This window comes from Streptomyces sp. NPDC018029, from assembly GCF_044327655.1.
In the GTDB taxonomy this organism is placed as follows: Bacteria; Actinomycetota; Actinomycetes; order Streptomycetales; family Streptomycetaceae; genus Streptomyces.
The window spans coordinates 334,043-449,140 of record NZ_JBIRFV010000005.1 but is presented as its reverse complement, the minus strand read 5'-3'; the positions used below and the strand labels follow the sequence as shown (position 1 = coordinate 449,140).

Sequence of the window (115,098 nt, the reverse complement as noted above, 5' to 3'; positions counted from 1 at the left end):
CATCACCGCGGCCACCACGGCCGCGGTGGCCGCGATGGCGAGCCCGATCTTGGCGCGCAGCCCCATCCCCACACTCATGCCCGTGCCCTCAGAAGTCCGGCGCCGACAGCCGGATTCCCTGGAACTGCACGTTCACCGCCGCGGCGGGCAGTTCCTCCGGCTTCCTCGGCTCGACGGCGGCCCGCCGGTAGTACGCCACGCCCTCCGGCCGCTCCAGACCGCTGAGCGTCAGCGTCGCGTCGTACGGCCTGTCACGGCACCCGGGCCCGCACCACGGGCCGCCGAGCTTCCCGGTGGCCCGCGCGGTCGGCCCGCCCCAGTCCCGCCAGCTCAGCTCCGCGACGACGACGGACTCGGTGAGCTCCACCTCGGCCGGCTGCTGCAGCGGCCGCCCCGACACGTCGGCCACATAGACGGGCCCCGCCACTCGCGTGGGCCGCAGCGCGGGCCCCTCCACCCGCAGCCCCCGGGGCTCGGCACACCCGCCCACGAGCACGGCGGCCAGAGAAGTGCCGCAGATCACGCCAACCCGCAAAGGGGACACCATGGATCAAATGTATCCACAGCCGGACAACCCACACGGAGACCACACGCGGAGCCCGGCCTCGCGTACCGCAACGCAAAGATCCCGCCCAGTTCGATGAACTGGACGGGATCTCATGTGCAGTGGACCTGTGGGGATTTGAACCCCAGACCCCCTCGATGCGAACGAGGTGCGCTACCAGACTGCGCCACAGGCCCTTGCAACGAGTGAAACTCTAGCATCCCGATCCGGGTGCTTGGAAATCCGTTCCTGGCTGGTCAGCCGGTGCGGACCTCCCCGCGCCTCACTCGTTGGCCGCGCGCGGCCGGTCGCCGTCCTCGTACTGGTCGAAGAGCGGCGTGCGGCCGCGCTCGCGAGCCCGCCGCGCGGACGCCGCCCGGCGCTTGTCGCTGCGGCCGCCGCCCGCGTCGGCACCCTCGGCTCCGTCGATGTCCCCCGGGCCCGCGGCCGGTCGCTCCCGCTCGGCCGCGCGCTCGGCGGCCGGCTCCGCCGTGCTGGACCGCACGGAGCTCCAGACGTCGGGCGCGCCCAGGTCGACGCTGCCGGTGGCGCGCGGGGCGACCGGCGCGGTCACGTAGGTCGGCAGCGGCACCGGGACCGGGTCCCAGCTGTCGCCCCGGCCCGGGCCGCGCTGCCGCTCGCGCTGCTGGTCGACCCACTCGGCGTGGTCGGTCTGCTCGACGAGGGCGCGGCGGTCCGCGGCGAGCGCGGAGAGCCCGGTCTCCGTCTCGAGCGCCGGTCCATCCTCCGCCGTTCCGTCGGCGACGTGCTCCGTGCCCGCGGGCCTGCGGCGGGGCTGCCGCTCGCGCAGCCGCTGCGCCGCGGCCTCGGCCCGGCGCCGGTCCATCGTGTAGGTGAAGCGCCGCCGCTCCTGGCCCCGCAGATAGACGATGTACGCGCTGAGCAGCACGGCGGGCCCGGCGGGCGCCCACAGGAAGGCGAGCCCGCCGACCGCGGCGACGACCGTGCCGGCCGTGAAGGCGAGGAAGAGGAGCACCGTCGTGCGGCGGCGCCGGGCGAGGACCTTGACGCGCCGGGCGCGCGCGGCGGCCTCCGCCGACGCGGCGCGCTGTGCGGGCGTGGGCCTGGCGGCCGGGTCCTTGGCGGGGGCCTTGGCACGGGGTGCGGGTGCGGGTGCACGTTCGGGCTCGCGCTCGTGCTCCCGCTCGCGTTCGGGTTCGCGCTCCGCCCGGTCGGGCCGGTCGGCCCGGTCCGGTCGGGATGCCGCCGTGTCGGACGGGGGCGCGACGAAGGACCGGACGTCCACCGAACCGGTGATGACGTCCGGGTCGTCGAGCGACTCCCCTTCCTCGGGCGAGCGCGCTTGCAGGTCCCTGGCGTATCGGCGCTCCATCCCCGCCCGTCCGGACAGCAGCCGGATGGCGGTGCTGAAGCGTTCCGTCGGACGGGCTTCGTTCAGCTCGTCCTGCCTACGGAGCCACATCGGCACCAAGTAGGCGGCCCAGGCCCCGACGATGACTGCGTAGATGAGGCCGCTGCTGCTCACGCTCACACGGTAGAGGGGTTTGCGTGAGGCCATCTGCCAATTGCGCCGGTGTGTCGCACGATCTGGCTGATATCTCGAACTTTTTTTGTGACTGATGCGATCAACGACGCGTCAGCAGCGGGAAATTAATGCCTGAGACAAGTCTCATACCCGCCTCTGCCGGACCATCCGCGATCAATTTCGAACACTTATTTCATTTGCGGAGGTGACGGCGGAGGTGACGGTCCGCTAGGCCGTGTTCCGAGGTCGCGCCTGGTGCCAGCGGCGCAACAACCCTTCCGGGACCTCTTCGGTCGTGAGCGCGAAGACGAGGTGATCCCGCCACGCGCCGTCGATGTGCAGATACCGCGGACGGAGTCCCTCCTCGCGGAATCCGAGTTTCTCCACGACCCGTCGACTCGGCGTGTTCTCGGGGCGAATACAGACCTCGATACGGTGCAGCCCCACCGAGCGGAAGCAGTGGTCGACGGCGAGCGCCACGGCGGTCGGCATGACCCCGCGGCCCGCGACGGACTCGTCGACCCAGTAGCCCACGTGCCCCGAGCACATCGATCCCCAGGTGATCCCCGCGACCGTCAACTGCCCGACGAGACGGCCCCGGTATTCGATGACGAACGGCAGCATCCGGCCCGCGTTGGCCTCCGCGCGCAGATGGCGGACCATCTGACGGTAGGTGGGGCGGTGCACGATCGGGCCGCTGGGGGTGGGCGGCGGGATCGTGGCCTCCCAGGGGCGCAGCCAGTCGCGATTGCGCCGGTTGACGTCGCGCCAGGCCCGCTGGTCACGCATCTTTATGGGACGGAGGGCGATGTCGCCGTCCGTCAGCTCGACGGGCCAGGAGGAGCCGTTCAGCTCACACCCCCCGGCGGGCCGGGATGGTCGCCGCCCCGCAACTGGTCGACGGCGTGCCTCAGGAGGGGCTCCAGGACGGCGAGTCCGTCGCGTACGCCTCCGGTGGAGCCCGGCAGGTTCACGATGAGCGTCCGGCCCGCGACGCCGGCGAGCCCGCGCGACAGCACGGCGGTGGGGACCTTGTCCCTGCCGTACGCGCGGATCGCCTCGCCGATGCCCGGCACCTCGTGGTCGATGACGCGGCGGGTGGCCTCGGGGGTGCGGTCGGTGGGCGAGATGCCGGTGCCGCCGGTGGTGAGGATGACGTCGTAACCGGCCTCGGCGCCCGCGCGCAGGGCCTGTTCGACGGGGTCGCCGTCGGGGACGACCTGCGGCCCGTCGACGGCGAATCCGAGGGCGGTGAGCCCTTCGACGAGGATCGGCCCGCCCCGGTCGGCGTAGACGCCCGCGGCGGCACGGTTCGACGCGGTCACGACGAGCGCGCTGTACGGCGCGAGCAGGGCGCCGCCCGCCGACGCGTCCTGTCCTGTCTGCCGCGGCGTCCCACCCGGCTCCCGACCCGCCTGCGGCGCCGCGTCGTGCTCCACGCGTGCGTGCCCGTCACCCGCGCTCACGCCCCGGCTCCTTCCCGGCTCCACGTCCCCGACTTGCCGCCGGTCTTCTCCTCCACCCGTACGTCCGTGATGACGGCGCCCTTGTCGACGGCCTTCACCATGTCGACGACGGTGAGGGCGGCGACGCTCACCGCGGTGAGGGCCTCCATCTCGACGCCCGTGCGGTCGGTCGTCTTCACCGTGGCGAGGATCTCGACGGCGTCGTCCGCCACGGAGAGGTCGAGCTTCACTCCGGAGACGGCCAGCGGATGGCAGAGCGGGATCAGGTCCGGCGTGCGTTTGGCGCCCATGATCCCGGCGATCCGCGCGGTGGCCAGGGCGTCGCCCTTCGGCACGCCCTCGCCGCGCAGCAGCTCGATCACGCGCGGCGAGACCAGGACGCGGCCGCTGGCGCGGGCGGTGCGCGCGGTCACGTCCTTGGCGGACACATCGACCATGCGGGCCGCGCCCGCCTCGTCGATGTGGGTCAGTCGCTGCTGGTCAGGGGCTCCGGGGGTGTCCCCCCGGGAAATCGCGGTCATGTGCTTGGCGCTCCCGGTCCGGGCTCCGCGCGGTGCGGCGCGCGGGCCTGTTGTGCGCGACACGGTACCGCGCGGGCGGCCTCCTCAGCCGAGCAGGACCACTTCGACGTCCGTGCCGGGCTCCACCGATGTGGTGTCCTCGGGGACGACGATCAGCGCGTCCGCGTGGGCCAGGGCGGCGATCAGATGCGAGCCGGCTCCGCCGACGGGCGTGACCTCGCCCGCCGCGGCGTCGTACCTCCCCCGGAGGAACTGGCGGCGTCCCTCGGGCGAGTGCAGCGCCTTGTCCGACACCAGCTTCGCGCGCGTGGTGGGCCGGCGGACCTCCGGAAGGCCCATGAGGGTGCGGATCGCGGGGCGCACGAACAGCTCGAAGGAGACGTACGAGGAGACGGGGTTGCCCGGCAGCGCGAGGAGCGGGGTGTGGTCGGGGCCGATGGAGCCGAAGCCCTGCGGCTTGCCGGGCTGCATGGCGATCTTGCGGAACTCCACGCCGCTGCCCGCCGCGATGCCGTCCTCGGCGTCCGGGTCGCCGATGGAGGTCAGGGCCTCCTTCACGACGTCGTAGGCGCCCACGCTGACGCCGCCGGTGGTGACGACGAGGTCGGCGCGGATCAGCTGGTCCTCGATGGTGGAGCGCAGCGTCTCGGCGTCGTCGGCGACCGCGCCCACGCGGTAGGCGATGGCTCCGGCGTCGCGGGCGGCGGAGGTGAGGGCGAAGCTGTTGGAGTCGTAGATCTGGCCGGCCGCCAACTCCTCGCCGGGCTGGATCAGTTCGCTGCCGGTGGACATGACGACCACGCGCGGGCGCGGGCGTACCTTCACCGTGCCGCGGCCGATCGCGGCGAGCAGGGCGATCTGCGGGGGGCCGAGGACGGTGCCCGCGGACAGGGCCCGGTCGCCCGCCCGGACGTCGCTGCCGCGCTCGCGCACGTGCGCGCGTGCCTCGGCGGGGCGGTGCACGCGGACCTCTCCGGAGGCGCCCTCGGGGGCGGTGCTGTGGGCGCGCATCCCGGAGACGGGGCCCTCGCCCAGACCGCCGTCGGTCCACTCCACGGGGACGACGGCCTCGGCGCCGGGCGGCAGCGGGGCGCCGGTCATGATGCGGGCGGCCTGGCCCGCGCCGACGGTGGGCTGCGCGCCCGCGCCCGCGGCCACGTCGCCGATGACCGTCAGGACGGCGGGGAACTCCTCGCTCGCGCCCGCGAGGTCGGCGACCCGCACCGCGTAACCGTCCATGGAGCTGTTGTCGAAGGGCGGCAGCGAGACGGGCACCGTGACGTCCTCGACCAGGACGCAGCCCTGGGCGTCGAGGAGTTGGAGCTCGATCGGTTCGAGCGGGCGGACGGTCGCGAGGATGTCGTCCAGATGCTCTTCCACCGACCAGAATTCGGGCCGGCCGGTGGTCGGTGTCGTCGTGCTGCTGCTCAAAGTGCTACATCTCCTCGGTGACGTAACTGCGAAGCCAGGCCTGGAAGTCCGGGCCCAGATCTTCACGTTCGCACGCGAGTCTGACAATGGCACGCAGATAGTCGCCCCGGTCACCGGTGTCATAGCGGCGGCCCTTGAAGACCACGCCGTGCACAGGGCCGCCGATCTTCTCGTCCGCGGCGAGCTGCTGGAGGGCGTCGGTGAGCTGGATCTCGCCGCCGCGGCCCGGCTCGGTCTTGCGCAGGACGTCGAAGACGGCGGGGTCCAGGACGTAGCGGCCGATGACCGCGTAGTTGCTGGGCGCGTCCGCGACGTCGGGCTTCTCGACCAGGCCGGTGACCTTGACGACGTCGCCGTCCTCGGTGGCCTCGACCGCCGCGCAGCCGTAGAGGTGGATCTGCTCGGGGGCCACCTCCATGAGGGCGATGACGCTGCCGCCGTGCCGCTCCTGCGTCTCGACCATGCGGGCGAGGAGCGGGTCGCGCGGGTCGATGAGGTCGTCGCCGAGGAGTACGGCGAACGGCTCCCGGCCGACGTGCGGTGCGGCGCACAGGACGGCGTGACCGAGCCCCTTGGGGTCGCCCTGGCGCACATAGTGCATCGTCGCGAGGTCGCTGGACTCCTGGACCTTGGCGAGGCGGGCCTCGTCGCCCTTCTTCAGGAGGGCGGACTCCAGTTCGTAGTTGCGGTCGAAGTGGTCCTCCAGGGGGCGCTTGTTGCGTCCCGTGATCATGAGGACGTCGTCGAGACCCGCGGACGCGGCCTCCTCGACCACGTACTGGATCGCCGGCTTGTCGACGACCGGCAGCATCTCCTTGGGGGTCGCCTTGGTGGCCGGCAGGAAGCGAGTGCCGAGGCCCGCCGCGGGGATGACCGCCTTGGTGATCCTGCTGTGGGGGGGTTGAGACTCAGTCATGGCGCCCACCATATCCGGTGTGTATGTGCGGAATCTGTGGGTCCAGATAATTTCTCGGCATATGCGCCGACCAGGAACGATTTGGGAGATCCCTGTGAGCCGAACCGGCGGAACCGGAGCAGACGGCCAGCCAACCAAGCGGATGTTGCGGCGAGACTTCCTCGCGGTGAGAAGCGGGTTGACTGCCGATGACGTGCGGAAGGCGGCCGCGGCTCTCGCCGAGCGCGCTCTGGAACTGCCGGAGCTCGCCGGCGCGCGGACCGTCGCGGCGTACGTCTCCGTGGGGAGCGAGCCCGGCACCCGCGCACTGCTCGACGCCCTGCACGCGCGTGGAACCCGCGTCCTGCTCCCGGCGCTGCTCCCGGACAACGACCTGGACTGGGGCGTGTACGACGGGGAGGGCTCGCTCGTCCGCGTACAACATCTGGGGAAGATCGAACTGTTGGAACCCTCCGGGGCGCGGCTCGGGCCCGACGCCGTCCTGGAGGCGGACGCCGTGCTGCTGCCGGGGCTCGCCGTGGACGCGCGCGGGATGCGGCTCGGGCGGGGCGGCGGCTCGTACGACCGCGTCCTTGCCCGCCTGGAGCGCGCGGCCGCCGACCCCGCGCTCGTGGTGCTCCTGTACGACTCCGAAGTCGTCGCCCACCTCCCCGAAGAGGCACACGACCGGCCGGTGCACGCCGTCGTGACGCCGTCGGGGGCGCACCGCTTCCGCTGAGGCCCGGGGCGGTCATGGGCCTCGGAACGCCGAAAGGGCCCTCCACGCGTGCGTGGAGGGCCCTTTCAGGATGTGCCGTGCGCGACCGTCAGGGGCGCAGCACCAGCTTGTCGCTCGTGCTGCCCTCGACCGCCTTGTCCGTGTAGGCCCACGGCAGGAGCTCGCCCTTGGCCCACTTGTCGGTCTGGTCGGTGTAGTGGGCGTTGTACGCGTGCCCCGAAGCGCCGGTGAGGTTGATCCACTTGGACTTGTCGAGGTCCTTGAGGTTCACCACCATGCGCATCGACGGCACCCAGAGCACTCCGTAGCCGCCCGCCGCGTTCCAGCCGGTCGCGTTGACCGCAGCCTCGCCGCCGCCGAGCTTCCACGGGCCGCGGTTGAGGACGTACTGCAGCCAGCCGGGGCCTTCGGTGCCGAGCGTCTGGTTCTTCAGCGTGAGCCGGTGCAGGCGGCCCCAGCTCCAGGTGTCGATGTCCTTGCCGAGCTTGGCGGTCAGGTCCCAGCGCGCGTCCTCCAGGGCCCGCGCGAACAGCTGGTCGCGGGTCTTGGTCTCCTTGTCGGTGCGGGTCCCGGGCGACTTCCACCAGGCGTTGGTCTCGTCGTCGATGATCCTGCGGATCACTTCGTAGTAGCGGTCGCCGCCGTCCGGCTGGGCCGAGTCGGCGTCGCGCTCACCGCACTCGCGCACCTTCTTGCCCTCGTCGGCGGGGCCGGTGTTGCCGGCCGGCTCGACGCTCAGGCACTGCCCCTTGACGCGCAGCTCCTTGGGGAGCTTGTTGCCGAAGGCCAGCTTGAGGATGTTGCGCCAGACCGAGTTGAAGTACGCGGCGGCCGCCGAGTCGGCGTCCTGGGTGTAGTCCCAGCCTTCGAGCAGCTTCTGCGCCTCGCGGACGTACTTGTCCTTGACGTCGATCTTCAACAGCTTGGGCACGAGCAGCTTGGCGATCTCGCTGCTGTTGTCCATCTGCATGAGGCGCATGTCCTCGGTGGAGATCTTGCCGCCGTTCTTGATCTTCGACTGGATGAGGTCGTCGATCCGCTGGCTGCGTGCTCCGTAGCCCCAGTCCGAGGTGAGCTTGTACGGGTACTTGTCGCTGATCACGGCCTGGTTGGCGGTGACGATGTAGCCGCGCTCGGGGTTGTACTCGTAGGGCAGCGCGTCCTGCGGGATGTAGCCGGTCCAGCGGTAGTCGCGGTCCCAGCCGGGCGCCGGGAGCGAGCCGTCGCCCTTGCCGCGGGTGGGGATCTTGCCGGGCGCCTGGTAGCCGATGTTGCCGTCGGTGTCGGCGTAGATCAGGTTCTGGGACGGCACTTCAAAAGAAGCGGCCGCCTTGCGGAACTCCGTGAAGTTCTTCGCCTTGTTGAGCTCGAAGACGGCGTCCATCGACTTGCCGGGGGTCAGCGCGGTCCAGCGCAGCGCCACTCCGTAGCCGTCGCCCCGGTCGGGGGCCGCGGTGTCGACGTGGGCCTTCTTGCCGACCTTGACCAGCTCGTCGTCGCGGTCGGAGATCAGCGGGCCGTTGTTGGTCTCGCGGACCGTGATCTTCTTCGACTTGCCGCCCGCGACCTTGATGGTCTCCTCGCGCGAGGTGAACGGCAGCACCTTGCCGTCGTACTGGTAGCCGTCCCCGGTGAACTTCTCCAGGTACAGGTCCGTGACGTCGGCGCCGAGGTTCGTCATGCCCCAGGCGATGTCCTTGTTGTGGCCGATGACCACGCCCGGCATGCCGGAGAAGGTGTAGCCCGAGACGTCGTACCGGCACTTCTCGGAGACCGACCGGCAGTGCAGGCCCATCTGGTACCAGACGGAGGGCAGCTGCGGTGCCAGGTGCGGGTCGTTGGCGAGGAGCGGCTTGCCGGTGATGGTGTGCTCACCGGAGACGACCCAGGAGTTCGAGCCGATGCCGTTGCCGTTCGGCCCGAGGATGGCCGGGACCTCGTCGAGGGCTCCGGAGAGGCCGTTGAGCTGCGACTGGAGCCCGTCGGGGGCCTGGGCGCCGCCCGCGAGGCCGGACCCGGCCGCGCCGCCGGTCCCGCCCGTGCCGGTGCCGGTGCCAGTGCCCGTACCCGTGCCTGTACCCGTTCCGGTACCTGTGCCAGTACCGGTTCCTGTGCCCGTACCGGTGCCGGTGCCGGTCTGCGTGTCGGTGGCCGTGGCGTCGGGGTCGTACTCCTCGGTGACGCTGTTGTAGGCGCCCTCGCGGACGATCGGCTTGTTCCGCTTGTACGGGTACTTCGGGTACAGGTCCTTGATCTGCGACGGACCGAGGCGGCTCGTCATCAGGGAGCGGTCGATCTCTTCCTGCATGTTGCCGCGCAGGTCCCAGGCCATGGCCTTCAGCCAGGCCACGGAGTCGACGGGGGTCCACTCCTGCGGCTTGTAGTCGTTCTTGAAGCCGAGCGCCGCGTACTCGACGGAGATGTCCTTGCCGTCCTTGCCGGCGAGGTAGGCGTTGACCCCCTTGGCGTACGCCTGGAGGTACTTCTTCGTCTCCGGCGAGAGCTTGGAGTCGTACTCCTTCTTCGCCACCCGGTGCCAGCCGAGCGTGCGCAGGAATTCATCGGTCTTGACCTGGCTCTTCCCGAACATCTCGGAGAGCCGCCCGGAGGTCATGTGACGACGGACGTCCATCTCGTAGAAGCGGTCCTGCGCCTGGACGAAACCCTGGGCCATGAAGAGGTCGGCGTCGGAGTCGGCGTAGATCTGCGGGATTCCGTTCCCGTCACGCTTCACCTCGACGTTGCCCGAGAGGCCGTCGAGCTTGATCGTTCCCTTGGTCTGCGGGAAGGAGGCGCGCACGGTGCTGACGCTCCAGTACGCGCCGAAGCCGATGCCTCCGACGATGGCCAGGACCAGGACGATCACGACGAGTCGGGCTCGGCGCCCCTTCTTCTTGCCGGACTTATGACCGGAAGAGGCGGTGGTGTTGGAGGGCATCGCTGTCCTTGCTGTCCTTACGCGAGCGGCAGGGCGGGCTGTGCTGTCGACTGGGCGGCTCTGGGAGCGCAGGAGCAACCATAGGCGCAGGGCGTTCCGGCTCCGGACGCGGAGTCAGGAACCCGCGCCTCAAAAGATCGAATAACCATTCGAAGGCGTCAAGGAAGCGTTAACAATTAGGTAAGGTAACGAAGTACTCCTACGTAGTGCTCGGCTTCCCGTCGGAGCACTCGGCTCAGCGCGGAAGGAACGGCCCCTGACTGTCCACCACCTCAACCAGCTCCTGCTCGTCTGCTCGCTCGTCCTGCTCGTCGCCGTGGCGGCGGTCCGCATCTCGTCGCGCAGCGGGCTCCCCAGCCTGCTGCTGTACCTGGGCATCGGCGTCGCCATGGGCCAGGACGGCGTCGGCGACGTCCACTTCAACAATGCCGAACTGACGCAGGTCATCGGCTATGCCGCCCTGGTCGTGATCCTCGCCGAGGGCGGCCTCGGGACGAAGTGGAAAGAGATCCGGCCCGCGCTGCCGGCGGCGGCCGTGCTCTCGACCGTCGGCGTCGCGGTGAGCGTCGGCATCACGGCCGCGGGAGCCCACTATCTCGTCGGCCTCGAGTGGCGGCAGGCGCTGATCATCGGTGCGGTGGTCTCGTCCACGGACGCGGCAGCGGTCTTCTCGGTGCTGCGGAAGGTGCCGCTCCCCTCCCGTGTGACGGGAATCCTGGAAGCGGAGTCGGGGTTCAACGACGCCCCTGTGGTGATCCTCGTCGTGGCGTTCTCCACGGCGGGACCGGTGGACGACTGGTACGTACTGATCGGCAAGATCGCCCTGGAGCTGGCGATCGGCGCCGCGATCGGCATCGCGGTCGGCTGGCTCGGCGCCTACGGCCTGCGGCACGTGGCGCTGCCCGCCTCCGGTCTCTACCCCATCGCCGTCATGGCGATCGCGGTCACCGCGTACGCCGCGGGCGCCATGGCGCACGGCAGCGGCTTCCTGGCCGTCTACCTCGCCTCGATGGTGCTCGGCAACGCCAGGCTGCCACACTGGCCCGCCACCCGCGGCTTCGCCGAGGGGCTCGGCTGGATCGCCCAGATCGGCATGTTCGTCCTGCTCGGCCTCCTCGTCACGCCGCACGACCTGCTCGACGACACCTGGCACGCGATCCTCATCGGCCTGGTCCTGACCGTGGTGGCACGCCCCCTGGAGGTCGTGCTCAGCCTGCTGCCGTTCCGCACGCCCTGGCAGGAGAAGGCGCTGCTGTCCTGGGCGGGCCTGCGCGGCGCCGTGCCCATCATCCTGGCCACCATCCCGATGGTGAGCGGCGTCGAGGACAGCCAGCGGATCTTCAACATCGTCTTCGTCCTGGTCGTCGTCTACACCCTCGTGCAAGGCCCCACGCTGCCCTGGCTGGCCAGGAAGCTGCGGCTCGGCGACGGCTCGGAGGCCGCCGACCTCGGCATCGAGTCCGCGCCCCTGGAGCGCCTCCAGGGACACCTCCTGTCGGTGGACATCCCCAAGGGCTCACGCATGCACGGCGTCGAGGTGGGCGAGCTGCGGCTGCCCCCGGGCTCGGCGGTCACGCTGATCGTCCGCGACGGAGAATCGTTCGTGCCGCTGCCGACGACGGTGCTGCGGCGCGGCGACGAGCTCCTGGTGGTGGCGACGGACCCGGTGCGGGACGCGGCCGAGCGGCGGCTGCGCGCGGTCGGACACGGCGGAAAGCTGGCCGGTTGGCTGGGAACCGACGGAGAAAAGCACCAATCGTAGGTGGCACGGGTCTCATCGGCTGCGAATACAGGGGCCGATGGGACATTCCCCTGTACGATAAAGGCACCAGATCGAACCAACTCTGCCTGAAGCAGAGCTGGCGCGACCGTATGGCGGCCGAGGCGCCCTCCGCAGTGGAGCCCGGCATCTACCGCAGTTCCGCGCAAGAGGACAGCTCTCGGCGTCGTCGCCCCACCAGGGCGACCGCTACCAGGCGGCAGAAAGGCACGGGCCGTGGCATCCACGGTCACCGAATCCCGCCCGGGTTACGGACAGCTCCTGCGCACCCCTCGCGCATGGACGTTCCTGCTCCCCGGCTTCGCGGCGCGACAGCCGTTCGCGATGCTGACCATCTCCATCGTCCTGCTGGTGCAGCACACCACCGGCTCGTACGGTGCCGCGGGCGCCGTCTCGGCCGTCACCGGCGTCTCCATGGCGCTCTTCGCCCCCTTCACCGGCAAGCTCGCCGACCGGTTCGGGCAGCGCGCCGTCCTGCTGCCGGGCGTGCTCGTCCACTCCGCGTCCGTCGTCACGCTGACGGTGCTCGCGCTCTCCGACGCCCCCTTGTGGGCGCTCTTCGTGGCCGCCGTGCCCGCGGGCGCGTCGACGCCGCAGATCGGCCCCATGGTGCGGGCCCGCTGGGGCGTCAAGCTGCAGGGCTCCCCCCTCGCCACCACCGCGGCCGCCTTCGAGTCGGTCACCGACGAGCTGACCTTCGTCCTCGGCCCGCTCCTCGCCACCGCCCTGTGCACCGGCATCTCGCCCTCCGCGGGACTCCTCACCGAGGCCGGGCTCACCCTGGTGGGCGGTCTGCTCTTCGCCGCGCAGAAGAGCACCCAGCCGCAGCCGTCCGCCCACGACGACGCCCACGCGCGCGTGGAGCACGTCTCGGCGCTCCGCATCCCCGGAGTGCGGGTCCTGATCGTCACGTTCCTCGGAATCGGCGCCGTCTTCGGCGGCATGCAGGTCTCGCTGGCCGCCTTCACCGAGTCGATCGGCGAGCCCGGCCTGAACGGCGTCCTGTACGGCACGTTCGCGGCGGGCAACATGCTCTCCGGTGTCGCCTGCGGCGCCATCGCCTGGAAGATCTCGCCGCAGCGCCGGCTCCTCGTCGGGTACGCGGCACTCACTCTGATGGCCTCCGGACTGTGGGCCGCGCACTCCGTGCCGCTGCTCGCCGGTCTCGGCCTGCTGGTCGGCGTCTGCATCGCGCCCGCCCTGATCACCGGCTACACCCTGGTCGACAAGCTGGTCGCGCCGACCGCCCGCACGGAGGCCTTCACCTGGCTGACCGGCGCGGTCGCGCTCGGGCAGGCGGCGGCCGTCACGGTCGCCGGACAGCTGGAGGACCGCTTCTGGGACGGGGCCGGATTCCTGGTCCCGCTGGGCGGCACGGCACTGGCCCTCGTGGTCCTCGTGACGCTGCGCTCGCGGCTCGCTCCGAAGTCCTCGGGCCGCACCGTGGCACGTGGCGTCGGTCACCGCGTGCCGGTGTCAGTGGACTGATCCCGCGGAATACGTCACTATGGACCGTCGTTAGCACTCATCGAGTGAGAGTGCCAGGAGGAAGCAAGTGCCGACGTACCAGTACCAGTGCACCGAGTGCGGCGAGGGCCTCGAGGCGGTGCAGAAGTTCACCGATGACGCCCTGACTGTTTGCCCCAACTGCGACGGACGCCTCAAGAAGGTGTTCTCGGCGGTCGGCATCGTCTTCAAGGGCTCCGGCTTCTACCGCAACGACAGCCGCGGTTCGTCGTCGAGCAGCACCCCGGCGAACGCGTCGTCGAAGTCGGCCTCGTCCGACTCCTCGGCATCGAAGGCGGCATCGTCTTCGTCGTCCTCCTCGTCCTCGGACTCCAAGTCGTCCGGCTCCTCCTCGACGTCCACGTCGAGCTCGGCCGCGTAGGACTTCCCGCAGGTTCTTCCGTGTGACCCCGCCGTCCTGCGACGGCGGGGTCGTCGGCATGTGCCGCCCCGGCTACTGTGCGGGCCATGGTGAACACGGCGAAGGCGAGCGTCCCGCGGGCCGAGATCGGCGTGATCGGCGGCTCCGGCTTCTACTCCTTCCTCGACGACGTGACCGAGACGCAGGTCGACACCCCCTACGGAGCCCCGAGCGACTCCCTCTTCCTCGGTGAGATCGCCGGGCGGCGGGTCGCCTTCCTGCCCCGGCACGGCCGCGGCCACCACCTGCCGCCGCACCGCATCAACTACCGCGCGAACCTCTGGGCGCTGCGCTCCGTCGGCGTACGGCAGGTGCTCGGGCCGTGCGCGGTCGGCGGGCTGCGCCCCGAGTACGGGCCGGGCACCCTGCTGGTGCCCGACCAGCTCGTGGACCGCACCCTGACGCGAGCGCAGACGTACTTCGACGGCGTGCCGCTGCCCGACGGAAGCGTGCCGAACGTCGTGCACGTCTCGCTCGCCGACCCGTACTGCCGCGCGGGCCGCGGGGCCGCGCTGAAGGCCGCCCGCGGCCGCGACTGGGAGCCGGTGGACGGCGGGACGCTGGTCGTGGTCGAGGGGCCGCGCTTCTCGACCCGGGCGGAATCACGCTGGTACGCGGAGCAGGGCTGGTCGGTGGTGGGCATGACCGGCCACCCTGAGGCGGCGCTCGCCCGCGAGCTGGAGCTCTGCTACACGTCGCTGACGCTGGTCACGGATCTGGACGCGGGCGCGGAGAGCGGCGAGGGCGTCTCGCACGAGGAGGTCCTGCGGGTGTTCGCGGCCAATGTGGACCGGCTGCGGGGCGTGCTGTTCGACGCGGTCGCGGGGCTGCCGCAGGGCGACCGGGGGCGGGAGTGCGGGTGCGCGGGGGCGTTGGGCGGGATGGATCCGGGGATCCGGTTGCCGTGAGAGGGCTTAGGTCTGGGGTCTGGGGCCGACGGCCTGTGAAGGGCTGGAAGTGCCCCTTCGGGTGAGGGAGTTGTCCACAACCGGCGAGTAGTCCACGGGGCTCGGCGGGAATCGGCGCGGGCCTGCATCGTGGGAGCGGAAGCCCAGCTCCTCGCACCGCAGGCGGTGGTTGTCGTGACGCACGTACCCCCTCAGACCCGACCGGCGGACGGCCGCCCGGTCCCCCACTTCCCGCCCGTGCGGGTGCGCGGCGGCCATCCGCGGCTGCGCCGGCTGCTGCGGCACAGACGCCGGGCGATGGCCGTGGGGCTCGCGATGACCGCCGCCGCCCTCGCGGCCACGGCACCGCGCGACGCGGCCCGCCCGCAGGAGATCGCGTCCGCCGCGGAGCCGGTGGAAGCGGCGTCAGCGGCGTCATCGGCAGGGGCAGCCGTGGCGGCGCCCGTGCGGATCGCGGACGCGGAGGCGGCGCGCCTGCTGCGCCCCGGCGACCGGGTCGACGTGATCGCCGCCGACGGGCCGCCCGCGGGTGGTGCGAAGCCGCGCGTGGTGGCGGCCGGGGCGCGCGTGTCCGAGGTGCCCGAGCCGGGGGGCGGGGCCGGGGAAGGGGCTGCCGAGAGCGGGGCGTTGGTGGTGTTCTCCGTCCCGCGAGACACGGCGGCACGGCTGGCCGGAGCCGGCGCGAGCACACGTCTCGCGGTGACCCTGCGATGAAGCGGAACGTTCACGATCGCACTGACAGCCTGTCAAGTAGCTCGTTCGTGCGGGACGATTGGACAGGTCCGCCATGGCCTCACGTAGGTTGCGAAGTTGTTTGTCCAGCAACCCGCACATGCAACGAAAGGCCTCGTGGTGAGCGAGAAGAAGGAACCGGGCGTCTGGGAGGGCTTCAAGGCCTTCCTGATGCGCGGCAATGTCGTCGACCTGGCGGTCGCGGTGGTCATCGGCGCCGCCTTCACGAACATCGTGAACTCGGTGGTCAAGGGTGTCATCAACCCGCTGGTCGGCGCCTTCGGGACGAAGGACCTCGATCACTACAGCTCGTGCCTGAAATCGCCGTGCCAGATGAACGGCGCGGGCGAGGTCACCAAGGGAATCCCGATCATGTGGGGTTCCGTGCTCAGCGCGGTCCTCAGCTTCGTGATCACCGCGGCCGTCGTGTACTTCCTGATGGTGCTGCCGATGGCCAAGTACCTCGCGAGGGTCGCGGCGCGGCGGGCCGAGAAGGAAGGCACGAAGGAGGTCATGGAGCTCACCGAGCTGGAGGTGCTCAAGGAGATCCGCGACGCCCTGGTGGCGCAGCGCGGCTCGGGACACCGCGAGGAGTAGCGCGCGGACCGGCGCCGGGGGACGCGCGGGCTCTGGGGCGGTGGGCCCGGAGGTGGCGGGCTCTCAGGGGGCGGGCTCAGAGGTGGTGGGGCGGCTTCTCGTCGAGGAAGCGCGCCAGGTCGGCGGCGCTGTCGCCGCCGGTCTCGGCCCGCTCGCCCCACCCTCGGTCCGTATCGTCCGAAGACTGCTGCGACAGCGGGTCGTCGAAGACCAGCTTGTTCTTCGCCTTGGGCTTCGGCTTGTCCGGATCGCGCGGTTCGGGGGCGGGGGCGGTACTCATGCCTCCAGAGTACGTCGGCCGGGCCCGGCCGCTCGGTTCAGACGGCCTTGAGGCCCTGAGCTGCGAAGATCCCCTTCGCGGCGGCCACCTGGTCCGGCGTGGGCGAGGGGGTGCCGCGGAGCGTGAAGTCCTTGCCGAGCGCGTCCCACTTCGCCTCGCCCAGCTTGTGGAAGGGCAGCACGTCGACGCGCGTGACGTTGCCGAGCGAGGCGGCGAAGCGGGCGACGCCCTCGATGTTCGCCGGGTCGTCGGTCACTCCGGGGACGAGGACGAAGCGCACCCACGTCTCCTGGTCGAGGCCGGCCAGGCGGCGGGCGAAGTCCAGGGTGGGCCGCAGAGGGCGGCCGGTGAGGTTCCGGTAGGTCTCGGGGTCCCAGGACTTGATGTCGAGCAGGACGAGGTCGACGTCGCGGAGCAGGGCGTCGGTGGCCCGGCTGCCGAGGTGGCCGGACGTGTCGAGTGCGGTGTGCAGCCCCAGCTCGTGCTTGAGGCGGTGCAGGAGCTCGCCGGTGAAGACGGGCTGCAGGAGGGGTTCGCCGCCGCTGACGGTGGCTCCGCCCCCGGCCGCGGAGATGAACCGGGTGTATTTGGCGGCTTCCCCGATGACGTCGTCGGCCGTGGTCCGCTTGCCGTCGCGCATCCGCCAGGTGTCGGGGTTGTGGCAGTACAGGCAGGCCAGGGGACACCCCGCGAGGAACGTGACGAAGCGCGCCCCGGGCCCGTCGACGCCGGTGGACAGGTCCCAGGAGTGGACCGAGCCGGTGACGGGGCGGCGGGTGACGGTCGCCGCGGGGGTGAGGACAGCCATGGCGGTACTCCCGAACTGCTCGCGGAGGGCTCAGAGGGAGCCGTGGAAGGTGCGGTTGATGACGTCGAGCTGCTGGTCCCGGGTGAGCCTGATGAAGTTCACCGCGTATCCCGAGACCCGGATGGTCAGCTGCGGGTAGTTCTCCGGGTGCCGCATGGCGTCCTCCAGGGTGGCCTTGTCGAGCACGTTCACGTTCATGTGGAAGCCGTCGCTCGCCATGAAGCCGTCCAGGACTCCGGCGAGGTTCGCGACGCGCTCCTCGGGGGTGCGGCCGAGTGCGTCGGGGGTGATGGTGTTGGTCAGCGAGATGCCGTCCTCGGCGTCGTCGTAGGGCAGCTTGGCGACCGACATCGCCGAGGCGATGTAGCCGTGTTCGTCGCGGCCGTTCATCGGGTTGGCGCCCGGGGCGAAGGGCGTCCCGGCGCGGCGGCCGTCGGGGGTGTTGCCGGTCTTCTTGCCGTAGACGACGTTCGAGGTGATGGTCAGCACCGACTGGGTGTGCACCGCGTTCCGGTAGGTGGGGTGCTTGCGGACCTTCTCCATGAAGTCGTGCACGATGCGCCGGGCGATGTCGTCGGCACGGTCGTCGTTGTTCCCGTAGGCGGGGTAGTCGCCCTCGATCTCGTAGTCGACGGCGAGGCCGGTCTCGTCGCGGATCACCCTGACCCTGGCGTGCTTGATCGCCGAGAGCGAGTCGGCGGCGACCGAGAGCCCGGCGATGCCGCACGCCATGGTGCGCAGGACGTCCCGGTCGTGCAGCGCCATCTCGATGCGTTCGTAGGCGTACTTGTCGTGCATGTAGTGGATGACGTTGAGCGCGTGGACGTAGGTCTTGGCGAGCCAGTCGAGCATCGCGTCGTACTGCCGCACGACCGTCGGGTAGTCCAGGTAGTCGCCGTCGATGGGTGTGAAGCCCTGGACGACGGTCTTGCCGGTCCTCTCGTCCCGGCCGCCGTTGATCGCGTAGAGGAGGGCCTTGGCGACGTTGACGCGGGCTCCGAAGAACTGCATCTGCTTGCCGACGGCCATCGCGGAGACGCAGCAGGCGATCGCGGTGTCATCGCCGTACTTGGGGCGCATCAGCTCGTCGGACTCGAACTGGATGGCCGAGGTGTCGATGGCGACCTGGGCGGCGAAGTCCTTGAAGCCCCGGGGCAGCCGCCGCGACCAGAAGACGGTGAGGTTCGGCTCGGGGGCGGGGCCGAGGTTGTAGAGGGTCTGCAGGGCGCGGAAGGTGGTGCGCGAGACCAGGGGGCGGCCGTCCTCGCCGATGCCGGCCATCGACCAGGTGACCCAGGTCGGGTCGCCGGAGTACAGCTCGTTGTACTCGGGGGTGCGCAAGAAGCGGACAATGCGGAGCTTGATGACGAAGTCGTCGATGAACTCCTGGGCCTCGGACTCGGTGATGCGGCCGGCCTCGATGTCGCGCTGGAGGTAGATGTCGAGGAAGGAGTCGATGCGGCCGATCGACATGGCCGCGCCGTTCTGCTCCTTCACGGCGGCGAGGTAGGCGAAGTAGAGCCACTGGACGGCCTCGCGGCCGGTGGCGGCGGGCCGCGCGATGTCGTAGCCGTACGACATGGCCATGGCCTTCAGTTCCTCGAGGGCCTTGATCTGCTCGGAGATCTCCTCGCGGCCGCGGATGACGTCCTCGGTCGCCCACTGTTCGCCGAGGGCGGCCTTGTCGGTCTCCTTCGCGGCGATGAGCCGGTCGACGCCGTAGAGGGCGACGCGGCGGTAGTCGCCGATGATGCGGCCGCGGCCGTAGGCGTCGGGCAGGCCGGTGATGATGCCGGAGGAGCGGCAGGCGCGGATCTCGGGGGTGTAGGCGTCGAAGACGCCTTCGTTGTGGGTCTTGCGCAGGTGCGTGTAGATGTCCCGGACGTCGGGGTCGGCCTGGTGGCCGTAGGCGTTGAGTGCGCCCTCGACCATGCGCCAACCGCCGTTGGGCATGATGGCGCGCTTGAGCGGGGCGTCGGTCTGCAGGCCGACGATGAGGTCCTTGTGGTCGGCGGCCGAGCCGTCGACGTAGCCGGGCTTGAAGGCGTCGATGCGGGAGGGGGTCTTCACGTCCACGTCATGAATGCCGCGCTCGATCTCGGTGGGGAACATCGAGAGGAGCTTCTGCCAGACCTGGGTGGTGCGTGCGGTCGGTCCGGTCAGGAAGGAGCCGTCTCCTTCGTACGGGGTGTAGTTCCGCTGCACGAAGTCACGGACGTCGATGGCGTCCCGCCACGGGCCGCCTTCGAAGCCGTCCCAGGCCTCGCCTTCCCGGGCCTCGCCGTCCCAAGCTTCGGCGTCCCGAGCCTCACCGTTCACTGTCGTTTCCGTGGGGGTGGCAGTCATGATCCGTACCTTTCGTACCTTCTGCTTCCGTACCGCTTCTTCACCGCGGGCGCCCCTCATGCGTCAGCTCGGCGACTCCGCTCCCTTGCGGGCGTAGAACCACCAGGTCACCGCGATGCAGCTGACGTAGAAGGCCACGAAGCCCCACATCGCGCTGGTGACCGAGAAGTTGGCGAACATCGCCGGGATGAAGAAGAAGCCGTACGCCGCGATGGCGGAGGTGAAGCCGGTGACGGCGCCCGCCTCCATCTCCGACTGCTTCAGCGCCTTCGTGTACTCGGGCGTGCCCTCGGTAAGGCCCTTCAGGTGCTGGTTGCGGAAGATCACCGGGATCTGGCGGAACGTCGAGCCGTTGCCGATGCCCGAGAAGAGGAACGCGAGCAGGAAGCAGGCGAAGAAGCCCCAGAAGTTGCCGTTGTCGCCGCCGGAGGGCAGGAAGCCGATGACGCCGATGATCGCCAGAGCCATGCCGACGAACGAGATGATGGTGACCCTCGCGCCGCCCATCTTGTCGGCGATCCAGCCGCCGGCCCACCGGGCGAGCGCACCCACGGCCGGCCCCATCCAGGCGTAGGTGGCCGCGGAGTAGGCCGCGTCGATCGGGGTGAACGTGGTGTTGATGAGCATCGGCAGGGCGGCGGCGAAGCCGATGAAGGAGCCGAACGTACCGACGTAGAGCCAGGTCATCAGCCAGTTGTGCTTACGCCTGAAGATGATCTTCTGCTGGCTGAAGGGGGTGGAGGCGACCTTGAGGTCGTTCTGGCCGAACCACGCGACGGCGGCCAGGACCACCAGGACCGGCACCCACAGGAACGCGGCGTTCTGCAGCCAGACCGGCGTGCCGTCGGCCTTGTGCTGGGCGGAGCCGACCGCGACGACCGAGCTGGTGATGACGATGGGGGTGAGCAGCTGGACGACGGAGACGCCGAGGTTGCCGAGGCCGCCGTTGATGCCGGTCGCGTTCCCCTTGTCCTTCTTGGGGAAGAAGAAGCCGATGTTGGCGAGGGACGAGGCGAAGTTGGCGCCGCCGATGCCGCAGAGTGCCGCGATGGCGATCATCACGCCGTACGAGGTGTCGGGGTTCTGGACCGCGATGCCGAGCCAGATCAGCGGGACGACCAGGACGACGGTGGAGAGCGCGGTGAAGCGGCGCTGGCCGATCATCGGGCCGAGGAAGGTGTAGAGGATCCGGGCCGTGCCGCCCGTCAGGCCGGGGACCGCCGTCAGCCAGAACAGCTGAGAGGTGGAGAAGCCGAAGCCGACGTCCTTGAGGTTGGTTGCGGTGACCGACCACACCTGCCAGACGACGAAGGCGACGAGCAGGGCGGGGACCGCGATCCACAGGTTGCGGACGGCGACCTTCCGGCCTGTGGACCGCCAGAAGAGTTCGTTCTCCGGTTCCCAGTCGGTGATGGTCCTGCCGGGCCGGTACTGCGCGGGATCGTACGTCGTCCGCGTGGGGTCGTACGCTCTGGCGGGGTCGCGCGGTGCGACGGCGGGGTCGTACGACGTACCCGTGGGCTCGGTCCGCGTGGGCTCGGTCCGCGTGGGGTGGGCGACAGGCGGTCTCATGTTGGTTCCCGGTTCGCTCAGGGTCCCGACCTTGCTACGGGGCCTGACATCTCCACGGTCCGTCGCGCCGGCCCGCGCGGGCAGAGGCATAGGGCACCTGACGGCCGGGCGAAAGACCGGGGCCAAGGTCAGGGAGCGCGGCAGGACTTCGTACCCCGGGCGCTGCGGCGCCCGGGTGGCGCAGCCGTGCCGCCCGGCGCCGCAGCCCGGTCCGGCGTACGCGTTCTGCTGTTGTGGAGGAATGACCTCCGCTTCTGCCTCTCCCCCACCGCACACCGGCCCGCCCTCCGCCGCCCCGAAGCCGCTGCGGCCGCTCCTCTCCCGCGGGCGCGACGAGGAGCACCGCGCCGCGACACCGCTGGAGCTCTTCTTCGACCTGTGCTTCGTCGTGGCGGTCGCGCAGGCCGGTGCGGAGCTGGTGCACGCCGTCGCCGAGGGGCACGCGGGCGAGGGCGTCCTCAACTACGCGATGGTCTTCTTCGCGCTGTTCTGGGCGTGGGTCAACTTCTCGTGGTTCGCCTCGGCGTACGACAACGACGACGTGCTGTACCGCGTGGTCACGCTGGTCCAGATCGCCGGTGTGCTCGTCTTCGCCGCCGGGGTCTCCAAGGCCTTCGAGGAGCACGACTTCCTCCTGGTCTGGCTCGGCTACCTGATCATGCGCATCGCGCTCACCTCCCAGTGGCTGCGCGTGGCCAGGGCGGCGACGGGCGCCGAGCGCGGCACGGCCCTGCGGTACGCGTGCGGTGTGCTGCTCTGCCAGGTCGGCTGGTCGGGGCTGCTGTTCCTGCCGGAGGGCGCCCGGCCCTGGCTGTTCCTCGTGATGGCGGTCGCGGAGCTGTGCGTGCCGGTGATCGCGGAGCGCGCGTACACGACGGCCTGGCACCCGCACCACATCTCCGAGCGGTACGGCCTGTTCACCATCATCGTGCTCGGCGAGACCATCGCGGCGGCGACCGTCGCCGTGAAGTCGGGGATCGAGGAGAACGACGCGCTCGACGAGCTGCTGCCCATCGCCGCGGGCGGCCTCCTCATCGTCTTCGCCGCGTGGTGGATCTACTTCGTGGTGCCCATCCACGGGCGGCTGGCAGGCAACCGTCAGGCGTTCCTGTGGGGTTACGGCCACTACGTGATCCTCGGATCGGCCGCTGCGATCGGCGCCGGGATCGAGGTGGCGGTCGAGCAGGCCGTCGGCAAGGCGCACATCTCGACGCTGGCGGCGTCCGCCGCAGTGACCGTGCCGACGGCGCTCTACCTGTTCACCGTGTGGGCGCTGCACTCCCGTTACTACAAGGTGGGGACGGCGCAGCAACTGGTGCTGCCGGTCGCCACGTTGGCGGTGCTGGCGAGTACGTTCGCGGGGCGCTGGGCGGTGCTCGTTGCCGGGCTCGTGACGGCGGCGACGGTCGCGACGGGGGTGACGCTCACGGCACGCATGGCAAGTGCGGCACGCACGGCTCCGCGCGGGTGACGCTCGCCACGCGTACGGGGCGGCGCTCATGAGAGGCGGTGCGTGGTACGGATCGGGGCATGACTACTGACTCCCTGACCGATGTCGCGGGGCTCCGCGTCGGCCACGCCACGCGGGTCGGCGACGGGTGGCTGACCGGCACCACCGTGGTCCTCGCTCCTGAGGGCGGGGCGGTCGCCGCCGTGGACGTGCGCGGTGGCGGGCCCGGCACCCGGGAGACGGACGCTCTCGACCCGCGCAATGTGGTGCAGCGCGTCGAGGCGGTCGTCCTCACCGGCGGCAGTGCGTACGGCCTGGACTCCGCGTCCGGGGTGGTGGCGTGGCTGGAGGAGCGCCGCCGGGGCGTGCGGGTGGGCCCCGATCCCGCCCACGTCGTCCCCGTCGTCCCGGCCGCCTGCGTCTTCGACCTGGGCCGCGGCGGCGACTTCGGGGCCCGCCCCGACGCGGCGACCGGGCGGGCCGCCGTCGAGGACGCCGCGCGCACCGAGCCGTTCACGCCCGTCGTCGAGGGGAACGTGGGGGCGGGCACCGGCGCGGTGGTCGGGAGTCTCAAGGGCGGTGTCGGCAGCGCGAGCGTCCGCCTCGACTCGGGGATCACGGTCGCCGCGCTGGTCGTGGCGAACGCCGCGGGTTCGGGGGTCGATCCGGGGACGGGGGTGCTGTACGGGCGGTACTTCGAGGGACGGCCGGTGAGTTACCCCGCGCCCGAGGTGCACGAGGAGGCGCGACGGCGGCTCGCCGAGGCCGCCGCGGAGAACGGGCCGCCACCGCTGAACACCACGCTCGCCGTGGTCGCCACCGACGCCGAACTCACCAAGGCGCAGGCGCAGAAGCTGGCCGGCACCTCGCACGACGGGATGGCACGCGCGGTGCGGCCCGTCCATCTCCTCAACGACGGTGACACGGTCTTCGCCCTCGCCACCGGAGAGCGCGCCCTGGCCGCCGATAAGCCGCTCGCCCTCAACGAAATCCTCGCCGCGGGCGCGGACGTGGTGACGGCGGCGATCACGCGGGCGCTGCTCGCGGCCCATTCCGTGAAGACGCAGGGCGGCACCTTCCCCGCGTACCTCGACCTCTACGAGCCCTCCGGGAACTAGCCCAAAGACGCCCAAACAGCCCCACAGCGCCGCCCGTTGGGCTCACCGAGTGTGCTCACACTCACACCCTCCGGGCGGAACCTATCCGCGCACAGGAACGCTCTTAACTCGTACTGGAACAGAACACCTAACTGGATCAGAACACGTACTTGGAGCAGCCCGTGACAAGGTCGGTCATAGTCAACCCCCGGCGCCGTGCCCTGCTGGCAGCCACCGCGCTCGCCGCCGTGGGCGCGCTGACCCTGACGGCCTGCGGCGGCGACGCCGACGCCAAGAACGACAAGAAGGGCGCCAACTCCGCCGCCAAGGGCGCGGAGATCACCATCTCCTCGAAGGACGGCGCCACCGACGCCTCGATCAACGCCACCGGCGTCAAGGTCAAGGGCGGCAAGCTGACGAGCGTGAAGATGACGTCGGTGACGTCCGGCGCCGCGGTCGAGGGCACCATCTCGGGTGACGGCACCTCCTGGAAGCCGAAGGCGCAGCTGGAGCGCGGCACGAAGTACAAGGTGACCGCCAACGCCAAGGACCCCAAGGGCAACGCGGCGACCGAGAACGCGACGTTCACCACCGTCTCCACGGCCAACAGCTTCATCGGCAGCTACACGCCCGACGGCGGCACCACGGTCGGCGTCGGCATGCCGGTCTCCTTCAACTTCGACAAGGCGATCACGGAGAAGAAGGACGTCCAGTCGCACATCACGGTGACGTCGAGCAGCGGCCAGAAGGTCGTCGGCCACTGGTTCGGCAACCAGCGCCTCGACTTCCGGCCCGAGGAGTACTGGAAGGCCGGCTCCAAGGTCACCATGAAGATCAACCTGGACGGCGTGAAGGGCGGGAACGGCATCACCGGCGTGCAGCACAAGACGGTCACCTTCACCGTCGGCCGCGCGCAGGTCTCCACCGTCGACGTCAAGGCCAAGAAGATGACGGTCGAGCGGGACGGCAAGGTCATCAAGACCATCCCGATCTCCGCGGGCAGCCCGTCGAACCCGACGTACAACGGCAAGATGGTGATCTCCGAGAAGTTCACCCAGACCCGGATGAACGGTGACACGGTCGGCTTCGGCGGGGAGTACGACATCAAGGACGTGCCGCACGCCATGCGGCTGTCCACGTCGGGCACCTTCATCCACGGCAACTACTGGGGCTCGCCGTCGATCTTCGGCAGCGCCAACACCAGCCACGGCTGTGTCGGCCTCCAGGACGCGCGCGGCGCGGGCGACCCGAACACCATGGGCGCCTGGTTCTACAACAACTCCCTGATCGGTGACGTCGTGTCGGTCACGGGCTCCCCCGACAAGACGATCGCCCCGGACAACGGCCTCAACGGCTGGAACATGTCCTGGAGCGAGTGGACGGCCGGCAGCGCGAGCTGACGCGCTCACGGCACCGGCAACTGGGCGGGCCACGCGGGAACTTCCCGGGGTGGCCCGCCCGTTTTCCTGATCCCGGGCATCTTGCTCGCGCGTTTTCCCGTTCCCGGGCATCTTGCTCGCGCGTTTTCCCGTTCCCGGGCATGATGTCGGACCCAGGGGCTACGGTATGCACTCACCAGGTGACATGTAGCAACGCCGGGAGCAAGCCTTGAGCGTTCCGTACGACACTGCGTACGAGCCACCCGAGTCGCCCGAGCCACACTCTCCGGAGGAGCACCTCGAGCGACTCCTCGGCCGTGCCCTGAACTCCTTCGATCTGCCGGACGAGGTCCTGGCCCGCCTGAGCACAGCCCTCGCCCATGACAGCTCCCTGCACTCCGCGCACCACAGCTCGGGGCTGCACCGCGAGACATACAGACATACGTGGCTGCTCGCCGACGCCTCCGTGCTGACCCTCTGGGAGCTCGTCCACAACACCGCGCCGGGCAGCGACCCGACCCACGAGGTCTACGCCGACGAGGAGGAGGCGGGCGTCGCCACCTCACGGCTGCCGCTGCCGCCCGACCCGCCGGCGTGCGGCCGGCCCGTCGTGCTCGAGTTCCCGGCCGACTCCGAGCCCCGGCACGCGTATGTTCCGGACGACTCCGCGGACCACGCGCGCCGGCTCCTGCGCCGCGCGGAGAACCCGGACGGCGACCGGCCCGACGAGAGCGTGGCGCGGCTGCTGCGCGCGGCGTTCGCGCACCAGATCACCCAGGCCTTCGGCCGCCCCTGCCTGACCGGTGAGATACGCACGTCCTTCTCGCTCTACGAGCACGCGTTCCTGCTCTTCGACGGCGGCGAGATCAGCCTGTGGGAGGTCGAGCACACGCTCACGCCCGACGGGCGGCACATGTGCGAGGTGTACGACAGCGAGGAGGCGGCCCGCGCCGCGATGGAGCGCAGGGCCCGTGACTGGACGGCGCGGACCCGCAATCGCTCCTGAGCTGCCGAGTTCTTGCGTTCCTGAGTCAGCGTCCGTCGCCGAACTGCCGTACGAGACCGGCGAAGGCATCCCGCTCGTCCGGCGTCAGCTCCACGGTCTCCGCGCGCGGCGGGCCCTGCTGGGCCGGCAGCGCGCGGAGCGACGGAGTGGGGCGCGGCGCCTCCACGTCGAAGCGGCCCTTGCGCATCATCCGCACCAGGCCGACGGCCCAGACGACGGTCGCCACGGCGAGCACGGCCACGCCTATCTGCTGAACGATCGAGACATCCTGGAGCATGCGGCCCAGTAGACAACAGCGCCCGGGGCTTTCGACAGGGGGTAATAGGACTTAGGTCCCGAAGTGACGCAAGTCGCACACTCCGGTTCAGACCGCCGCAGCGGACTCCTTGGCATCGGTCACGCCCGCCCCTGCCTTCTCCTCTGCCACCGCCGCCTCCCCGGGCGTCGTCTTCCTGGCTCCCTTGAGCAGGACGACCACGACCGTCGAGACGCAGACGCCAGCGGCGATCGCCACCAGGTAGAGCAGAGGACTGCCGATCAGCGGGACCACGAACACACCGCCGTGCGGCGCGCGCAGAGTGCAGCCGAAGGCCATCGACAGGGCTCCGGTGACGGCGCCGCCCGCCATGGACGCGGGGATGACGCGCAACGGATCGGCCGCCGCGAACGGAATCGCACCCTCCGTGATGAAGGAGGCGCCGAGGAACCAGGCCGCCTTGCCGTTCTCCCGTTCGGTCCTGGTGAAGAGGCGTCCGCGGACCGTCGTGGCGAGCGCCATGGCGAGCGGCGGGACCATGCCGGCCGCCATCACCGCGGCCATGACCTTGAGGCTGCCGTCGGTCGGGTGGGTGAGGCCGCCGATCGCGAAGGCGTAGGCCACCTTGTTCAGCGGGCCGCCGAGGTCGAAGCACATCATCAGGCCGAGAATGACGCCGAGGATGACCGCGTTGGCCCCGGAGAGGCCTTCCAGCCAGTCGGTCAGCGCGCTCTGCAGCGAGGCGATGGGCTTGCCGACCACGAGGAACATCAGGAAGCCGACCACCGCCGATGAGATCAGCGGGATCACCACGACCGGCATGATGCCGCGCAGCACGGCCGGGATGCGGACCCGCTGGATGCCCATGACGACGGCGCCCGCGAGCAGGCCCGCGGCGAGACCGCCGAGGAAACCGGCGTCGATGGTGACGGCCACCGAACCGCCGACGAAGCCGGGGACCAGGCCGGGCCGGTCGGCCATGCCGTACGCGATGTAGCCCGCGAGGACCGGTACGAGGAAGGCGAAGGCGAGTCCGCCGACCTGGAAGAGCAGCGCGGCCCAGCTGGTGTGGTCCGTCCAGATGAAGTGCTCGGCGACCGACGGCGCCTTGTCGATCTTCCAGCCGCCGATGGCGAAGCCGAGGGCGATCAGGAGGCCGCCCGCGGCGACGAAGGGGACCATGTAGCTGACGCCGGACATCAGCCACTTGCGGAGCTTGGTTCCGTAACCGTCGCCGCTGTCGCCCGCGTTGTCGACGGGGGTGGGTCCGGTGGTGGGGGCGGTCGTCTCGCCGCGTGCAGCCTTCTCCCGCACCTCCGCGATGAGTTCGGCGGGACGGTTGATGCCGGCCTTCACCCCTACGTCGACGGTGGGCTTTCCGGCGAAGCGGTCCTTGTCCCGTACCGGGACGTCGTGCGCGAAGACGACGCCGTCCGCGGCGGCGATGACCTCGGGGTCGAGGCGGGTGAAGCCGGCCGACCCCTGCGTCTCGACCGCGATCTCCACGCCGGCGCCGCGGGCGGCGTTTTCGAGGGACTCCGCGGCCATGTAGGTGTGGGCGATGCCTGTGGGACAGGAGGTGACGGCGACGATGCGGAACGGTTGCCCGGGGGCGGGGGCGGGGGCGGGGGTGGGGGTGGGGGTGGAGTCGGGGGTCGGGCTGGGGTCGGCGTCGGGAGCGTCGGCCGTAGCGGGGACGGCTTCGGGAGCAGTTCCGGTTGTGGCTTCCGGAGCGGTTCCGGCTGCGGCTTCGGGAGGGGTTCCGGCTGCGGGAGCGGCTGCGGCTTCGGGAGCGGCTGCGGATTCGGCTGCGGCCTTCTCGCCGCTGATCAGGGCCGCCGCCTCCGTGGCCGACTCCGCCGATCGCAGCGCGGTCGTGAACTCCGCGTCCATCAGCTGCCGTGCCAGGGACGACAGGATCGTCAGGTGGGCGTCGTCCGCGCCGGCCGGGGCCGCGATCAGGAAGATCAGGTCGGCGGGGCCGTCCGGCGCGCCGAAGTCGATGCCGCGTGCCGAGCGGCCGAAGGCGAGGGTCGGCTCGGTGACGTGCGCGCTGCGGCAGTGCGGGATGCCGATGCCGCCGTCCAGGCCGGTCGGCATCTGCGCCTCACGGGCCGCGACATCGGCGAGGAACCCGTCCAGGTCGGTCACCCGCCCGAGGGCAACCATGCGTTCGGCGAGGGAGCGGGCCGCGGCTTCCTTGGTTTCGGCGGACAGGTCGAGTTCGAGGTCGACCAGGTCCGCGCTGATCATCTGAGTCATCGCGGGCTCCTTCGCACGCGTATCACCCGGGCCGCCGGTGTCGCTCGATGGGCGGAGGGTGCTGGGGGGACGGGGGCAGCAGCTGGGGGGAGGGAGCTGGGGGTGCCTGAGGTGTGGGGGACGGCCGGGGAGGCAGCGGCGGGTGAGGGGACACGAGCCGCTGGAGGAGTGGGAGGTGCGGGGCACGGGCCGGGGGTCATGTGGCGGGTTCCGTCAGGGGGCGGGTCAGGGGCACCTCGTCCGTCACCGTGACCGCGTCCGGGGCGAGGTCCGACGGGGCCGGCATCGCGCTGCCCGGCAGCTGGACCGCGGCCGCGCCGTGCGCCACGGCGGAGGCGAGCGCACGGGGTCCGGTGCCGCCGGCGATCAGGAAGCCGGCGAGGGAGGAGTCGCCGGCGCCGACGTTGCTGCGCACGGTGGCGACGGGAGCGCTCGCGAAGTACGTGCCCGTCGCGTCGACCAGGAGCTGGCCGTCGGCGCCGAGGCTGGCGAGGACGGCGCGGGCGCCCGACTTCCGCAGCTCCTGCGCCGCCTCGACCGCGTCGCCGACCGTCGTCAGGGGGCGGGCCACGGCCTCGGCGAGCTCCTCGACGTTGGGCTTGACGACGTCGGGGCGTTCGGCGAGCGCGGCGAGCAGGGCGGGGCCCGATGTGTCCAGAGCGATGCGGGCGCCCGCCTCGTGCGCGCGGGCCACCAACTCCGCGTACCAGGAAGGCTTCAGGCCGCGTGGCAGGCTGCCGCAGCAGGCGATCCAGTCGGCGCCGGCCGACCGCTCGCCGATGGTGGCGAGCAGCAACTCGCGCTCGCTCTCCGAGAGTTCGGGGCCCGGTGCGTTGATCTTCGTGAGAGTCCCGTCCGGTTCGGCCACCGCGATGTTGGAACGGGTCTGTCCGGCCACCGGCACCGGGGCGGCCTCGATGCCCTGCTCACGGAGGAGTTGGGCGACGAGTGCGCCGGGCGCGCCGCCGAGCGGCAGCACGGCGACCGTCCGCACGCCCGCGGCCGCGACGGCCCGCGAGACGTTGACGCCCTTGCCGCCCGGGTCCATGCGCTCGCCGGTGGCGCGGACGACCTCGCCACGGTCGAGGGACAGCACTTCGTAGGTGCGGTCGAGGGAGGGGTTGGGGGTGACGGTGAGGATCATGCGCGTACTACTTCCGTGCCGCCGCGCTCGATGGCGGCCGCATCGTCATCGGTCAGGCCCGTGTCGGTGATCAGCAGATCCACGTCGGCGAGGTCGCCGAAGCGGGCGAAGTGTTCCTGGCCGTGCTTGGCCGAGTCGGCGAGCAGCACCACGCGGCGGGCCGCGGCGACGGCCGCCCGCTTCACGGCGGCCTCGGCGAGGTCGGGGGTGGTGAGGCCGCTCTCCGCGGAGAATCCGTTGGCGGCGAGGAAGACGACGTCGGCCCGGATCTCGCCGTACGCCCGCAGGGCCCACGCGTCGACCGCCGCGCGCGTACGCTGCCGGACCCGGCCGCCGATGAGGTGGAGCTGGATGCCGGGGTGGTCGGCGAGGCGGGCGGCCGTCGGCAGGCTGTGCGTGACGACGGTGAGCGTCGACTCCAGCGGGAGCCCTGCCGCCAGGCGCGCGACGGTCGACCCGGCGTCGAGGATGACGCTGCCCTCGGCGGGCAGCTCGGCGAGGGCGGCGCGGGCGATGCGGTCCTTCTCGTCCGCGGCGGTCCCCTCGCGCTCGGCGAGGTCCGGCTCGAAGTCGAGGCGCCCGGCGGGGATGGCACCCCCGTGCACGCGGCGGACGAGACCGGCCCGGTCGAGCGCCTTCAGGTCGCGCCGGATGGTCTCCGCGGTGACCTGGAACTCCTCGGCCAGCGAAAGGACGTCGACCCGCCCGCCGTCCCGCGCGAGCCGCAGGATCTCCTGCTGCCGCTCCGGTGCGTACATGTCCGTTCGCCTCCGCCGAATGCCCGAGCTTGTGGTTTCGCTCGCAGAGTACGGCCGGATTTCCGAAAAGTAAACGGGTTCGGGCGCGATTCGGGCACAAACGGACTTTGACTCTCGTTGAAGGCCGTCACCGAAGGCCGAGGGCGAGGGCCGGGGTCGGCGATGCGGGCGCTTCGGCCCCTACGGCCAGGGAAAGGCATCCAGAGCCGTGAGGCAGCGCGCCGCGAGCGCCGCCGGACCGTCGGAGGCGTCCGCCGATTCGCCGCCCGGGGCCCGGGTCTCGGACCAGTTCTCGGCCCAGCTCTCCACGGCCACCCGTACCGCCGCACTCGCGACGGCCGCCGCGAGGCGCAGGTCCAGGCCGGGCCCTGCGGGGTCCGGACCCGCCGAGTCCGCGTCTGCCGGACCCCGCGCACCGGCGCGCTCCGCCAGCACCGCCAGCAGCGTCTGCTCCGACGCATGGCACGCGTCCGCCCACACCGAGCGCAGCGCCGGACTCTCCGCCGACATGCGCAGCAGCGCGCGCACCCAGTCCAGGGACTCCGCCGCACCCGCGTCGTGGGCGCCGAGCGCGTCCGCGACCGCGTGCCGCAACGCGTCCGGAACGGACAGTTCTGCCGGTGCCCGGCGCACCGCCTCCGCCCACTGCTGCGCCCCCGCGGCGAAGAGCGGCGCGACCGACTCCTCCTTGGTCGCGAAGTAGCGGTAGAAGGTGCGCGGCGCGACGCCCGCCGCCCGGGCGATGTCCTCGGCGCGGGTGGCGCGCAGCCCGTCTGCGACGAAGAGCGCCGCCGCGGTGCGGGCGATGTCGAGGCGAGTCTCACTCTTACGACGCTCCGTCAGCGACGGCTGCGACGGCTGCGCCGACTGGGCCGACTGGGCCGACTGGGCCAGCCGTGACGACTGAGAGGACTGAGACGACTGAAACGACTGCGGCGACTGCGAACCACTGGGCATGACAGGCAGGTTATGCCAGCCCACCACGGACCACCTCGCCGTCACTAACTGCCCCTGTGGCAGAATCTGCCACCCGAAAGCTACGGAAGCGGCCGCCAGGCCCGGGCCCCCGCCCCCGTGGAACCGCAGAGGCAAAAGGTGGCGAACAGCGGTGCGTCGTCGGAAGTTCCTTCTCCACACAGCCGGTCTCACCGGCGCCACCGCGCTCGGCGCCGCAGGCCTGACCTCCTGTTCCGCCGAGACCGACTCCCCGCTCGAACTCCTCGTCGCCAGCTACGACAAGAGCGTGGGCTCCTCGATCGGCGACCAGTGGGACGGCCTCATCGGCGCCTTCAAGAAGGCCCACCCGGGCATCCAGGTCCACCTCGAACGCGTCCCGTTCACCAAGCTCGACCAGACCCTGGCCCGGCGCGTGAAGGACGGCGACGCCCCCGACATCGCGCAGTCCAACTTCTTCGCGCCCTACGCCGAGGACGGCAAGCTGTACGGCGCCGACGACCTCTTCGACGTCCGTACCGAGGGCGACTTCATCCGCTCCTACGCGGAGGCGGGCATGGTCGACCGCGTCCAGTACGGCCTGCCCTTCCTGGCCAGCACCCCGCGCCTCTTCTACAACAAGGCCCTCTTCAGGCAGGCACGCATCAAGGCCCCCCGCTCCTGGGCCGAACTGCGGGAGGCGGCCGAGGCGTTGAAGGCGATCGGCGTCCCCACCCCGTACGGTCTCCAGCTCGGCCCCGAGGCCGCCGAGGACGAGGCCCTCGCCTGGCTCCTCGCGGACGGCGGCGGCTACGCCGGCCTCACCGGCTACGACTTCGCCACCCCCAGCAACATCGACACCCTCACCTGGCTGCGCGACAACCTCGTGGCGCGCGGCCTGGCGGGCGCCGACCCCAAGTCGCTGACCAGGACGGAGGCGTACGCCCAGTTCCTGCGCGGCAAGATCGGCATGATGATCGCCCACCCGGTCCTGATGGGCGCCGCCGATAAGGCCAAGTTCCCCTACGCGCACGCCCCGTTCCCCAAGAAGCTCGGCGGCGCGGCGCCGCCCGTCGGGCTCAACGACTGGCTGATGGCGTTCAGGCAGAACGGGCGGCGCGAGCAGTGCGGCACGTTCCTGAGCTACCTGTACGGCTGGAAGTCCGCGTTGGCGTACGGCGGAAGTCAGTCCGCCCTGCCGGTGACGAGCTCCGCGTCGGACGCCCTGCGCAAGGACCCGGAGCAGCGACCGCTCCGGGACTTCATCGACCAGATGCCGCAGGCTCAGTTCCAGCCGACGAACCTCCGCTCCTGGCCGGAGGTCCGGAGCGCGGTGCGCCGCCGTATCGGCGAGGCGGTCGTCAAGGGCGGCAGCCCCAAGGCCGTACTGGAGTCCTTGGACGAGGCGGCCACCCAAGCAGAGCTGTAGCGCTCCGCTGGTTGGGCGGATGGGGGTCGGGCGGGTGGACTGCTGCGGGCGCGCCGTGGCTGGTCGCGCAGTTCCCCGCGCCCCTTTTCGGGGCACGGGAAACCGTCGTCGGAATCGTCCTCAGTGCGTCAGCACCGGCTCCTTCTCCAGCTGTTCGTCGTCCTCCGTCACGTCCTCGTCCCCGCCGCCCTCGATGTGTACCCGCGGCTTCGCCGGCAGGGCGAACATCACCAGGAAGATGACGGCGAGCACCCCCGTCACCCACCACAGCGCGTTCTGGAAACCGTCCGCGAACTCCGCGGGGATCCGCTCCCTCGGGACCCGCTCGTCGATCACCCCGAAGAAGACGACCGACACCAGGCCGAGGCCGAGCGCGGTGCCCATCTGCTGCACGGTGTTGATGAGCCCGGAGGCCGAACCCGCGTGCTCCCGCGGGACCTCCGAGAGGACCGCGTCCGTCAGCGGGGCCACGATCAGGCCCATGCCGATGCCCATCACGACCAGCGGGAGAGCCATCTGCCAGGGGGCGATGTCCGCGCCGTACCGGCCGGCCTCCCAGATGTAGATGAGCACGCCGGCGGCCATCGCCAGGGCGCCGGCCTGCAGCACCTTGCGGCCGAAGCGGGGCACGAGCTTCTGCACGGAGATGCCGGCCGCCGCCGAGACGGCGATCGAGAACGGCACCCCGGTCAGTCCGGCGCGCAGCGCGGTCCAGCCGAGGCCGACCTGCATGTAGAGCGTCCAGACCAGGAAGAAGATGCCCATGGTGACGCCGAAGACGGTCTGCACGGCGATGCCCGCGGCGAAGCTCTTCACCTTGAACAGCGACAGCTCGACGAGCGGCGAGCCGTCCTTGGCGGCCTTCCTCTTCTCGTACGCGACGAGGGTGGCGAAGACGACGAGCGAGCCCGCCATCATGACGTGACCCCACACCGGCCAGCCCAGCTCGCGCCCGCGGGTGAGCGGGTAGAGCAGCATCAGCAGTCCGACGGTGACCAGGACGACGCCGACGAGGTCCAGCTTGAGGGCGCGCGGTGCCTTCGACTCGGTGATGAACTTCCGTCCGAGGATGACCCCCACGATGCCGACCGGCAGGTTGATGAGGAAGATCGGGCGCCATTCGAGGCCGAAGATGTTCCACTCGGTGAGCAGCGCGCCGAGCAGCGGCCCGGAGACCGCGCCGAGGCCGACGATCATGCCGAAGAGGCCGAAGACCTTGCCGCGCTCGTGGGCCGGGAAGGTCGCGTGCACGATCGACAGCACCTGCGGCACCATCATCGCGGCCATGCCGCCCTGCAGGATGCGCGACGCGACCAGCATCTCCGGGTTCACCGCGAAGCCGCAGAGCGCGGAGGCGACGGTGAAGCCGGTGATCCCTATCAGGAAGAGCCGCTTGCGGCCGTGGATGTCGCCGAGCCGGCCGCCGGTGATGAGACCGGCGGCGAAGGCGAGGGCGTAACCCGCGGTGATCCACTGGATCTGGCTGTACGTGGCGCCCTCGTCCCGCTGGATGGCAGGGATGGCGATGTTGACGATCGTGACGTCGACGAGGTCCATGAAGGCGGCGGTCATCACGATGGCCAGGGCGAACCACCGCCGACGGTCGCCGGCGGCCGCCGGTGTCCCGGGGGCGGAAACGGTGCTGGGTGAAGTCATGCCGCAAGGCTAGAGGCCATATAGGCCAGGACGTGACCTAATTATCCGGCATGCTGAGGGCATGACTACGGCATGACGGAGACGACGCGTAAGTACGCCATGCCGACGATGCGACAGATGACTTGACGACGGCATGACGGCACGACGGACGCCACGACGACAGCAAGACGACGACGGGATGGGTGGCATGACCATGACTACGGGCGGTGCGGCGGCCGGTGCCGATACACCGGCGCGGCTCTTCCAGCTCCTCTCCCTCCTCCAGACGCCCCGCGAGTGGCCCGGCGCCGAGTTGTCCGAGCGGCTCGGGGTCAGCAGGCGGACGGTGCGGCGGGACATCGACCGGCTGCGGGACCTCGGCTACCCGGTGCGGGCCAGCCAGGGTGCGGCCGGTGGCTACCGGCTCGTCGCGGGCAAGGCCATGCCGCCGCTCGTCCTGGACGACGAGGAGGCGGTGGCCATCGCGGTGGGCCTGCGGGCCGGGGCGGGGCACGCGGTGGAGGGCGTGGAGGAGGCGTCGGTGCGGGCGCTCGCCAAGCTGGAGCAGGTGCTGCCGGGGCGCCTGCGCCACCGCGTCTCCGCGCTGCAGACCGCGACGACGGCGCTGACCAGCGGGGACGGGGCGAGCATCGCGCCGGAGACGCTGACGGTGATGGCGTCGGCGGCGGCCGGCCACGAGCGGCTGCGGTTCGCCTACCGGGCGGGCGACGGCACGGAGTCGCGCCGGCTCACCGAGCCGTACCGGCTGGTGTCGACGGGGCGGCGCTGGTATCTCGTGGCGTACGACATCGACCGCGAGGACTGGCGGACCTTCCGGGTGGACCGGGTGGCCGACCCGTTCGCCACGGGGGCGCGGTTCGTGCCGCGGGAGCTGCCGACGGGGGACGCCGCGGAGTACATCCGTCAGTCGATGTGGAGCGGGCGGCCGACGCACGACCTGGACGTGACCTTCGCCGCGCCGGCGCACTTCGTCACCGCGCGCCTGCCCGCGCCCCTGGGCCCGGTGGAGCCCCTGGACGACCACAGCTGCCGCCTGCGCTGCCCGGTCTCGGACTCGCTGGAATGGCTGGCGGTCCGACTGGCGGTCCTGGACTGCGACTTCACGGTCCATGGCCCCGGGGAACTGGTGGACTGCATCAGGGCCATGAGCACCCGCCTGACCCGCTCGCTCCCGGAAAAAGGGCGGGCGGGTGGGGAAAACGCGCGAAGCGCGACGCCCCAGGAAGACGGCGCAGGAGGATGAGGAAACCGCCCAAGGCCGGCCGCCTAGGCCACCGCGTCGAACCCCGTGTCGCGCGCCAGCTTCTTCAGCTCCAGGAGCGCGTGCTTCTCGATCTGGCGGATCCGCTCCCGGGTCAGCCCGTGCTCCTTGCCGACCTCCGTGAGCGTGCGCTCGCGGCCGTCGTCTATGCCGTACCGCATCTTGATGATGGAGGCCGTGCGCTGGTCGAGGCGGCCGATCAGGTCGTCGAGCTCCTCGCTGCGGAGCAGCGAGAGGACGGACTGCTCGGGCGAGACCGCCGAGGTGTCCTCCAGGAGGTCGCCGAACTGGGTGTCGCCCTCGTCGTCCACGCCCATGTTCAGCGAGACGGGGTCGCGGGCCCAGTCAAGGACGTCGACGACGCGCTCGGGCGTCGAGGCGAGCTCCGCGGCGATCTCCGCGGGCTCCGGATCCCGGCCGTTCTCCCGGTTGAACTCGCGTTGGACGCGGCGGATGCGGCCCAGCTCCTCCACCAGGTGGACGGGGAGGCGGATGGTGCGCGACTGGTCGGCTATGGAGCGGGTGATGGCCTGGCGGATCCACCACGTGGCGTACGTGGAGAACTTGAAGCCCTTGGCGTAGTCGAACTTCTCGACGGCTCGCACCAGTCCGGCGTTCCCCTCCTGGATCAGGTCGAGGAGGGGGAGGCCGCTGCGCGGATAGCGGCGGGCGACCGCGACGACCAGGCGGAGGTTCGACCGGATGAAGACGTCCTTGGCGCGCTCGCCGTCGGCCACGAGGGCTTCGAGCTCCTCGCGGTCCGCGGTGACCTTGCTGTCCTCGACCTCGCCGTCCAGGATCTTCTGGGCATACACCCCCGCCTCGATGACCTGGGAGAGCTCCACTTCCTTGGCGGCGTCGAGCAGCGGCGTGCGCGCGATCTCGTCCAGATACATGCCGACCAGGTCGCGGTCGGCGATCTCCCCGCCTACGGCGCGAACACTGCGTGCCGCGTCGGTCCCACCGGAGGCGGCGGACTTGCGACGGGCGACGGCACGGGTTGCCATGCGTGCTCCCTTGCGATGGTGGTCCTGGTCGGCCCTTTCTGGGGCCTCTGTGGTGGATGGCACACCCTCGGGTGCCCTGCATCCGATGGAAACAACGACTGGAATCCGGACAGAATTCCCAAGCCGCGCATCTTTTTTCCCGGCGGTGCAGTACCCTGTCGCGCCACGGAGGGGGTCCGGATGCCGACGGAACGTACAGAGGTGCAGGTGAGACCGGCCGTCGAGGCTGATCTCGAAGCCCTGACGGACCTCTACAACCACTACGTGCGTGAGACGGCCGTCACCTTCGACACCGTCGCCTTCCTGCCGGAAGAGCGCCGCCCTTGGCTGCTCTCCCACCCTGAAGACGGCCCGCACCGCCTCTTGGTTGCTCAGGAGCGCGATCCCGGCCCTGGCCCCTGCTCCGACCCCGGCCCCGGCTCCCGTACCCACGCCTCCCGTGTGCTCGGATACGTGACGAGTAGTCCTTTCCGCCCGAAGCCCGCTTACTCCACTTCCGTGGAAGTCAGCGTGTACTGCGCGCCGGACGCCGCGGGCCGGGGCATCGGCACGCTCCTCTACAAGGCGCTCCTGGAAGCTCTGGAGGGCGAGGACGTGCACCGCGTCTACGCCGGGATCGCCCAGCCGAACGAGGCCTCGGTCCGTCTGCACGAGCGCTTCGGCTTCCGGCATGTGGGGACGTACGAGGAAGTCGGCAGGAAGTTCGGGCGCTACTGGGACGTCGCCTGGTACGAGCTGCGACTGGGTATGGCCTAGACCTTCTGGGCCCGAGGACCTAGATCGCAAGGCCGTTACGCACCGGCAGGTCAGCGGCCTACCGTCCCCGCATGACCGACACCACAGGAATTCTCGACGAAGCCCTGCAGCGCCTGCACACCTCGGGCCCCGAGCGTCTCGGACGGCTCACCAACCACGCCCCGATGGCCGTCGAGGCGCTCGCCGCGCACGGGCAGTCCCGGGCCGTCCACCGGTGGCTGGATCTTTACGCCCCCAAGCTGGAGGAGTTTCCCGCCCCGTTCGAGCCGGTCACCGACGCGAACTGGCAGGCCGCCCTGGGTGACCCGCGCCGCGCCGCCGACTGGATCGCGTACTTCGGCCGGGAGATCGAGGCCCGGCCCTGGCGCGACGTGCTCGCCGAGTGGTGGCCGCGCCTGCTGCCCGGCCTGTACGGCAGCGCCGCGCACCCGGTGATCCGGGTGGGCCACGCCGTGCGCACCCTGGAGGAGAGCGAAGCGGAGGCGGGGAGCGGGCAGGCGGGGAGCGGCGGGCAGGCGGGGAGCAGCGGGCAGGCGGGGAGCGGGCAGCCGGGCGGCGTGACCGAACCCCGTCTCGCCGAGCTCGCGCACGGCCTCGGCTACTGGGCCGCCCGCCACCTCCCGCTCGCCGGTGTCGCCGAGCTGCCGGGTGCCGCCAGCGCCGCCGGGGCGCTGGACGCGGTGCCGCCCATCGCGAACCGGGCCGACGGCGGCTACCCGACGCGGCTCGGCCGGGTCGAGGGGCTGCCGGTGTGGGCCGCTTCGGTGGACGACCCGGAGGAGGCCCGGCGCCGGCTGACGGAGCTGGTGCGGGCGGCCACCCACCGGTACGCCACGCACGGCCACGGCGACGAGACGATGCTGGTGCACGCGGCGACCGCGCCCAACGCCGTACTGCGCGCCCTGCCCGCGCTCCCCCGCGCCCTGTGGGTGCCGAGCCTGCACGCCGCGTGGACGGCGTCGGCGGCGATCACCGCCATGTACGCGCCGGACGAGCCGGTGGCGTACGCCGCGCCGGGCACGTTCAGCGCCGAGGAGGTCTTCGAGCGGGCCATGGCGCACGGCGACGAGCACGTGATCAAGTTCGCGGACACGGCGCTCGACGTCGGTGACGAGCGGGCTCTGGCGGCGGCCCTGCGCGCCGTCGAGCTCAGCGAGCCACTCGTGTAGAGGGGTCGTCGTGGGGCCCGCCCGCCCCCACACCCGCCCTCACCCGAACTGCACCGACCTCTTCGCGAGCCCCATCCAGAACCCGTCGATCACGCTGCGCTGCCCGTCGAGGTCCCCCGTGGCCTCGGCCGCGCCGAGCGTGACGAAGAGCGGTGCGAAGTGCTCGGTGCGCGGGTGGGCGAGCCGCCCGGCCGGGGATTTGTGCCCGAAGTCGAGCAGCGCGTCCACGTCGCCCGCCTCCAGGGCCTCGTACCCCCAGGCGTCGAACTCGGCCGACCAGCCGGGCACGCCGCCGTGGCGCAGCGCGGCCAGGTTGTGCGTGAAGAAGCCGCTGCCGACGATCAGCACGCCCTCGTCGCACAGCGGCGCCAGCCTGCGGCCGATGTCCATGAGGCGGCGCGGGTCGAGGGTCGGCAGGGAGATCTGGAGCACGGGGACGTCGGCGTCCGGGTACATCTCCACGAGCGGGACGTACGCGCCGTGGTCGAGCCCGCGGTCCGGCACGTCCTGCACGGGTGTGCCGGGCGCGTGCAGCAACTTGCGTACGGAGGCGGCGAGTCCGGGCGCGCCCGGCGCGGCGTACGTCACTTGGTAGTAGTGCTCGGGGAAGCCCCAGAAGTCGTACACGAGAGGCAGCGTCTCGGTGGCGGACAGGGCGAGCGGCGCCTCCTCCCAGTGGGCGGAGACCATCAGGATCGCCTTGGGGCGGGGCAGCTCCGCGGACCAGGCGGCCAGCTCGCCGGGCCAGACGGGGTCGTCGGCGAGCGGCGGGGCGCCATGGCTGAGGTACAGGGCGGGCATGCGGGTCATCGCGCACCTCCGGGCGGGTGGAACCGGGTGGAACAACGGGTGAAGGAACGAAAGTACTTGAAACATCAAGCTCTACGCCCCAACCGTATGCCTGCTTTGTTCAAAGTTCAAGGAAGGGCCTCGTACAGTGGGGTACATGGATATGGCAGCGACCCCTCCCCCGGCCGGTGAGCCGCACTGGCTGGACGGCGACGAGCAGCGCGTCTGGCGGGTCTATCTCCAGGCGACCACCCTTCTCGACGACTTCCTCGACCGTCAGCTCCAGCGCGACGCGGGCATGCCGCACATGTACTACGGCCTCCTGGTCCAGCTGTCCGACGCCCCCCGGCGGCGGCTGCGGATGACCGAGCTGGCCAAGACCATGAAGATCACCCGGTCCCGCCTCTCGCACGCGATCGCCCGCCTGGAGAAGAGCGGCTGGGTGCGCCGCGAGGACTGCCCCTCCGACAAGCGCGGGCAGCTGGCGATCCTCACCGACGACGGCTTCGAGGTGCTGCGCAGGACCGCCCCCGGCCATGTGACCGCCGTCCGCCAGGCCCTCTTCGACCGGCTCACCCCGGAACAGCAGAAGTCCCTCGGCGAGATCATGACGATCGTCGCCGAGGGACTTCAGCCCAAGGAGGCCGGTGCGGACCTCCCCTGGCTCCGCTAGGCACCCACCGAGGAGGTCAGTGGGCCATCACCGGGATCTTCACCTCGTCCTCGGCGCCGTCCGCCGAGTCGCCCGAGGCCGCGGCGCCGCCCTGGTGACCGGTGTTGATGAACGTCGCCGCGATCAGCGCGGAGACGACCAGGATGCCGACCGCCCACCAGATGGCGCTGGTGTAGCCCTCGACCATGGCCTGCGCCTGGACGAGCTTGGGGTTGGCGGCGCCGGCCGCGTGGTCCGCGATGTACGCGGAGGTCGCGGAGGCGGCGATGGTGTTCAGGAGCGCCGTGCCGATGGCGCCGCCGACCTGCTGCGAGGTGTTGACCATCGCGGAGGCGACACCGGCGTCACGGGCCTCGACGCCGTGCGTGGCGAGCGACATGGCGGGCATGAACGCCGTACCCATGCCGAGGCCGAGCATCAGCTGCGCCGGCATGATCAGCCCGGTGTACGAGGAGCCGACCTCCAGCTGCGTCAGGAGCAGCATGCCGACGGCGGCGAGCAGGAAGCCCGGGCCCATCAGCAGCCGCGGCGGGACGCGCGTCATCAGCCGGGCGCCGATCTGCGTGGAGCCCACGATCATGCCCGCGATCATCGGCAGGAAGGCGAAGCCGGTCTTGACCGGCGAGTAGCCCTCGACGATCTGCAGGTAGTACGTGAGGAACAGGAACAGGCCGAACATCGCGATGACGGCGAGGCCGAGCGAGAGGTAGACGCCACCGCGGTTGCGCTCGGTCAGGACGCGCAGCGGGAGCAGCGGCGACTTGACCTTGGCCTCGGTGAGGACGAACGCGGCGAGCAGCACGACCGACGCGACGAACATGCCGATGGTCACGGAGTCCGACCAGCCGTCGGACTCGGCGCGCGTGAAGCCGTAGACCAGCGCGACCAGGCCCAGGGTGGACAGGACCACGCCGGGGATGTCGAGCGGCGAGCGGTTGCGGCCGCCGGCCGGCTCACGGATGACGAAGTACGCGCCGAGGGCGGCGATCACCGCGAACGGGATGTTGACGAAGAAGGTCCAGCGCCAGTTCAGGTACTCGGTGAGGAAGCCGCCGAGGATCAGGCCGACGGCGCCGCCGCCACCGGCGATCGCGCCGTAGATGCCGAAGGCCTTGGCGCGCTCCTTGGCGTCGGTGAACATCACCGCGAGCAGCGAGAGGGCGGCGGGCGCGAGCAGCGCGCCGAACACACCCTGGAGGGCGCGGGCGCCCAGCATCATGGCCTCGCCGGTCGCGGCGCCGCCGAGCGCGGAGGCCGCGGCGAAGCCGATGAGACCGGTCACGAAGGTGCGCTTGCGGCCCCACAGGTCGGAGATGCGGCCGCCGAAGAGCAGCAGGCCGCCGAAGGCGAGCGCGTAGGCCGTGATGACCCACTGGCGGTTGCCGTCGGATATGCCGAGGTCCTCCTGGGCGGAGGGCAGCGCGATGTTCACGATGGTCGCGTCGAGCACGACCATCAGCTGCGCGAGGGCGATGAAGACGAGCGCCTTCCAGCGGTTGGCGTCTGGCCCTGAGTCGGGCTTGAGGGCTGTTTCGGACATAGGGGTGGCCACCTAGCGGTACGGAGTGAACTGAAACAGGAAAACGAAATGGAAAAAGGGGGGCGGGTGCGGTTCGGCGGGGGTCAGTGCCGGCGGAGGTCCTTCAGCGTCGCCGCCTCCCCCGGAAGCTCGGACCGGGCGGGCGTCATCAGCCCGTCCAGGAACAGCTGGAGGTGACGGTGGATGAAGCTGTCCATGCTCACGCAGGCCGTGCCGGGCAGCGGCCGGGTGAGCTGGGACAGGGCGACCATCAGGTCACCGACGGCGATGTCGGTGCGCAGCTGCCCCGCCGCGCGGGCCCGCTCCATGAGGCCCTCGATGGACCGCTCGAGCCGCTCGCGGGAGTCCAGCAGATCGGGGTGGAAGGGGTCGAAGTCCGGCGCGAGCATCGGGCACATGGCGCCGATCCGCTCGTCGACCGCGGCGTGCACGAAGGTGCGCAGCGCACCGAAGGCGGCGCCCTCGTCGGCGTCCGCCGTGGCGATGCCCTGCTCGGCGAGGGCCGCGACGCGGTCCGTCACCGTGCGGACGACCTCGCGCACCAGCTCGGCGCGGTCGGCGAAGTTGCGGTAGACCGTGGCGTTGCCGACGCCGGCCCGGCGCGCGACCTCGTCGAGGGGCACGTCGGCTCCGTGCTCCACGAACATCTCGCGTGCGGCGGCGACGATCCGCTCCCGGTTGCGCAGGGCGTCGGCCCGCGGGCGGGTGACTCGGCGCTGCGGGGCGGTGGCGGTGTCCACGGCTGCTCCTCGTTGGTCGGGGTGCTCGGCTTACGGTTCCAAGGGCCCGCGATGTGGGGAGTAAGTCCCCGCTTCGTGCGGACACACGTCTAAACGGGGAGAGAGTCCCCGGATATTTCCGCCCCGCCGCAATAATCCATGTGACCTGAGTCACACCACTTTCGCCGGGAAACCCTCGATCGGTCGCACCCAACGAGCGCCCGCGCACCCCCCGTCACAGGCTGACCGGACAGGGTGCAGCCAGGACCGGCGGCTGCCGCGGAGTGGAGGGCCCACGCATGCAGCAGCCGACTCGGCGCCGGATACGCCCCGCCCGCCGCGCCGTCGCCCTGGCCTCCGTCGCCGCGCTGGCCCTCGCGGTCACCACGTCGGCGAGCACCGGCCGCCTGATGGCGGACGCGCCGAGCGCGGCGGGCCCGGTCTCCCTCTCCCGGAGCACCGCCCTCGGCCCGTGCATGATCAGCGGCACGATGGGCGTGCAGATGTCGGAGGGCGTGCCCACACCGCCCGGCTACTCGCGCTCCACCGGCACGGTCCGGGCCCTGAACCTCATGGTCGACTTCTCCGACGCGCCGGGTCAGGGCAGTGCGATGGACCGCCTCGCGGAGTTCTTCCCGCAGACGTCCCAGTGGTTCCGCACCAGTTCGTACGGGCGCCTCGACTACCGCCCCGAATCCCCCGTACCCGAGTGGCTGCGGATGCCGAAGACGTTCAAGGAGTACGGGATAGAGCGCGGCGCCCCCTTCGACCCCGGCTACCGGCGGCTCGTCGAGGACATCGTGGCGGCCGCCGACCCGGACGTGGACTTCCGGGCGTACGACCTCGTGAACATCCTGATCACCCCGAACGCGGGCCCGTCCGCCCTCGACACCGTCCTGTCGGTGACCTTCGCGGGCAACCACGAGGCGCCGGTCGCGGACGGCGTCCCGGTCTCCAACGCGTCCTTCGTCTACAGCCGCCAGGACGACGGCTCCGGCAGCTACCACGAGACGGGTTACCGCGTCCTGCCGCACGAGAACGGCCACGTCTTCGGCCTGCCCGACCTGTACACGCAGGACGGCGGCGGCGCGGTCGGCCACTGGGACATCATGAGCGAGGACTGGGGGGCCAACAACGACCTGCTCGCCTGGCACAAGTGGAAGCTGGGCTGGCTCGACGACGACCAGATCGGCTGCGCCGCGAGCTCCGGCACGACCGAGCACGTCCTGTCCCCGCTGGCCCGCTCCGGCGGCACGAAGCTGGCCTTCGCCCCGCTGAACGAGAAGACGGGGTACGCGATCGAGGCCCGCACCCCCGGCGGCAACGACGAGGCGGTCTGCAAGCCGGGCGTCCTCGTCTACCGCGTGGACGCGGAGGTCGACACCGGCCACGGCCCGGTCACGGTCTCCGACGCGGCACCCGAAAGCGGCGGCTGCACCCGGCGCCCCAATGTCCACGCGGAGCTCTCCGACGCGACCCACGGCATCGGCGAGACGTTCACGGACCGCAAGACAGGGGTGCGGGTCGCGGTGACGGGAGTGACCGACGACGGTGACTACCGGGTGCGCGTGACGCGTCCGTAGTACATCCAGTACATCGCGGCTACACGCCGGGTACGGTCTGCCGCACCTGTCGCAGGAACGCGGCGTTGTCCGGAGTCTTCTTGACCCGGTCGAGCAGCACCTCGAGGACGCCGTGCTGGTCCCTCCCGTGCAGGGCGCGCCGCAAGCCGCGTACAGCACTCAACTCCTCTGCCGAGACCAGCAGTTCCTCGCGCCGGGTGCCGGACGGGATGACGTCGACGGCCGGGAAGACGCGCTGGTCGGCGATGCCGCGGTCGAGCCGCAGCTCCATGTTGCCGGTGCCCTTCAGCTCTTCGAAGTAGTAGTCGTCGGCGCGCGATCCGGTCTCCACGAGCGCGGTCGCGAGCATGGTCAGGGAGCCGCCTTCCTCGGCGAGGCGCGCGGCCCCGAAGAGCCGCTTCGGCCCTTGCACCGCGGCGGCGTCGACACCGCCGCTGAGGGTGCGGCCGCTGCCGGTGGCCGCGTTGTTGTACGCCCGGCACAGCCGCGTCAGCGAGTCGAAGAGCATGACGACGTCCCGCCCCTCCTCGACCATGCGCTTGGCGCGCTCGACGGCGAGTTCGGCGAGGGCGATGTGTTCCTTGGCGGGCCGGTCGAAGGTCGAGGCAAGCACCTCGCCGCGGACCGAACGCCGCATGTCGGTGACCTCCTCGGGCCGCTCGTCGAGGAGGACGACCATGAGGTGGCACTCGGGGTGGTTCCGGGCGACGGCGGCGGCGATCTGCTGGAGCAGCACGGTCTTGCCGGTCTTCGGCGGGGCGACGATCAGGCCGCGCTGTCCCTTGCCGACGGGCGCGACGAGGTCGACGAGGCGACCGGCGACGGGTCCGCCCTCGGTCTCCAGCCGGAGGCGTTCGCGCGGGTGCAGCGGCGTCAGTTCGCCGAACCGCGGCCGGCCGCGCAGGGCTTCGGGGGCACGTCCGTTGACCCGCTCGGCCCCGGCGAGCACACCGGGCCTGCCGACGACGCCTTCGACGAAGTCGCCGGTGCGCAGCGCGAGTTGGCGGATCACGGCGGCGGGAACCTGCACGTCGTTCTTCCCGGGCAGGCAGGCGGCGCCCCGAAGGAAGCCGCGCCCGTCACGCTGGACGTCGAGAACTCCACTGCACGCGTAGGCAGTTGTCTCCGACGTTTCCGATGTCGCTGATGACGCCGATGTCGCCGATGTCGCCGATGTCGCCGACAAGGATTCAGTTGCTGTGAGAGTCATGGTGGGGTGTCCTTTCGCGGACATGCGCGAACTTCATGGGCATACGCAGGGGAAGGGCCCGGCGGGGCGGCGATGACACGCCCCCGCACAGCGGGCGGAAAAAGAGAACTGCCGTAAGGCGGGCAGTGCGCTGAAGGCCGGAAGCCGGCCTGACAGATCCCGGCGGACCGGGAGGAGGGATGACAGCACGGGCGCCCCGAAGAGGGGGCGTACACACGTACTGCTTGCAAGGTAACACACGCGCCGACCGCGCGGCACGGGTCCGCCGGGGCCCTCCCGGACCTCCCCAGACTCCTCCCAAGATCCTTACCGGGATGAGTTAGGTTAGGCTTCCCTAACTGAACTTCGGGGAGGTAGCTCACGCATGCCTGAGCACATACGGAACGAGCCGGACGCCGAAGGCGAGTTCGCCGGGCGGACGGCTCTGGTGACCGGCGCGGGCCAGGGCATCGGCGCCGCGGTGGCCGCCGCGCTCGCCGCCCGCGGCGCGCACGTCGTCGCCACCGACCGCGACGCGCACGGCATCGACGAACTGGCCGCCGCGTGGCGCGGGGCGATCACACCCCGCGTCATGGACGTCGCCGACGCCACCGCCGTGACGTCGGTGATCGCCGACACCGTCCGCGACCACGGCGCCCTCGACGTCCTCGTCAACGTGGCGGGCGTCCTGCGCAGTTGCCCCGCCACCGAAGTCACCGACGCCGACTGGGCCGACACGTTCGCCGTGAACGCCACGGGCGTCTTCCACACCTCGCGCGCCGCCGCCTCCCACATGACGGCGCGCGGCTCCGGCTGCATCGTCACCGTCGGCTCCAACGCCGCCGGAATCCCCCGGACCGGCATGGCCGCGTACGCCGCGTCCAAGGCGGCCGCCGCCATGTTCACCAAGTGCCTGGGCCTGGAGATCGCCCGCAGCGGCGTCCGCTGCAACGTCGTCGCCCCCGGTACCACGGACACCGCCATGCAGCGCGCCCTCTGGCCCGCCGCCGCCACCGAGGTCCCCTCCGCCGTCCTCGACGGCAACCTGGAGACGTACCGCACGGGCATCCCCCTCGGCCGCATCGCCACGCCCGAGGACATCGCGGACGCGGTCGTCTTCCTCGCCTCGGACCGCGCCCGCCACATCACTCTCCAGGAGCTGTACGTGGACGGCGGCGCGACCTTGCGCTGACCGCACCGCTCCCCACTCCTCTCCCCCCTCCTCCCCACCGCACTGCACCGCACCGCACCCCGAGAATTGGAGCCACTGTGTCGCCGGCACCCGAGGTCGCCACGCACGTCACGCACACCCCGCACACCCCAGACGCCCCGCATGCCCCGAACATCAGGCACACCCCGCACATCACGACTGCCGAACAGTCCAACCCTGTCGTGGGAGCGGCGACGTCACTCCTGTCCGCCTACACCCCGACCGACCGGTTCCTGGCGACCCCGACCCGCACCCTGCTCGCCACCGGCGTCCACGCGGAAGTCCCCCACGACGAAAGACCGTTGCCGCACCGCGTCACCGCCACCCTCGCCGAAGCGCGCCGCGCCGGGATCGCCGAGCCGTACGTCATCGGCGCGGTCCCCTTCGACCACACCGCGCCCGCCGCACTGGCGGTCCCCGGAACCCTCCGCACCGCACCCCCGCTCGCGGCGGACCCGCTGATCGCCCTGCCCACGGAGACCGCGGACGCCACCGGCTGGCGGATCCGCCCGGTGCCGGCCCCCGAGGAGTACGGCGCCGGCGTGGCCGCCGCCGTGGAGCGCATGTGGCGCGGCGACTTCAGCAAGGTCGTCCTCGCCCGCACCCTCGAACTCACCGCGCCCGCCCCGCTGGACCTCCCCGCGATGCTCCAGCGCCTGGCCCGCCGCGACCCGTCCGGTTACACCTTCGCGCTGCCGACGGCACCCGGCCGTACCCTCATCGGCGCCAGCCCCGAGCTGCTGGTCTCGCGCCACGGCGATCACGTCGTCGCGAACCCCCTCGCGGGCTCGACGCCCCGCAGCGACGACCTCGCCGAGGACGTGCGCCGCGCGGCCGCGCTCCTGGAGTCGGCGAAGGACCTGCACGAACACTCCGTCGTGGTGGACGGCGTGCACCAGGCGCTCGCCTCGTTCTGCACGGACCTGACCGTCCCGCCCCGCCCCACCCTCGTCCGCACGGCGACCATGTGGCACCTGTCCACGACGGTGACCGGCACCCTCACCGACCCCGACGCGTCCGCCCTCGAACTGGCCTGCGCCCTGCACCCCACTCCGGCGGTGTGCGGCACGCCGACGGCGACGGCGCGCGAGGTGATCCGCGAGACGGAACCGTTCGACCGCGGCTTCTTCACCGGCGTGGTCGGCTGGGGCGACGCGAACGGCGACGGCGAGTGGGTCGTCACCATCCGCTGCGCGGAGGCCGAGGAACGCAGTCTCCGGCTCTACGCGGGAGCGGGCGTGGTCGCCGCGTCGGACCCGGCGGCGGAGACCGCGGAGACGGGCGCGAAGTTCCGTACGTTCCTGAACGCGGTGGGGGCGGAGCTGTGAGCGCCGCCCAGGACGCGCCCACGTGGCCGGAGGAGTTCGCGGACCGCTACCGCGAGGCGGGCTGGTGGCGCGGCGAGACCTTCGGCGAGATGCTGCGCGACCGCGCCACCGCGCACCCGGACCGGGTGGCGATCGTGGACCCGGGCCAAGGCCCGAGCCGACGGCCCGCGCGCCGCTGGACGTACGGCGAACTGGACCACCGCGCCGACCGCCTCGCCGCGGGCCTGCTCGCCCGGGGCATCGCGCCGGGCGACAAGGTGGTCGTCCAACTCCCCAATATCGCCGAGTTCTTCGAGACGATTTTCGCGCTGTTCCGCATCGGCGCGCTCCCGGTCTTCGCGCTGCCCGCGCACCGCGAGACGGAGATCCGCTACTTCTGCGAGTTCACCGAGGCGGTCGCGTACGTCATTCCGCAGCAGCTCGGCGGCTTCGACTACCGCGGCCTGGCGGCCAAGCTGGTCGACGAAGTCCCCACGCTGCGGCACGTGTTCGTGGCGGAGGGCGACCCGGGCCCGTTCGATGCCCTGTCGGACGTCGCCGCCGACCCGGTCGAGACCCCCGCCCCGCCAGCCCCCTCCGACCTGGCGTTCCTCCAGCTCTCCGGCGGCAGTACGGGCGTCCCGAAGCTGATACCGCGCACGCACGACGACTACATCTACTCGCTGCGCGGCTCGAACGAGATCTGCGGGATCGACGAGGACAGCGTCTACCTGGTGGCGCTCCCCGCGGCCCACAACTTCCCGCTCGCCTCGCCGGGTTCGCTCGGCGCGCTCTACGCGGGCGCCCGCGTCGTCCTCTGCCCGCAGCCCAGCCCCGAGACCGCCTTCCCCCTGATCGAGTCCGAGGGCGTCACGATCACGGGCCTCGTCCCGCCGCTCGCCCTGCTCTGGACGGAGGCGGCGCCGGCCACCGCGTACGACCTGAGCAGCCTGGACGTACTCCTGGTGGGCGGCGCGAAGTTCAGCGAGGAGGTGGCGCGCCGGGTGAAGCCGGCCCTGAACTGCACGCTGCAGCAGGTCTTCGGCATGGCGGAGGGCCTGGTCAACTACACGCGCCTGGACGACGACCCGGAGACGATCGTCACGACACAGGGCCGGCCGATCTCGCCGGACGACGAGATCCGCGTGGTCGACGACGAGGACAACGACCTGCCGACGGGCGAGACGGGCCATCTCCTGACCCGCGGCCCGTACACGATCCGCGGCTACTGGAAGGCCCCCGAGCACAACGCCCGCTCCTTCACGGCGGACGGCTTCTACCGCACGGGTGACGTCGTACGCCTCACCGAGACCGGCCACATCGTCGTCGAGGGCCGGGCGAAGGACCAGATCAACCGGGGCGGCGAGAAGATCGCGGCCGAGGAGGTCGAGAACCACCTCCTCGCCCACCCGTCCGTGCACGACGCGAACGTGGTCGCGGAGCCGGACGCGTACCTGGGCGAACGGACGTGCGCCTACGTCATCCTGCGCACGGGCGCCGACCCCGTGAAGCCGGCGGCCATCAGGAAGTTCGTACGCGAGAGGGGCCTGGCGGCGTACAAGGTGCCGGACCGCGTCGAGTTCGTGGAGGTCTTCCCGCAGACGGGAGTCGGCAAGATCTCGAAGAAGGCGCTAAGGGAAACGTCACTCAAGTAACCGAGAACAGCGTCACTCAAGCAAAAGCCCCTCCTTCCCGGCAACTCCCCTCCCCCCTCCCTCCTGAACGGACCGCCCACCACCATGGCCCTCCCCGCCATCCCCCCGTATCCGATGCCGTCACCCGACCAACTGCCGGCGAACCGCGTCGACTGGCAGGTCGACCCGTCCCGCGCCGTCCTCCTCGTACACGACCTGCAGAACTACTTCCTCTCGGCGTACGACCGCGCGGCTTCCCCCGTACCGGAACTCCTCTCCCACATAGCCGAGCTGAAGAAGACAGCGGCCCACCTCAACATCCCGGTCATCCACACCGCGCAACCCGGCGGCCAGAGCCCCGCCGAACGCGGCCTGCAGCAGGACTTCTGGGGCCCGGGCCTGCCCGACGACGCACACGCGGCGGCGATCGCCCCCGAGATCGGCCCGGCCCCCGCCGAGACGATCCTCACCAAGTGGAAGTACAGCGGCTTCGTCCGCACGGACCTCCTGGAACGCATGCGCGAACAGGGCCGCGACCAGCTGGTCATCACCGGCGTCTACGCCCACATCGGCGTCCTGATGACGGCGTGCGACGCGTGGATGCAGGACATCCAGGCGTTCGTGGTGGCCGACGCGGTGGCGGACTTCTCGGCGGAGGACCACGCGATGGCGCTGGGCTGGGCGGCGGGGAAGTGCGCGGTGGTGACGACGACGGAGGGAGTGTTCGCCCACTAAGCCGCTACGCCACTACACGACAACGCCACTACTCCACTACGCCACTACGGGCTGGGAACTACGCCCCCGCCCCCTCACCGAACACACTCACGAGACACCCGCCCAGTCTCACCACCGCCACCGCTACCGCCGCTGCGGCCATCAAGGGCATCGGTGAGCTGATTGAGCCGGAGGCGCAGGTCCCGCACCTCGTCGAGGGAGAGCCCGGTGGACTCGGCGATGGCGCGGGGCACGGCGCGCGCCCGTTCCCGCAGCGCGCGCCCCTCCGCGGTGAGCCGCACGGCGACGGACCGCTCGTCCTCGACACTGCGCCGCCGCTCCACATGCCCGGCGGCCTCCAGCCGCTTGAGCAGCGGCGAAAGGGTGCCGGAGTCGAGCCGCAACCGCTCGCCGATTTTCTTGACGGGCTGCTCGTCGTGCTCCCAGAGGACGAGCATCACGAGGTACTGGGGATAGGTGAGCCCCAGATCCTTCAGCGCGGCGCGGTAGACGCTGTTGAAGGCGCGCGCGGCGGCGTGCAACGAGAAGCAGATCTGATCATCGAGCCGAAGGAAATCCTCACGTTCCATGCCCCTCACTCTACAACGACACCCAATTAAGTTGCGCACAACTAAATAGGATGCAATGCTTACGCCGTAAGAGCACAAGAACCACGACGAGAACGGGACACCCATGGACGCGCTGTACACGGCAGTAGCCACCGCCAACGGCCGCGAGGGCCGCGCCGTCAGCTCCGACGGCCAGATCGACCTGCCGCTCGGCTTCCCGAAGGCACTGGGAGGCAACGACAAGGGCACGAACCCGGAGCAGCTCTTCGCCGCGGGCTACGCGGCGTGCTTCGCGAGCGCGATGGGCAGCATCGCGCGCCAGGAGAAGATCGACGTCTCGGACGTCTCGGTGACCGCCGAGGTCAGCATCGGCAAGGACACGGACGGCGGCTTCGGCCTGGCCGTGGTCATGCGAGCCGAACTCCCCGACCACCTGCAGGGCCCCGCGGGCGAGGACCTCCTCAAGAAGACCCACGCGTACTGCCCCTACTCGAAGGCGACCCGGGGCAACATCCCGGTGGAACTGGTCATCGAGTAACGAACATCCGCGCACGACATGAAGCTGCCCTCAGAGGCTGGGCTTCTAGCCCACTTCCCGCATGGCACCGGGTTCACTGGCCAGTACTAGTTGAGTGACGACGTGGCCGTCAATGGTGCGGACCGCTACACGGTACAAGCCTGGAACGCTGACGGTGGCCTTGGCTCTGATATGACCGTCACCCCAATTCAGTTTGAGGACTTGCGAGTTCTGGGCCGCGACGTCGACCATTTCGCACCGGAGCCCTGCCAGGGAATCCACACCGCTGAGCACGATGTCCCAAGGAGTTCCCACTTCTACCAGGTCGGGGACGTCCAGCCCGCAGCCGGGCGCGCCCTGGGGCGGGCCAAGGTGTTCGTCGTCCCGCAGCATGTCTGCGACGGCCTTGAGCGCGACGCGGTCGGAGGCAACGGCTCCGTGCTGTAGCGGAAGTGGTGTGACAGCGGGCCCTACAGCTGCGGAATCCTTGTAGACGGTGCCGTCGCCTTTGACGTCATAAAACCTCAGGCCGCCACGCGGGTCGCGAATGAAGTCGCCACTGCTGTGCTGGCGAACACCATGGTGAAGCGGGTGGACGACGCCGTCACGGATGGTGAGACTCTGCATGGTGGCCTGGCCAGTGCCGGCCACGGCCCAGTGCCGGGGCAGCATGACATCGGCTTGCCTCGCGTAAAAGGTATCCGCCGCCTGTGCGAGTTCGGCGTTACCGCCGATGCTGGTCACATCGCCAGGGGTGAGGCGGCGGATACCGTTTCCCTCAATGAGGCAGGTGTACTGCGGCAGAAGGTCATGAAGACCAGGCATCGTTGCTGAGATGGACTGCAGTTGCTGGTGCGGGAGAGGGACTGGGGCGCCGCGTCCGGTGTTGAGGATCGCGGTCGCTTTCACTGCGCCGTAGAAGGGCGTGCCAAGGGTGAGTACGGCGCGGGTGTCATCGGCCAGGTCGCTGTCGTGCGAGGCATCAAGGGCGGCTCTGGTAACCAGGCCTCCCATGGAGTGGGCCACGAAGACGAGGCGTGCGGGCCGCTCGTCGACACGGTTGCGCCGGGCCTCATCGTGTGCGGAATGGAGGCGCCAGGTGGTCAGGTGGCGGCGGGCGGCCTCAGCCAAGAGGCGGCCGTTTGTGGCGACGGGCAGGCGCCAGTCGTAGGCGAACTCCAGGATCGCAGCCTGATGGGCGACACAGTCGCGGACAGCGCTGATCAGGTTGGTATAAGGCTCGAATCCCTGGAGGTAGGGAGTCCAGGACGAGTGGCGCATCAGCTGAGTGGCCTTGACCCGATTGGTCTTGCCTTCCAGTTCCTCCGGGGTCAGGCGTAGCGGCTCGAGCCCCCTGGGCCGGGTCCAAGCCCTCAGGAGCCATGAGACGCCGGACAGGCCCCAGATGGTCTTCTGGGTGACGGTGTCGTAGAGCTCACTGCCCATGATGCCCGGGACGATGACGACAGCGTCCTGGGTGATGTCGGCAGTCACAGCCGATGCACTGGCGGAGGACTTCGCGGATTCTGACCCGTGACGATGCATGGCTGTGAACAATAGAGAACATGCGGGGGGAGCACGGGGAGATTGGCTTAGTCGGGCAGGCCGGCCCGTCAAAGAGGGAAGAGGACGCGGCACTGGCCTCAGGCTCACTGGTCATCGTGACAGTGGAGGACGGGGACCCCGAGTTCACCAAGGCCATAGAGGAACAGCTGTCGGTCGTGACCGCATGGTGGGAACCCGGACCGGCCCCGGGGGGCGGGTTCGTGCAGACCGTCCTGCGCGCGCCGGAAGAACGTCACGACGTGGAGCGCTTCTTGCACACCTCCGGTATCCGGGAGGCGGCAGAAGACGAGGCGTTGGTCCTGTACATCACGTCCCACGGCGCTGTCGGTACGTCCACCAGGCACTTTCTGCTCCTGCCAAGCACTGATACCGATCGGCTGCTGGCAACGGGTATGCCGACGAACGAGGTCGTCATCGCTGCTCTCGACTCGCAAGCCCGTCATGTACTGGTGATCGTCAACGCTTGTGAGGCGGAAGGCATCGATGCGGAGCTGAGGGCCCTGGCCCGTGACCTTGCCCGGTCCGGGACGCCGGAGGGGACGCTGAACGTGGTGGCGACAACGGCGACCCGTTCCCCGGTATTGGGTCGCGAGTTCGCCGTCGTCCTGCGCAGGGCCTTCGAGTGGCTGCAGGACGCAGCCGGGGTCGCCCGTCCTTACCTGTCGATCTCCGAGTTCATTCAGGCCCTGGAGCAGGCCACGGAGCGGCTCAACGAAGAACGGGGGCTCACACTCGCTGGTCCGCGAACGGTCCTCCAGGGCAAGCTCGGCGCCCCGACCCCCACTCTGCCCAACCCTGGCTACCGACCCAAGCCGCAGGTAGTCACCCAAGCCAGAGAGGAGGTCGCGGCCACGCCCGAGGAGCTGGAGTACTGGCTGGACCGTGCCAGCGGCCGGGCCAGCAGCGACGATCCCGGCTGGTACTTCTCCGGCCGCCAGGAACTCAACCGCGAACTGACGAGCTTCGTCACAGGTCCTGCCGGCGTCCTCATCGTGACGGGCATCGCCGCAAGCGGGAAATCCGCGGTACTGGCCCGGGCGGTGACCCTCAGCGATTCCGCTTTCCGAGCGTCCCCCCGCTACGCGGATGCAGTGCGCAAGGCACCGGCGGACAGCGTCCCGGACGAGGGATCCATCCACGTAGCGGTGTCTGCCCGGAACCGCCGACCGCTGAGCCTGATCAAAGCCATCGGTAGCCGACTGGGCTGTGAGCAGGACCGCGCCCAACCTGCGACAGATGCCCTGCGCCAATGGCAGGAAGGGCTGCGCACATTCTTCACGACCTTTCAGGAAGGCACGGTCACGGTCGTTGTCGATGGTCTCGACGAATCCCCGGACGCTGTCGCCTGCATCCGAGATGTTCTCGTGCCTCTCGCTGCCTACGCCGGTGGGCCTGACACTGCGAGCAGGGTCTCCGTTCCTGCGCAGGCTGCCAGTTCTCCGTCGTCCGTGAGGCCCCCCGCTCATGGGGGTCTGCGTCTGTTGCTCGGAGTCCGCAGTTCCAGCCCAGGTACCCCGGAAGCGGCCGCAGCCACCGGTGTGCGGGGGCTGTTACAGGAACTCCAGAACGCCTTTCCTGCAGCGCAGGTGGTACGTACGGACGGTGAGGGGATGCAGGCAGACATCGCCGCCTATGCCGCTGCTCTGTTGGCCGGAGCGGCTTGGTGTAACGACCCGGCCATGATCACCTCGGCAGCGGAGCGTGTGGCGCGTCATGTGGGTCGGTCCTTCCTCGATGCGCGCCTGGCCTCCGAACAACTGCGCCGCGCCGACGGAGCCACGCTGCTCAGCGACCCGCTCTGGCTCTCACAGCTTGACCGGGGTACGGCGGGCCTGTTCGAGCAGGACCTCAACCAGGTCACCGACGACGGCCTGCACAGGGAGGAGGCACTCGCGCTGCTACGCGCTACCGCTTTCGGACTGGGCCGGGGGATTCCCTGGGCCCAGGTGTGGCCGGCCGTGGCCTCCGAGCTGCTGCAGGCCCGCCTCGATCACGCCGACGAGAAGATCCGGCGGCTCCTGGGAGGCCGGCTCGCCGGGTACCTCACGCATGACATCGAGGATGACCACGTTGTGTATCGGCCCGCCCACGAGCAACTCGGACTCATGCTACGCCGGTGGCCTCAGGAGACGAGGAGGGCCTTGGATGAATCCGGATGACCGGCAGAGAGACATGTGTGACGCCGAGCAGCAGGCTCACGCGCGCATCGCGGCCGCGCTGGCGCGTCTGGTCAGCCCTGATGCGGCGAGTGTCCCCCACCCCTACCTGAGCCGCTATTTGGCTCACCATGCCGCACTCGGTGAGGCATTGGATGACAACCATGTGCCACCCGGTCTACTGCCGTGGACCATCGGCGACGGGGTCCGGGGACTTCTCAGCCTCCCGCACGCGCATCTCGCGGACCGTGCGTGGCTCACCGCATGGGCCGCTGTCGAGCCCTACGTCCAGGACGCAGATCTTCCCTCCCGGTTCACTAGTCTGCATCTGGCCTACACGGCGTTGCGGTTTCCCGGCGTTCCTCATCAGCGTCTCCCCCAGGAGGCCGCGGAATTCGCCGGCTCCCGACTACGTGTCCTCTGGTCACAATGGACGCCCCCATCCAATGTGCTCGCGACGCTCAGCCGCCGCAGTCTGTCGCTGGCCACGGTCGAAGGGCCTGACGGCGCTGAACTGCTGGCCGTGGGCAATGAGGCAGGCAGCATCGAGCTCATCGACACGGTCACCGGCGCACCTGTCGGGGATCGAATTCCCGCACACGAAGGCGACGTACAGTGCTTGTCCTTCGCGGCGTACTCCACCGGCGGCGGAGCGCTCATCTCGGGCAGCACCGACGGCACGGTTCGCGTCTGGGACACGACCCGAGGAACGCTGCTTGACCACAGGACGTTCGGGCGACGTACCTGGACCTCTGCCGTCACCGGATACCGCAACGACGCAGGGACGTTGACCGTGGCAGCGATCAACGGAGACGGCGAGGTGAAACTCTGGCGCGATCCCTCTGAGGAACACCACCTGGCCAACCTGAACCCTCACCCCTTGGAACGAGCCGCATTCGCGCTGACCCTGGCTGTCGACCCCGGTGGGCGGAATCTACTGATCGGCGTCGGCCACACCCTGAGCATCTGGGACGGCGCAGATCATCGATTGCTGCGCGAGTACTCCGTCGACGCTCCCGTCAGATCCCTGACCGGCACCACAGTGCCCGGCTGCGTCGCCACCGGCCACAGCGATGGCTCCATCACGCTATGGGACACGGACTCAGGGGCCCAAGCCACCTTCACAGGAGAGGGAGAGCCCGTCACCGCCCTCGTGGCGCTCCGCGTCGACGGCCTGGACCTCCTCGCCGCAGCAGGCTCAGGCGCAACGATCGACCTGTGGGACATGGGCGCCAAAAGACGAACCGGCCAGCTCAGCGGGCACACGGACACTGTGACCGCCCTGAGCTCCTTCTCAGCCGACGGTACCGACCGACTCGCCTCCACTGCCCGGGACAATACCGTCCGGCTGTGGGACACACATGCCATCCAGCGTGCGATTCGGGGCAGCGCCACAACCCCCGCCGTCGTAGCTGTGGCAATCACGCCGGACTCCGTTGCCGGACCGCGACTGGCGGTCAGCTACGCCACCTCACAGACCCAGGTCTGGGACACTCTCAGCGGGTCGAGCACCAGCACCCTGGACAGTGACTCGCGACGACCCACATCTGCCCTCACCTGGGCGCAGGGGGACCAAGGCCGGAATCTGCTCCTGTGGTCGGCCTCCGACCACAGCATCCGGTCCTGGGCCCCTGTGACCGGCACCACTGTCGGCGCCCCTCTCCAGGGGCACTCCCAACCGATACGGGCCCTCGCCTCAACAGTGGCCCGCAGTGGCCGACGAGTAGTCATCAGCAGCGACGACTTCGCAGTCCGGCTATGGGACCTGGACAGAGGACAATCGCTGCAGCTGTGGCGACATCCCTACACAGTCCGAACGGTGGCCGCGGCGTCCGACGGAGTCAGCGCAGACTGGTTCGCTTCTGGTAGCGCTGACGGGGCCGTGCGCTTGTGGGACAGCACAGACGGTGCGCCAAGGCACGTCTTCTACTGTTCGCAGGGAGTCATCAATGCTGTAGCCATCAACGCGGGTCCCTCACCGTTGCCCCCTTTTCTTGCCAGTGGTGGAGATGATGGCACTGTGTGCCTCTGGGATCTTTCCGCCCTCGCGCCCATCGGCAAGCCCCTCCAAGGGCACACAGATGCTGTCGAGGCCATCACTACCTGGACGACGACATCCGATGTGCCTCGTTCCTTTGTCGCCAGTTCCTCCCGGGACGGCACGATCCGGTTCTGGGAAGTGGCGACCACATCGCGCTGCATTCTGCAGTTGGCCACGGGAAGCCCTGTGCACTCGCTGTCCGCGTATCCCTCCGATGAATCCACCAACGCGGTCGTCCTCGCCATGGCGGGAGAGGCCGGGGTCGCCGTTGTCGAGGTGGACTTGGAAGATCAGGCACCTACGGGGTAGGCCGTGCGCCCCCTTAAATCCTTCGTGCGCCCCTCATGGGATAGGCGGGATCAGTCGCTCTCGCCGTCCCGGCAGCAGAAAATGATCGTTCGGCTGCGCTCAGACGCTTGTGCATCAGGGGCGTGTGCCCAACACCCGTCACAACGCTGAGTGAGACGCAGATGTCTGGAAGATGAAGCCCGGTTCTCCGCAGGCAGTCGAGCACGCCTGCTCTTGCCTCATGTGCGGCGAGCGACCAGCCAGACCTGAGGACAACACGCGCAAGTTCGGACCCGAGTGAGGAGCGGCCCGTGAGCGAGTCCACACCGTTAGAGGTACGTCTCATACCGGCACCGAAGCGCGGGGTATGGCGCCTGGGGAAGGCGAAGAACCCACGCAAGTACAACAAGATCAGCCGGGAAGACGACAGCCGCTCGGGGGGCAACCGATGGAGCCTGGTGAGCTACGGCACTCTGTACTGCGCCTCTGACCTCGACGGATGCTTCGCCGAGGCACTGGCGCCTTTCCGTGTGGATCCCGAACTGCGTGAGTTCATCGGCGACGACTGGAACGAGCCCTACTTCATGCGCCCTGGCAACCTTCCACAGGACTGGCGTACCCGGCACACATTGGTGCGGTTACAGCCGGCCAAGGAGGCGCGGTTCTTGGACGTCGACGACGAGCAGACTCTGCGCACGTTGTCGGGAGAGCTCAAGGAAGAGTTGGCACAGTTCGACATCACCGAACTGACCGCCGGACACGTCCAAGGCACGAACCGCAGGCTGACGCGCCAGATCGCCGCCTGGGCAATCGCACAGCGCGACCCGCATCAGGGCCGGCTGATCCACGGGATCGCCTACCGCTCCCGCTTCGGGATGCGTCAGTGCTGGGCCATCTTCAGCGATGTCGACCTGGAAGAGGCGGAGAGGCAGCCCATCTGGCCAGAGACTGAGGGACTGCGCAGAGTCGCTGAGGAGTACGGACTCACCATCCGCTGACGCTGCGGCTCACACTCTCCATCCCCCACTCGCCCCACCTTGAAACCTCCATCCCTCTCGTAGCCCGAACGAAGGAAAACCCCCAGCCACTACCTGGCCTCTCCGGCAACCACCTCCAGAGAAAGCCCACGTCAGAGGCCCAACCACCCTCCGCAACAATGATCTTGACGTTCTATCAGACGGCAGAAGTTAGCGCAAAAGCAGTGGAGTTAGAGGTGGATTCTGGGTAGCCTTAACGCATGAACTATTGGGGAGGGACCATGAACACAGTTGGCCATCACTTACGAGCAGCAGCCACCGCCACGCCTGCGATCGCGCTGATACCTCCTGACGGCGCTCCGCAGGCCATCCAGCTGAGCAACAGGCGTCGCAACAAGCTCCTGCATAGCCTGCACCCCCTCAGTCAGCCCAGCACCGGATCTGTCTCCGAGACCGGCATGCAGCGATGCTGACCACGGGCGTTTAACGCCGTCATGAGCCGCTGAGGTCACGCTTCCCCGCGGATCCACTCATCAGAAGCGTCACATCAGCTAGCGGCGCCGAGCCCGCATCCGCACTCCATCGGACGTGCAGCAGGCCGAGCTGTCCGCGATCAAGTCCTGCACCCGTTGCCTGACACGCGGCAGCCGGCCATCAGCCGAGCGGGCAGTCAGACCACGAGGGAGGAAAAGCCATGGCCACCACAGCCAACAATCCTGCAGCCGCCAAGAGTGCAGCAAGCGCCCAGCGAGCACACGCCACTACGGTACGTATGTCCATCGCGGACATCGCCCGTTTCCTGCAGGACAACCTCGGCCAGCGCCTGACCGCTCGGATCACCAACATCAACGATCCGCGACAGGTAGGTAAGTGGGCTTCGGGCGATTCAGCACCACGTCAGGACGCCGAAGACCGTCTTCGCGCGGCCCTACAGGTGTTCCAACTCATCCAGGACGCCGAGAGTCTCTACACAGCACGTGCCTGGATGATCGGGATGAACCCCCAGCTCGAGGACGAAGCCCCTCTTACGGTAATCGCCGATGGACGCTTCAAAGACGTCATGGTCGCTGCACGTGCTTACGTTGACGGCGGCTGACTAACTGCAGTGGGACACCCATGACAGCGCCACCCCCGGCACCGCTCCGTGCACACGGCCGTGGGGCAGCGCAGCCGCGCGCCGGTAAGAAGGCACAGTCCCTCGGTACCGCCCGACCGCTCTCGGCTCCTGGAAGCTTCAGCCAAGGTACTCGTGCAGCCTCCGCGTCCGGCAGATCGCCGACCGCAGCCAGGCTACCGGCCCGGTGTAGGTGGCCGCGCAGGTCGTGAACCGGACCGACGCCTCCGGATCGGCGCCCAGGACCTCACGTAGCGCGGAAACCACCAACGGATGGGCACTCCTGTGAGCGCCGTCCCGGGCATTCAGTGCAGGCCCCGCCGCGCCAGGCCGGTGACCTCCACCTGCTCATCGGAAACCCCTCGGCCCTTCGCCAGCGACGGAACGGACAAACCGAGCCCCTGTCCCGCGTGGGCCAAGACGGCTAACCAGCTCTCCCACAGAAAACCGCAGGTCGCACCCTTCAGAAGGCCTCACCCCCGTACTACACGCCTCCGCTCTGCCCCGATCCGCTACGCTGTTCACGTCAGCGGTCAGGTCGCGCACGATGTCCGCCCGGGAAACCGTCGCGAGCACCAGCGCTCCCCCCACTGACCAGAGGGCTTGTACGCCTCGGCTGAAGATCCACTCGCTGGGTTTTCTCCATGGTTTTCTCAAGTCCCCGCCTTCGTAGCTCAGGGGATAGAGCACCGCTCTCCTAAAGCGGGTGTCGCAGGTTCGAATCCTGCCGGGGGCACCAGGCCAGAACGGCTCAGGCCCAGGTCACGGATGGTGAATCCGGCCCTGGGCCTTCGTCGTATGCGCTTCGGCTACCCGGCTACACCGTCGGACAGTCTCGCTACCGAAGATCATCGTCCAAATGTCGGCCATGCTTTTGACCCTTCCCTAGTACCTAGTGGACGTCCCCACTCCGCGGCGGAATGGCGGTACGGCAAGGTTGGGCGTGGCTCACCTAGCGCCCGAGCCGCGATGCTCAGCCCATCGAGCGATTGTGGGCACTGCGCCGGCCCTGTACCTTCCCGCTCACCGATCGATGTAGCTCAGGGGGCGGGGATGACGGGATACAACCGCGCGGACAGTGAGTGGGAAGAGCTGGTACATGCCGGTCGTAACTTCCTGGTCGAGCGAGCGAAACTGGGCAAATTCACCTCGTATACCGAACTCAACGTGACTTTGGCCAGGCGAACGGGCTGTCGTCCATTCGACTTTGAACGTGCTGACCAAAGGGCCGCGATGGGGCATCTGCTCGGGCTGATCGTTGAACGAGACCAGGAGGTAGCGCCCTCAGACCCGCCCCTCATGCTCTCGGCCCTGGTGAATTACTTGGGTGCCAACGACGCTGGCTCCGGTTTCTATCAGTTGGCCAAAGAACTCCGGCTTCTACCCCAGAGCGCGTCGGCCGATGAGAAGCTCGACTTCTGGGCCACGCAAGTGAAACAGCTCTTCGAACGTCATGGAGCCGGTCCAGCGACTCCTGACTGAACGTCCGTCCCAGATATCTCGTGATGAGGCGGTCGCTCGGCCATCAGGGTGCGATCGGTGTCAGTGTCGTGACCTACAGTTCCCTGCACCACGCGACCGGCTCTGGGGGACTTATGGCTACTTGGCTGCTGAACTGCAACCCGAAGACGTTCAAGCTCGACGAATACCATGACGCAGGCGAGGTTCTGAACTCATGGACTATTGCCCGGTTCAGGGACGAGGTTGCGGCCGGTGACGAGTTCGTGTTGTGGGTCAGCGGTCCAAACGCGGGTATCGCGGCGTACGGTCACTTCACGGGCCCCGCAGAGTACGGGCAGGTAGATCCCGAGTACTGGACAACCGACCCTGGCCAGAAGCACTTCGTCCCCCTCGACGTCGACAAGTGGCTTGACCTGCGCATCCCGAAGGCGCAGCTTGCCGGAGACGCACGCATGGCCGAGGCGTCGATCCTTCGCCAGCCCTTCGCGGGCAACCCTCACCGCTTGTCCGACGACCAATGGCGGGCCATCCGTGAGGCCATCGACGCCGCGGAAAGCAGCGCCCCGGACTGGCACCTGAACCCCGGCGATACGATCCGGCGAACGGAACTGCACTCGCTCTACGGAGGAAGTTCTCAAGGCGAGATTTCACCTTCAGGAACGTCCGACAACATCCTCATCTTCACGGAGGCCGGCTCGGGCCACCAACGCGGCTACCTCGATACCTGGAACGAGGACGGGACCTTCCACTACACCGGCGAAGGCCGGACCGGTGACCAGAGGATGATCCGCGGGAACAAGGCCATCTTCGAACACCGCGATACCGGCAAACGCCTGCGCCTCTTCGAGGGAACCCGAGGAACGGTCCGCTACCTCGGCGAGTGGACTCTGGACCAAGAACAGGCCTACAGCTGGGCTGAGGCTCCAGAGACAGAGGGCGGTCCTCTGCGACAGATCATCCGCTTCCACCTCGTCCCGGTACGGACGTCGATCACTGCGCCAGAGGTGGAGGTCGGCCAAGACTACATAATCGTGGACGAAGAAGTCGCTCCTGCGCCGGCAGCTCCGAGTACTCCAGACCCCGATCTTGTCGGTCGCAATCTGTCGACGCACCGCAGGCTTCAGAACCGTCTGGCTCAGGAAGCGCAGGATCGCGGACTGATTGTGCTGTCTCCCAGCGCCACTGATCCCGATTTCGACCTTGCGTGGCGCGACGGTCGGGGCCGCCTCACTGTGTGCGAGGTCAAATCCTTGATGCGGGCCAACGAGACCCGGCAGCTCCGAGCTGGGCTCGGCCAGGTCCTGGACTACAAGGACCAGCTCACCGAACGCACCACCGATGTGGCAGCGGTTCTCTGGATTGAGCGCGAGCCCGCAGAGATCCGGTGGGTCAACCTCTGCCGGCAGGTGGGCGTCACCCTGGCCTGGCCCGGCCGGGAGGACGCGGTCTTCTCCCGCATCCACAATGGCGGCCAGATCTGAGAGGCAGATCCGCCGGCGGTCTCCACTCTCCACTTCCGGCCTTCCTCTCTCGACCTTGAAGCAGGACCAGACGATCTTCCCGAGTGGGGTGCGGTGCTGGACTCCCCAGTCGTCGGCGAGTGCAGTTACCAGGAGCAAGCCGCGTCCGGAGGTGTCGGTGTCGGCGACCTGGCGGGTCTCGGGGGGCTGGCTGCGGCTGTCGTGGACTTCTAGGCGTACGACTTCGTTGTCGGCGTCGAGCTTGACCAGGAAGCCGTGGCCGGGGGTGGTTCCGTGGAGCAGTGCGTTGGTGGCCAGCTCGGAGACGCAGAGTCGGATGTCCTCGACGCGGTCCGGCAGGCTCCAGTCGGCCAGGGTTTCTGTGGCGAACATCCGCGCCTTGTTGACCGCCTCGGGTCGGGCCTCGAAGAAACGCTGGGTCGTTTTGATCATCACGGTCCTCAAGACTCGGCGTCCAGGACGCGGGGGTGGGTGCCGGGACGGCGGTGACACGCGGGGGCGCTGTCGGGGAGGGGGTGGTGGGGGTTGCGGGCCAGTAGGAGTCCGAGCCGGTCGCTTCGATCCGGCGCCCGCGTTCAGTGGCTATGGCCCTCGGGCCCAGGTGCGACATGGCCGGGGCGAGTACGCCGTAGACGTCTGGCAGCGCGAGCACATGCAGCAATTCGGTGAATGCTGCTGAAGCAGGTACGGCAGCGTCGCGATCGGTGAAGACGCCGGACAGCTCCAGCTCGTGGCTGCGGCAGTACTCGGCGAGTGAGGTGGTCAGCGCGCGCTGCCGCGTCGGGGAGACCCCTACCAGCCAGAGGAAGCCGTAGACGACCGGGCCGCTGACCGGGCGGTGTTCCGTGAGGGGTTCCATGAAGGGTTCCATGCTGGAGACCGTCCAAGAGGCTCGACAAGTGGTGTCGTGTCGAGCTTGGCCGTCTTCCAACTGCGGTCCAAGCACCGGCCGTTCTACTTGCGTTCCACTTCCGCACTGCCGCCTTGCCGGTTCTGCTTCGATGGCTGGTGGAAGGGAGCGACACGTGGCGACCGTGCACCACTGGACCGGTCTGGAGGCCAAGGCGCTGCGGCTCGCCCTGCGACTGAGCGTGCGGGCCTTCGCCCAACAGCTCGGCCTGGCCGTCGCGACCGTCTCCAAGTGGGAGTCCAAGCTCGCCGGCACCGAGCCCAGACCCGACACCCAGGCCATCCTCGACACCGCCCTCGGCCGTGCGGACGCCTCCGTCCACCTGCGCTTCGAAACGCTCCTGTCCGAGATGGCCGACCCGCTGACCACCACCCGGGCCCGCGTCACCGCCGCCGGCCCCCGGGCCTGGGAGTACGAGTCCTGGGCCGATGACCTGGAGCGCGTAGTGGTCGCCCTGGCGCGGCAGGACTTCGCCTTCGCCGACAGCCTCTTGAACCGATGGCTCATCCGGTTCAAGGCCCCCGGGCTGGACGAGAAGGGCCTGTATCTGTTCGCCCGCTCCACCGCTCTGCTCGGGGACCTCAAGCGCGACCAGGGTGTCGTCCTGGGGCCACTGTCCGCCCAGCACTCCTATACCGGCGCCCGGGCCGTCTTCACGCGGCTCGGCATTCCTCGCCGCGTCGCCCAGCTCGACCTGTCCCTCGCGGTCGTCGCCGAGATGTCCGGCAAGCTGGAGAGCGCCGCCCTCAGCTACGAGACCCTCGCCGTGGACGAGCGGCTCTCCCGCCGCGACCGGGCCCGCGCGAGGTTGTGGGTGGGCACCGCGCTGAGCAAGGACGGCCGGCACGACTGTGCGACCCGCGTCATGCAGGCGGCGACGCGGGACTTCGTGTATCTGGCCGAACCGGACGATTGGGCGGTCGCCCACCAGAAGCTCGCCCTCGCCCGCCGCGGCGCCGGTGACCTCGACCAGGCTCTGCACTTCATCGGCATCGCCCGCAGCAGCGGTACGACCGACTCACCGATGCAACGCGTACGACTGGACACCGCTCACGGGCACATCCTGCTCTCCGACACGGCGACCCGGGATGATGGGCTCCTCGTCCTCGGTCAGGCCGCCACAGTGGCCACGCAGCACGGACTCGTGCACCAGCTGCGCAGCATCGAGGGCATCAGGGCCATGAGCGAGGGGGCGGCCGGCCCCCGGCAGAGGTGACCAGGGAGAAGCGCGTGAGCAACGACCGGCGGGCCATCACCGAGGACCAGTGGCGCGAGGCCAAACTGATCTGGGATTACCACCAGATGCACCACGAGCTGCGGCCCGTCGACGTCGCGATCGGGCTGGGCAGCCATGACCTCGGCGTCGCGACCCGCTCCGCCGAGCTGTACCGTTCCGGCCTCTTTCCCACTCTGGTCTTCACCGGCGGCAACAGCCCCACCACCTTGAAGGTGTTCCCACGCGGCGAGGCCGTGCACTTCCGCGAGCACGCCATCGAGCTCGGTGTCCCGGCCGAGGCGATCCTGCTGGAGCCCCATGCGAGGAACACCGGGCAGAACATCACCCTCTCGCGCGAGATCCTCGACGCCTCCGGGGTCCACCCGGTCACGGTGCTGTTGGTGTCCAAGCCCTATATGGAGAGGCGATCGTTCGCGACCGCCCGCGAACTGTGGCCCGACGTCGAGATCCTCTGCGCGTCGGAACCGCTGGACTTCGACGACTACCTGAAGAGCATCGGTGACGAGAAGCTCGTCCTGGACATGCTCGTCGGCGACCTCCAGCGGGTGATCGAGTATCCGAAACTCGGGTTCGCCATCGAGCAGGAGGTCCCGGAGGACGTTCACGCCGCGTACGAATCCCTCATCCGGGGCGGATTCACCAGCCGCCTCATCGGCTCTTGAGGAGACGGGCCCTCACCACTGGCGGCGCGGTGTCGCCTTTTCGCCTGTTATCAGGGTGGCCGGGGGGACGTCCTCCGTTACGACCGCTCCCGCGGCGATTACTGCGTCGCGGCCGATCGTGACGCCGGGGAGGATTGTGGCGCCGGCGCCGATCCAGGCGTTTTCTGCGATGTCGATGGGGGCGCCGGTCAGCCAGGTGCGGCGGGCGTCGGGGTCGACCGGGTGGCCGACCGTGATGAAGGTGGCCTTGGGGCCGATCATCACGCGTTCGGCGATGCGGATGCCGGCGTAGTCCAGGAACGTGCAGTTCTGATTGATGAAGACGCGTTCCGCGAGGTCCAGGTTGAGGCCGTGGTCCGTGTAGAAGGGCGGGTAGATCGTCGTTCTTGGTGGCAGGGGTTTGCCCAGGATCTGGCGGAACAGGGTCGCCTTGCCTGCCTCGTCCTCGAAGGGGAGGACGTTCAGGCGGGACGTCAGTTCGGTGGCCCGTAGGACCCGGTCGGCCATGGCCCGGAACTCGGGGCTGTGAATGCGCATCAGGTGGTTGGCGGGCATGGCGTGATCAGCCTTCTGGGAGGGGCAGGGCCCAGGACGGGCGCCAGGTCGGGGCGGGGAGGGCCGGGAGGGTGCCGAGGTGTGTCATGAGACCTCGGACGCCCGGGTGGGGGTTCGTGGTGGGGAGGAGCAGGGAGAGCGGGTACGCGAGCGTCGGGTTCGTGATCGGGATGCGGCGCAGGTCGTGGGTCGGCGGCCAGGTGTAGCGGTCGCGGGCGCCGACCAGCGTGGCCAGGTCGGCGGAGTCCGCCAGCGTGTCCAGGAGGACTTCGTCCCCGAAGTGCGGGCCCGCCGCGTCGACGCGCAGGTCGAACTCCGTGGCGAGCTGGTCGTAGAAGTCCGCCCATTCGCTTCCCCGCGCGATGCCCGGCACCCAGATCCGGTGCCCGCGCAGCTGTGGTGGCGTCAGGCTCCGTGCGGCGGCGAGCGGATGTCGTGGGCCGACGAGCAGTTCCAGCGGGGAGTCGAACGCGTGGATCATCCGTACGTCGGGCGGCAGGGCGTCCGGGTCGATGACCGTACGGAACGAGGCGTCGATGTCGCCCGCCGCGACGGCGGCGGCCGCCGTGCGCGGGTCGTCCGTGCGGAGGGTCACCACGTCGAGGTTGGTCCCGGGGCGCGAGCGCCAGTAGTCGTGCAGGATCACGGCCTGTGCGCTGCGCAGGCCGAGGACGTCCACCCGAAGGGCTCGGGAGCCCGGCCTGATGGCGGTGAGGGCGCGTTCCACGGCCGCGACGATGCTCCGGGCGTGGGGCAGGAACGCCTGGCCTTCGGGCGTCGGCTCCACCCCTCTGGCGGTACGGGTGAAGAGACGGACCGCGAGTTCGCGCTCCAACGCCGCGATCCGCTTGGAGACGGCCTGCTGCGTCACGCCCAGCTCGTCGGCCGCGTGCTGCAGCCGTCCGAGCTCGGCCGCCCGGACGAAGGTTCGCAGTGCCTCGGTGTCCACGTGGTTCACCCTAGGCACGTACAACCCGTCGTTGTGGCTCGCCGAGCGCCGGTTGGGCCGGGCGCCGGTTGGGCCGAGCGCTGGTTCCCCCCCGGGGGGTGCTTTTCAGTACGGAGGCGGGCGGTGTCGTTCAGGCTTCCGGTCCGCGGGTCCAGGAGCGGCGGCGTTCGGAGTGGCCGTCGGTCGACGGCTTGGTGGTGCCGGCCTTCAGCTGGGCCCGGAGTTCGTCTATCTCCCGCTGCATCGACTTCAGCTGCCCGTACGTCTCGAAGAGGTAGCGGACCTTGGTACGCAGCGTCAGGGGGTCGATGGGCTTGAGGGCCACGTCGGCCACGCCCAGGTGGAACGCCGCGGCGGCCGTCTCGCGGCTCACGTCGAAGCCGGTCAGCAGGATGATGGGGATGGAACGCGTCTGCTCCAGACGGCGTACGTAGCGCGCGACGTCGAGGCCGCTCACGCCCGGCATGCGCACGTCGAGCAGGATGAGCCCCACGTTGCCCCGCAGGATCACCCGGAGCGCGTCGTCGCCGTTCGAGACGCTCACCAGCGGATAGCCGAGAGGGCCCAACGCGCTCTCCAGCGCGAACAGGGTGTCCTTGTGGTCGTCGACGACCAGGATCACGGAGTTGGTCAGCATGGACTGAGGCCCCCCTATGTCAGTAACCACGCTATGCCGACCCCGAGTTGTGTATCCCGTGTGTCTGCACACGGGCAATACCTAAGTTCATAGCCGCAGTATCAGCAGCAACAGAGGAAAAAGCGCCCCCTTCGGTCGCAGCGGCCGTTCGGATGATTTGGGGCTTGAGGGGATTGCTTCCCGCCACATTGCGGGGAAGCCCGTAATGTCCCCTTTCACACCTCTCAGAGAGGCAACACATGCGTATCCGCACTGCTGTCGCTGCCACTGCTCTTGCCGCCTTCGCCGTCCTGGGTGGCGCGGGAGCCGCCGCCGCCAACGAGGACGACGGCGACTACGGCATCGGCAACGACCACAACCTGGTCACCAGCGTCGTCGAGAACGCCGAGACCGAGTTCGGCGACCTGGTGATGGACTAGGGCTTGCCCCAGTCATGACCCAGGGCCCCCTCCGGCGTGAGAGCCGGGTGGGGGCCCTGTCGCGTCCCCGTCCCGCCCGGACCTGGCCGGAAACGTGCGGGCGTCGTGCCTCCGCCGTTCGTTGCCCTGAGGGCAGCCGCGTCGAGGAGGTACCGCCATGCGCATTCCTGGGCCCGAGTGGTCCGATGACGGTGGGGCCGGGGCCATCACGGCCGCCGGAGGGCTGCACCTCTATCAACTGTGGCTGCACGCCGAGTACGGACCCGTGGTGCGGTTTCAGCTGCCGGGCGTGGGGGCCGCCGTGTCCGTCGCCGATCCGGTGCTGCTGGAGGCCACCGCCCGGATCGACGAGCGACCCGCACCGTTGTTCGAGTTTCTGACGCCCCTGTGCGAGGCCGGGAACCTTCAAGTCATCGGGGCGGAGGAGCACGGGCCCTGGCGGCGCGTGCTGTTGGAGGTGTTCGCCGGGCGGCCCTCCCACGAGCGGCACTTCGGGGAGTTCGTCTCGCTGGTGGAGGGGCTCGCCGACCAGTGGGCGGCAGGGGCGGTGGGGGCGGCGGGGGTGACGCGCGGTGCGTCGACCGTTGCGTTGCAGAAGGATCTGACCGGGCTGTCGTTGCGGATGATCTGTGCGTACGCGCTGGGGGTGGGCGGCACCGGTGAAGGCCCCGGTGGAGGTGCCGGTGGAGGGCTGGTCGTCGACCCGGAGAAGGTCGTGGGCGCGTTCGAGGACGTGCTCACCGAGCACCTCGGGCGGATCTACCGCGTCGCCGGGGACGAGCATGAGGAGAGCGCGGCGCGGGCCGACCGCGCGCTGGCGTATCTGCGTGAGACGGTCGATCGCGTCGTCGCCGCGCATCGGGAGGGCGGTGGACGGCCGACCCCGAGCACCCTGGATGACAAAAGCGACCGCAGCGACCTGATCCGCGCCCTCATCGACTCCGGCACAGCCCCCGCCCGCATCCGCGACACCGTCATGGTGACCCTGCTGGCCGCCCACCACACCACCGGAGTCGCCGTCTCCTGGACGCTGTACCTGCTGGGGCGCCACCCGGAGGTCGCCGAGCGCGTCGCCGGGGAGCTGGGCCGTGTCCTCGGTGACCGGTCCGCGCCCGACTACGCCGACCTGCGGCGGCTCACGTATCTGGACATGGTCCTGAAGGAGGCGATGCGGCTCTATCCGCCCGGGCCGTACGGGGCCCGGGAGACGACGGAGGCGCTGCGTCTGGGCGCGTACGAGATCCCGGCCGGGACCACCCTCTTCTACCCCTTCTGGGCCGTGCACATGAACCCGGACCACTGGCCCGAGCCCGAGAGGTTCGATCCCGGGCGGTTCGCCCCGGAGGCGGTGGCGAAGCGGGCCCGGCTGGCCTACATCCCGTTCGGGATCGGGCCGCGCAGCTGCGAGGGGGCCGGGCTCGCCATGGTCGAGGCCGAGCTGATCCTCGCCGTCCTGCTCAAGCGGTTCCGCTTCCGGCTCGCTCCGGGGCACGAGGTGACGCCCGTCGAGCGGTTCGTGCTGTGGGCCGCCGACGACATCCGCATGACCGTGACCCCGCGAGGCCGCTGACGAGCCGGCTCAGCCGAGCCGCTCGCCGTACACGTGGTCGACCGTCATCGTCATGAGCACCCGGCGGTCGGCCACCATCGTCGCGCGGTACTCGTCCCAGTCGGGGTGCTCTCCGGCCGCGACGCGGTAGTAGCGCACCAGCGCCTCCACCTCGGGCCCGTCGGGGTCGGTGCCCGGGCCCGTGAGGGTCGCCGTGCCCTCGGCGGTGGCCCACGAGCGGCCGTCGGGTCCGGTGACCTCCAGCGTGGCCCGCGGGTCCCTGCGCAGGTTCGCCGTCTTCGCCCGGCCCTCCGTCATCGATACGTGGAGGACTCCCGCCTCCCTGTCGTAGAAGGGCATGACGGGCGAGAGCTGCGGGCGGCCGTCCGCCTTGATCGTGGCGAGTACGCCGAGCCGCGACTCGGCGAGCAGCTCACGCGGGTCGAAGGCGGGGACAGTGGCGGACGCAGGTGCGGTGGCGGTGGCGGTGGCGGGTGCGGTGGCAGTGGCGGGTGCGGGGGTCTCGGGCATGGTGGGCCTCCCAGGGGAGCGTGGTGACGTGACAGGGCGCACGCACGGCACCGAAGTGCCGCATCAACAGCAATTCATCGCCCCCGCCGCTAATTCCCGTACACGCCCCGCCCTTTGATCAGCCGTCACCGGCCCCCGCCAGGCCTCGGCGACACCCCCACCACCTAAGCTGCCCGCCGGGCCAGCCGCACCACCACGGGACCGGGGGAACCATGACCACCACCCAGACCACCCCCACCCCCACACCCAGTCCCACGCCCTCTCCTCTCCGCCTCCCCGCCTTCCGCCGCTTCGTCCTCGCGCAGCTCGTCTCCGCCGCCGGCTCCGCGATGGCCCCGCTCGCCCTCGCGTACGCGGTGATCGGCGCGGGCGGCGGGGCCGGGGCGCTCGGTCTCGTGCTGGCCACCAACACCGTGCCGACCGTGGTCTTCCTGCTCGTCGGCGGTGTCCTCGCCGACCGTCTTTCGCGCAGTCGGCTGCTGTTCCTCGGCAATCTCCTCGCCGCGGCCGCGCAGGGCGTCCTCGCCCTCGTCGTGGGCACCGGGCACGCGAGCACCGGGGCGATCGCCGCCTGTGGCTTCGTCTCGGGGGTCGCGGTGGCGTTCACCACGCCCGCCGCGCAGGGCGTGGTGACCCAGCTCGTCGCGCCGGACCAGCTGCAGCGGGCCAACGCCCTGCTGCGGCTGCCCACCAACGCCGTCAAGGTGGTCGGTCCGGTGGCCGGCGGGCTCGTCGTCGCGGTGAGCGGGTCGGCCTGGGCGCTCGGCTTCGACGCGGTCACGTTCGCCGTCGCCGCGCTGCTGCTGCTCGGGCTGCGGCTCGGCGCGCCCATCCCGCAGAACAGCGCGCTCGCCGATCTGCGGGAGGGCTGGTCGGGCTTCTGGTCGCGGACCTGGCTGTGGACGTACACGGCCGCCGGGACGGTGCTCGTCGCCGCCTGGCTGGCGGGCTATCAGCTGCTCGGGCCCGTCGTGGTCGAGCAGGAGTACGAGGGGGCGCGCACCTGGGGGTTCGTCCAGGGCGCGTTCTCGCTGGGGCTCCTCGCTGGGGCCGTGGTGTGTCTGCGGTGGAGGCCAGAGCGGCTGCTCACCGTCGCCGTCGGGGCCAGTGCGGGGCTCGCGCTGCCGCTGGCGGGGCTCGCGTTCGGGCTGCCGCTGCCCTGGCTGCTGCTCTCCGCCGTGCTCGCGGGCGTCGCCCTCGACGTCGCGGGCGTGACCTGGGTGACGGCGTTCCAGCAGCACGTTCCGGGCGCGGAGTTGGGCCGGATGAGCTCCTTCAACCAGGTCGGCGAGCGGCTCGCGATCCCGCTCGGCTATCTCGTCGTCGCGCTCGTCTCGCCCGTTTTCGCCGGGCGGTCCGTGCTCCTGGTCTGTACGGGGATCATCGTCGCCGCCACGCTCCTCAACCTGTGCGTACGGGACGTCCACCGCATCAGGCGCGTGAGATAGCGAAGCCCGTACAAGCGACGAACGCGCGATACAAACCGCCGGTCCGGTCGGTTGATGCTTTCGCGCTATCACCGAATGGCATCGGTCCGAACGCGCCCGCGCTCCCGATACTCGTCCCGACCGGAGGCCGCACCCGCAGGCCTCCATCCCGGAAGGGACACACCCCCATGAACAGATCCAGAACCGGTCTCCTCGCCACCCTCGGCGCCGCCGCCCTCGTGGCCTCCCTCGCCGCCGCCCCCACGGCCCTCGCGGCTCCCGCCCCCGAGACGGTCAAGCCCACCTCCGCGTACTCCCTCTCCACGTACGCCGGTTCGGCCGAGGACCAGGCCGCCAACCGCCAGTTCTTCGAGGCCGTCATGAAGTCGGCGCTGAAGAGGCAGGCGGCGGAGCCGGGCATCCAGGCCGTCACCGTCCGGTACAGCACGAGCCGGGCGCCGAGCTTCCGCAGCCAGATAGCCCAGAGCACCCGGATATGGAACTCCTCGGTCAGCAACGTGCAGTTGCAGGAGACCACGTCGGGCGCCGACTTCGAGTACCGCGAGGGCAATGACTCGCGCGGCTCGTACGCCTACACCGACGGGCGCGGGCATGGCTACATCTTCCTGGACTACCGGCAGAACCAGCAGTACAACTCCACGCGCGTGACGTCCCACGAGACGGGTCACGTGCTCGGTCTGCCGGACAACTACCGGGGTCCGTGCAGCGAGCTGATGTCCGGCGGCGGACCCGGCCCGTCCTGCACCAACGCGACTCCGAACGCCACGGAGCGCCAGCGTGTCAACTCCCTGTGGGCGCGCGGGATCGCGGCCCTCCAGGAGAAGGGGAACCTGACGAAGGTCCGCTGACCCCGTCCGCCTCCCCGCGGCGGACTGTTACGTACCGCAAACAGGCTCCGGGCCAACCCGGCCGCGTGCGGCGCACTCTCCCCCGGCATGGGTACACATGCTCAGGGGAAGAAGTCGCGCCGCCGCGGCCGGCGGCGGCTCGTGGACTACCCGCGCGCCGGCCGGAGCGGCGTCCGCCGCTGGCTCCCCTCGTGGCGCCAGCACCTCGCCCTTCTCGCCCTGTTCGTCACGTCCGTCGCCGTGCTCTTCATCTGCGTGTACGTCAGCGTGGACATCCCCGACGAGAACGCGGCGGCCCGCCGCGAGGCCAACGTCTACTACTGGTCCGACGGCACCCAGATGGTCAGCACGGGCGAGGTCAACCGGCAGAACGTGGAGCTGGACCAGATCGCGCCGTCCGCCGTCGACGCGGTGATCGCCGCCGAGAACGAGACCTTCTACGAGGACTCCGGCGTCTCCCCCAAGGGTCTGGCCCGCGCCGTCGTCAACATGGTGCGCGGCAAGGAGACGCAGGGCGGCTCCACCATCACTCAGCAGTACGTGAAGAACACCTACCTCTCGCAGGACCAGACGGTCACGCGGAAGGTCAAGGAGTTCGTGATCGCGCTGAAGGTGGACCGCGTGAAGGAGAAGGAGGAGATCCTCAAGGGGTATCTCAACACCAGCTGGTTCGGGCGGGGGGCCAATGGGATCGAGGCCGCCGCCCACGCCTACTACGGCATCCCCGCCAAGAAGCTGAATCCCAGCCAGGGTGCTCTCCTCGCCGCCCTGCTGAAGGGCGCCGAGCTGTACGACCCCTCGGTCGGCGCCGCCAACCACGAGCGGGCGCGGCAGCGCTGGGCGTGGATCCTCGACCGGCAGGTCGAGGTGGGGCTGATGAGCAAGAAGGAGCGGGCGAAGTACCGCACCTTCCCCGAGCCGCGCCGCCAGTCGCGCTCCACCAGCCTCGGCGGCCAGACCGGTTACCTCGTCGACGTCGCGAACCGGTACGTCAAGCAGCACACCGGCCTCACCGACGAGGAGCTGGCCCGCGGCGGCCACGAGATCCACACCACCTTCGACAAGGACGAGGTGCGCCGCCTGGAGCGGGCCGTGCGGCGCGTCCTCGACCGCGACCTCGACCCGAAGAGGCGCCCGGCCGACCGGCACGTGCAGGTCGGCGCCGCGTCCGTGCGGCCCTCGGACGGGGCGGTCGTCGCGCTGTACGGCGGGCCCGACGCGACCGAGCACTTCACCAACAACGCCGACACGTCGGGGGTGCCGGTGGGCTCGGCTTTCAAGCCGTTCGTGCTGGCCGCCGCGTTGCAGCACGGGGTGTCGGTGCGGGACGAGCGGCCGGTCGCCGAGGCCCACCTGAAGGGCCGCGTGCCCGGCGTACGGCAGAACGTCCTGGCCGACAGCCGCTACGCCGCCGACGGCACCCTGCACCCGGCCGCCGGGCTCCCCGACCCCGACCGTCCCACGCTCCGCGAGGCCCTGGTGTCGGGCGGCAACGCGACGTACGTACGCCTCGGCGGGGACGTGGGCCGGGACACGGTCCGGCGGACGGCCGTCGCCGCCGGGCTGCTGCGCCACAGCATGGCCCGCCTGGAGCCGACGTTCTCCATCGGCACGTCGACGCCCAGCGCGATCCGGATGGCGTCCGCGTACGGGACGTTCGCGAACGACGGCGTGCAGCGCGACCCCTACTCCGTGACGAAGGTCGTGAAGGTCGGCGAGGCGCTGCCCGGGCTCGCCCCGCCGTCGTCACGGCGCGCGCTGGACCCGCAGGTGGCACAGGAGGTCACCGACGCGTTGCGGACGGGCGGCAAGAAGCTGGGCGTGAACGTCGCGGCGGGCCGCACCGGCGACCAGGACCGCCTCAGGTCGGCCTGGTTCACGGGCTTCACCGATGACCTGTCGACGGCGGTGACGATGTTCCGGGTGCGGCCCGGCGAGCCGCGGCTGCTGCCGATGTCGGGCGTCGGCGGGGCGAAGTCGCAGCGCGGCAGCGTTCTTCCGCCGCGGATCTGGCGGGAGTACCGGGGATAGCCGGCGGGTGGCGGCCGCGCGCGCTCCGTTCGCGCTCCGCGTGTGCGCGGCCCTCCCACTACCTCCCCATGCAGCGCAGGAGTCATCGGCGTGCACCGCGCCTATTCTGAGGAAGCATGGAGGGGGATGCGGTATCCGCCGCCGACGGGGTCAACTCTCCGCTCGATCATTCGAGTTGGCGGGTCCGGCTGAGACAGTGGGCGGCCTCGGGCAGCGGTGACGTGCTGGGCGCCGGGGTGCTGTTCGGCACCGACCGGGTGCTCACCTGCGCCCATGTGATCCGCGACCCGGCGACGGGGCTGCGGCCCGAACGCGTGCGGGTCGAGTTCCCGCTGCTCCAGGGCCTGGCCAGGACCCCGCACCGCACCGCGACCGTGGAGGCCGGGCACTGGGTGCCCTCCTTCGGCAAGGCGCAGGGCGACCTCGCGGTGCTCGTCCTTGACCAGCCCGCGCCCGTGCCCTCGCCGGTCACCCTGCACCGCACGCTCGACTACCGGGGCGCCACGGTCCTCATCGACGGGTTCCCCGAGTACCAGTCGGGCGGCCAATGGCTCACCGGCGCCTGCCGGGGGCCCGGCGGACAGGGCGACGAGCGGGTGCAGATCGACCTCACGGGAGCCGGGGCGGACGCCGGGTCCGGGCAGCGGCTGCGGGGCGGGTTCAGCGGAGCGGGCGTGCGGGAGGAGGGCACCGACCGGCTGCTCGGCATCCTGGCGCAGGCCGACGAGCGCGGCGAACACGGGTACATGATCCCGGCGGCGACGGTCGCCAAGTACTTCCGGCGGTTCGCCGAGCGGTACGTGACCGGGCCGCACGCCATCCCCGGCCACCGCGTCGTCTCGGCGGACGCGGCCCGCACGGCCCGCCCGCACGGCCTGCAGCGCACCGTCACCCGCTGGCTGAACGGCGACGCGGACGCCTGGGACACCGAGGTCCTCTTCATCGCCGAGGACGACGACCGGGCACGCCAGGCCCTGTACGTCGTCCTGAACATGGCCGACCGCGAACAGTCCCCCCAACTGGCCGTCCAGCCCGTCGAGGTGGGCGCGGACGGCGACTCGCTCCTGTCGCGTGCCGGCATCGCACCCCGGGTCGGCAGCATCGGGCTCGTCCTCGACCTGGAGGGCGCCGCCCTGGAGGACCCCGGCCAGCCGGAGCTGCGCGAGGCCCTCGCCGTACTGCGGCACGAGCTGCGGCACGCGGCACGCCGGCACACGGCCCCGCGGCGGCGCCCCGCCGTCGCCGTGCTCTACGCCGACCGGTCCGCCACCGAACCCGCCACCGCGGCCCGCGTACTGGGCGATCTGGCAGACTCCGGCGCCCGGCTGCTGCTCGTGGTGCGCTCCAGCACGCACGGCTTCACCTACGCCCTCGCGGAGAAGCTGCTGCCCGCCGAGCGCGCCGCGCAGTGGCTGCAGCGGCTCGGCACCCGCGTCGACGCCCTCGCCGACACCGAGCGCAGCGCCCGGCGCCTCTTCCACCGCGTCGAGCCGCACGTCGTCGACCCGCCGGTCGCCACCGGGTACGCCGCGCGGGCCGCGCTGTGGACGGTGCAACTCAGCAACGAACTGCGGCCGCTGACCGGGCGGGGCGGCCCGCGCCTCCTGGAGAAGCTGTCGTACGCCGAACAGGCCGTGGACACCTACCTGTTGCGGGCCGAGCGGGCCGAGAGCGAGCTGCGCGGCGTACTGGACGAGCACCTGCGGCTGCGCGGGCTGCTCAAGGACCATCTGGCGCGGCTCGCCCGGCGCGGACTCGCCGAGCATCCCGACGCCGTCGGGCCCTACCGCGAGGCGCAGCAGCTCCTGATGGCGGGGCCCTGCCCGCTGGCCGACGCCGAGCGGGCGGTGACGGCGTTCGCACGGGTGGTACGGCGCCTCGCCGAGGCGGACGGTGACGCGTGACGCCGGTCAAGTCCTGCCCGCACCCCGGCTGCGCGGGCACCGTCACGCCGACCGGCTACTGCCTGGCCAGCGGTGAGCGCGTCGACCCGGAGACCGGCCTGCACTCGTCTCCCCTGCCGCGGCCACGCCCGGCGTCGCTCCGGCCCTCGCATCCGGCGCCGCATCCGGCCGCGGAGCGGGAGCCGTCCGGTGCCGGTGAGTCCTCCCAGGAGTGGATCGTCGACCCGGGCGTCGCCGCGCCCCCGCCGCGCCCCGCCCGTGTCGTCCTGCCGCCGGAGCACCCCGACCCCACGGTCCTGCCGGAGATCACCCTCCTGGACCGGGCGGACAGCGCGGACGGCACGGACAGCACGGACACACCTGCGCTCAGCGGGCTGCCGCTGCCGCCCGGCACGCTGCTCGCCGGGCAGTACCGCCTCGTACGGCCGCTCGGCTACGGCGGGATGGGCGAGGTCTGCCTGGCCCACGACACCAAGGTCGACGACCGCGCCGTCGCCGTGAAGATGCTGCACGCCGAGCTCGCCGCGGACTCGTACAGCCTCCTCAGGGGCGAGCGCAAGGAACTGGTCGAGCTCAACCACGACGGGTTCATCCGGGTGTTCAACTACGGGCACCACGCCGGGGTGGGCGACTTCCTCGTCCTCCAGTACGTCGACGGGCTCAACCTCGAAGAGGTGCGGGCCCGCGCCCACGAGCACCCCGAGGAGTTCGGGGACGAGCGCTTCCTGGAGTTCGTGCTCGCGTACGGCGTGCGGATCCTGGCCGCGCTCGCCCATCTGCACGCCCCCGAGCGCGGCAAGGTGTACGGCGACCTGAAGCCGCCGAACGTCATGCACGACGGCTCCACCACCAAACTCGTCGACGTCGGCAGCGTGCGCCGCGCGGGCGCGCCCGGCCTCACCACCGCCCTGTACCGCGCCCCCAGCGTCGGCCCGCACGGCGAATCGCAGCCGCAGGACGACCTGTTCAGCCTCGGTGAGACGCTGCGCACCCTGTGCGGCCTCGGCGCCACCCGCCACGATCTGGCGGACCTGGCGGCGCTCGACCCGCTGAACGAGGCCCCCGGCGCCGACGCGGCCGGACACCACGCCACCGGGAACCACCGCGGCCTCGGCCTGGTCTCCCTCGCCAGGGCCCTGCACCGCGCCACCCGCACCGCACGCGCCGGACGCTTCGCCACGGCCCGCGAGATGGACGAGCAACTGCGCGGCGTGTTCCGCGAGCTGCGGTCCCTGCGGACCGGCGCCGAGACCTTCGAGCCGTCGCCGCTCTTCCTCCAGTCCCCGTACGCGCTCGACGGCGGGCTCGGCGCCGCCCCCGACGTGTCGCACTGGGCGGCCCCGCCGTCGGCGCCCCGGCACCCCGCGCCCGCCCCGCCCGAGGTCGCCCGGCGCCTTCCGGTGCCGCGCCCCGACCCGGACGACGACCACCACGGCGAGCTCAGCAGGCTCAGCGACGACGACCCCGAGGCGCTGCTCCAGCACACCGGCGACTGGCGGGACTCCCCCGAGGTGCACCTGCTGCGGTGCAGGCTGCGGCTGCGGCTGGCGCCGCGCACCGACGGCGGGGCGCTCACCGGCGCCGAGACCGCCCTCGCCCTTGCCGAGGACGCCATAGGGTCCGCGCACGCCCCGCACGACTGGCGGCTCGACTGGCACCGGGGGCTCCTCGCGCTGGCCCGCTCCCGGGTGCCGGAGGCCCGCGGCCACTTCGACCGCGTCTACGCCGCGATCCCCGGCGAGTACGCGCCGAAGCTGGCCCTCGGCTACTGCGCCGAACGCCTCGGGCGGCTGCACGAGGCCCTGTCCTTCTACGAGGCCGTGCGGCTGCGCAACCCGTCGCTGGGCAGCGCGGCGTTCGGCGCGGTCCGGGCGCGGCTCGCCCTCGGCGGCCCCGACGCCCTCAGGGACGCCATCGCCGCGCTGGACGCGGTGCCCCAGCACTCCCGGCACCGCACCGCAGCGCGGACGGCCGCCGTGCGCATCCGCGTCGACCATGCGCGGGACGCCGACGGCCTGGCCTCGGCGGTGCGGGCCCTCGCCCAGCTCTTCTCCGCGCACGGCCTGACCGACGAACAGTCCCGCCTGCGGATGAAGGCGGAGGTGTGGGGCGCGGCGCACCGCCTCCTCGGCGCGGGCACCGGCAGCGGCGGCGGGACGGAGCGGGGCGGGCCCCGCATGACCGCCGCCGAGCTGCGCGCCGTCGCCGCGCACGCCGACCCGCTGCTCGAATTCCCCGCGGAGGAGCGGGACCTGCGCACCGACCTGTCCCGCTTCTACCGCGGCCTCGCCCACCAGGCCGCCCGGGACGCGCCGGCCGCGGACGACGGCACCGGCATACCGCTCGCCGAGATCCTCCTGGACCGCGCCTACGCGGTACGTCCCTTCGGCTTCCGGCACTCACGATTCGGCAAGGACACCCCATGGCTGGGCAAGAAGATCAGGAAGTGGCCGCCTCGGTCGGCCTGGAGGTGAGCCAGGTCGTCGAGCTGCCCCGGCCCCGCACCCCGGACGCGGAGGAGGCGGCGCGGATGTACGCCGTCCTCACGGTGACGGTGCGCAGGCCGGGGGCGGCGAAGGCGCCGGGCGCCGCGACGGAGCGGGATCCGGCACCCGGTACGGCGGGGGCGGTCGAGGGGGCCGGTGCGGGCGGTGCGGGCGGGCCCCGGCTCGCCGAGGTGCTGCTCATCGATCACTCCTCCTCGATGGTGATGCCGCCGAGCCGTCTCGCCGCCGCCCGCGCCGCCGCCGTCAGCGCGCTGGCCCGCATCCCCGACGGCTCGCTGTTCGCCCTGGTCGCGGGCGGCGACAGGACCGCGATGATCTACCCGCGACGGCCCGGCCTCGCCGTCGCGCACGCCGAGTCGCGGGCCGCCGCCGAAGCCGCCCTGCACGACTGCACCCCGGGCGGCGGCACCGCGATGGGCACCTGGCTGGAGCGCGCCCGCCAGCTCTTCCGCGAGCTGCCCGCCCCGGACGCCGGCGGGTACGTACGCCACGCGCTGCTGCTCACCGACGGCAAGAACGAACCCGGCTACGAGACGCGCGCGGAGCTGCACGAGCGCGTCGAGCGGTGTGCGCGGGCCTTCGCGTGCGACGTCGTGGGCATCGGGGACGCCTGGGAGACCGAGGAACTCCTCCTCATCGCGCGGGCGCTGGGCGGCCGCACCCGGGCCGTGGCGGACCTGACGCGGCTGCCGGACGAGCTGGCCTCGCTCACCGGGCGGGCCGCCGACCGCGACATCACCGGCCTCCGGCTGCGCCTCTACCACCGCGCCGGAGTGCGCCCGCACTCCTTCGAGCAGGTCCACCCGACGCGGGTCGCGCTCACCCCCGACCACGTCGACCTGTCCGGCGTCGGGACGGGCGCGGGCGGGCCCGTCGAGGAGTACGACATCGGCCCGTGCGGCGAGGAGACCCGCGCCTATCTGCTCTGCGTCGGCGTGCCCTACGACCCCGCCAGGACCGGCAAGGAGCTCCTGCTGACGGAGGTGGAAGTCGACACGGACACCGCACCGCCCGCCGGTCTGCGACTCCCCGCACCCCAACCCGTGCTGATGTGCTGGACCGACGACGCCGACCTCTACAGCCGCCTCGACCCGCAGGTCGCCCACTACCGGCACGAGGAGGAGCTGCACCGCACCTTCGAGGAGGCCTGCGCCGAGCTGAAGCACGGCAGGCGCGCGGCGGCCGAGACCCTGCTCGGCAGGGCCTGGCGGCTCGCCGTCGAGACGGGCGACACCGCCATGCAGGACCACCTGCGCCGCCTCGTCCGCGTCCGCGACCCGGCCCGGGGCGCGGTCGAACTCCGTGACCGCATCACCAAGTTCGACGTGGAGGCGGCCCGCATCCAGTCGAGCACGACGGTCCTCCCCGGCGGCCCCCGATGACCACCCCCGCACGCGCCGCACGCACCGCCCCGCCGCTCGTCGGCGAGCTGCTGCGTGCGCTGCGCCGCCACCTGTGGCCCGCGCCGCTCAGCGAACGGCCCCGCAACCGGGCCTACTTGCGGGAGCGGCTCGTCGCGCTGCCGGTGCTCACCGTCGTCGTGGCCGTCGCGTTCGGGTGGGCGTACGGGGACGTGCGGGCGGGGTCGGCCGAGCTGAGGGACAGCTTCGCGCCCGCGCTCGTCGGGCTCGCCGAGGCCGAGACGTCGCTGCGGATCGCCGACCGCGAGGCCGAGGAGAGCCTGCGCGCCGGGGAGGCGGTGCGGCTCGGCGGGCTCAGCAAGCGGTACAGCACGCGCACCACCCGGGCCGTGCAGCGCCTCAACCTGGTGGCCCGCAGCGGCGCCCTGACCACCGCGGAACGCCAGGAGCTCGACGTCGTCTCCGGGCTCGTCGTCGACTACGGCAACTGGATCACCTTCGCCCAGAACAACGTCGGCGACCCCGCGCTGCGCGACGCCGGACTCTCGTACGCCCGCAGCATGCTCTGCTCCGCCCCCGGGCCCGCCAAGGAGACGGCGGCGGACGGCTATCCGCCCTGCCGCCCCGACACCGGCTCGGACTCCGACGCGACGGCGGTCGTGGACCGCATCTCGACCCTGGAGGACCGCCTGCGCGGCAGGCTCGCGGACCGGGCGGCGCTCGGCGGCGGCGTGCTCGCCGCGGCCGCCGTCGCCGCGCTCGCCCTCATCCTGCTCGCCGTCGGCCTGTGGCGCACCCAGCTGTTCCTGCGCCACCGGCTGCGCCTGCACGTCAGCGTCCCGCTCCTCGCTGCGGCCGTGCCGCTGCTCGCGCTGCCGTTCCTGACGGCCGACGCCGTGCTCGCCCACCGGGCGCAGCAGCGCGTGGTGTCCACGGCGGACGAGCTGTCCGCCCGTACGTCGCCCGCGGTCGAGTCGACCATCGACGAGAAGCCCTTCGGCGAGCGCCACCCCCTGCTGATCCAGGTCCTGGAGGAGCGCGTCCGGCACGACCTGGCCGAGGGCCGCCTCTCCGCGCTGGACGGGGCCGCGCCGTGGGTGACGCCCACCGGTCTGCTCTGCGCGGCCCTCATGGGCGGCACGCTCTACGCCTACCGCCGCGAGTACGTCCTCATCTCCCGCTCAGGAGCCACCGCATGAGCCGCCGCACGAGCCGCCCGCACCCCGTGCTCCGCGCCTGCGTCGCGGCCTGCCTGCTCGCCGTCACGGCCGTCACCGCCGGGGCCTGCGGCGGCACGCGGCCCGAGACGCTCGTCGTGCTCGGCCCCTGGACCGGCCCCGAGGGCGACGCGTTCGAGTCGATGCTGCACCGGCTCGACGACGGCACGGGCCGCACGTACACCTACCAAGGCACCCGTTCCCTGCGGGAGACGCTCGTCGCCCAGCTGGAGGCGGGCGACCCGCCGGACGTCGCGATCCTCAACAGCATCGGCGAACTCACCGAGTACGCCCGCGCCAACCGCCTCACCCCCCTCGACCGCGCCGCCACCGCCCGCGCCTACCCGCCCTGGGCCCCGCGCCTCGACGTGAACGGCATGCGCCGCACCTACTGGGTGCCGCTGAAGGTCGACCTCAAGAGTTTGGTGTGGAGCAAGGAGGGCCGGTCGGCCAAGGCCCCCGAGTGGTGCGTGGGCCTCGCCTCGCAGGCCACCTCGGGCTGGCCGGGCACCGACTGGGTCGAGGACATCCTGCTGCACCAGGCGGGCCCCGCGACGTACACGGAGTGGGCCGTCGGGCGCCTCAGCTGGCGCGATCCGCGGGTCCGCAGGGCGTGGACGACGTGGGCGAAGCTCCTCGGCGACCGCTCCAAGACGTCGATCGACCGGTCGCTGACCACGTCGTACGAGGGGACGGCCGACCCGGCGGAGGGCGACGGCAAGGGCGCGGGCGGCCCGCGCGGGCTCCTCGACTCCTTCCGGCCCCGCTGCACGCACGAGCACCAGAGCGCCTTCATCCGCTACGTGTACGCGGACGAACGGGTCCGCGTCGACCCGGCGGCGGGCTTCCTCGGCGGCAGTCCCGCCTACGACGGCGCCTATGAGGTGGCGGGCGACATGGCCGCCGTGTTCACCCGGGAACCGGCGGCCCGCGCCCTCGTCGACCGCCTGTCGAGCAAGCGGGCCCGCGCGCTGTGGCGGTCCGGGGCGGCGGCCGAGCTGCGGCCGTTCTTCCCCGACGCGACCGACCCGCAGCCGACCGACCCGACCGGGCGGCGCATCGCGGAGATCCTCACCGACAAGGCCCGCACGCTCTGCTTCGACGCCTCGGACGTGATGCCGCCGGGCGTCCGCGACGCGTTCCACCGGGCCGTCCTGCAGTACTTCAGACAGCCGTCGGGCGACCGTCTCGACGAGCTCCTCGGCCAGCTGGACACCGTGCGCACGGAGGCCGCGGCGGACGCGGGCCCGGGACGGCTGCCCGAGTCCGGGATCTGCGCGCCGCCGGGCGGCTGAGAGCCCGTCTCAGCGCGCCAGCTCCTCCGGGCAGGGCGTGCCGCGGGGCAGCTGGTAGGGCGAGCCGAGGCGGTAGGTGCCGGCCTTCGGGGCGAGCAGCTCGACCCACTTGTCGCCGGCCTGGTCCTCGCGGGCCTCCACCAGACAGCCGTGGATGTTCTCGTACTTCTTCGGGCGCTTCTCGTTCAGCTCCCGCTGCCGCTTGGACGCCTCGGTCTCCTGGGGCCGCTCGACGCCCTTGCCCTTGGCGTCGACGACGCTCAGCCACGGCGAGTACGGGATGCGGATCAGGATGCGGCCCGGCTTGTCCACGCGGAGCGTCATCTCGCCCTGCTCGGCGCGCTCCACGACGGCGTTCGGCTCGACGAGCGGCCTCGGGTCGATCACCTCGTACAGCTGCCAGTTGGTGTCGACCCACACCTTCTTCAGATACGGCAGCCCGTCCGTGATGAGCTGCGCCTCGCGCTTGCCGCCGTCGCCGTCGGGCTCGCCCTTGGGGAGCGCCACGTAATGCACGGACCAGCGCTGCAGCCACTCGTGGTAGTTCGCGGAGTTGAGGGTGTCGTCGTAGAAGAGCGGGTTGCGCTCCATGTCGGCCTGCCGGTTCCAGCCGCGCGCGAGCTGGACGTACGCGGGGAGCGCGGACGCCTCGCGGTGGCTGCGGGCCGGCACCACCTCGACGCGGCCCTTGGCCGCGCCCCGCTCCTTCAGCTCGTTCACCAGCGGGGCGACCTCACGCGTCCAGGAGGCGTCGGAGCGCGTGTGCACGATGTCGTCGACGGCCTTGAAACCGATCCAGCCGGTGAAGCCGACGAACGCCACGATGATCACGTACCACTTGCGGGACTTCGGCACGGTGTACGGCAGCGCGGCGAGCAGCGCGACGCCCGTGAAGCACATCGCGAGGCGCGAGATGTTGGAGCCGATCTGCGAGCTGATCAGCCAGACGCCGAGCACGAACGCCGCGTACACGGCGGTGGTGATCCGCACGGTCTTCCACTGCTTCGGCACGAGGAAGTAGACGAGGGCGGCGCTGATCAGCGGCAGCGACGCCGAGCCGAACGACATCGGCTGTGTGCCGGAGAACGGGAAGAGCCACGCGGAGAGACCCACCACGACGGCCGGCGCGATGCCCAGCGCGTACGCGCCCGGGTAGCGCTTGCTGAGGAACAGCGCGACGGCGACGAGGCCGACGAAGAGCCCGGCCACCGGGCTGCCCATCGTCGCGAGCGCCGCGAACGGGGCGGCGACCAGCGCCTTCGCCCACCGCTTGTACCGCCAGCGGTGCGGCCAGCAGAAGACGGCGGCGACCGCCATGAGCGCGAACATCTGGCCGAGGCCATAGGTCACGCGGCCCGAGACGGCGTTGCACAGCAGCGCGAAGAGGCCCGCGACGACGGGCCACCACAGCTGCTTCACGGCCCGGCTGCGCATGAGGATCATCGTGAGCAGCGCCGCGGAGACGGTGCCGGCGATCATCATCGTCGTCCGCACGCCGAGCACCGACATCAGATACGGCGAGACGACGCTGTACGACACCGGGTGCATGCCGCCGTACCAGGCGAGGTTGTACGCCGAGTCGGGGTGCCTGCCGACGAACTCGGCCCAGGCATCCTGCGCCGCGAGGTCGCCGCCGCTGTTGGCGAAGACGAAGAACCAGACGATGTGCAGCACACCGGCGACGATCGTCGTGATCGTCACCGGGTGGCGCAGGAAGCGCTTCTGCCACGGAGCGTCGGGCCCGCTCTCGGGCGACCGGCGCTGGGCCGGCAGCTTTATTCGCGCACCGGTGCGGCGGCCGCCGCCCTGCTCAGGCGCGGCGGCGGCGTCGTCGGCGCGCGTCGGCTCCGCAGTGGCCACTGGAGGCTCTCCCCGTGTCGTCCTTGTATCCGGAGTACCCGGGGTTTCGTGCCGACGAGAGTTCGTCCCGGAACACTCGTCCTCCGCCCCGGCGTACCACCCCCGAGCTTGTGACGCTAGCACGCGCGCGCGAGGGGAGGCCCGGGGGCGGGCCTCCCCTCGCGGTGCTCGGCGCCGGTCTCAGCCGACGCGGGTCAGCTTGGCGCCGAAGCCCGGTTCGCTGAGGTCCTTCTGCAGCGCGACCGGCACCTCGACGGCGTCGCCCTTGCCGTCGCCGACGCTCAGCACGCCGACCTTGGTGCCCGCCTTCGCCGTGTGCGGGACGGACTTGCCCTTGTTGTCGTCGAGCCGCAGCTTCACGGTCAGTCCGGACCAGCCCACCGCGGAGACGTCCTTGGTGGCGACGAGCGGTGTCGTGCCGCCCAGACCGTCGTCCACCTGCCCGACGACGGCGCCCTTCTTCACGATGGTCTTGGCCGTGAGGGCGTCCTGACCGGCCTCGATGAGCTTGCGGGTGATGCCGGTGACCTGGTCGATGTTGGCGACGCCGTTCTTCCCGTACTGGCCGAGGGCGGCGCCGATGATCGTCTGCGTCTCCCCGCCGACCTTCTTCTCCGCGGCGAAGAGGATGTTGCCGCCGGCCGCGGTGGTCGTGCCCGTCTTGATGCCGATGGCGACGGTCGGCACGAGGCCGAAGAAGTTGTTCTGCTTGTCGCCGTTGAGGTCCTTGTAGCTGGGCTGGCGGGAGATCTCGTTGAAGACCGGGTTCTCCATCGCGGCGCGGCCCAGCTTCACCAGGTCCTCGGCGGTCGAGACGGTCGTCTTGTCGAGGCCGCTGGGGTCCGTGTAGTGGGTGTTCTTCATCCCCAGCTCCTTGGCGGTCTTGTTCATCTTGGCGACGAACGCGTCCTCGGAGCCGCTCTTGGTGTCCCAGCGGGCGAGCAGCTTGGCGATGTTGTTCGCGGACGGCAGCATGACCGCCTGCAGCGCCTCGTACTCGGTGATCTTCTGGCCCTCGGTGACCTTGACGACGGACTCGTTCTCCGGCTTGCCGGTCTCGTAGTGCTTCTGCGCGGCGGCGTCGACCGGGATCTTCGGGCCGTCCTCACCCTTCTTCAGCGGGTGGTCACGCAGGACGAGGTAGACCGTCATGACCTTGGCGATGCTCGCGATCGGCACGGGCTTCTGGTCGCCCGAGGTGCCGAACGTGCCGATGCCGTTGACGTCCATCGCGGCCTGGCCGTCGGCCGGCCACGGCAGGCTCGGCTTGCCGCCGTCGAAGGACACGGACTGCTGCGCGGTGAGCTTCAGGGTGGGCGTCGGCAGCGGGCGTACGGCCTGTACGACTGCAAAGACGACCACGAGGAGCAGCACCAGCGGCGTCCAGATCTTGACCCGGCGCACGGCGGTGCGGACGGGCGTCTCCGGCGGCGGCGGGGTGTTGGTCAGCTCCGCGAGCAGGTCGATGGGCGGCTTGGGGGGCAGGGGCTGCTGGGTGGTGCGCTCCGCGGGCGGGGGCGACGAGGGGCCGGCCGGGGTGGACGCCGAGGCGGCCCCCGGGGTGGACGCCCACTTCGGGGCGTCCTTCGGGCCGCCCTTGCCCGCCTTGGGTTCGGGCTTGCCCGTCTTGGGCTCGGGCTTCGCGGCGGGCTCCGGCTTGGGGGCTGCCTTGGGGGTCGCCTTGGGCGCGGTGCGGGAGGACGGCTCGTCGAGCGGCTTCAGCGCGACGAACTTGCTGGTCCGCTCGGCGTCGGCCTCGGGCTTTGCAGTTCCCTTTGCAGACTTGTCCTCGGGAGCCTTGTCCTCGCTCTTGGGGGTCTTGCTCTCGGGGGCCTTGTGGTCGCCCAGCTTGAGCATGGTGGTGGGCTGGTCGACGGGCTTGCCGGGGGCCTTGAAGACGGCCGTGGCCTGGTCGACGCCGGTGGACTTGGGGGCGTCGTCGCCCTTGTCCGGGGTGTCGCCGGCCGGGGCGTCGTCGTCCGAGGCGTCCGCGGGTTCGGCCTCGGCCTCGGTCTTGGGCTCCGAGACGTCGGCCTTGTCGGGCTCGTCGGCCTTGTCGGCCTCGTCGGCGGCTTCCGGTTCGGCTTCGGCTTCCGCTTCCGCTTCGGCCTCGTCGGAACCTTCCTTCGCCGGCTCGGGGTCCGACGCCGCGTCGCCCTCCGGCTCGTCCGAGGTCGCGACCCACGCCGCCACCGCGTTGCGCAGCCGCGCGTCGCCGTTCGCCTTGCCCTCCGCCTCGCCCTTCGGGGCTTCCCCGGGGCCGTCGCTCTCCTCCGGGTCGTCGGAGCCGTCGGAACCGGCCGCCGCCTCGGCGACGTCCTTCGTCGAGAAGACGGCGGTCGCCCGGTCCTCCCGCACCTGCGGCGTCTCGCGGGTGATCGCGAGACGCGGGTCGCGTTCCTCCGGCGCCGGCTCGGAAGACTCCGCCCCGGTCGGGTTCCCCGACGACTTCCGCTGCTTCGATCTGTCGGGGGTCTCGCCCGCCACCGATGCCTCCTCGTACGCCATGCCGTTTGCCGATACTGATGCTTGCCGTGTGCTGACCGTGCGCCAAATCCGGCCGGACGCCAGTGTCCGAACCGTGTACCAGTGTCCTGTGTGAGGGCTTAACCCCCGTGGTAGACGAGAACGACATACCTACTGGTTCCCGTACATCCCGCCCACGCGCTCTCGACAGACCAATGTGAGAGGGGTCACCCTGTCATTCATCCACGCGGGGAGGCATGGATGGGCAGGAGCCGCAGAACAATTCCGGAGGAGCTTCTGCTGCTCGCTTTGGACCCGGCCACGGGCACCACAGCGCAGCCGCAGTCGCTCGACCTCGGTCTGGCCGGAGCACAGCTAGTGGAGCTGGCGCTGGCCGGACGGATAGCCCCAGACGGGGATCGTATCGCCGTGGTGATGCCACGGCCGACCGGAGATCCGACATTGGACTCCGCACTGGAACTGCTGCGCAGGCGCGGCAGCCCGGTCCGGGCGGTCCACTGGATCGGCGGGCCCCGACTGGGGCTCCGCCAGACGTACCTCTCGCACCTGGAGCGGTGCGGCATGGTTCATGCCGTGGCGGGCCAGATGTGCGGGGTGCTGCCGACGACGCGCTACCAAGCGACGGAGACGGCCATCAGCCGGGAAATCAGGTCCCGGCTCGATTCGGCGATCCGCACCGGTGTACCGCCGGACCCGCGGACCGCCGCGCTCGCCGCCCTGGCCCACGCGGTCGGTCTCGGCAAGCATCTGTACCCGGGGAACGAGGGGCGTTCATCGCGCTCCCGGCTCCGGGACCTCATCAGGCACGACCCCATGGGCGGCCTCGTGGCGCACGCCGTGATGGACGTCCAGAACGGCGTGGCGGCTCAGCCGCGCCGCAGCGCCGCACCGGCGGGTCCCCAGGGACCGGGCGGTGGCCGGCAACCGGCCAGGGCGACAGCGGACCCCGGCGGGGTGCCGATGCAGCCGCGCCGCGGATCCATGGCACGCGCCGTCGCTCACTGAGCACGGCTCGGCACCGTCTCGTCACGCGCACCACGAGTACGACACCACGCACCACCAGCACGTAACCACGCACCACCATCGCGCAACCGCTCAGCACCACCCGTATCAGCGCCGCACCGCAGTCCCCCAGACCCGGTTCGGGAGCCGCTGAGCCGCGCGGGGAGTGGCACCGGACCGTCCGGACGACGACACCCCGGTGCCACCGCCCCGCGCGGCCGCACGTCTTCGGCGCCGCAGGGCCGCACCCTTCGCACATCCGCCCGCACGTTCGCATCATCCGCTGTTTCCCAGCGGTGCCGGCCTCGTTGGTGGCACTCTGCTGAGCAGTAGATACGCAAAGTAGAGGCAGGCAAGCCGGAGGTGCACGTCCCGTGGCGTCCAATGTCAATCCCACTGTCAGGCGACGCCGGTTGGGCCAGGAGCTCCGTCGGCTCCGCGAGCTCAAGGGCATGACGGCCGAGGAGGTCGCCGAGCGCCTGCTCGTCTCGCAGTCGAAGATCAGCCGCCTGGAGAACGGCCGCCGCTCGATCAGCCAGCGCGACGTCCGCGATCTGTGCGGTGTCTACGAGGTGGAGGACCACCGGGTCGTCGACTCGCTCATGCAGATGGCCAAGGACTCGCGCCAGCAGGGCTGGTGGCACTCCTTCGGCGACATCCCCTACAGCGTGTACATCGGCCTGGAGACGGACGCCGCGTCCCTGCGCGTGTACGACCCGCAGGTCGTCCCCGGTCTGCTCCAGACCCGCGCGTACGCGGAGGCGCTGATCACCGGCGCGCTCCCGGAGACCACGCCGACCGACATCGAGAAGCGCGTCCAGGTGCGCATGCGCCGTCAGGAGCGCATCGCGGCGCCGGACAATCCGCTGCGCCTGTGGACCGTCCTCGACGAGTCGGCGCTGCGCCGCGTCGTCGGCTCCCGGCATCTGATGCGCGACCAGCTGGAGCATCTCGTCGAGCAGTCCCAGCTGCCGCACGTGACGGTTCAGGTGATCCCCTTCGAGATGGGCGCGCACCCGGGGCTCAACGGCCAGTACGCGATCCTGGAGTTCCCCGACGCCGCCGACTCCAGCGTCGTCTACATCGAGGGCGTCACCAGCGACCTGTACCTGGAAAAGGCGAACGACGTCCAGCAGTACAGCGTCATGTACGAGCATCTGCGGGCCCAGGCGCTCAACGTCGACCAGTCCAGACAGCTCATCGCGGACATCGCGAAGGACTACGCCCGCTGAGGGCCGCGGTCACTGATTTCCGGGCCTTTCCGAGGGAAGCGCCGCACGGTACACCCTGGCCCGGCCGGTGCGTAAGACCCCACTGGAATATGCCATCCGGTTGAGTGAACGATCCCTTCACGCCACGATGTTGGCGAGTAGCGTCATTCACGCCATCGAGCAAGAGCGTTGGCGCCGCCACCGCAGAGTTTGCGGCGGCAGCTACTCATCGACTGGAAAAACCGGAGCGAACATGGCGATTCAGCAAGGTACTTCGCACACGTGGGTCAAGTCCTCCTACTCCACCGGAAACGGCGCGTGCGTCGAGGTCAAGTCCCCCGTGCGGCACGGGATCTCCGTGCGCGACTCCAAGGTCGTCGAGGGCCCGGTCCTCGCCTTCCCCGCCGAGTCGTGGAACGCGTTCGTCAGCGAGGTGAGCCGGGGGGCTGCCGGGCTCGCGTGAGACGACTGCGCACACCAGCGAAGCACCAGAAGGAACAACCGCATAGGCAGTACCGCACAAGCAGTTCCGTAGTGAGCCCTCTCGACTGGCCCGCCGTCCCGGCCGAGGGGGCTCGGCTCTGCCCCCGGCCCGCGTCCGGTCCGGCGCGGGGCTCCGGCGCGGGACCCCGTCAGCGCAACGCGTCGACGTAGGTGTCCGTGCCCGGCACCGTCGGAATGAACGGCGCGACCAGCTCCACCCGCCCGAGCCCCGACTCCGCCACCGCCTCGTCGCGCCCGGTGAAGTGCGCCTCCCAGCACTCCCGCGGGTCTTCCGCCAGGAACCACAGCAGCGTCAGCCGGGTGTCCACACCCTCGACCTGTTTCACGTACGTCATGCGGTCCCCCGGCAGCGGTGTCGGCCGGAACAGCGTGACCATCGCGGCGGGCGAGCCGGCGAGGGCGCGCGGCAGGTGCCGGGACCGCAGCCACTCCAGCAGTTCGGCCCGCTCCTGCGGCCCTTCGGCGTCGATGACTTCGAGGACGAGGCCGCGGTACGGATGGTCGAGCGCGTGGAAGTCGCGCGGTCCCGCCGCGCCGTCCCGGTAGACGGTCGCCTCGTGGTCCTGGAAGGCGGTGAAGACGTGCGTGCGGTCCTGGTAGACCCGGCCGTCGCGGTTGAGCCGCTTGTTGATGCCGACGGTCCACTTCATGTGGTCGTCGTAGCGGCCGTCCGTCACCCAGTACGTGGAGAGGTAGCACCCCGCGGTGACCGGCTCGGCCACCGCGGACTTGGCGGGGTAGCGCAGGAGCTGGAGCTCGCGCGTGGCCACCCAGCGGCGCCCCGCGTACATCCAGGGCATGGCCATCGCGCCGGCGTAGTAGTGATCGTCCTCGTACCAGCGGTTGTACGCGAACTCGTGCCCCGGGTGCGGTTCGACCATGGTGATCAGGGCGTGCCCCGGGTGCACGCCGTAGGGTCCGACCGCGGCCAGCTCGGCGTAGACATCGCTCCGGGTCTCCTCGCTCATGCCTCTCCCTGCCTTCCTCTTCAGACCTCTTCCGTTCTCTTCCGTCCTCCGGCGTGCGCCCATACTCTGACGCCCCGTCAGTAAAACTGCCAGAGCCGGGAGGCGCCCCATGCCGTCGTCGCTCCTCGAAGGGAAGACCGTCGTCGTCTCGGGCGTCGGCGCCGGGCTCGGCCACCAGGTCGCGGCGGCCGTCGTGCGCGACGGCGGAAACGCCGTGCTCGGGGCGCGCACGGAGGCGAACCTCGCCAAGTGCGCCGCGGAGGTCGACCCGGAGGGCGCGCACACCGCGTACCGGGCGACGGACATCACCGACGAGGAGCAGTGCGAGGCTCTCGCGGCGCTGGCCCGCGACCGGTTCGGCGGGATCGACGCGGTGGCTCATGTCGCCGCCTGGGACAGCCACTTCGGCGGACTGGAGGACGCGGACTTCGCCACCTGGCAGCAGGTCCTCGACGTCAATCTGCTGGGCACCCTGCGCATGACGCGCGCCTGCCTGGGCGCGCTCAGGGAGCGGCGGGGCGGTTCGGTGGTCATCATCGGCACGCAGTCGGCGATCGCGGCGCCCTCGCAGGTGCGGCAGGCCGCGTACGCGGCGTCGAAGGGGGCGCTGACCTCGGCGATGTACTCGCTGGCGCGGGAGGTGGGGCCGGACCGGATCCGGGTCAACACGGTGCTGCCGGGGTGGATGTGGGGGCCGCCGGTGGAGGCGTACGTGCGGTTCGCCTCGCAGAGCGAGGGGGTCTCCGAGGCGGAGGTCCGGGGGCGGCTCGTCTCCCGGATGGCGCTTCCGGATCTGGCGACGGACGGGGATGTCGCGGACGCGGTGGTCTTCCTTGCGTCCGATCGGGCTCGGGCCATCACGGGGCAGTCACTGTTGGTCAATGCGGGGGAGATCATGCGGTAGGGCTCTTTGCCTGCGGGTCCGCTTGGGCTGGTCGCGCCCACGCGGTGGAACCGCACATGTAACAGCCTCGCGCCCCTTAGAGGGGCCCCAAAAAGGGGCCCCTTTTTGCATGCCCCGCACCTCACCTCTACACATACATGAACGAGGATCAGCTAACCGAACGATTTTACTTGCCCTTGACCTTCCGTACCGTTGTCGCCGCCGGGCGCCCGAACCCACGATGAGCGGGCACTTCTGGGCCGCTCTCGTCGTCATCGGCCCGTTCACCAGGCGGACCCCTGGAGGGCCATATGAACAGTCTCGACTGGGCCGTGCTCATCGGCTACTTCGGCGTGATGGTCGCGATCGGCGTCTGGTCCCACAAGCGGGTCGACAACGTCAGCGACTTCTTCACCGCCGGCGGCAAGATGCCCTGGTGGCTGTCCGGCATCTCGCACCACATGTCGGGCTACAGCGCGGTGATGTTCACCGGGTACGCGGGCATCGCGTACACCTACGGCGTGACGTCCTTCGTCACCTGGTCCTTCCCGATCGCGCTCGGCATCGCCATCGGCGCGCGGCTCTTCGCTCCCCGCATCAACCGGCTGCGCTCACGGCTGCACGTCGCCTCCCCGCTGGAGTATCTGAAGAACCGCTACGACCTCAAGACCCAGCAGGCGCTTGCCTGGTCCGGCATGCTGCTGAAGATCGTGGACGTGGGCGCGAAGTGGGCCGCCATCGCGACGCTGCTCTCCGTCTTCACCGGCGTCTCCCTCAACCAGGGCATCCTCATCACCGGCGTGATCACGGCGATCTACTGCACCATCGGCGGGCTGTGGGCCGACGCGCTCACCGAGCTGGGGCAGTTCGTGATCCAGCTCCTGGCCGGCATCGCGATGTTCGTCGCCGTGGTGATGGAGCTGAACGACATGGGCATCGGCTTCTTCGGCGCCTGGGACGAGCCGGCGCTGCAGGGCCACGAGAAGCCGCTCGTCGGCCCGTACGGCACGGTGTTCCTGCTCGCGTTCCTCTTCATCAAGCTCTTCGAGTACAACGGCGGCATGCTCAACCAGGCACAGCGCTACATGGCGACCGCCAACGCGAAGGAGGCCGCTCGCTCGGCCAAGCTCTCGGCGATCCTCTGGCTGGTCTGGCCCGTGGTGCTGTTCTTCCCCATGTGGATGTCGCCGCTCCTGGTGGAGTCGGAGAAGGCCGACGGCTCGGACTCGTACGGCCTGATGACTGAACAACTGCTGCCGCACGGGCTGTTGGGGCTGGTCATCGTCGGCTTCTTCTCGCACACCATGGCCATGTGCTCCTCCGACGCGAACGCCATCGCGGCCGTGTTCACGCGGGACTGTGCGCCGGTGGTGTCGGCGAGGGCGCGCGCCTGGAACGAGCGTTCCGGGCTGATCGCGGCGCGGGTCACGACGGTGGTGTTCCTCGGGTTGTCCATGGCGGCGGCCACGCAGGTCAATTCACCCGCGTTCGGGGACATCATCACTGTCGTGATCAAGTGGGTCGCCGGGCTGATGGGCCCGATGGCGATCCCGATGATGCTGGGGCTGCTGCGGCCGTTCCGCCGCTCCGGGCCGACGGCGGCGCTCACGAGCTGGTCTCTTGGCCTACTCGCCTTCTGGCTGGTCAACTACCCGATCAGCTGGAACATCGAGGGCGGCGTGCCGCTCCAGTACCAGGTGTCCATTCCGTTGGCGGTGTCCCTCGTCCTGTACATCCTCATCGGCTACCTCAAGCCGGAGGACACGCCTGAGCGGGATGCGCTCATCGAGCGCATCAACACGGACGACGACGGCGGATCGCCGGGGGCGGCCGCTGTGCCCACTCCTGCGGAGGCGCGGGACGGCGCGGTGGCGGCGCCGTCCAAGGACTGACGTACGCCCCGTAGGGGCGCGGGGAACTGCGCGCTCAGCACGCGGCTGCGGCTCTTCTGTGGTTGCTCGCGCAGTTCCCCGCGCCCCTGAAGGAGCCTCCGCCCCCCGGCACGTTCCAGCGCCGCCCCCGAAGGGGCGCGGGGAACTGCGCGGCCAGCCACGCGAAAAGCCGCAGCCGCATCTGCGGGGATCCCGGCAGATGCGGCTGCGGCTTTGTTGTGGTTGCTCGCGCCGTTCCCCGCGCCCCTTGAGGGGCGATCAGACCCCGGCGCGTTCCGGGGCGGCCACCGGAGAGGGGGACTCTGCGAGCTTTCGCAGGGGCTGGGTGCGCGGGGCGTGGTGGCGGGTGAGGCCGGCCAGGGCCACCGCGACGACCAGGACGAACGCCGCGCCGGCGATGGCGAAGCTCAGGGTGAACTGGCTTTCCTGCGGGAGCGCGGGCATCCCGGCCGGCAACGCGATCGTCTTCGACGCGAGCAGCGACGTGATCATCGCGCTGGCGACGGCGCTGCCGACGGAGCGGGAGATGGAGTTGATGCCGTTGGCGATGCCCGTCTGGTGGGCCGGGACGCTGGCGACGATGAGCGCCGGCATCGAGGCGTAACCGAAGCTGATGGCCAGGCCGATGACCATGCCCGCCCCGATGACGGAGGCACTGGTGCCGTGCGCCAGGGTCAGCCAGGCGAAGCCGGCCACGCCGAACGCGGCGCCGACGGCGAGCGTGACGCGGGCCCCGATGCGACGGACCAGGATGCCGCCGAACTGCGCGGCGACGAGCGAGACGACCGTGGTCGGCAGGAGGTAGACGACGGAGGCGTCGAGCACCGAGGCGCCGAAGCCGTACCCGGCCAGCTCCTCGGGCATCTGGACGAGGTACGAGACGCCGATGAACTGGGCGAACATCGCGAAGCCGAGCAGCAGTCCGGCCAGGTTGGTGAAGAGGACCGGGCGGTGGGCGAACATCTTCATGTCGACCATCGGCTCCTTGACCTTCAGCTCGGCAAGGACCCACACGACGGCCATGACGACCGCGCCCGCGAAGGCACCGAGGGTGCGGCCGGAGGTCCAGCCCCACTCGTGGCCCTGCGAGATCGGCAGGAGGAGCAGGACGAGCAGCAGTGCCAGCGTGCCCGCGCCCAGCCAATCGGTGCGGCCGCCGGTCTTCGAGCGTGAGGCGGGGACCACGGTCACCACGCCGATGAGGGCCACCACGGCGAGTACGACCGCGAGCCAGAACACCCGGTGGTAGTCGGGGTCGGACCCCTGGGTCAGCAGGCCGGCGCCCACCAGGGCGAGGCCGCTGCCGAACGCGAGGGTGCCGCTGACCAGCGCCATGGCGCCGGGCAGCTTGGCCGGCCGGATCTCCTCGCGGAGCACGGAGAGCGCGAGCGGGAAGATCGCGGTGGCGGCGCCCTGCATGACCCGGCCGACGATGAGCCAGGTCAGGGACGTCGTGGTGGCGGCGAGCACGGAGCCCGCGATCATCACGAGGAGCACGCCGACGAGAGTCGGCTTCTTGCCGTGCTGGTCACCGAAGCGGCCGAGCAGCGGGGTGAAGACGGCGGCGGAGAGCAGGGTGGCGGTGGTCACCCAGCTGACGCCTGACGTGGTGGCGTCCAGGTCGTGCTGGATGATCGACAGGATCGGGACGACCAGCGTCTGCATCATCGAGACGACCATGGCGGCGAGGCCGAGCACCAGGACGAGGGCGGTCTGCCCGGTGGGTTTCGGCGGGGCCGCGTGGTGTGCGTGGGACACGGTGACTTCTTCTCTCCGACTGCTCGGCCAGGGGCCCGGCCGGCTGCTCAACTACTTAAGAATCTCGATACTTGAGTACGTCAAGTAACGTATAAGAAGGTAAGCCTCAATATTTGAGATCGTCAAGTTTCATGGCGTAAGGTGGCTCACATGTCTGGAACTCCCCGCGTCGACACGGCTCAGCTCATGGAGCTGCTTGCGGTCTCCCTCGGCACCTATTACGGAGACTTCACGGAGGCGGCGGCGCGTGAGAACCTCACCGCGAGCCAGGGCAAGACGCTGAGCGTGCTGCGCCGGCGGCCCGCGGCGATGCGGGAGCTGGCCCGGACGCTGTCCTGCGACGCCTCGAACGTGACGGGGATCATCGACCGCCTGGAGAAGCGCGGCCTGGTGCACCGGGAGCCGAGCCCCACGGACCGCCGCGTGAAGAACGTGGTCCTGACCCCCGAGGGCGAGCGTGCCGTCGACGCGATCCGCGCCAACATGCACACCACGCAGGCCGGCCTCGCCGCGCTGGACGACACCGAGCGCGCCACCCTCCACGACCTCCTGAGCCGCACCTTCGAGGCCGGTCAGTAGTCCTGCGGCCCCCGGGTCACGCCCGCGGGTAGCGCGCCAGCCAGCCCGGCGACGAGAGCGCGGGCCCGTGCAGCGCGGGGCCCTGGGTCATCTCCATCGCGAAGTCGTCCGCCAGCTCCAGGATCGTGGGCCGGCCCTCCAGCTCCGTGAGCCACCCCGGCGGCAGCGCGGTCTCCCCGTGCAGCGCGCCGAGCAGCGCCCCGCACAGTGCGCCGCAGGCCGCCGAAGGGCCGCCGTGGTTCACGGCGAGCCGCAGCCCGTGCCGGATGTCCTCGCCGACCAGGGCGCAGTACACGGCGCCGGCCAGCACCCCCTCCGCCGTGCCGTCCGCCAACAGCTCCGTCACGCGCGCGGGCGTCGGCATGCCCTGCCGCACGGCGCCCAGCGCGTGCCGGAGCGCGTCCGTGACGGGCAGGTGTCCCGGGCGGGTGGCGAGGAGCGCGAGGCACCGCTGGATCGCTCCGTCGAGGGACTCCCCGCGGGCGAGCCCGTGCACGATGACGGTGTGGGCGCCCGCCGCGAGGTAGGCGGTGGGGTGGCCGTGCGTCTGGGCGGCGCCCTCGACGGCGAGCTGCAGCACGAGCTGTGGGTCCCAGCCGACGAGGAGGCCGATGGGCGCGGATCTGACGGCGGCCTCGGCGCCGCGCTCCTCGGGGTTCTTGGGGGCGTCGAGGGTGCCCATGGTCGCGTCGCCGAGTCCGACGAGGCAGGCGCGGGACGGGTCGCGCCGCGAGTACAGCCACTCCTCGCGGGCCAGCCAGCCGTCCTCCTTGCGCCGTTCGTCCGGGCCCCAGTCGCTCTGGGTGGCGGCCCAGCGGCGGTAGGCGCGGTGCAGGTCGGTCGGCGGGTGCCAGGCGCCGGTGTCGCGCCGCACCTGGGCGCGTATGAGCCCGTCGACGGTGAAGAGGGTGAGCTGGGTGACCGCGGTGACGGCACCGCGGCGGCCGTGCGCGGGGGCCGGCTCGGTGAGCCCGTCGGCGCCGTGCGCCTCGCGAATCGCGTCGAGGGAGAGCCCGTCGACGGGCGCGCCCAGGGCGTCGCCGACGGCGGCCCCGAGGAGCGTGCCGCGCACCCGGCTCCGGAAGTCCTGCTGCTCGGCGCGGCCCCAGACACCGGTGGCTGCTGCGGTACCCACGCGGGTCTCCCTCCCTGCGGTGACGTGCGGTGACGTCCCTCGTCGCGCCTCGAGCGTCGCGCCTCGACCGGTTGCGACTGCGCAGCACTGTAATCGAACAGGAACGGTCGCTTCAGGCACCAAGTGGTATGCGAGGAGTCGCCCTTGAGGTCGCTTTTGAGCGACGTTCACGCGAGCTTCGCAGCCGCTACGGAACCCCGGTGTTCCCGGCACCTACGGGTGCGGTGCGGACGGGTTCCGCGTGCTGGGCACGGAAGGCGTCCCGCGCCGCGGTGAGGCGGGCGAGGCGGGGTGCCAGGCGGGTGGGGTCGACGGCCGGGGACAGGGAGAGATTCGTCAGGTGGGAGACCATCTCGGCCAGGTCGTCCCACTCCAGCTCCGGCAGGACCGGGCCGAGGACACGGGCGAGGCGGGTGTCCGCCGTGGCCCAGTCGCCCCTGGCCAGCGCGGCCAGGGCGTGGCCGTAGTCCCGCCAGGCCGGGTCCGCGGCCGGGGTCTCGACCAGTTCGGTGAACCTGTGCCACAGGGGCCCGGCGGCGGCCGTGTCCCCGGCGCAGGTCTCCACGACGGCGAGCAGCACGGTGCCGACCTCGTCGTCGACCGCGCGCAGGCGCCGCGCGGCCGCCCGGGCGGGCGCCCACAGGCCCGCCCGGCAGTACACCTGCGCCAGCTCCTCCGCGCCGTCGTCTTCACCCGTGTCCCCGCTCGTCTCCCCGCTCACCGCCTCGGGCGGCAGCGCGGCGAGCGCCCCGGTCACGTCGCCCAGCCACAGGTGCAGTTCGGCGGTCCGCAGGCGGGCCCACGTCGCGTCCTCGCCCTTCTCGGCGTAGGCCGCGAGGTCGGCCAAGGCCCGATCGGTCCTGCCGGTGGCCAGCGCGAGCCTGATCCGGGAGAACAGGGCCCAGGTGAAGCCCGGGTCCAGCTCGACGGCACGGTCCAGGGCGGCGAACGCCTCGTCGTAGCGCCGCAGCCGGTGCAGGGTGACGCCCCGGCGGCAGAGCGCCGCCCCGTACACGGGGTCCAGTTCGAGCGCCCGGTCCAGGTCGACGAGGGCCTGTTCGTACCGCTTGAGGGCGAAGAGCGTCTCGGCGCGGCGGTAGTGCATCCAGTCGGAGTCGGGGGACAGTTCGAGCGCCCGGTCCTCGTCCGCGAGGGCCCGCTCGTACTCCCCCATGTCGTGCAGCAGCATGCCGCGGCGGGCCCGCACCCAGGCGTGGTCCGGGTCGTGCTCCACGACCGTGTCGAGGTCGGCGAGCGCCTCGGGGAGCCGGCCCACATGGTGCCGGGACACGCCGCGGCCCGCGTACGCCGACCAGTTCTCGGCGTCGAGTTCGATCGCCCTGTCGTAGTCCGCCAGGGAGTCCCGCTGACGGCCCGCCGAGCGGAGGACGTCGGCCCGGCTCCAGACGACCCAGCTCGATTCGGGGCTCAGTTCGACGGCGCGGTCGCAGTCCGCGACGGCCTGGTCGTACTCGTCGCGGTGGGCCCGCACGGCGGCCCGGAAGACCAGCGCCCACGCGTAGTCCGGCATGAGCCGCAGGGCGCGGTCGAGGTCGGCCAGGGCCTCCTCGTGCCGCCCCAGCGCGTAGTGGGCGGTGCCCCTGCTGCCCAGCGCCTCCCCGTCCGACGGGTCGAGCTCCAGCGCGCGGTCCAGGTCCTGGACGGCCTCTTCGAAGCGGCTCAGGACACGGCGGACCTCGCCCCGCATCGCGTAGTTCCTGGCGTCCTGCGGCGCGAGCTCCACCGCACGGTCGAGGGCGGCGAGAGCGGCCTCCTCCTCGTCCATGTACCAGTAGGTGACGCCCTTTCCGTAGTACGCCCGCTCCTGCTCGGGATCCAGCGCGATGGCCCGGTCGTACTCGGCGAGCGCCTCGGCGTGCGCGCCGCTCTCCCGCAGATCACGGCCCCGGACCAGCCACGCGAACGCCTCGTCCCGGGCGTCGAACCCCGCGCGCTCGATGAGGAGTCGCAGGGCGGCGGGGCCGCCGCCGTCCGCCAGCGCCCGCAGCAGGTCGCGGCCCCACCCCCCGACCGGCGCGGACTCCGTGTCCTCGCCCGCGTCCACGAGCAGCTGCGCCCACCGCCTGGCCACCGCCGCGTCCGCGTCGCACGCGTCGACGACGTCCCGCAGGACGACCGGGAGCGCGCTGCGGGGCGCCCCGCACAGCAGGTGGTACGACTCGGCGAGCCGCAGCTCACGCCACTGCTCGTCGCCCCAGCACTCGTGCGGCGTGGGGCCAGGCTCGGCCTCCGCGCGCCAGCCCGCGTACGTCTGTGCGAGCAGGCCGTGCAGTTCGGCCCAGCCGCGCGGCGACCGGTGCCGCTGCAGGCGCAGCATCGGTGCGCGCACCACGTCGTGGTACTGCAGCCGGTCGCCCCGGTCGCTCACGAACGGCAGGCCCCGCAGCCAGGCGAAGACGCCCGGCACGTCCGCCGCCGCGCACACGCCGTCGACCGCCGCCGCGACCACGTCCGCGTCGAGCCGGCTCGGCAGCGCGCACGCCAGGGCGGCGGCGCGGCGCACCGGGTCCTGCTCCCACTTCAGGAAGCGCTCCACGGCTGTCGCGCTCGGGTCGCCCACGTCGTCCGGGTCGGCGGGACGGTTCTCGGCCAGGGTGGAGACGAGGACGGGGAGGCCGCCCGAGAGCCGCAGGACTTCTTCGACGACCGGTTCCGCGACCACGCCCTTGCCCGCGAGGAGCCCGCGGGACTCCTCTTCGGTGAAGGGGCCGAGCGGGACGTCCGCCATGTAGTCCGCGTAGCCGCCCCAGCGTGCGGTGTCGAAGGGCTGCTGGCCCGCGGTGACCACGACGACCTTGGCGGGCAGCGCGCCGTGCCGCTCCGTCGTCATCACCTCGTGCAGCCAGCCGTCGAGGAACGGTGCCGTCCGTTCGTACGTGTCGAAGAACAGGACGATCCACGGCACCGACTTCGAGGCCTGCGCCAGCTCCTTCAGGAGGACCGGGGTGAGGACGCGCTCCGGGGAGAGGACCAGCTGGACGTCCTCCTGGTTGCGGAAGCGCGCGCTGAGGCCGGCCCGCAGCCGGTCAGCGCCCTGCGCGAGCTGCGCCGGGTCGACCGCTCCCGCGAGGGCGCCGACGCCGGGCACCATGCCGAGCCCGACGAGGCTCGCGCGGGCCGCCGTCAGGCCGGCCGCGGACGGGGCGGGCGGCGCCGGGGCCTCACCGGGCGCGGGCGGGGGCGCGACCGGCATCGAGTCCGCTTCGTGGCGGCGCTCGCGGTGGGTGGTGAGCAGCTGGTCGAGGTCCTTCGACCGGCGGCCCTGGCGGGCGAACTCGGCGCTGATCGCGGCCATCGCCTCGGGGACGCTGCTCACCCGCTCGTCGACGTACGCGGTCAGGGCGCCGCGCTCGCGGGAGAGCTGCGCCAGCTCGTGGACCAGGGACGTCTTGCCGACGCCGGCGTTGCCGTGGACGTGGAAGAGGAAGCGGTGGCGCAGGTCGGCGGGCGGCACGTCGAAGTTCTCCCGGAACGCGGCCAGTTCACCGCGGCGTCCGATGAACCCGGCCCGCCCCCTGCGGCGTATCAGCTCCTGCATGGACGGCTCGTCCGCGTCGGCCGACGCCATCGGAATCCCCCCGTTCCGCACGGTCGTGTACCCCTGCCAGTCTCCCCCGTCAGCCCGCGTCCGTCCCCAGGATCCGCTCCTTCTGTTCCCGCGCCCACCCGTACTCGGGGTTGATCCGCAGCGCCTCGTCGAGGGAGGCGAGTGCCGCGTCCGTGCGGCCGAGGGCCTCCAGGGACAGGGCCCTGCTGCCCCACGCCCACGCGTAGCCGGGGTCGAGGGCGATCGCGGTGTCGTAGGCGGCGACGGCTTCCTCGTGGCGGTCCGCGAAGCGCAGTATGTCGCCCCGGTCGGCGTGGCTGCCGGGCGCGTCCGGGGCGAGTTCGTGGACGCGGTCGAGGTCGGCGAAGGCGCCCGCCAGGTCGCCGACGGACTGCCTGACGCGGGCCCTGCGGGCCAGCGCCCAGGGGTAGTCGGGCCACAGGTCGATCGCCCGGTCCAGGTCGTCGAGGGCCTCGCGGGGGCGGCCGAGCACGAACTTGACCTGGCCGCGGCTGCCCAGCGTCAGCGGCTCGCGGGGGTCGAGGGCGTGCGCGCGGTCCAGCCAGGGCAGGGCCTCCTCGGGGCGGCCCATGCGGCGGTACGTCTCCCCGCGGTCCCGTGCCACCCACTCCGCGTCCGGCACCACCTCGTCGGCCGCGGCCAGGTGGTGGAGCGCCGTCTCGTACTCGCCGAGGGCGCGGTAGGTGACCGCGAGACCGTGGTGGCCCCACGGGTCTGCGGGGTAGAGGGCGACGGCGCGCTCGTGGTCGACGATGGCCTCGCGCAGCCGGCCGAGGAGGAAGAGCCGCAGACCGTGCGCGTTGTACGCGGCGACACGGCCCGCGTCGTCGAGCCCGGCGCGCGAGAGGAAGAGCTCAAGCACGCGCAGCGCGCCGAGCCGTTCGTCGGCGAGGGCCGTCCGGCAGTCGTCGGACCAGGACCGCAGCTGCTCGGCGTCCGTGTCCTCGGCGGCGTCCGCCACCGCCCGCGCCCACTCGCGGGCCACCGCCGTGTCCACGCGGCAGGCGTCGATCCCCTCGCGCAGCGCGCCGGGAAGCGTGGCGCGCGGTCCCGCGCACAGCGAGTGGTACAGCTCCTCGACGCGCAGCGCACGCCACTCCGGGCGCATCCACGGACGGCCCGGCGCACCGCGCAGCTCCTCTTCCAGTACGGCGCGCCGTCGCGCGTACAGCTCGGCGAGCCGGGTGTGGCCCGCACTCCACAGCTCGGGCGCGGTGTTGCGGCGCAGGCGCAGCATCGGGGCGCGTACGACGTCGTGGTAGCGGGCGGTGCCCCTGCGGTCGGCCCGCACGAACGGCAGGGTGCGCAGCCAGCCGTACAGCTCGGCGGGGTCGTCGTCGCCGCGGTGCGCCGCGGCCCGCACGATCTCCTCGTCGAGACGCCGGGGCAGCGCGCAGTCCAGGGCCGCCGCGCGCCGCACCGGGTCCGGCTCCCACCTCAGGAAGCGCTCGACGGCGGTGGCGCTCGGGTCGCCGACGTCGGCGGGCGCCGCGGGGCCGCTCTCGGCGAGCGTGGAGACGAGCACGGGGAGCCGCCCGGAGAGCCGCAGGACCTCGGCGACGACGGGTTCGTCGGTGACGCCCTTGGCGGCGAGCAGGCCGCGCGCCTCGGTCTCCGTGAAGGGCCGCAGCGGGAGGTCGGCGGCGAAGTCTGCCGCGTCGTCCCAGCGGTCCGGGTCGAGGGGGCGCTGCCCGGCGGTCACCACGACGACGTCGGCGGGGAGTTCGCCGTACCGGTCGGTCGTCATCACGTCGTACAGCCAGCGGTCGAGGAAGGGTGCCGTCCGCTCGTACGTGTCGAAGAGCAGCACGAGCCACGGCGCGACGTCGGCGGCGGCGGCCAGTTCCTCCAGGAGCACCGGGGTCAGCGCGCGCTCCGGCTCCAGGACCAGGTGCGCGTCCTCCTGGCTGCGGAAGCGGGCCCACAGCCGGTCCGCGCCGAGCCCGACGCGGTCCGTGTCGACGAGTCCGGCGAAGGCGCCCACGACCGGCACCATGCCGAGCCCGACGGCACCCGCCCGCGCCAGCGCCGCGCCGCCCGCCGACGGCACGTCGGGCTCGGACGGTGCGCGGGCGGCGGCCAGGACGGCTTCGTGGGTCCGCTGCCGGTGGTGGGCGAGGGCGCGCTCCAGGGACTTCAACCGCCGCCCCTGCTGGGCGAATTGCGCGGCGATCTCGGCGAGGGCGCCGGGTATGTCCGGCGCCGCGTCGTCCATGTACGCGACGAACGCGCCGCGGTCCGTGGCCAGTTGCCCCAGCTCCCGCACGAGTGACGTCTTGCCGACGCCCGCCGGGCCGTGCACATGGAAGAGGAAGCGGTGCCGCTCGTCCTCCGGCGGCAGCTCGAAGTTCTCCCGGAAGAGCCGGAGCTCCTCGCGCCGCCCGACGAAGCCCGCCCGCCGTCTGCGCCGGATGAGTTCCTGCATCGACACTCTCGTCCGCGCCATCCGGTCCCTCCCGTACTCCACGGCCCGCGGCCAGTCTCCCGCACACCCGCGCCGCGCGAGGTGAACAGCGGCAGTCGTCCGCCGAACGTCCGGATCACGTAACGGAGTTCCTGTGGTGTACAACCTCTTCTCCCGAACGCCCGTCTCCCGTTGTGTCACAGACGTTCGCCCCAGGAGGACCCGTGCCCCGCCGCACACTCATCAGCGCCATCGCCGTCGCCGCGCTGACCGCCCCGCTCGCGATCTCCGCCACCTCCGGCACCGCCGCCGCGGCCCCGCAGCCGCCCCGCACTCCGGTGACCGACTTCAACCACGACGGGTACGCCGACCTCGCGGTCGCCGCGCCCCACGGCACCGTCGACGGCGTCGAGAAGACGGGTTACGTCTCCGTCGTCTACGGCACGGCCTCCGGCTCCGGCACGGCGAAGCACCAGCTCATCAGCCGGGCCACGCCGGGCGTCCCCGGCGAGCTCGCCGGTACGTTCGCCTTCGGCTACCAGCTGATCCCCGCCGACCTGGACGGCGACGCGTACACCGACCTGCTCGTGACCGGAGGCGACGGCGACGGCAACAAGGCGACCGTCCTGTGGGGCTCCAAGGACGGCCTGACCGGCAAGGACACCCTCCTGCCGTACCGGAACTCCGAGTTCGCGACGGGCGACTTCAACGGCGACGGCAAGCGCGACCTGGTCGTCAACGACACCCCGAGCACCGACCCCGACGTCTCCGGGATGACCGTCCAGTACGGCCCGTTCACCCGTGACGGCAAGCCCGCCAAGAAGGACAGCATCACCACGGACGACGGCTCCTCCGGCCTCGCCGACTTCATCACCGGCGACCTGACGGGCGACGGCGTCGACGACATCGTCACCACGCACGGCTTCGAGGAGATGACGCACGACGCCCGCTTCTGGAAGGGCGGCAGGAGCGGTGTCGGCCACACCGCCAAGTCGCTCGGCACCGCGTACAGCGGCACCGTCGGGGACGTCGACGGCGACGGGTACGGCGACCTGATCACCCGCGACATCGGCGACGTCACCGAGGTCATCGACAGCCACCCTGGCAGCATCACCATCCAGTACGGCAGCTCCACGGGCCCGACCGACGCGCGCAAGAAGGTCATCACCCAGGCCACCGCGGGCGTCCCCGGCGCCAGTGAGGAGAACGACGCGTTCGGCGCCTCCCTCAGCGCGGGTGACGTGAACGGCGACGGCAGGGCCGAGGTCGCCGTCGGCGTCCCCGGCGAGAGCCTCGACGCGAGCACCGGCACCGGCGCGGTGGTCCTCCTCAAGGGCGCCTCCAAGGCGGACGGCGGCATGACCGGCAAGGGCGCCGTCGCCTACAACCAGACCACCGCCGGAGTTCCCGGTGTCTCCGAGTCGGGCGACGACTTCGGCCGCCAGGTGGCCCTCACCGACCTGAACAAGGACGGCAAGGCCGACCTGACCGCCACGGCCCCCGGCGAGGACGGCACCTCCCCCGACTCGGGCGCGCTGTGGAACCTCTTCGGTTCCGCGAGCGGCCTGACCACCACCGGGGCGAGCACCCTCAGCCCGGTGAAGCTCGGCGCCCCCGAGAAGGACGCCAAGTTCGGTCTGCTGCTCGGCAGCTGACCCGCACCTCACCGAACACCGCATATCGACCACTCACACGACACACGCTCTCTGGAGGACCAGTGCGCCGCTCTCTCATCGCCGCCGTGGCCGTCGCCTCGCTCTCGGCCCCGATCGCCCTCGCCACCGCGGGTTCCGCGGCGGCCGCGCCCGTACCGCCCAAGGCCCCGGTCACCGACTTCAACCACGACGGATACGCCGACCTCGCCATATCCGCTCCGGGCGGCACCGCCGGCGCCACGCCCGGCCAGGTCTCGGTCGTCTACGGCTCGGCCACGGGCCCCGACACCGCGCACGCCAAGACCATCACCCGCGGCACGCCCGGCGTGCCCGGCACCCCGGAGAACGGCGACCGGTTCGGCAACCACACGGCCGCCGCCGACCTCGACGGCGACGGCTACACCGACCTCGTCGTCAACGGCGGCGACAAGTCCGTCGTCCTGTGGGGCTCCGCCCAGGGCCTCACCGGCGAGGGATCCACCGAGCTGGCCTCCAACGGCGCGCGCGTCACCGCAGGGGACTTCAACGGCGACGGCGAGCGGGACCTCGTCACGGCCGAGTACCCGGAGCCCGAGGACCCGATGGACAACGACGACCAGGGCATGACCATCTCGTACGGCCCGTTCAAGCGCGACGGGAAGCCCGCGAGCAGCCAGCAGGTCGTCACCAGCCAGACCTTCGGCCCCGGCGACTTCGTCGTCGGCGACCTCACGGGCGACGGCGCCGACGACATCGTCACCAGCCACGGCTTCGAGGAGATGGCGTACAAGAGCCAGTTCTGGCAGGGCGGCAAGGACGGGGTGGCCACCACCTCGCAGAAGCTCGCGCCCTCGCTCGGCGGCGCGATCGCCGACGTCGACGGGGACGGCTACGGCGACCTCGTCGTCCGCGACATCGGCGACAACTTCGAGGACATGCCGTACCAGAAGGGCACGATCCTCGTCCGGTACGGCTCGGCGGACGGACCCTCGACGCGTACCGCCAAGATCACCCAGGACACCGCGGGCGTCCCCGGCGTCGGTGAGGACGGCGACGAGTTCGGCTCCTCCATCAGCGCGGGCGACGTGAACGGCGACGGCTTCGCGGACGTCGCCGTCGGCATCCCCGGCGAGGACATCGACGCGGTCGCGGACGCCGGCAGCTCCGTGCTGCTCAAGGGCTCGCGCGCCGGCCTGACCGGCACCGGCTCCCAGGCCTTCCAGCAGTCGACGGAGGGGGTGCCCGGCGCCGCCGAGAAGGGCGACAAGTTCGGCAGCCAGGTCCTGCTGTCCGACACGAACAAGGACGGCAAGGCCGACCTGACCGTGACCGCCCCGCTGGAGGACGGCGCGTACGCCGACTCGGGCGCCGCCTGGCACCTGCGCGGCGCCGCGGGCGGTCTGACCGTCACGGGCGTCACGTCCTTCGGCCCGGCGGCGATCGGCGCCAACGACAAGGGCGTCCGGTTCGGCGACCACCTGGCCCGCTGAGGAGGCCGGTGACGATGCGTACGCGGCGCCGCCGTCGCTGGTGGCCCTGGTGGACGGCGGCGCTGTGCGTGGCGCTGATCGCGGGCGCGATCGTGTTCGGCTCCGGCTCCGGTAGTGGGGGCGAGGACGAGGACGAGGCGCCCGCGAAGGCGCGCGGCAAGCGGATCGTCACCGACTTCGACGCGGACGGCTACGCCGACCTGGCCGTCCCCGCCCCGCTCTCCACGGTCGGGGGCGTGCGGCGCGCGGGGTCCGTCTCCGTCGTGTACGGCTCCGCGACGGGCCCCGACGTCCACCGCCCGCAGGTCTTCGACCGCTCGACGAAGGGCCCGGTCGGCGAACTGGCGGCGCGGGAGGAGCACTTCGGCATGGACGCCGTGGCCCGGGACCTCGACAGCGACGGCTTCACGGACCTCGCGCTCGGCCACACCGTCCTGTGGGGCTCGCGGGACGGGCTGCGGACCGCGGGCAGGCTGCCCGCGGCCGGTGTCCGGGGCGGCGACTTCGACGGGGACGGCCACGCCGATCTGCTCGCGGCGGACCTCACCGTCCGGTACGGACCGTTCGACCGCGACGGCAGGCCGCGCAGGACGGGCGGGAAGGCGCACGGCGACTGGGGCGACAGCGAGGTGCCCCGCACCATCACGGTCGGCGACCTCACCGGCGACGGCCGCGACGACGTCGTCACCGGCCAGGGCTTCGAGGAGATGCAGTACCCGGGCCACTTCTTCCAGGGCCGCCCGGCGGGCCTCGCCCTCGAACCGAAGAACGTGAACACCTACAACGGCGTCGGCACCGTGGGGGACGTGAACGGCGACGGATTCGGCGACCTCGTCGTCCGCGAAGTCGGCTCCGTCTCGGAGGACGCGGTGAGCCACCTGGGCGAGATCCGCGTACTGCACGGCTCCCCGTCGGGCCCCGGGCGCAAGGCGACCGTCATCGACCAGGAGACCGCGGGCATCCCCGGCACCGGCCTGAGCGGCGACCAGTTCGGCGCCGCGCTCGCCGCGGGCGACGTCGACGGCGACGGACGGGCGGACGTGGCGGTCGGTGTCCCCGGCGAGGACGGCGCGGCGGGCCGCGTGGTGCTCCTGTACGGCTCCCGCACCGGCCTCACCGGTGCGGGCGCGCGCTCCTACGCCCAGGACACGCCCGGCGTCCCCGGCACCGGCGAGCGCGACGACCGCTTCGGCGGTGCGGTGCGCATCGCCGACCTGACGGGCGACCGGCGCCCCGAGCTGGTGGTGGGCGCGCCCGGCGAGGACGGCGCCCACCCGGACTCGGGGGCGGTGTGGGTGCTGCCCGGCACGCCGGCCGGCCCCGCGGTGCGGGGGGTGGCCTCCTTCGGCCCCGCGGCGCTCGGGGCGCCCGAGCGGGGCTCGGACGACGAGGACCTCAACTGGAGGGGGACGTTCTTCGGCGAGGACTTTTCTGACTGAGGGGGCGTCTGCGGGGTCGCTCGGGCTGAGGACTCATTGCGGGGTCGCTCGGGCCAAGTGTTCGTCTGCGGAGTCGCTCGGGTCGAAGACTCGTTTGCGGGATCGCTCGGGCTGGGTCTTCGTCTGCGGCGCCTCTTGGGCTGAGCGCGCAGTTCCCCGCGCCCCTTACGGGGCGCGCCCTGCGCGGCGCGGCCCCAGAGGCGACAGCCCCTTTGTGACAGCCCGCCCTCCTCAGCCCTCCACCACCGGCAGCAGCTCCGGCAGGTGGCCGTCCGAGGCCAGTGCCGCGCGCTGCCGCTCCTCCGGGACCTCGCCGTACAGCGTCGTGCGCGGCTTCGCGGGGCGGCCTGCCGCCTCCGCGATGGCCACCAGGTCCTCGACGGACCGGTAGGAGCCGTAACTGGAGCCCGCCATGCGGGAGATGGTCTCCTCCATCAGCGTCCCGCCGAGGTCGTTCGCACCGGACCGGAGCATCTCGGCGGCGCCCTCCTGGCCCAGCTTCACCCAGCTGGTCTGGATGTTGGGGATGTGCGGGTGCAGCAGGATCCGCGCCATCGCCGTCACCGCGCGGTTGTCGCGGGTGGTCGGTCCCGGCCGGGCGATGCCCGCCAGATAGACGGGCGCGTTCGTGTGGATGAAGGGCAGCGTCACGAACTCCGTGAAGCCGCCGGTCTCCTGCTGGATCGCGGCCAGCGTGCGGAAGTGGCCGAGCCAGTGCCGGGGCTGGTCCACATGGCCGTACATCATCGTGGACGAGGAGCGGATGCCCAGCTCGTGCGCGGTCTTGATGACCTCGATCCAGGTGGCCGTGGGCAGTTTGCCCTTGGTGAGGATCCAGCGCACCTCGTCGTCGAGGATCTCGGCGGCCGTCCCCGGGATCGAGTCCAGGCCCGCCTCCTTGGCGGCGGTCAGCCACTCCCGGATCGAGAGCCCGGTCCTGGTCGCGCCGTTGACGACCTCCATCGGCGAGAAGGCGTGCACGTGCATGCCCGGCACGCGCTCCTTCACCGCCCGCGCGATGTCGAAGTAGGCGGTGCCGGGCAGGTCCGGGTGGATGCCGCCCTGCATGCACACCTCGACGGCGCCGACGTCCCAGGCCTGCGCGGCCCGGTCGGCGACCTGGTCCAGGGAGAGCGTGTAGGCGTCGGCGTCGGTCCTGCGCTGGGCGAAGGCGCAGAAGCGGCAGCCGGTGTAACAGACGTTGGTGAAGTTGATGTTGCGGGTGACGATGTACGTGACGTCGTCGCCGTTGACCGTCTTGCGGATGTCGTCCGCGACGCCGCACAGCGCGTCGAGGGCGGGCCCGTCGGCGTGCAGCAGCGCCAGCGCCTCGTCGTCGGTGAGCTTCGTGGGGTCGTCGGCGGCCGTGGCGAGGGCGGCGCGTACGTCGCCGTCGATGCGGGACGGCACCATGCCGGGCGCGGCCTGCTCGCGCAGGGCCTCCCAGTCGCCGTACACCTCGTCGAAGTCGTCGCGCCGGTCGGCGGTGCGGCCTTCCGTGTCGATGGTGCGGTGCAGGTCGGTGCGGCCGGAGGAAGCGACGTACCCCTCGTCGGGCTCCTGCCAGGGGTGGCCCTCGACGACCGCGTCGGGCCGGGCGAGGCCGGTCTCGGGGTCGGCGAGCGCCCGCAGGTGCGGGAGGAGCCGCGGGTCGAGCCAGGGCTCGCCGCGCTGCACGAACTCGGGGTAGACGCAGAGACGTTCGGCGAGCGTGAAGCCCGCCGCCGCAGACCGCGCGGCCAGCTCATCCAGCTTCGGCCAGGGCTTCTCGGGGTTGACGTGGTCGATCGTCACCGGGGACACCCCGCCCCAGTCGTCGATGCCGGCGCCGATCAGCCGCTCGTACTCACCGGCGATGAGGTTCGGCGGTGCCTGGATGTTGCCCGCCGGGCCCATGATGTGCCGGGCGACGGCGATCGTGGCGACCAGGTCGTCGATCTCCGCGTCGGGCATGCCGCGCATCGCCGTGTCCGGCTTGGCGCGGAAGTTCTGGATGATCAGCTCCTGGACGCCGTGGTACGAGCGGGCGACGCGGCGCAGCGCGAACAGCGAGTCGGCGCGCTCCTCGTACGTCTCGCCGATCCCGATGAGCAGCCCGCTGGTGAAGGGGACGGACGAGCGGCCCGCGTCCTCCAGGACCCGCAGCCGCACGGCGGGTTCCTTGTCCGGGGAGCCGTAGTGCGGCATGCCCGGCTCGGACCAGAGGCGGGTGGCGGTCGTCTCCAGCATCATGCCCATGCTGGGCGCGACGGGCTTGAGCCGCTGGAAGTCCGTCCACGTCATGACGCCCGGGTTGAGGTGCGGGAGCAGGCCCGTCTCCTCCAGGATGCGGATCGAGATGGCGCGGACGTACGCGATGGTGTCGTCGTACCCCTCCGCCTCCAGCCACTCGCGGGCCTCGGGCCAGCGGTCCTCGGGCTTGTCGCCGAGGGTGATGAGGGCTTCCTTGCAGCCGAGTTCGGCCCCACGCCGCGCGATGTCGAGCACTTCGTCCGGGGACATGAACATGCCGTGGCCGTCCCGGCGCAGCTTGCCGGGCACGGTCGCGAAGGTGCAGTAGTGGCACTTGTCGCGGCAGAGCCGGGTGAGCGGGATGAACACGCTCTTCGAGTACGTGATGACGCCCGGCCGCCCCGCCGCTTCGAGCCCCGCGTCCCGCACCCGGGCCGCGGACGCCGTGAGGTCGTCGAGATCCGCGCCCCGCGCCTGCAGCAGGACCGCGGCTTCCGTCACGTCGAGCGCGACGCCGTCCCTGGCCCTCCTGAGCGCGCGCCGCATGGCGTTCGCGGTGGGTCGTCCGGGGCCGGGGGGCTGCGCGCTGTTGGTCATGTCTCCGAGCATACGAGCGAGAACACCTGCCTCCTCCGGATACTTCCGTCCCGCGTACCCCCGCCCGGTACTGCCGTGCTTGCCCCCGTACTTCCGTCCCCGTACTTCCGTCCCCGTGCTCGCGCCTGCGCACTCCGGCTCGCGCGCCCGAGAAAGCCCGAAGGCCCGACGGCTCGACGGCCCGAAGGCCCGACGGCTCGACGGCCCGACGGCCCGACGGCCCGACGGCTCAGGGGGTCACGTACCGCCCGAGGCGGTCGAGGGCCGCGCACACCTCCGCCTCCCCGGCCGGCGGCAGCTGCACGATCACCTCGTCCACACCGAGGTCCTCGTAGTGGGCGAGCTTGCCCGGGTCCGGCTCGACCGCCGTCACCGCCACGTACAGGTCGTCGGCCTCGCGGCCCGCGTCCGCCCACGCCGACCTGAGCACGGGCAGCGCCTCGCGCAGGCCGCTGCCGCCGACGGGCATCCAGCCGTCCGCGTACTCCGCGACATGCGCGAACAGGCCCGGCCCCGCGGCCCCGCCGATGAGCGTGCGCGGCCCGAACAGCGGCCCCTTCGCGAGCCGCTTCCTGGGCACCCGCCGCGGCTTCGGATGGACCTCGCTCGCCCGTACGGCGCCGAACTCGCTCTCGTACGCCTTCGGGCGGTCCGCCCACAGCGCCCGCATGACCGCCATCCGGTCCCGCACGAACTCCCGGCGCCGCGGCCACGGGACACCGTGGTCCTCGGCCTCCTCCCGGTTCCAGCCGTAGCCGATGCCGAGGGTGACGCGGCCGCCGGAGAGGTGGTCGAGGGTCGCGATCTGCTTGGCGAGGTCGATGGGGTCGTGCTGGGCGACCAGGGCGATGTTCGTGCCGAGGGCGATGCGTGTGGTGACGGCGGCGGCCTGGGCGAGGGCGACGAAGGGGCTGAGCATGCGGGCGCACTCGGGCGGCAGTTCACCGCCCGGGTAGGGCGTCTCGCGCGGGACCGGGATGTGGGTGTGTTCGGGGAGGTACAGCCCGGCGAAGCCGCGCCGCTCCAGTTCCCGGGCCAGGCGTACCGGCGTGATCGTCCTGTCGGTCATGTGGAGCGTCGCGGAGATGCGCACGGAGCCCTCCGGGAGTGTCGGGGCACTCTTCCTACCCCGGGAAAGTCGGTTGGTCCATGCCTGTGCGCTCATTAACCTGGCCCGCGTGAAGAGACGCCGGCAGAAGAAGCTGACCAGGGAGCTCGTGTTCGCCGCGGCGCTCGGCGTGACGGGCACGGTCCGGGCCCTGCTGCGGGCCGGCGCCGATCCGGAACTCCCCGACACCGACGGCACCACGCCCCTGTACGCCGCCTCGGTGCACGGCGCGGCCGACACGGTGCGGGTCCTGCTGCGGGCGGGCGCCCGGCCCGACACCGAGAGCCGCGGCCTCACCGACGGCACGCCGCTGTGCGGGGCCGCCGCCTGGGGCCACGTCGACACGGTCCGCGAACTCCTCGCACACGGCGCCGACCCGAACCTCCGCGAGGACGACGGCACGGGGAGCACGCCGCTGCGCTGGGCCCGCCAGGGCGCGTCGGGGCCGCATCCGGAGACGGAGGCGGTACTGCTGGCGGCAGGAGCGGTGGAGGCCTGACCGCCGCACCAACAAGGCCTGGCCGCAGGCCGGTTGTCGGCCCTGGCTAGGCTGCCCGGATGATCACAGACAGCCACCCGGGCGACGGTACTGACGGCACTCCCGACTCCTCCGTCACGTTCATCAACGTCTTCGAGATCGACGCGGAGGACGTCGACGCGTTCGTCGGGAAGTGGGAGGAGCGGGCCCGCCTCATGCGGGACAAGCCCGGCTTCATCGACTCCCGCATGCACCGGTCCCGCGCGACGGAGACCCGGTTCCAGCTCGTCAACGTCTCCCACTGGGAGAGCCAGGAGGCGTGGGAGGCGGCCACCGCCGACCCCGACTTCACGGCCCGCACGGAGGCCGCGCCCCGGCGGACCAGCCGTCCGGTCACGCCGAACGCGGGGGTGTACGACGTCGTGGTGGACCTGTGCGCCCCCCGGACCTGAGCGCCCCCCGGACCTGAGCGCCCCCACAGGACCTGAGTGCCCCCACAGGTCCGCCCTCCGGGCCACGTCCGTCGGCCACCGGGTGGAAAACCGTCACTCGCCTTCCCTTGCGGCGCAGTTCACGGCTCAATACCAGGGTTGCACGCACCACCCACGTCACCACCGACACCCTGGGGAGCCGCAGCATGTGCGAGAACGACGCCGAACACCCGGCGCACAAGGGACCGAACCGGCGCGGACTGTTCGTGACGGGAGCCGCCGCCGCGATTACGTTGGGCAGCGTGAGCTTCGCCAGTGGCGCCGAGCGGCGCGCTCCCGGGCGGGAGAGGGCGCCGGGGAGCAAGGAGACGAGAACGGTGCGCGGCACGCTGCCGCCCGGCTCGCCCGACTTCGTGTACCTGCCGGTCGAAGTCCCGGACGGGGTGGCCGAGTTCCACGCCTCGTACACCTACCAGAAGCCGGCCGTGCCGCCCGGCACCCAGGGCAACGCCCTCGACATCGGAGTGTTCGATGAGCGCGGCACGGAGCTCGGCGGCAAGGGCTTCCGCGGCTGGTCCGGCGGCGCCCGCACGGAGTTCTTCATCCGCGCCGACGACGCGACGCCGGGTTACATCCCTGGCCGGATCCGCACCGGCACCTGGCACATCGCGCTCGGCCCGTACACGGTCGCGCCCGAGGGCCTCCCCTACGAGGTGACGATCACGCTCACTTACGGGACACCGGGCCACACCCCGAAACCCTCCTACCCGCCGGAGCGCGCCAAGGGCCGCGGCCGCGCCTGGTACCGCGGCGACTGCCACCTGCACTCCGTGTACTCCGACGGCAGGCGCACCCTCGCCGAGATCGCCGCCCTGGCGCGGGCGGCGGGCCTCGACTTCATCAACAGCTCCGAGCACAACACGCACTCGGCGCACGCCCACTGGGCGGAGCACGCGGGCGACGACCTTCTGATCATGCTCGGCGAGGAGGTGACGACGCGGAACGGCCACCTCGTCGCCCTCGGCACGGATCCCGGCACGTTCGTCGACTGGCGGTACCGTGCCCGCGACAACCGCTTCGGCAGGTACGCCCGGAGGATCCGCGACGCTGGCGGCCTCGTCGTCCCGGCCCACCCGCACGCCACCTGCGTCGGCTGCAACTGGAAGTTCGGCTTCGGCGAGGCGGACGCGGTCGAGGTGTGGAACGGCGCGTACACGCCCGACGACGAGGTCTCCCTCGCCGACTGGGACAGCATGCTCGTCACGTCCGTACGCGGCGGGCGCAGGCCGTGGATCCCCGCCATGGGCAACAGCGACGCGCACCGCGACCCCGACCGCATCGGCGGCCCGCAGACCGTCGTCCTCGCCGACGACCTGACCCGCGAGGCCATCCAGGACGGCATCCGCCGCGGCCGCTCCTACATCGCCGAATCAAAATCCGTGGAACTCACCTTCACCGCGGCAGGCGGCAGAGGCAGCCACGCAGGCATCGGCGGCCGCCTCCCCGTCGCCCCCGACACCCCGGTCACGATCCGCCTGGACATCAAGGGCGCCCCCGGCTGCACACCCCGCTTCGTCACCGACCAGGGCGTCCTGCACACGGGCCCCACACTCCCCGCCTCCGGCACAGGCACCCTGGAATGGCGCACGACACCGTCATACGCGGCCTACGTCAGAGCAGAAGTCCGCCACCCCCCGACGACCCCGCCCCTCCCGGGCCCCCTGTGCGCCTTCACAAACCCGATCTTCCTGGGCGACTGACCGTGGGCTCAGCCCGGCCAGACGAGTGACTGGAGTTCGCTGTATGCGTGGAGGGCGTACGAGCCGACGTCTCGGCCCACGCCGCTCTTCTTGATGCCGCCGAAGGGGGCCTCCATGTTGCGGCCGATCGTGTTTATGCCGACGCCGCCCGTGCGCAGGCGGTGGGCGATGCGGAAGGCGCGGGCCACGTCGCCGGACCAGATGTAGTCGATGAGGCCGTAGTCGCTGTCGTTGGCCAGGGTGATCGCCGTTTCCTCGGCCTCCTCGGGGGTGGTGGCGTCGAAGGGGACCACGGAGATCACCGGGCCGAAGATCTCCTCGCGGACCGCCCGCATGTCGGGGGTGCAGTCGGCGAGGAGGGTCGGGGCCACGTAGAAGCCGGTCGGGAGTGGGGGGCGTTCGCCGCCCGTGAGGAGGCGTGCGCCCTCCTTACGGGCGTCCTCGACGTATGACTCGATGCGGTCGCGGTGTGCGGCGGAGATCACCGGGCCGACCACCGTTCCCCGTTCGGCCGGGTCGCCGACCTTCAGGTGGGTGGCGTAGGTCGTCAGCTTTTCCAATAGGGGCTTATATATCGCTCTTTGGGCCAGCACTCGTGTTGGTGCCGTGCAGATCTGGCCGCTGTAGAAAGAGAACGTCGTACCGATGCCGGCCACCGCCGCGTCCAGGTCCGCGTCGTCGAGGACGATCGCCGCGCCCTTGCCGCCGAGTTCCATCAGCTGGCGCTTCATGGCGCGGCCGCACACCTCGCCGATGCGCTGCCCGACGGCGGTCGAGCCGGTGAAGCTCACCATGTCGACGTCGGGGGACGCGACGGCCGCCTCGCCGACGGCCACGTCCGTGCCGGAGACGACGTTCACCACGCCGGGCGGGACGCCCGCCTCCTCCAGGGCCGCCGCCATCCCGTACACCGACAGCGGGTCCTGCGGCGCGGGCTTCACGACGACCGTGTTGCCCATCGCGAGGGCGGGCGCCACCTTGCCCGCGGGGTTGGCCCACGGGTTGTTGTAGGAGGTGACGCAGGTGATGACGCCGACCGGGCGGCGGACCGCGAGCGCCCCCATGACGGCTGCTTTCCCCATCAGCCCCGCCTCGTTGATCTGCGGTGGGAGCGCCGTCTCGACCGGTTCCAGCGCCCCCTTCGCGTATCGCTCGAAGCGCGCCACCGCCACTGCCACCTGCATGCCGTGCGCCGTCGCGGTCGTGGCACCGCTCTCGGCCCGCGCGAGTTCGGCGTACGCGGCCGAGTCGCGCCGCAGGATCTCGGCGGTGCGGGACAGCACCGCCGCGCGCTCCTCCGGCGTCGTGCGCGACCAGCTCGCGAAGGCCTCGCGGGCCGCCGCCGCGGCGGCCAGGACCTGCTCGGTGCTCGCCTCGGGAGCGAGGCCGACGACCTGCTCGGTCGCGGGGTTCGTCACTTCGTGGTGCCCGTGGTCCGGCTCGACCCACTCGCCGCCGATGAACAGCCGCCCAGGCGCGTTCATTTGGTGCTCACCGTCCGGGTGTCCCGCCCCG

General features: G+C 71.2%; 93 protein-coding genes, 2 tRNA genes and 1 pseudogene (2 of these 96 only partly in view). 53 read left to right on the top strand and 43 right to left on the bottom strand.

The window, feature by feature from the left end:
- The 9 genes from ACH4D5_RS18300 to galU all read right to left on the bottom strand — a co-directional run.
- A protein-coding gene (locus ACH4D5_RS18300) for an ATP-binding protein (protein ID WP_398303371.1) crosses the window boundary here: on the bottom strand, positions 1–78 show its 5' end (the start). It extends 1,170 nt beyond the left edge of the window; the window shows 78 of its 1,248 coding nt (coding positions 1–78); it begins with the start codon at positions 76–78; the stop codon falls past the left edge of the window.
- A gap of 10 nt (positions 79–88) precedes the next feature.
- A complete protein-coding gene (locus ACH4D5_RS18295; protein ID WP_398303369.1) occupies positions 89–547 on the bottom strand; it encodes a hypothetical protein in 459 nt (152 codons plus the stop codon).
- Positions 548–667: 120 nt separating this feature from the next.
- Positions 668–741 (bottom strand) — tRNA-Ala (locus ACH4D5_RS18290).
- Between the two features lie 86 nt (positions 742–827).
- Complete coding sequence (gene glpR / locus ACH4D5_RS18285; RefSeq protein ID WP_398303367.1) at positions 828–2,051, bottom strand: gephyrin-like molybdotransferase receptor GlpR; 1,224 nt, start codon at positions 2,049–2,051, stop codon at positions 828–830.
- Between the two features lie 228 nt (positions 2,052–2,279).
- A complete protein-coding gene (locus ACH4D5_RS18280; protein ID WP_398303759.1) occupies positions 2,280–2,903 on the bottom strand; it encodes a GNAT family N-acetyltransferase in 624 nt (207 codons plus the stop codon).
- Complete coding sequence (locus ACH4D5_RS18275) at positions 2,900–3,403, bottom strand: molybdenum cofactor biosynthesis protein B (protein WP_398303757.1); 504 nt, start codon at positions 3,401–3,403, stop codon at positions 2,900–2,902. Before ACH4D5_RS18275 ends, ACH4D5_RS18280 begins: the two co-directional genes overlap by 4 nt.
- A gap of 110 nt (positions 3,404–3,513) precedes the next feature.
- Complete coding sequence (gene moaC, locus ACH4D5_RS18270; RefSeq protein ID WP_362998686.1) at positions 3,514–4,038, bottom strand: cyclic pyranopterin monophosphate synthase MoaC; 525 nt, start codon at positions 4,036–4,038, stop codon at positions 3,514–3,516.
- 84 nt (positions 4,039–4,122) lie between these two features.
- Complete coding sequence (gene glp, locus ACH4D5_RS18265) at positions 4,123–5,469, bottom strand: gephyrin-like molybdotransferase Glp (RefSeq protein WP_398303365.1); 1,347 nt, start codon at positions 5,467–5,469, stop codon at positions 4,123–4,125.
- 4 nt (positions 5,470–5,473) lie between these two features.
- Positions 5,474–6,385: a UTP--glucose-1-phosphate uridylyltransferase GalU gene (gene galU / locus ACH4D5_RS18260; RefSeq protein ID WP_398303363.1), complete on the bottom strand. Its 912-nt coding sequence runs from the start codon at positions 6,383–6,385 to the stop codon at positions 5,474–5,476.
- Positions 6,386–6,527: 142 nt separating this feature from the next.
- On the opposite strand from galU, the gene ACH4D5_RS18255 reads away from it, so the two are divergent.
- Positions 6,528–7,103: a 5-formyltetrahydrofolate cyclo-ligase gene (locus tag ACH4D5_RS18255; protein ID WP_398303361.1), complete on the top strand. Its 576-nt coding sequence runs from the start codon at positions 6,528–6,530 to the stop codon at positions 7,101–7,103.
- Positions 7,104–7,191: 88 nt separating this feature from the next.
- Here the strand turns inward: ACH4D5_RS18255 and ACH4D5_RS18250 are convergent, their stop codons facing one another.
- A complete protein-coding gene (locus ACH4D5_RS18250) occupies positions 7,192–10,041 on the bottom strand; it encodes a penicillin acylase family protein (protein ID WP_398303359.1) in 2,850 nt (949 codons plus the stop codon).
- A 256-nt stretch (positions 10,042–10,297) separates the two neighbouring features.
- Between ACH4D5_RS18250 and ACH4D5_RS18245 the strand changes: the two genes are divergently transcribed.
- The 6 genes from ACH4D5_RS18245 to mscL all read left to right on the top strand — a co-directional run bounded on the left by ACH4D5_RS18245 (position 10,298) and on the right by mscL (position 15,985).
- Positions 10,298–11,803: a potassium/proton antiporter gene (locus ACH4D5_RS18245; RefSeq protein ID WP_398303755.1), complete on the top strand. Its 1,506-nt coding sequence runs from the start codon at positions 10,298–10,300 to the stop codon at positions 11,801–11,803.
- A 234-nt stretch (positions 11,804–12,037) separates the two neighbouring features.
- Positions 12,038–13,309: an MFS transporter gene (locus ACH4D5_RS18240; protein ID WP_398303357.1), complete on the top strand. Its 1,272-nt coding sequence runs from the start codon at positions 12,038–12,040 to the stop codon at positions 13,307–13,309.
- 67 nt (positions 13,310–13,376) lie between these two features.
- The gene (locus ACH4D5_RS18235) at positions 13,377–13,709 is read left to right on the top strand and encodes an FmdB family zinc ribbon protein (RefSeq protein ID WP_398303355.1); all 333 of its coding nucleotides are present in this window, start codon (positions 13,377–13,379) and stop codon (positions 13,707–13,709) included.
- An 86-nt stretch (positions 13,710–13,795) separates the two neighbouring features.
- The gene (locus ACH4D5_RS18230; protein WP_398303353.1) at positions 13,796–14,656 is read left to right on the top strand and encodes an S-methyl-5'-thioadenosine phosphorylase; all 861 of its coding nucleotides are present in this window, start codon (positions 13,796–13,798) and stop codon (positions 14,654–14,656) included.
- A 174-nt stretch (positions 14,657–14,830) separates the two neighbouring features.
- A complete protein-coding gene (locus ACH4D5_RS18225) occupies positions 14,831–15,370 on the top strand; it encodes an RcpC/CpaB family pilus assembly protein (protein WP_398303351.1) in 540 nt (179 codons plus the stop codon).
- A 138-nt stretch (positions 15,371–15,508) separates the two neighbouring features.
- On the top strand, positions 15,509–15,985 hold the full coding sequence (mscL, locus tag ACH4D5_RS18220) for a large conductance mechanosensitive channel protein MscL (protein WP_398303349.1): 477 nt from the start codon (positions 15,509–15,511) through the stop codon (positions 15,983–15,985).
- A 76-nt stretch (positions 15,986–16,061) separates the two neighbouring features.
- Here mscL and ACH4D5_RS18215 read toward each other — a convergent pair whose 3' ends face one another.
- The 4 genes from ACH4D5_RS18215 to ACH4D5_RS18200 all read right to left on the bottom strand — a co-directional run bounded on the left by ACH4D5_RS18215 (position 16,062) and on the right by ACH4D5_RS18200 (position 20,991).
- Positions 16,062–16,265, bottom strand: a complete 204-nt coding sequence (locus tag ACH4D5_RS18215) for a hypothetical protein (protein WP_398303347.1) — start codon at positions 16,263–16,265, stop codon at positions 16,062–16,064.
- 37 nt (positions 16,266–16,302) lie between these two features.
- Complete coding sequence (pflA, locus tag ACH4D5_RS18210; protein ID WP_398303345.1) at positions 16,303–17,073, bottom strand: pyruvate formate-lyase-activating protein; 771 nt, start codon at positions 17,071–17,073, stop codon at positions 16,303–16,305.
- A gap of 30 nt (positions 17,074–17,103) precedes the next feature.
- Entirely contained in the window at positions 17,104–19,419 is a 2,316-nt protein-coding gene (gene pflB / locus ACH4D5_RS18205; RefSeq protein WP_398303343.1) for a formate C-acetyltransferase, read from the bottom strand.
- A 63-nt stretch (positions 19,420–19,482) separates the two neighbouring features.
- On the bottom strand, positions 19,483–20,991 hold the full coding sequence (locus ACH4D5_RS18200; RefSeq protein WP_398303341.1) for a NarK family nitrate/nitrite MFS transporter: 1,509 nt from the start codon (positions 20,989–20,991) through the stop codon (positions 19,483–19,485).
- Between the two features lie 241 nt (positions 20,992–21,232).
- Here ACH4D5_RS18200 and ACH4D5_RS18195 point away from each other — a divergent pair, with 241 nt between their 5' ends.
- The 4 genes from ACH4D5_RS18195 (at position 21,233) to ACH4D5_RS18180 (ending at position 25,923) form a co-directional block, all read left to right on the top strand.
- Positions 21,233–22,462: a low temperature requirement protein A gene (locus ACH4D5_RS18195; protein WP_398303339.1), complete on the top strand. Its 1,230-nt coding sequence runs from the start codon at positions 21,233–21,235 to the stop codon at positions 22,460–22,462.
- A 59-nt stretch (positions 22,463–22,521) separates the two neighbouring features.
- The gene (locus tag ACH4D5_RS18190) at positions 22,522–23,559 is read left to right on the top strand and encodes a P1 family peptidase (protein ID WP_398303337.1); all 1,038 of its coding nucleotides are present in this window, start codon (positions 22,522–22,524) and stop codon (positions 23,557–23,559) included.
- Positions 23,560–23,708: 149 nt separating this feature from the next.
- Positions 23,709–24,938: an Ig-like domain-containing protein gene (locus ACH4D5_RS18185; protein ID WP_398303335.1), complete on the top strand. Its 1,230-nt coding sequence runs from the start codon at positions 23,709–23,711 to the stop codon at positions 24,936–24,938.
- Between the two features lie 208 nt (positions 24,939–25,146).
- Positions 25,147–25,923, top strand: coding sequence for a DUF6227 family protein (locus tag ACH4D5_RS18180; RefSeq protein ID WP_398303333.1), 777 nt, complete (start codon positions 25,147–25,149; stop codon positions 25,921–25,923).
- 25 nt (positions 25,924–25,948) lie between these two features.
- Here the strand turns inward: ACH4D5_RS18180 and ACH4D5_RS18175 are convergent, their stop codons facing one another.
- The 5 genes from ACH4D5_RS18175 to ACH4D5_RS18155 form a co-directional block, all read right to left on the bottom strand.
- Complete coding sequence (locus tag ACH4D5_RS18175) at positions 25,949–26,200, bottom strand: hypothetical protein (RefSeq protein WP_398303331.1); 252 nt, start codon at positions 26,198–26,200, stop codon at positions 25,949–25,951.
- Positions 26,201–26,287: 87 nt separating this feature from the next.
- Positions 26,288–28,441: a fructose-specific PTS transporter subunit EIIC gene (locus ACH4D5_RS18170; protein WP_398303329.1), complete on the bottom strand. Its 2,154-nt coding sequence runs from the start codon at positions 28,439–28,441 to the stop codon at positions 26,288–26,290.
- A 196-nt stretch (positions 28,442–28,637) separates the two neighbouring features.
- Positions 28,638–29,585, bottom strand: a complete 948-nt coding sequence (gene pfkB, locus ACH4D5_RS18165) for a 1-phosphofructokinase (RefSeq protein WP_398303327.1) — start codon at positions 29,583–29,585, stop codon at positions 28,638–28,640.
- Entirely contained in the window at positions 29,582–30,343 is a 762-nt protein-coding gene (locus ACH4D5_RS18160) for a DeoR/GlpR family DNA-binding transcription regulator (RefSeq protein ID WP_398303325.1), read from the bottom strand. The genes pfkB and ACH4D5_RS18160 overlap by 4 nt, the downstream gene beginning before the upstream one ends.
- A 180-nt stretch (positions 30,344–30,523) precedes the next feature.
- Positions 30,524–31,300, bottom strand: a complete 777-nt coding sequence (locus ACH4D5_RS18155; RefSeq protein WP_398303323.1) for a TetR/AcrR family transcriptional regulator — start codon at positions 31,298–31,300, stop codon at positions 30,524–30,526.
- A 151-nt stretch (positions 31,301–31,451) separates the two neighbouring features.
- Here ACH4D5_RS18155 and ACH4D5_RS18150 point away from each other — a divergent pair, with 151 nt between their 5' ends.
- Positions 31,452–32,705: an extracellular solute-binding protein gene (locus ACH4D5_RS18150; RefSeq protein WP_398303321.1), complete on the top strand. Its 1,254-nt coding sequence runs from the start codon at positions 31,452–31,454 to the stop codon at positions 32,703–32,705.
- Positions 32,706–32,825: 120 nt separating this feature from the next.
- On the opposite strand, the gene ACH4D5_RS18145 is transcribed toward ACH4D5_RS18150, so the two are convergent.
- Positions 32,826–34,361, bottom strand: coding sequence for an MFS transporter (locus ACH4D5_RS18145; RefSeq protein ID WP_398303319.1), 1,536 nt, complete (start codon positions 34,359–34,361; stop codon positions 32,826–32,828).
- 193 nt (positions 34,362–34,554) lie between these two features.
- Here ACH4D5_RS18145 and ACH4D5_RS18140 point away from each other — a divergent pair, with 193 nt between their 5' ends.
- Entirely contained in the window at positions 34,555–35,604 is a 1,050-nt protein-coding gene (locus tag ACH4D5_RS18140; RefSeq protein WP_398303753.1) for a helix-turn-helix transcriptional regulator, read from the top strand.
- A gap of 23 nt (positions 35,605–35,627) precedes the next feature.
- Here the strand turns inward: ACH4D5_RS18140 and ACH4D5_RS18135 are convergent, their stop codons facing one another.
- Entirely contained in the window at positions 35,628–36,629 is a 1,002-nt protein-coding gene (locus ACH4D5_RS18135; RefSeq protein ID WP_398303318.1) for an RNA polymerase sigma factor RpoD/SigA, read from the bottom strand.
- A 180-nt stretch (positions 36,630–36,809) separates the two neighbouring features.
- Here ACH4D5_RS18135 and ACH4D5_RS18130 point away from each other — a divergent pair, with 180 nt between their 5' ends.
- Both ACH4D5_RS18130 and ACH4D5_RS18125 read left to right on the top strand, forming a co-directional pair.
- Positions 36,810–37,385 (top strand): GNAT family N-acetyltransferase, encoded by a 576-nt coding sequence (locus ACH4D5_RS18130; protein WP_398303317.1) that lies wholly within the window; start codon positions 36,810–36,812, stop codon positions 37,383–37,385.
- A 71-nt stretch (positions 37,386–37,456) separates the two neighbouring features.
- Positions 37,457–38,554, top strand: a complete 1,098-nt coding sequence (locus tag ACH4D5_RS18125; protein WP_398303316.1) for a questin oxidase family protein — start codon at positions 37,457–37,459, stop codon at positions 38,552–38,554.
- A gap of 39 nt (positions 38,555–38,593) precedes the next feature.
- Here the strand turns inward: ACH4D5_RS18125 and ACH4D5_RS18120 are convergent, their stop codons facing one another.
- Entirely contained in the window at positions 38,594–39,364 is a 771-nt protein-coding gene (locus ACH4D5_RS18120) for a dioxygenase (protein ID WP_398303314.1), read from the bottom strand.
- Between the two features lie 136 nt (positions 39,365–39,500).
- On the opposite strand from ACH4D5_RS18120, the gene ACH4D5_RS18115 reads away from it, so the two are divergent.
- Complete coding sequence (locus ACH4D5_RS18115) at positions 39,501–40,016, top strand: MarR family winged helix-turn-helix transcriptional regulator (protein WP_398303312.1); 516 nt, start codon at positions 39,501–39,503, stop codon at positions 40,014–40,016.
- A 16-nt stretch (positions 40,017–40,032) separates the two neighbouring features.
- Here the strand turns inward: ACH4D5_RS18115 and ACH4D5_RS18110 are convergent, their stop codons facing one another.
- A complete protein-coding gene (locus ACH4D5_RS18110) occupies positions 40,033–41,556 on the bottom strand; it encodes an MFS transporter (protein WP_398303310.1) in 1,524 nt (507 codons plus the stop codon).
- An 83-nt stretch (positions 41,557–41,639) separates the two neighbouring features.
- Positions 41,640–42,296, bottom strand: a complete 657-nt coding sequence (locus ACH4D5_RS18105; RefSeq protein ID WP_398303308.1) for a TetR/AcrR family transcriptional regulator — start codon at positions 42,294–42,296, stop codon at positions 41,640–41,642.
- 278 nt (positions 42,297–42,574) lie between these two features.
- On the opposite strand from ACH4D5_RS18105, the gene ACH4D5_RS18100 reads away from it, so the two are divergent.
- Complete coding sequence (locus ACH4D5_RS18100; RefSeq protein WP_398303306.1) at positions 42,575–43,858, top strand: M6 family metalloprotease domain-containing protein; 1,284 nt, start codon at positions 42,575–42,577, stop codon at positions 43,856–43,858.
- A gap of 19 nt (positions 43,859–43,877) precedes the next feature.
- On the opposite strand, the gene rho is transcribed toward ACH4D5_RS18100, so the two are convergent.
- On the bottom strand, positions 43,878–45,068 hold the full coding sequence (gene rho, locus ACH4D5_RS18095; protein WP_398303304.1) for a transcription termination factor Rho: 1,191 nt from the start codon (positions 45,066–45,068) through the stop codon (positions 43,878–43,880).
- A gap of 364 nt (positions 45,069–45,432) precedes the next feature.
- On the opposite strand from rho, the gene ACH4D5_RS18090 reads away from it, so the two are divergent.
- The 4 genes from ACH4D5_RS18090 to ACH4D5_RS18075 all read left to right on the top strand — a co-directional run bounded on the left by ACH4D5_RS18090 (position 45,433) and on the right by ACH4D5_RS18075 (position 49,933).
- The gene (locus tag ACH4D5_RS18090; RefSeq protein WP_398303302.1) at positions 45,433–46,239 is read left to right on the top strand and encodes a 2,3-dihydro-2,3-dihydroxybenzoate dehydrogenase; all 807 of its coding nucleotides are present in this window, start codon (positions 45,433–45,435) and stop codon (positions 46,237–46,239) included.
- Between the two features lie 152 nt (positions 46,240–46,391).
- Positions 46,392–47,585: an isochorismate synthase DhbC gene (gene dhbC / locus ACH4D5_RS18085; protein WP_398303752.1), complete on the top strand. Its 1,194-nt coding sequence runs from the start codon at positions 46,392–46,394 to the stop codon at positions 47,583–47,585.
- On the top strand, positions 47,582–49,219 hold the full coding sequence (locus ACH4D5_RS18080; RefSeq protein ID WP_398303300.1) for a (2,3-dihydroxybenzoyl)adenylate synthase: 1,638 nt from the start codon (positions 47,582–47,584) through the stop codon (positions 49,217–49,219). Before dhbC ends, ACH4D5_RS18080 begins: the two co-directional genes overlap by 4 nt.
- An 84-nt stretch (positions 49,220–49,303) precedes the next feature.
- Complete coding sequence (locus ACH4D5_RS18075; RefSeq protein WP_398303298.1) at positions 49,304–49,933, top strand: isochorismatase family protein; 630 nt, start codon at positions 49,304–49,306, stop codon at positions 49,931–49,933.
- Positions 49,934–50,007: 74 nt separating this feature from the next.
- Here the strand turns inward: ACH4D5_RS18075 and ACH4D5_RS18070 are convergent, their stop codons facing one another.
- Positions 50,008–50,502, bottom strand: coding sequence for a MarR family winged helix-turn-helix transcriptional regulator (locus ACH4D5_RS18070; RefSeq protein ID WP_398303296.1), 495 nt, complete (start codon positions 50,500–50,502; stop codon positions 50,008–50,010).
- Positions 50,503–50,605: 103 nt separating this feature from the next.
- Between ACH4D5_RS18070 and ACH4D5_RS18065 the strand changes: the two genes are divergently transcribed.
- Positions 50,606–51,019, top strand: a complete 414-nt coding sequence (locus ACH4D5_RS18065; protein ID WP_362999190.1) for an organic hydroperoxide resistance protein — start codon at positions 50,606–50,608, stop codon at positions 51,017–51,019.
- 45 nt (positions 51,020–51,064) lie between these two features.
- On the opposite strand, the gene ACH4D5_RS18060 is transcribed toward ACH4D5_RS18065, so the two are convergent.
- On the bottom strand, positions 51,065–52,492 hold the full coding sequence (locus ACH4D5_RS18060) for a hypothetical protein (RefSeq protein ID WP_398303293.1): 1,428 nt from the start codon (positions 52,490–52,492) through the stop codon (positions 51,065–51,067).
- Between the two features lie 167 nt (positions 52,493–52,659).
- Between ACH4D5_RS18060 and ACH4D5_RS18055 the strand changes: the two genes are divergently transcribed.
- From ACH4D5_RS18055 to ACH4D5_RS18025, 7 genes are all read left to right on the top strand, one after another.
- Complete coding sequence (locus ACH4D5_RS18055; RefSeq protein ID WP_398303291.1) at positions 52,660–54,723, top strand: hypothetical protein; 2,064 nt, start codon at positions 52,660–52,662, stop codon at positions 54,721–54,723.
- Positions 54,710–57,070: a WD40 repeat domain-containing protein gene (locus ACH4D5_RS18050; protein ID WP_398303289.1), complete on the top strand. Its 2,361-nt coding sequence runs from the start codon at positions 54,710–54,712 to the stop codon at positions 57,068–57,070. Before ACH4D5_RS18055 ends, ACH4D5_RS18050 begins: the two co-directional genes overlap by 14 nt.
- A 290-nt stretch (positions 57,071–57,360) precedes the next feature.
- Positions 57,361–58,047 carry an RES family NAD+ phosphorylase gene (locus ACH4D5_RS18045; protein ID WP_398303285.1) on the top strand — a complete coding sequence of 229 codons (687 nt, stop codon included), beginning with the start codon at positions 57,361–57,363 and terminating at the stop codon, positions 58,045–58,047.
- A 673-nt stretch (positions 58,048–58,720) separates the two neighbouring features.
- Entirely contained in the window at positions 58,721–59,122 is a 402-nt protein-coding gene (locus tag ACH4D5_RS18040) for an XRE family transcriptional regulator (protein WP_398303283.1), read from the top strand.
- A gap of 681 nt (positions 59,123–59,803) precedes the next feature.
- Positions 59,804–59,879 (top strand) — tRNA-Arg (locus tag ACH4D5_RS18035).
- A 314-nt stretch (positions 59,880–60,193) separates the two neighbouring features.
- Complete coding sequence (locus ACH4D5_RS18030; RefSeq protein WP_398303281.1) at positions 60,194–60,622, top strand: hypothetical protein; 429 nt, start codon at positions 60,194–60,196, stop codon at positions 60,620–60,622.
- A 113-nt stretch (positions 60,623–60,735) separates the two neighbouring features.
- Positions 60,736–62,082, top strand: coding sequence for a hypothetical protein (locus tag ACH4D5_RS18025; RefSeq protein ID WP_398303279.1), 1,347 nt, complete (start codon positions 60,736–60,738; stop codon positions 62,080–62,082).
- Positions 62,083–62,133: 51 nt separating this feature from the next.
- Here ACH4D5_RS18025 and ACH4D5_RS18020 read toward each other — a convergent pair.
- Positions 62,134–62,514, bottom strand: a pseudogene (locus ACH4D5_RS18020) (ATP-binding protein); the annotation flags it as partial.
- 593 nt (positions 62,515–63,107) lie between these two features.
- On the opposite strand from ACH4D5_RS18020, the gene ACH4D5_RS18015 reads away from it, so the two are divergent.
- Together ACH4D5_RS18015 and ACH4D5_RS18010 are read left to right on the top strand one after the other, a co-directional pair.
- Positions 63,108–64,208 carry a helix-turn-helix domain-containing protein gene (locus ACH4D5_RS18015; protein ID WP_398303277.1) on the top strand — a complete coding sequence of 367 codons (1,101 nt, stop codon included), beginning with the start codon at positions 63,108–63,110 and terminating at the stop codon, positions 64,206–64,208.
- Between the two features lie 14 nt (positions 64,209–64,222).
- Entirely contained in the window at positions 64,223–64,891 is a 669-nt protein-coding gene (locus ACH4D5_RS18010) for a YdcF family protein (RefSeq protein ID WP_398303275.1), read from the top strand.
- Positions 64,892–64,903: 12 nt separating this feature from the next.
- Here the strand turns inward: ACH4D5_RS18010 and ACH4D5_RS18005 are convergent, their stop codons facing one another.
- From ACH4D5_RS18005 to ACH4D5_RS17995, 3 genes are all read right to left on the bottom strand, one after another.
- Positions 64,904–65,446 carry a sugar O-acetyltransferase gene (locus ACH4D5_RS18005; RefSeq protein WP_398303273.1) on the bottom strand — a complete coding sequence of 181 codons (543 nt, stop codon included), beginning with the start codon at positions 65,444–65,446 and terminating at the stop codon, positions 64,904–64,906.
- Positions 65,447–65,453: 7 nt separating this feature from the next.
- Positions 65,454–66,395 carry a LysR family transcriptional regulator gene (locus tag ACH4D5_RS18000; protein WP_398303271.1) on the bottom strand — a complete coding sequence of 314 codons (942 nt, stop codon included), beginning with the start codon at positions 66,393–66,395 and terminating at the stop codon, positions 65,454–65,456.
- A 130-nt stretch (positions 66,396–66,525) separates the two neighbouring features.
- On the bottom strand, positions 66,526–67,032 hold the full coding sequence (locus tag ACH4D5_RS17995; RefSeq protein ID WP_398303269.1) for a two-component system response regulator: 507 nt from the start codon (positions 67,030–67,032) through the stop codon (positions 66,526–66,528).
- A 239-nt stretch (positions 67,033–67,271) separates the two neighbouring features.
- Here ACH4D5_RS17995 and ACH4D5_RS17990 point away from each other — a divergent pair, with 239 nt between their 5' ends.
- Both ACH4D5_RS17990 and ACH4D5_RS17985 read left to right on the top strand, forming a co-directional pair.
- Positions 67,272–67,451: a hypothetical protein gene (locus ACH4D5_RS17990; protein ID WP_398303268.1), complete on the top strand. Its 180-nt coding sequence runs from the start codon at positions 67,272–67,274 to the stop codon at positions 67,449–67,451.
- Positions 67,452–67,608: 157 nt separating this feature from the next.
- Positions 67,609–69,021, top strand: coding sequence for a cytochrome P450 (locus ACH4D5_RS17985; protein WP_398303266.1), 1,413 nt, complete (start codon positions 67,609–67,611; stop codon positions 69,019–69,021).
- 9 nt (positions 69,022–69,030) lie between these two features.
- On the opposite strand, the gene ACH4D5_RS17980 is transcribed toward ACH4D5_RS17985, so the two are convergent.
- Positions 69,031–69,531, bottom strand: coding sequence for a PPOX class F420-dependent oxidoreductase (locus ACH4D5_RS17980; protein WP_398303264.1), 501 nt, complete (start codon positions 69,529–69,531; stop codon positions 69,031–69,033).
- Positions 69,532–69,743: 212 nt separating this feature from the next.
- Between ACH4D5_RS17980 and ACH4D5_RS17975 the strand changes: the two genes are divergently transcribed.
- From ACH4D5_RS17975 to ACH4D5_RS17940, 8 genes are all read left to right on the top strand, one after another.
- A complete protein-coding gene (locus tag ACH4D5_RS17975; RefSeq protein WP_398303262.1) occupies positions 69,744–70,979 on the top strand; it encodes an MFS transporter in 1,236 nt (411 codons plus the stop codon).
- A gap of 167 nt (positions 70,980–71,146) precedes the next feature.
- Positions 71,147–71,827, top strand: coding sequence for a snapalysin (gene snpA / locus ACH4D5_RS17970; RefSeq protein WP_398303260.1), 681 nt, complete (start codon positions 71,147–71,149; stop codon positions 71,825–71,827).
- An 87-nt stretch (positions 71,828–71,914) separates the two neighbouring features.
- The gene (locus tag ACH4D5_RS17965) at positions 71,915–73,858 is read left to right on the top strand and encodes a transglycosylase domain-containing protein (RefSeq protein WP_398303258.1); all 1,944 of its coding nucleotides are present in this window, start codon (positions 71,915–71,917) and stop codon (positions 73,856–73,858) included.
- A gap of 116 nt (positions 73,859–73,974) precedes the next feature.
- The gene (locus tag ACH4D5_RS17960; RefSeq protein ID WP_398303256.1) at positions 73,975–75,762 is read left to right on the top strand and encodes a trypsin-like peptidase domain-containing protein; all 1,788 of its coding nucleotides are present in this window, start codon (positions 73,975–73,977) and stop codon (positions 75,760–75,762) included.
- Positions 75,759–78,236, top strand: coding sequence for a tetratricopeptide repeat protein (locus tag ACH4D5_RS17955; protein ID WP_398303254.1), 2,478 nt, complete (start codon positions 75,759–75,761; stop codon positions 78,234–78,236). Before ACH4D5_RS17960 ends, ACH4D5_RS17955 begins: the two co-directional genes overlap by 4 nt.
- Positions 78,185–79,651 (top strand): VWA domain-containing protein, encoded by a 1,467-nt coding sequence (locus tag ACH4D5_RS17950; RefSeq protein ID WP_398303252.1) that lies wholly within the window; start codon positions 78,185–78,187, stop codon positions 79,649–79,651. Before ACH4D5_RS17955 ends, ACH4D5_RS17950 begins: the two co-directional genes overlap by 52 nt.
- The gene (locus ACH4D5_RS17945) at positions 79,648–80,829 is read left to right on the top strand and encodes a hypothetical protein (protein ID WP_398303251.1); all 1,182 of its coding nucleotides are present in this window, start codon (positions 79,648–79,650) and stop codon (positions 80,827–80,829) included. Before ACH4D5_RS17950 ends, ACH4D5_RS17945 begins: the two co-directional genes overlap by 4 nt.
- The gene (locus ACH4D5_RS17940; RefSeq protein ID WP_398303249.1) at positions 80,826–82,142 is read left to right on the top strand and encodes an extracellular solute-binding protein; all 1,317 of its coding nucleotides are present in this window, start codon (positions 80,826–80,828) and stop codon (positions 82,140–82,142) included. The genes ACH4D5_RS17945 and ACH4D5_RS17940 overlap by 4 nt, the downstream gene beginning before the upstream one ends.
- A 9-nt stretch (positions 82,143–82,151) precedes the next feature.
- On the opposite strand, the gene ACH4D5_RS17935 is transcribed toward ACH4D5_RS17940, so the two are convergent.
- Together ACH4D5_RS17935 and ACH4D5_RS17930 are read right to left on the bottom strand one after the other, a co-directional pair.
- Positions 82,152–84,002, bottom strand: a complete 1,851-nt coding sequence (locus ACH4D5_RS17935) for an MFS transporter (RefSeq protein WP_398303247.1) — start codon at positions 84,000–84,002, stop codon at positions 82,152–82,154.
- Positions 84,003–84,182: 180 nt separating this feature from the next.
- Complete coding sequence (locus ACH4D5_RS17930; protein WP_398303245.1) at positions 84,183–86,510, bottom strand: D-alanyl-D-alanine carboxypeptidase; 2,328 nt, start codon at positions 86,508–86,510, stop codon at positions 84,183–84,185.
- Between the two features lie 219 nt (positions 86,511–86,729).
- Between ACH4D5_RS17930 and ACH4D5_RS17925 the strand changes: the two genes are divergently transcribed.
- From ACH4D5_RS17925 to ACH4D5_RS17915, 3 genes are all read left to right on the top strand, one after another.
- Complete coding sequence (locus tag ACH4D5_RS17925) at positions 86,730–87,494, top strand: GPP34 family phosphoprotein (RefSeq protein ID WP_362999208.1); 765 nt, start codon at positions 86,730–86,732, stop codon at positions 87,492–87,494.
- 371 nt (positions 87,495–87,865) lie between these two features.
- Positions 87,866–88,723, top strand: coding sequence for a helix-turn-helix transcriptional regulator (locus tag ACH4D5_RS17920; RefSeq protein WP_362999209.1), 858 nt, complete (start codon positions 87,866–87,868; stop codon positions 88,721–88,723).
- A 232-nt stretch (positions 88,724–88,955) separates the two neighbouring features.
- Positions 88,956–89,165, top strand: a complete 210-nt coding sequence (locus tag ACH4D5_RS17915; RefSeq protein WP_398303242.1) for a DUF397 domain-containing protein — start codon at positions 88,956–88,958, stop codon at positions 89,163–89,165.
- 169 nt (positions 89,166–89,334) lie between these two features.
- Here ACH4D5_RS17915 and ACH4D5_RS17910 read toward each other — a convergent pair whose 3' ends face one another.
- Positions 89,335–90,174 carry a hypothetical protein gene (locus tag ACH4D5_RS17910; protein ID WP_398303240.1) on the bottom strand — a complete coding sequence of 280 codons (840 nt, stop codon included), beginning with the start codon at positions 90,172–90,174 and terminating at the stop codon, positions 89,335–89,337.
- Between the two features lie 109 nt (positions 90,175–90,283).
- Here ACH4D5_RS17910 and ACH4D5_RS17905 point away from each other — a divergent pair, with 109 nt between their 5' ends.
- Both ACH4D5_RS17905 and ACH4D5_RS17900 read left to right on the top strand, forming a co-directional pair.
- Entirely contained in the window at positions 90,284–91,078 is a 795-nt protein-coding gene (locus tag ACH4D5_RS17905; RefSeq protein WP_398303238.1) for an SDR family oxidoreductase, read from the top strand.
- 290 nt (positions 91,079–91,368) lie between these two features.
- Positions 91,369–92,949: a sodium:solute symporter family protein gene (locus tag ACH4D5_RS17900; RefSeq protein WP_398303236.1), complete on the top strand. Its 1,581-nt coding sequence runs from the start codon at positions 91,369–91,371 to the stop codon at positions 92,947–92,949.
- A 258-nt stretch (positions 92,950–93,207) separates the two neighbouring features.
- On the opposite strand, the gene ACH4D5_RS17895 is transcribed toward ACH4D5_RS17900, so the two are convergent.
- Entirely contained in the window at positions 93,208–94,707 is a 1,500-nt protein-coding gene (locus tag ACH4D5_RS17895; protein ID WP_398303234.1) for an MFS transporter, read from the bottom strand.
- Between the two features lie 150 nt (positions 94,708–94,857).
- Here ACH4D5_RS17895 and ACH4D5_RS17890 point away from each other — a divergent pair, with 150 nt between their 5' ends.
- A complete protein-coding gene (locus tag ACH4D5_RS17890) occupies positions 94,858–95,286 on the top strand; it encodes a MarR family winged helix-turn-helix transcriptional regulator (RefSeq protein WP_398303232.1) in 429 nt (142 codons plus the stop codon).
- A 16-nt stretch (positions 95,287–95,302) separates the two neighbouring features.
- On the opposite strand, the gene ACH4D5_RS17885 is transcribed toward ACH4D5_RS17890, so the two are convergent.
- The 3 genes from ACH4D5_RS17885 to ACH4D5_RS17875 all read right to left on the bottom strand — a co-directional run bounded on the left by ACH4D5_RS17885 (position 95,303) and on the right by ACH4D5_RS17875 (position 102,456).
- Entirely contained in the window at positions 95,303–96,421 is a 1,119-nt protein-coding gene (locus tag ACH4D5_RS17885) for an ADP-ribosylglycohydrolase family protein (protein ID WP_398303230.1), read from the bottom strand.
- A 187-nt stretch (positions 96,422–96,608) separates the two neighbouring features.
- A complete protein-coding gene (locus ACH4D5_RS17880) occupies positions 96,609–100,010 on the bottom strand; it encodes a tetratricopeptide repeat protein (RefSeq protein WP_398303228.1) in 3,402 nt (1,133 codons plus the stop codon).
- 49 nt (positions 100,011–100,059) lie between these two features.
- Positions 100,060–102,456, bottom strand: a complete 2,397-nt coding sequence (locus ACH4D5_RS17875; RefSeq protein ID WP_398303226.1) for a tetratricopeptide repeat protein — start codon at positions 102,454–102,456, stop codon at positions 100,060–100,062.
- A gap of 182 nt (positions 102,457–102,638) precedes the next feature.
- On the opposite strand from ACH4D5_RS17875, the gene ACH4D5_RS17870 reads away from it, so the two are divergent.
- The 3 genes from ACH4D5_RS17870 (at position 102,639) to ACH4D5_RS17860 (ending at position 106,977) form a co-directional block, all read left to right on the top strand.
- Positions 102,639–104,069 (top strand): FG-GAP-like repeat-containing protein, encoded by a 1,431-nt coding sequence (locus ACH4D5_RS17870; RefSeq protein WP_398303224.1) that lies wholly within the window; start codon positions 102,639–102,641, stop codon positions 104,067–104,069.
- Positions 104,070–104,131: 62 nt separating this feature from the next.
- Positions 104,132–105,538: an FG-GAP-like repeat-containing protein gene (locus tag ACH4D5_RS17865; protein ID WP_398303222.1), complete on the top strand. Its 1,407-nt coding sequence runs from the start codon at positions 104,132–104,134 to the stop codon at positions 105,536–105,538.
- A gap of 14 nt (positions 105,539–105,552) precedes the next feature.
- Positions 105,553–106,977 (top strand): hypothetical protein, encoded by a 1,425-nt coding sequence (locus tag ACH4D5_RS17860; protein WP_398303750.1) that lies wholly within the window; start codon positions 105,553–105,555, stop codon positions 106,975–106,977.
- Positions 106,978–107,208: 231 nt separating this feature from the next.
- On the opposite strand, the gene ACH4D5_RS17855 is transcribed toward ACH4D5_RS17860, so the two are convergent.
- The gene (locus ACH4D5_RS17855) at positions 107,209–109,806 is read right to left on the bottom strand and encodes a bifunctional FO biosynthesis protein CofGH (RefSeq protein ID WP_398303220.1); all 2,598 of its coding nucleotides are present in this window, start codon (positions 109,804–109,806) and stop codon (positions 107,209–107,211) included.
- Between the two features lie 229 nt (positions 109,807–110,035).
- Positions 110,036–110,899 (bottom strand): TIGR03619 family F420-dependent LLM class oxidoreductase, encoded by an 864-nt coding sequence (locus ACH4D5_RS17850; RefSeq protein WP_398303218.1) that lies wholly within the window; start codon positions 110,897–110,899, stop codon positions 110,036–110,038.
- A gap of 85 nt (positions 110,900–110,984) precedes the next feature.
- On the opposite strand from ACH4D5_RS17850, the gene ACH4D5_RS17845 reads away from it, so the two are divergent.
- The 3 genes from ACH4D5_RS17845 (at position 110,985) to ACH4D5_RS17835 (ending at position 113,583) form a co-directional block, all read left to right on the top strand.
- The gene (locus ACH4D5_RS17845) at positions 110,985–111,413 is read left to right on the top strand and encodes an ankyrin repeat domain-containing protein (protein ID WP_398303216.1); all 429 of its coding nucleotides are present in this window, start codon (positions 110,985–110,987) and stop codon (positions 111,411–111,413) included.
- Positions 111,414–111,472: 59 nt separating this feature from the next.
- On the top strand, positions 111,473–111,844 hold the full coding sequence (locus ACH4D5_RS17840; protein WP_398303214.1) for an antibiotic biosynthesis monooxygenase family protein: 372 nt from the start codon (positions 111,473–111,475) through the stop codon (positions 111,842–111,844).
- A 185-nt stretch (positions 111,845–112,029) separates the two neighbouring features.
- Entirely contained in the window at positions 112,030–113,583 is a 1,554-nt protein-coding gene (locus tag ACH4D5_RS17835; protein ID WP_398303212.1) for a CehA/McbA family metallohydrolase, read from the top strand.
- Between the two features lie 8 nt (positions 113,584–113,591).
- Here ACH4D5_RS17835 and ACH4D5_RS17830 read toward each other — a convergent pair whose 3' ends face one another.
- Together ACH4D5_RS17830 and ACH4D5_RS17825 are read right to left on the bottom strand one after the other, a co-directional pair.
- The gene (locus ACH4D5_RS17830) at positions 113,592–115,067 is read right to left on the bottom strand and encodes an aldehyde dehydrogenase family protein (RefSeq protein ID WP_398303210.1); all 1,476 of its coding nucleotides are present in this window, start codon (positions 115,065–115,067) and stop codon (positions 113,592–113,594) included.
- On the bottom strand, positions 115,064–115,098 hold the final stretch of the coding sequence (locus ACH4D5_RS17825; RefSeq protein WP_398303208.1) for an amidohydrolase family protein. 1,705 nt of this gene lie beyond the right edge of the window; the window shows 35 of its 1,740 coding nt (coding positions 1,706–1,740); its start codon lies beyond the right edge, outside the window; the stop codon is at positions 115,064–115,066. The genes ACH4D5_RS17830 and ACH4D5_RS17825 overlap by 4 nt, the downstream gene beginning before the upstream one ends.

What these genes read in the sequence shown, in the direction of transcription:
- ACH4D5_RS18295 (WP_398303369.1), bottom strand. Translation starts at nt 547, where the DNA reads ATGGTGTCCCCTTTGCGGGTTGGCGTGATCTGCGGCACTTCTCTGGCC.
- moaC (WP_362998686.1), bottom strand. Translation starts at nt 4,038, where the DNA reads ATGACCGCGATTTCCCGGGGGGACACCCCCGGAGCCCCTGACCAGCAG.
- galU (WP_398303363.1), bottom strand. Translation starts at nt 6,385, where the DNA reads ATGACTGAGTCTCAACCCCCCCACAGCAGGATCACCAAGGCGGTCATC.
- ACH4D5_RS18255 (WP_398303361.1), top strand. Translation starts at nt 6,528, where the DNA reads ATGTTGCGGCGAGACTTCCTCGCGGTGAGAAGCGGGTTGACTGCCGAT.
- ACH4D5_RS18250 (WP_398303359.1), bottom strand. Translation starts at nt 10,041, where the DNA reads ATGCCCTCCAACACCACCGCCTCTTCCGGTCATAAGTCCGGCAAGAAG.
- ACH4D5_RS18230 (WP_398303353.1), top strand. Translation starts at nt 13,796, where the DNA reads ATGGTGAACACGGCGAAGGCGAGCGTCCCGCGGGCCGAGATCGGCGTG.
- ACH4D5_RS18215 (WP_398303347.1), bottom strand. Translation starts at nt 16,265, where the DNA reads ATGAGTACCGCCCCCGCCCCCGAACCGCGCGATCCGGACAAGCCGAAG.
- pflA (WP_398303345.1), bottom strand. Translation starts at nt 17,073, where the DNA reads ATGGCTGTCCTCACCCCCGCGGCGACCGTCACCCGCCGCCCCGTCACC.
- pflB (WP_398303343.1), bottom strand. Translation starts at nt 19,419, where the DNA reads ATGACTGCCACCCCCACGGAAACGACAGTGAACGGTGAGGCTCGGGAC.
- ACH4D5_RS18200 (WP_398303341.1), bottom strand. Translation starts at nt 20,991, where the DNA reads ATGAGACCGCCTGTCGCCCACCCCACGCGGACCGAGCCCACGCGGACC.
- ACH4D5_RS18195 (WP_398303339.1), top strand. Translation starts at nt 21,233, where the DNA reads ATGACCTCCGCTTCTGCCTCTCCCCCACCGCACACCGGCCCGCCCTCC.
- ACH4D5_RS18190 (WP_398303337.1), top strand. Translation starts at nt 22,522, where the DNA reads ATGACTACTGACTCCCTGACCGATGTCGCGGGGCTCCGCGTCGGCCAC.
- ACH4D5_RS18175 (WP_398303331.1), bottom strand. Translation starts at nt 26,200, where the DNA reads ATGCTCCAGGATGTCTCGATCGTTCAGCAGATAGGCGTGGCCGTGCTC.
- ACH4D5_RS18170 (WP_398303329.1), bottom strand. Translation starts at nt 28,441, where the DNA reads ATGACTCAGATGATCAGCGCGGACCTGGTCGACCTCGAACTCGACCTG.
- pfkB (WP_398303327.1), bottom strand. Translation starts at nt 29,585, where the DNA reads ATGATCCTCACCGTCACCCCCAACCCCTCCCTCGACCGCACCTACGAA.
- ACH4D5_RS18160 (WP_398303325.1), bottom strand. Translation starts at nt 30,343, where the DNA reads ATGTACGCACCGGAGCGGCAGCAGGAGATCCTGCGGCTCGCGCGGGAC.
- ACH4D5_RS18155 (WP_398303323.1), bottom strand. Translation starts at nt 31,300, where the DNA reads ATGCCCAGTGGTTCGCAGTCGCCGCAGTCGTTTCAGTCGTCTCAGTCC.
- ACH4D5_RS18145 (WP_398303319.1), bottom strand. Translation starts at nt 34,361, where the DNA reads ATGACTTCACCCAGCACCGTTTCCGCCCCCGGGACACCGGCGGCCGCC.
- ACH4D5_RS18140 (WP_398303753.1), top strand. Translation starts at nt 34,555, where the DNA reads ATGACTACGGGCGGTGCGGCGGCCGGTGCCGATACACCGGCGCGGCTC.
- ACH4D5_RS18135 (WP_398303318.1), bottom strand. Translation starts at nt 36,629, where the DNA reads ATGGCAACCCGTGCCGTCGCCCGTCGCAAGTCCGCCGCCTCCGGTGGG.
- ACH4D5_RS18130 (WP_398303317.1), top strand. Translation starts at nt 36,810, where the DNA reads ATGCCGACGGAACGTACAGAGGTGCAGGTGAGACCGGCCGTCGAGGCT.
- ACH4D5_RS18125 (WP_398303316.1), top strand. Translation starts at nt 37,457, where the DNA reads ATGACCGACACCACAGGAATTCTCGACGAAGCCCTGCAGCGCCTGCAC.
- ACH4D5_RS18120 (WP_398303314.1), bottom strand. Translation starts at nt 39,364, where the DNA reads ATGACCCGCATGCCCGCCCTGTACCTCAGCCATGGCGCCCCGCCGCTC.
- ACH4D5_RS18115 (WP_398303312.1), top strand. Translation starts at nt 39,501, where the DNA reads ATGGATATGGCAGCGACCCCTCCCCCGGCCGGTGAGCCGCACTGGCTG.
- ACH4D5_RS18110 (WP_398303310.1), bottom strand. Translation starts at nt 41,556, where the DNA reads ATGTCCGAAACAGCCCTCAAGCCCGACTCAGGGCCAGACGCCAACCGC.
- ACH4D5_RS18100 (WP_398303306.1), top strand. Translation starts at nt 42,575, where the DNA reads ATGCAGCAGCCGACTCGGCGCCGGATACGCCCCGCCCGCCGCGCCGTC.
- rho (WP_398303304.1), bottom strand. Translation starts at nt 45,068, where the DNA reads ATGACTCTCACAGCAACTGAATCCTTGTCGGCGACATCGGCGACATCG.
- ACH4D5_RS18090 (WP_398303302.1), top strand. Translation starts at nt 45,433, where the DNA reads ATGCCTGAGCACATACGGAACGAGCCGGACGCCGAAGGCGAGTTCGCC.
- ACH4D5_RS18075 (WP_398303298.1), top strand. Translation starts at nt 49,304, where the DNA reads ATGGCCCTCCCCGCCATCCCCCCGTATCCGATGCCGTCACCCGACCAA.
- ACH4D5_RS18070 (WP_398303296.1), bottom strand. Translation starts at nt 50,502, where the DNA reads ATGGAACGTGAGGATTTCCTTCGGCTCGATGATCAGATCTGCTTCTCG.
- ACH4D5_RS18065 (WP_362999190.1), top strand. Translation starts at nt 50,606, where the DNA reads ATGGACGCGCTGTACACGGCAGTAGCCACCGCCAACGGCCGCGAGGGC.
- ACH4D5_RS18050 (WP_398303289.1), top strand. Translation starts at nt 54,710, where the DNA reads ATGAATCCGGATGACCGGCAGAGAGACATGTGTGACGCCGAGCAGCAG.
- ACH4D5_RS18040 (WP_398303283.1), top strand. Translation starts at nt 58,721, where the DNA reads ATGGCCACCACAGCCAACAATCCTGCAGCCGCCAAGAGTGCAGCAAGC.
- ACH4D5_RS18030 (WP_398303281.1), top strand. Translation starts at nt 60,194, where the DNA reads ATGACGGGATACAACCGCGCGGACAGTGAGTGGGAAGAGCTGGTACAT.
- ACH4D5_RS18025 (WP_398303279.1), top strand. Translation starts at nt 60,736, where the DNA reads ATGGCTACTTGGCTGCTGAACTGCAACCCGAAGACGTTCAAGCTCGAC.
- ACH4D5_RS18005 (WP_398303273.1), bottom strand. Translation starts at nt 65,446, where the DNA reads ATGCCCGCCAACCACCTGATGCGCATTCACAGCCCCGAGTTCCGGGCC.
- ACH4D5_RS17995 (WP_398303269.1), bottom strand. Translation starts at nt 67,032, where the DNA reads ATGCTGACCAACTCCGTGATCCTGGTCGTCGACGACCACAAGGACACC.
- ACH4D5_RS17990 (WP_398303268.1), top strand. Translation starts at nt 67,272, where the DNA reads ATGCGTATCCGCACTGCTGTCGCTGCCACTGCTCTTGCCGCCTTCGCC.
- ACH4D5_RS17985 (WP_398303266.1), top strand. Translation starts at nt 67,609, where the DNA reads ATGCGCATTCCTGGGCCCGAGTGGTCCGATGACGGTGGGGCCGGGGCC.
- ACH4D5_RS17980 (WP_398303264.1), bottom strand. Translation starts at nt 69,531, where the DNA reads ATGCCCGAGACCCCCGCACCCGCCACTGCCACCGCACCCGCCACCGCC.
- ACH4D5_RS17975 (WP_398303262.1), top strand. Translation starts at nt 69,744, where the DNA reads ATGACCACCACCCAGACCACCCCCACCCCCACACCCAGTCCCACGCCC.
- snpA (WP_398303260.1), top strand. Translation starts at nt 71,147, where the DNA reads ATGAACAGATCCAGAACCGGTCTCCTCGCCACCCTCGGCGCCGCCGCC.
- ACH4D5_RS17965 (WP_398303258.1), top strand. Translation starts at nt 71,915, where the DNA reads ATGGGTACACATGCTCAGGGGAAGAAGTCGCGCCGCCGCGGCCGGCGG.
- ACH4D5_RS17960 (WP_398303256.1), top strand. Translation starts at nt 73,975, where the DNA reads ATGGAGGGGGATGCGGTATCCGCCGCCGACGGGGTCAACTCTCCGCTC.
- ACH4D5_RS17950 (WP_398303252.1), top strand. Translation starts at nt 78,185, where the DNA reads ATGGCTGGGCAAGAAGATCAGGAAGTGGCCGCCTCGGTCGGCCTGGAG.
- ACH4D5_RS17945 (WP_398303251.1), top strand. Translation starts at nt 79,648, where the DNA reads ATGACCACCCCCGCACGCGCCGCACGCACCGCCCCGCCGCTCGTCGGC.
- ACH4D5_RS17940 (WP_398303249.1), top strand. Translation starts at nt 80,826, where the DNA reads ATGAGCCGCCGCACGAGCCGCCCGCACCCCGTGCTCCGCGCCTGCGTC.
- ACH4D5_RS17930 (WP_398303245.1), bottom strand. Translation starts at nt 86,510, where the DNA reads ATGGCGTACGAGGAGGCATCGGTGGCGGGCGAGACCCCCGACAGATCG.
- ACH4D5_RS17925 (WP_362999208.1), top strand. Translation starts at nt 86,730, where the DNA reads ATGGGCAGGAGCCGCAGAACAATTCCGGAGGAGCTTCTGCTGCTCGCT.
- ACH4D5_RS17915 (WP_398303242.1), top strand. Translation starts at nt 88,956, where the DNA reads ATGGCGATTCAGCAAGGTACTTCGCACACGTGGGTCAAGTCCTCCTAC.
- ACH4D5_RS17910 (WP_398303240.1), bottom strand. Translation starts at nt 90,174, where the DNA reads ATGAGCGAGGAGACCCGGAGCGATGTCTACGCCGAGCTGGCCGCGGTC.
- ACH4D5_RS17905 (WP_398303238.1), top strand. Translation starts at nt 90,284, where the DNA reads ATGCCGTCGTCGCTCCTCGAAGGGAAGACCGTCGTCGTCTCGGGCGTC.
- ACH4D5_RS17900 (WP_398303236.1), top strand. Translation starts at nt 91,369, where the DNA reads ATGAACAGTCTCGACTGGGCCGTGCTCATCGGCTACTTCGGCGTGATG.
- ACH4D5_RS17890 (WP_398303232.1), top strand. Translation starts at nt 94,858, where the DNA reads ATGTCTGGAACTCCCCGCGTCGACACGGCTCAGCTCATGGAGCTGCTT.
- ACH4D5_RS17880 (WP_398303228.1), bottom strand. Translation starts at nt 100,010, where the DNA reads ATGGCGTCGGCCGACGCGGACGAGCCGTCCATGCAGGAGCTGATACGC.
- ACH4D5_RS17875 (WP_398303226.1), bottom strand. Translation starts at nt 102,456, where the DNA reads ATGGCGCGGACGAGAGTGTCGATGCAGGAACTCATCCGGCGCAGACGG.
- ACH4D5_RS17860 (WP_398303750.1), top strand. Translation starts at nt 105,553, where the DNA reads ATGCGTACGCGGCGCCGCCGTCGCTGGTGGCCCTGGTGGACGGCGGCG.
- ACH4D5_RS17855 (WP_398303220.1), bottom strand. Translation starts at nt 109,806, where the DNA reads ATGACCAACAGCGCGCAGCCCCCCGGCCCCGGACGACCCACCGCGAAC.
- ACH4D5_RS17840 (WP_398303214.1), top strand. Translation starts at nt 111,473, where the DNA reads ATGATCACAGACAGCCACCCGGGCGACGGTACTGACGGCACTCCCGAC.
- ACH4D5_RS17835 (WP_398303212.1), top strand. Translation starts at nt 112,030, where the DNA reads ATGTGCGAGAACGACGCCGAACACCCGGCGCACAAGGGACCGAACCGG.
- ACH4D5_RS17830 (WP_398303210.1), bottom strand. Translation starts at nt 115,067, where the DNA reads ATGAACGCGCCTGGGCGGCTGTTCATCGGCGGCGAGTGGGTCGAGCCG.